Annotated in this window: 107 protein-coding genes (1 of these 107 only partly in view); 52 read left to right on the top strand and 55 right to left on the bottom strand. The window is 72.7% G+C overall.

Features of this window, described 5'->3' with window-relative positions; genetic code table 11:
• Window positions 1–746 carry the end of an FAD-dependent oxidoreductase gene (locus tag K377_RS12360; RefSeq protein ID WP_111663333.1) on the top strand. It extends 1,543 nt beyond the left edge of the window, so 746 of the gene's 2,289 nt are visible here — the last part of the coding sequence; its start codon lies beyond the left edge, outside the window; it ends in the stop codon at window positions 744–746.
• Window positions 747–831: 85 nt separating this feature from the next.
• Here the strand turns inward: K377_RS12360 and K377_RS12355 are convergent, their stop codons facing one another.
• The 5 genes from K377_RS12355 to K377_RS12335 form a co-directional block, all read right to left on the bottom strand.
• Window positions 832–1,623: an IclR family transcriptional regulator gene (locus K377_RS12355; protein ID WP_111663332.1), complete on the bottom strand. Its 792-nt coding sequence runs from the start codon at window positions 1,621–1,623 to the stop codon at window positions 832–834.
• 130 nt (window positions 1,624–1,753) lie between these two features.
• Window positions 1,754–3,367 carry a DUF4139 domain-containing protein gene (locus tag K377_RS12350; RefSeq protein ID WP_111663331.1) on the bottom strand — a complete coding sequence of 538 codons (1,614 nt, stop codon included), beginning with the start codon at window positions 3,365–3,367 and terminating at the stop codon, window positions 1,754–1,756.
• Window positions 3,368–3,373: 6 nt separating this feature from the next.
• On the bottom strand, window positions 3,374–5,398 hold the full coding sequence (locus tag K377_RS12345; RefSeq protein ID WP_111663330.1) for a DUF4139 domain-containing protein: 2,025 nt from the start codon (window positions 5,396–5,398) through the stop codon (window positions 3,374–3,376).
• A 101-nt stretch (window positions 5,399–5,499) separates the two neighbouring features.
• A complete protein-coding gene (locus tag K377_RS12340) occupies window positions 5,500–6,180 on the bottom strand; it encodes a GntR family transcriptional regulator (RefSeq protein ID WP_111663329.1) in 681 nt (226 codons plus the stop codon).
• Window positions 6,177–7,664, bottom strand: coding sequence for a chlorohydrolase family protein (locus K377_RS12335; RefSeq protein ID WP_111663328.1), 1,488 nt, complete (start codon window positions 7,662–7,664; stop codon window positions 6,177–6,179). The genes K377_RS12340 and K377_RS12335 overlap by 4 nt, the downstream gene beginning before the upstream one ends.
• Window positions 7,665–7,915: 251 nt before the next feature.
• Between K377_RS12335 and K377_RS12330 the strand changes: the two genes are divergently transcribed.
• From K377_RS12330 to K377_RS12290, 9 genes are all read left to right on the top strand, one after another.
• Entirely contained in the window at window positions 7,916–8,953 is a 1,038-nt protein-coding gene (locus tag K377_RS12330) for an ABC transporter permease (protein ID WP_111663327.1), read from the top strand.
• A gap of 27 nt (window positions 8,954–8,980) precedes the next feature.
• The gene (locus tag K377_RS12325) at window positions 8,981–10,717 is read left to right on the top strand and encodes an ABC transporter substrate-binding protein (protein WP_111663326.1); all 1,737 of its coding nucleotides are present in this window, start codon (window positions 8,981–8,983) and stop codon (window positions 10,715–10,717) included.
• Between the two features lie 2 nt (window positions 10,718–10,719).
• Entirely contained in the window at window positions 10,720–11,721 is a 1,002-nt protein-coding gene (locus K377_RS12320; RefSeq protein WP_202455903.1) for an ABC transporter permease, read from the top strand.
• A complete protein-coding gene (locus tag K377_RS12315) occupies window positions 11,721–12,740 on the top strand; it encodes an ABC transporter ATP-binding protein (protein ID WP_111663324.1) in 1,020 nt (339 codons plus the stop codon). Before K377_RS12320 ends, K377_RS12315 begins: the two co-directional genes overlap by 1 nt.
• On the top strand, window positions 12,737–13,750 hold the full coding sequence (locus tag K377_RS12310) for an ABC transporter ATP-binding protein (RefSeq protein WP_111663323.1): 1,014 nt from the start codon (window positions 12,737–12,739) through the stop codon (window positions 13,748–13,750). The genes K377_RS12315 and K377_RS12310 overlap by 4 nt, the downstream gene beginning before the upstream one ends.
• Before the next feature lie 47 nt (window positions 13,751–13,797).
• Window positions 13,798–15,012 (top strand): amidohydrolase, encoded by a 1,215-nt coding sequence (locus tag K377_RS12305; RefSeq protein ID WP_111663322.1) that lies wholly within the window; start codon window positions 13,798–13,800, stop codon window positions 15,010–15,012.
• Window positions 15,013–15,211: 199 nt separating this feature from the next.
• Window positions 15,212–15,925, top strand: coding sequence for a hypothetical protein (locus K377_RS12300; protein WP_111663321.1), 714 nt, complete (start codon window positions 15,212–15,214; stop codon window positions 15,923–15,925).
• Between the two features lie 43 nt (window positions 15,926–15,968).
• The gene (locus tag K377_RS12295; protein ID WP_111663320.1) at window positions 15,969–16,805 is read left to right on the top strand and encodes a cyclase family protein; all 837 of its coding nucleotides are present in this window, start codon (window positions 15,969–15,971) and stop codon (window positions 16,803–16,805) included.
• A complete protein-coding gene (locus K377_RS12290; RefSeq protein WP_111663319.1) occupies window positions 16,802–18,451 on the top strand; it encodes a thiamine pyrophosphate-binding protein in 1,650 nt (549 codons plus the stop codon). The genes K377_RS12295 and K377_RS12290 overlap by 4 nt, the downstream gene beginning before the upstream one ends.
• An 18-nt stretch (window positions 18,452–18,469) precedes the next feature.
• Here K377_RS12290 and K377_RS12285 read toward each other — a convergent pair whose 3' ends face one another.
• The gene (locus tag K377_RS12285; protein ID WP_111663318.1) at window positions 18,470–19,414 is read right to left on the bottom strand and encodes a MerR family transcriptional regulator; all 945 of its coding nucleotides are present in this window, start codon (window positions 19,412–19,414) and stop codon (window positions 18,470–18,472) included.
• Window positions 19,415–19,509: 95 nt separating this feature from the next.
• On the opposite strand from K377_RS12285, the gene K377_RS12280 reads away from it, so the two are divergent.
• Both K377_RS12280 and K377_RS12275 read left to right on the top strand, forming a co-directional pair.
• The gene (locus K377_RS12280; RefSeq protein WP_111663317.1) at window positions 19,510–21,024 is read left to right on the top strand and encodes an alpha/beta hydrolase; all 1,515 of its coding nucleotides are present in this window, start codon (window positions 19,510–19,512) and stop codon (window positions 21,022–21,024) included.
• A 93-nt stretch (window positions 21,025–21,117) separates the two neighbouring features.
• Window positions 21,118–21,768 carry a DUF6226 family protein gene (locus K377_RS12275; protein ID WP_111663316.1) on the top strand — a complete coding sequence of 217 codons (651 nt, stop codon included), beginning with the start codon at window positions 21,118–21,120 and terminating at the stop codon, window positions 21,766–21,768.
• Window positions 21,769–21,775: 7 nt separating this feature from the next.
• Here K377_RS12275 and K377_RS12270 read toward each other — a convergent pair whose 3' ends face one another.
• From K377_RS12270 to K377_RS12260, 3 genes are all read right to left on the bottom strand, one after another.
• Window positions 21,776–22,123 (bottom strand): STAS domain-containing protein, encoded by a 348-nt coding sequence (locus tag K377_RS12270; RefSeq protein WP_161195177.1) that lies wholly within the window; start codon window positions 22,121–22,123, stop codon window positions 21,776–21,778.
• A 190-nt stretch (window positions 22,124–22,313) separates the two neighbouring features.
• Window positions 22,314–23,006, bottom strand: a complete 693-nt coding sequence (locus tag K377_RS12265; RefSeq protein WP_111663314.1) for a DUF899 family protein — start codon at window positions 23,004–23,006, stop codon at window positions 22,314–22,316.
• 97 nt (window positions 23,007–23,103) lie between these two features.
• Window positions 23,104–24,252 carry an ROK family transcriptional regulator gene (locus K377_RS12260; RefSeq protein ID WP_111663313.1) on the bottom strand — a complete coding sequence of 383 codons (1,149 nt, stop codon included), beginning with the start codon at window positions 24,250–24,252 and terminating at the stop codon, window positions 23,104–23,106.
• A 198-nt stretch (window positions 24,253–24,450) separates the two neighbouring features.
• Here K377_RS12260 and K377_RS12255 point away from each other — a divergent pair, with 198 nt between their 5' ends.
• The 6 genes from K377_RS12255 to K377_RS12230 all read left to right on the top strand — a co-directional run bounded on the left by K377_RS12255 (window position 24,451) and on the right by K377_RS12230 (window position 31,564).
• Window positions 24,451–26,610: an alpha-galactosidase gene (locus tag K377_RS12255; RefSeq protein WP_258395022.1), complete on the top strand. Its 2,160-nt coding sequence runs from the start codon at window positions 24,451–24,453 to the stop codon at window positions 26,608–26,610.
• Between the two features lie 108 nt (window positions 26,611–26,718).
• Window positions 26,719–27,471 (top strand): DUF3152 domain-containing protein, encoded by a 753-nt coding sequence (locus K377_RS12250; protein WP_258395021.1) that lies wholly within the window; start codon window positions 26,719–26,721, stop codon window positions 27,469–27,471.
• Window positions 27,472–27,559: 88 nt separating this feature from the next.
• Complete coding sequence (locus K377_RS12245; protein ID WP_111663310.1) at window positions 27,560–28,111, top strand: SigE family RNA polymerase sigma factor; 552 nt, start codon at window positions 27,560–27,562, stop codon at window positions 28,109–28,111.
• Complete coding sequence (locus tag K377_RS12240) at window positions 28,108–29,451, top strand: PQQ-binding-like beta-propeller repeat protein (protein WP_111663309.1); 1,344 nt, start codon at window positions 28,108–28,110, stop codon at window positions 29,449–29,451. Before K377_RS12245 ends, K377_RS12240 begins: the two co-directional genes overlap by 4 nt.
• 188 nt (window positions 29,452–29,639) lie before the next feature.
• Window positions 29,640–30,434, top strand: coding sequence for a sugar phosphate isomerase/epimerase (locus tag K377_RS12235; RefSeq protein WP_111663308.1), 795 nt, complete (start codon window positions 29,640–29,642; stop codon window positions 30,432–30,434).
• Window positions 30,434–31,564 carry a Gfo/Idh/MocA family protein gene (locus K377_RS12230; protein WP_111663307.1) on the top strand — a complete coding sequence of 377 codons (1,131 nt, stop codon included), beginning with the start codon at window positions 30,434–30,436 and terminating at the stop codon, window positions 31,562–31,564. The genes K377_RS12235 and K377_RS12230 overlap by 1 nt, the downstream gene beginning before the upstream one ends.
• Before the next feature lie 20 nt (window positions 31,565–31,584).
• Here the strand turns inward: K377_RS12230 and K377_RS12225 are convergent, their stop codons facing one another.
• The 7 genes from K377_RS12225 to K377_RS12190 are packed head-to-tail and all read right to left on the bottom strand — an operon-like array spanning window position 31,585 to window position 40,706.
• Window positions 31,585–32,277, bottom strand: a complete 693-nt coding sequence (locus tag K377_RS12225; RefSeq protein WP_111663306.1) for a ThuA domain-containing protein — start codon at window positions 32,275–32,277, stop codon at window positions 31,585–31,587.
• Between the two features lie 43 nt (window positions 32,278–32,320).
• Window positions 32,321–34,261 (bottom strand): DUF2264 domain-containing protein, encoded by a 1,941-nt coding sequence (locus K377_RS12220; RefSeq protein WP_111663305.1) that lies wholly within the window; start codon window positions 34,259–34,261, stop codon window positions 32,321–32,323.
• Window positions 34,258–35,211, bottom strand: a complete 954-nt coding sequence (locus K377_RS12215; protein WP_111663304.1) for a family 43 glycosylhydrolase — start codon at window positions 35,209–35,211, stop codon at window positions 34,258–34,260. The genes K377_RS12220 and K377_RS12215 overlap by 4 nt, the downstream gene beginning before the upstream one ends.
• Window positions 35,208–37,112: a heparinase II/III family protein gene (locus K377_RS12210; RefSeq protein WP_111663303.1), complete on the bottom strand. Its 1,905-nt coding sequence runs from the start codon at window positions 37,110–37,112 to the stop codon at window positions 35,208–35,210. The genes K377_RS12215 and K377_RS12210 overlap by 4 nt, the downstream gene beginning before the upstream one ends.
• Window positions 37,109–38,770 (bottom strand): extracellular solute-binding protein, encoded by a 1,662-nt coding sequence (locus K377_RS12205; protein ID WP_146614718.1) that lies wholly within the window; start codon window positions 38,768–38,770, stop codon window positions 37,109–37,111. The genes K377_RS12210 and K377_RS12205 overlap by 4 nt, the downstream gene beginning before the upstream one ends.
• A 50-nt stretch (window positions 38,771–38,820) precedes the next feature.
• On the bottom strand, window positions 38,821–39,708 hold the full coding sequence (locus K377_RS12195) for a carbohydrate ABC transporter permease (protein WP_111663301.1): 888 nt from the start codon (window positions 39,706–39,708) through the stop codon (window positions 38,821–38,823).
• A complete protein-coding gene (locus K377_RS12190; protein ID WP_111663300.1) occupies window positions 39,705–40,706 on the bottom strand; it encodes an ABC transporter permease subunit in 1,002 nt (333 codons plus the stop codon). Before K377_RS12190 ends, K377_RS12195 begins: the two co-directional genes overlap by 4 nt.
• Before the next feature lie 165 nt (window positions 40,707–40,871).
• On the opposite strand from K377_RS12190, the gene K377_RS12185 reads away from it, so the two are divergent.
• Window positions 40,872–41,957 carry a substrate-binding domain-containing protein gene (locus tag K377_RS12185; RefSeq protein WP_111663299.1) on the top strand — a complete coding sequence of 362 codons (1,086 nt, stop codon included), beginning with the start codon at window positions 40,872–40,874 and terminating at the stop codon, window positions 41,955–41,957.
• A 106-nt stretch (window positions 41,958–42,063) separates the two neighbouring features.
• Window positions 42,064–43,185 (top strand): hydroxyacid dehydrogenase, encoded by a 1,122-nt coding sequence (locus K377_RS12180; RefSeq protein WP_111663298.1) that lies wholly within the window; start codon window positions 42,064–42,066, stop codon window positions 43,183–43,185.
• A gap of 33 nt (window positions 43,186–43,218) precedes the next feature.
• Here the strand turns inward: K377_RS12180 and K377_RS12175 are convergent, their stop codons facing one another.
• Window positions 43,219–43,770, bottom strand: coding sequence for a TetR/AcrR family transcriptional regulator (locus tag K377_RS12175; protein ID WP_111663297.1), 552 nt, complete (start codon window positions 43,768–43,770; stop codon window positions 43,219–43,221).
• Window positions 43,771–43,883: 113 nt separating this feature from the next.
• Between K377_RS12175 and K377_RS12170 the strand changes: the two genes are divergently transcribed.
• On the top strand, window positions 43,884–44,933 hold the full coding sequence (locus K377_RS12170) for an aldo/keto reductase (RefSeq protein WP_111663296.1): 1,050 nt from the start codon (window positions 43,884–43,886) through the stop codon (window positions 44,931–44,933).
• Window positions 44,934–44,956: 23 nt separating this feature from the next.
• Here the strand turns inward: K377_RS12170 and K377_RS12165 are convergent, their stop codons facing one another.
• On the bottom strand, window positions 44,957–46,507 hold the full coding sequence (locus K377_RS12165) for a DUF4832 domain-containing protein (protein WP_111663295.1): 1,551 nt from the start codon (window positions 46,505–46,507) through the stop codon (window positions 44,957–44,959).
• A gap of 133 nt (window positions 46,508–46,640) precedes the next feature.
• Window positions 46,641–48,827 carry an MMPL family transporter gene (locus K377_RS12160; RefSeq protein ID WP_111663294.1) on the bottom strand — a complete coding sequence of 729 codons (2,187 nt, stop codon included), beginning with the start codon at window positions 48,825–48,827 and terminating at the stop codon, window positions 46,641–46,643.
• Window positions 48,828–49,062: 235 nt separating this feature from the next.
• On the opposite strand from K377_RS12160, the gene K377_RS12155 reads away from it, so the two are divergent.
• The 5 genes from K377_RS12155 to K377_RS12135 all read left to right on the top strand — a co-directional run bounded on the left by K377_RS12155 (window position 49,063) and on the right by K377_RS12135 (window position 55,045).
• Window positions 49,063–50,229, top strand: a complete 1,167-nt coding sequence (locus tag K377_RS12155; protein WP_111663293.1) for a sensor histidine kinase — start codon at window positions 49,063–49,065, stop codon at window positions 50,227–50,229.
• A complete protein-coding gene (locus K377_RS12150) occupies window positions 50,204–50,875 on the top strand; it encodes a response regulator transcription factor (protein WP_111663292.1) in 672 nt (223 codons plus the stop codon). Before K377_RS12155 ends, K377_RS12150 begins: the two co-directional genes overlap by 26 nt.
• A gap of 211 nt (window positions 50,876–51,086) precedes the next feature.
• Window positions 51,087–52,586 (top strand): FUSC family protein, encoded by a 1,500-nt coding sequence (locus tag K377_RS12145; RefSeq protein ID WP_111663291.1) that lies wholly within the window; start codon window positions 51,087–51,089, stop codon window positions 52,584–52,586.
• A gap of 153 nt (window positions 52,587–52,739) precedes the next feature.
• On the top strand, window positions 52,740–53,951 hold the full coding sequence (locus K377_RS12140) for a nitric oxide synthase oxygenase (RefSeq protein ID WP_111663700.1): 1,212 nt from the start codon (window positions 52,740–52,742) through the stop codon (window positions 53,949–53,951).
• Window positions 53,952–54,007: 56 nt separating this feature from the next.
• On the top strand, window positions 54,008–55,045 hold the full coding sequence (locus tag K377_RS12135) for a lactonase family protein (protein WP_111663290.1): 1,038 nt from the start codon (window positions 54,008–54,010) through the stop codon (window positions 55,043–55,045).
• Here the strand turns inward: K377_RS12135 and K377_RS12130 are convergent.
• From K377_RS12130 to K377_RS12120, 3 genes are all read right to left on the bottom strand, one after another.
• Window positions 55,042–55,710 carry a trans-aconitate 2-methyltransferase gene (locus K377_RS12130; RefSeq protein WP_237551966.1) on the bottom strand — a complete coding sequence of 223 codons (669 nt, stop codon included), beginning with the start codon at window positions 55,708–55,710 and terminating at the stop codon, window positions 55,042–55,044. The two genes, K377_RS12135 and K377_RS12130, sit on opposite strands and share 4 nt — an antisense overlap.
• Window positions 55,711–55,849: 139 nt before the next feature.
• On the bottom strand, window positions 55,850–56,788 hold the full coding sequence (locus tag K377_RS12125; protein ID WP_111663289.1) for a sirohydrochlorin chelatase: 939 nt from the start codon (window positions 56,786–56,788) through the stop codon (window positions 55,850–55,852).
• Between the two features lie 174 nt (window positions 56,789–56,962).
• Window positions 56,963–57,922, bottom strand: a complete 960-nt coding sequence (locus K377_RS12120) for an N-acetylglucosamine kinase (RefSeq protein WP_111663288.1) — start codon at window positions 57,920–57,922, stop codon at window positions 56,963–56,965.
• 215 nt (window positions 57,923–58,137) lie between these two features.
• On the opposite strand from K377_RS12120, the gene K377_RS12115 reads away from it, so the two are divergent.
• On the top strand, window positions 58,138–58,815 hold the full coding sequence (locus tag K377_RS12115; protein ID WP_111663287.1) for a uracil-DNA glycosylase: 678 nt from the start codon (window positions 58,138–58,140) through the stop codon (window positions 58,813–58,815).
• 24 nt (window positions 58,816–58,839) lie between these two features.
• Here the strand turns inward: K377_RS12115 and K377_RS12110 are convergent, their stop codons facing one another.
• On the bottom strand, window positions 58,840–59,943 hold the full coding sequence (locus tag K377_RS12110) for a sialidase family protein (RefSeq protein ID WP_161195176.1): 1,104 nt from the start codon (window positions 59,941–59,943) through the stop codon (window positions 58,840–58,842).
• 265 nt (window positions 59,944–60,208) lie between these two features.
• On the opposite strand from K377_RS12110, the gene K377_RS12105 reads away from it, so the two are divergent.
• Entirely contained in the window at window positions 60,209–61,777 is a 1,569-nt protein-coding gene (locus K377_RS12105) for an SDR family oxidoreductase (protein WP_111663285.1), read from the top strand.
• A 19-nt stretch (window positions 61,778–61,796) separates the two neighbouring features.
• Here the strand turns inward: K377_RS12105 and K377_RS12100 are convergent, their stop codons facing one another.
• Window positions 61,797–62,411 carry an RNA polymerase sigma factor gene (locus K377_RS12100; RefSeq protein ID WP_111663284.1) on the bottom strand — a complete coding sequence of 205 codons (615 nt, stop codon included), beginning with the start codon at window positions 62,409–62,411 and terminating at the stop codon, window positions 61,797–61,799.
• A gap of 211 nt (window positions 62,412–62,622) precedes the next feature.
• On the opposite strand from K377_RS12100, the gene K377_RS12095 reads away from it, so the two are divergent.
• The gene (locus K377_RS12095; protein ID WP_111663283.1) at window positions 62,623–63,648 is read left to right on the top strand and encodes a MerR family transcriptional regulator; all 1,026 of its coding nucleotides are present in this window, start codon (window positions 62,623–62,625) and stop codon (window positions 63,646–63,648) included.
• A gap of 26 nt (window positions 63,649–63,674) precedes the next feature.
• Here the strand turns inward: K377_RS12095 and K377_RS12090 are convergent, their stop codons facing one another.
• Window positions 63,675–64,331: an alpha/beta fold hydrolase gene (locus tag K377_RS12090; RefSeq protein WP_111663282.1), complete on the bottom strand. Its 657-nt coding sequence runs from the start codon at window positions 64,329–64,331 to the stop codon at window positions 63,675–63,677.
• A 163-nt stretch (window positions 64,332–64,494) separates the two neighbouring features.
• Here K377_RS12090 and K377_RS12085 point away from each other — a divergent pair, with 163 nt between their 5' ends.
• Window positions 64,495–65,079, top strand: coding sequence for a sigma-70 family RNA polymerase sigma factor (locus tag K377_RS12085; protein WP_111663281.1), 585 nt, complete (start codon window positions 64,495–64,497; stop codon window positions 65,077–65,079).
• Window positions 65,076–65,828 carry an anti-sigma factor domain-containing protein gene (locus K377_RS12080; protein ID WP_111663280.1) on the top strand — a complete coding sequence of 251 codons (753 nt, stop codon included), beginning with the start codon at window positions 65,076–65,078 and terminating at the stop codon, window positions 65,826–65,828. The genes K377_RS12085 and K377_RS12080 overlap by 4 nt, the downstream gene beginning before the upstream one ends.
• Before the next feature lie 9 nt (window positions 65,829–65,837).
• Here K377_RS12080 and K377_RS12075 read toward each other — a convergent pair whose 3' ends face one another.
• Genes K377_RS12075 through K377_RS12050 form a run of 6 tightly spaced genes read right to left on the bottom strand, consistent with a single transcriptional unit; the run spans window position 65,838 to window position 72,800 of the window.
• A complete protein-coding gene (locus tag K377_RS12075) occupies window positions 65,838–67,352 on the bottom strand; it encodes a cryptochrome/photolyase family protein (RefSeq protein ID WP_111663279.1) in 1,515 nt (504 codons plus the stop codon).
• A gap of 34 nt (window positions 67,353–67,386) precedes the next feature.
• Complete coding sequence (locus K377_RS12070; RefSeq protein ID WP_111663278.1) at window positions 67,387–68,187, bottom strand: DUF1295 domain-containing protein; 801 nt, start codon at window positions 68,185–68,187, stop codon at window positions 67,387–67,389.
• Window positions 68,184–69,494: a cyclopropane-fatty-acyl-phospholipid synthase family protein gene (locus tag K377_RS12065; protein WP_111663277.1), complete on the bottom strand. Its 1,311-nt coding sequence runs from the start codon at window positions 69,492–69,494 to the stop codon at window positions 68,184–68,186. Before K377_RS12065 ends, K377_RS12070 begins: the two co-directional genes overlap by 4 nt.
• Window positions 69,491–70,777: a cyclopropane-fatty-acyl-phospholipid synthase family protein gene (locus K377_RS12060; RefSeq protein ID WP_111663276.1), complete on the bottom strand. Its 1,287-nt coding sequence runs from the start codon at window positions 70,775–70,777 to the stop codon at window positions 69,491–69,493. Before K377_RS12060 ends, K377_RS12065 begins: the two co-directional genes overlap by 4 nt.
• Window positions 70,774–71,508, bottom strand: a complete 735-nt coding sequence (locus K377_RS12055; protein ID WP_111663275.1) for a DUF1365 domain-containing protein — start codon at window positions 71,506–71,508, stop codon at window positions 70,774–70,776. Before K377_RS12055 ends, K377_RS12060 begins: the two co-directional genes overlap by 4 nt.
• The gene (locus K377_RS12050) at window positions 71,505–72,800 is read right to left on the bottom strand and encodes an NAD(P)/FAD-dependent oxidoreductase (protein WP_111663274.1); all 1,296 of its coding nucleotides are present in this window, start codon (window positions 72,798–72,800) and stop codon (window positions 71,505–71,507) included. Before K377_RS12050 ends, K377_RS12055 begins: the two co-directional genes overlap by 4 nt.
• 108 nt (window positions 72,801–72,908) lie before the next feature.
• Here K377_RS12050 and K377_RS12045 point away from each other — a divergent pair, with 108 nt between their 5' ends.
• The 3 genes from K377_RS12045 (at window position 72,909) to K377_RS12035 (ending at window position 76,290) form a co-directional block, all read left to right on the top strand.
• Window positions 72,909–73,421 (top strand): MarR family winged helix-turn-helix transcriptional regulator, encoded by a 513-nt coding sequence (locus K377_RS12045; RefSeq protein WP_111663273.1) that lies wholly within the window; start codon window positions 72,909–72,911, stop codon window positions 73,419–73,421.
• 164 nt (window positions 73,422–73,585) lie between these two features.
• Window positions 73,586–75,664, top strand: a complete 2,079-nt coding sequence (locus K377_RS12040) for an MMPL family transporter (protein ID WP_111663272.1) — start codon at window positions 73,586–73,588, stop codon at window positions 75,662–75,664.
• Between the two features lie 95 nt (window positions 75,665–75,759).
• Window positions 75,760–76,290, top strand: a complete 531-nt coding sequence (locus K377_RS12035; protein WP_111663271.1) for a DUF4383 domain-containing protein — start codon at window positions 75,760–75,762, stop codon at window positions 76,288–76,290.
• Window position 76,291: 1 nt separating this feature from the next.
• On the opposite strand, the gene K377_RS12030 is transcribed toward K377_RS12035, so the two are convergent.
• From K377_RS12030 to K377_RS12005, 6 genes are all read right to left on the bottom strand, one after another.
• Complete coding sequence (locus K377_RS12030; protein WP_146614717.1) at window positions 76,292–76,516, bottom strand: hypothetical protein; 225 nt, start codon at window positions 76,514–76,516, stop codon at window positions 76,292–76,294.
• 177 nt (window positions 76,517–76,693) lie between these two features.
• Window positions 76,694–78,127 carry a carboxylesterase/lipase family protein gene (locus tag K377_RS12025; RefSeq protein WP_111663269.1) on the bottom strand — a complete coding sequence of 478 codons (1,434 nt, stop codon included), beginning with the start codon at window positions 78,125–78,127 and terminating at the stop codon, window positions 76,694–76,696.
• Window positions 78,124–79,605, bottom strand: a complete 1,482-nt coding sequence (locus K377_RS12020; RefSeq protein ID WP_111663268.1) for a long-chain fatty acid--CoA ligase — start codon at window positions 79,603–79,605, stop codon at window positions 78,124–78,126. The genes K377_RS12025 and K377_RS12020 overlap by 4 nt, the downstream gene beginning before the upstream one ends.
• A 173-nt stretch (window positions 79,606–79,778) precedes the next feature.
• Entirely contained in the window at window positions 79,779–80,963 is a 1,185-nt protein-coding gene (locus K377_RS12015) for a CdaR family transcriptional regulator (protein ID WP_111663267.1), read from the bottom strand.
• A gap of 108 nt (window positions 80,964–81,071) precedes the next feature.
• Window positions 81,072–82,397: an MFS transporter gene (locus tag K377_RS12010; RefSeq protein ID WP_111663266.1), complete on the bottom strand. Its 1,326-nt coding sequence runs from the start codon at window positions 82,395–82,397 to the stop codon at window positions 81,072–81,074.
• Window positions 82,398–82,766: 369 nt separating this feature from the next.
• Complete coding sequence (locus tag K377_RS12005; RefSeq protein WP_111663698.1) at window positions 82,767–83,849, bottom strand: NADH:flavin oxidoreductase/NADH oxidase; 1,083 nt, start codon at window positions 83,847–83,849, stop codon at window positions 82,767–82,769.
• A gap of 151 nt (window positions 83,850–84,000) precedes the next feature.
• On the opposite strand from K377_RS12005, the gene K377_RS12000 reads away from it, so the two are divergent.
• Window positions 84,001–84,363, top strand: a complete 363-nt coding sequence (locus K377_RS12000) for a helix-turn-helix transcriptional regulator (protein ID WP_111663265.1) — start codon at window positions 84,001–84,003, stop codon at window positions 84,361–84,363.
• Between the two features lie 64 nt (window positions 84,364–84,427).
• Here K377_RS12000 and K377_RS11995 read toward each other — a convergent pair whose 3' ends face one another.
• Both K377_RS11995 and K377_RS11990 read right to left on the bottom strand, forming a co-directional pair.
• The gene (locus K377_RS11995) at window positions 84,428–85,810 is read right to left on the bottom strand and encodes a nucleobase:cation symporter-2 family protein (protein WP_111663264.1); all 1,383 of its coding nucleotides are present in this window, start codon (window positions 85,808–85,810) and stop codon (window positions 84,428–84,430) included.
• 136 nt (window positions 85,811–85,946) lie between these two features.
• A complete protein-coding gene (locus K377_RS11990) occupies window positions 85,947–87,290 on the bottom strand; it encodes an NAD(P)-binding protein (RefSeq protein WP_111663263.1) in 1,344 nt (447 codons plus the stop codon).
• A 231-nt stretch (window positions 87,291–87,521) separates the two neighbouring features.
• Between K377_RS11990 and K377_RS11985 the strand changes: the two genes are divergently transcribed.
• Window positions 87,522–88,019: a DUF6214 family protein gene (locus K377_RS11985; protein ID WP_111663262.1), complete on the top strand. Its 498-nt coding sequence runs from the start codon at window positions 87,522–87,524 to the stop codon at window positions 88,017–88,019.
• A gap of 18 nt (window positions 88,020–88,037) precedes the next feature.
• On the opposite strand, the gene K377_RS11980 is transcribed toward K377_RS11985, so the two are convergent.
• The gene (locus tag K377_RS11980; protein WP_161195175.1) at window positions 88,038–88,673 is read right to left on the bottom strand and encodes a DUF305 domain-containing protein; all 636 of its coding nucleotides are present in this window, start codon (window positions 88,671–88,673) and stop codon (window positions 88,038–88,040) included.
• Between the two features lie 116 nt (window positions 88,674–88,789).
• On the opposite strand from K377_RS11980, the gene K377_RS11975 reads away from it, so the two are divergent.
• Window positions 88,790–90,295 (top strand): LVIVD repeat-containing protein, encoded by a 1,506-nt coding sequence (locus tag K377_RS11975; protein ID WP_111663261.1) that lies wholly within the window; start codon window positions 88,790–88,792, stop codon window positions 90,293–90,295.
• Here the strand turns inward: K377_RS11975 and K377_RS11970 are convergent.
• From K377_RS11970 to K377_RS11965, 3 genes are all read right to left on the bottom strand, one after another.
• On the bottom strand, window positions 90,283–90,996 hold the full coding sequence (locus tag K377_RS11970) for a TetR/AcrR family transcriptional regulator (RefSeq protein WP_111663260.1): 714 nt from the start codon (window positions 90,994–90,996) through the stop codon (window positions 90,283–90,285). The genes K377_RS11975 and K377_RS11970 overlap by 13 nt on opposite strands.
• 392 nt (window positions 90,997–91,388) lie before the next feature.
• A complete protein-coding gene (locus tag K377_RS42225) occupies window positions 91,389–91,517 on the bottom strand; it encodes a hypothetical protein (RefSeq protein WP_258395020.1) in 129 nt (42 codons plus the stop codon).
• The gene (locus K377_RS11965) at window positions 91,514–91,891 is read right to left on the bottom strand and encodes a DUF6221 family protein (protein WP_111663259.1); all 378 of its coding nucleotides are present in this window, start codon (window positions 91,889–91,891) and stop codon (window positions 91,514–91,516) included. The genes K377_RS42225 and K377_RS11965 overlap by 4 nt, the downstream gene beginning before the upstream one ends.
• A 194-nt stretch (window positions 91,892–92,085) precedes the next feature.
• Between K377_RS11965 and K377_RS11960 the strand changes: the two genes are divergently transcribed.
• Window positions 92,086–92,283: an antitoxin gene (locus K377_RS11960; RefSeq protein ID WP_111663258.1), complete on the top strand. Its 198-nt coding sequence runs from the start codon at window positions 92,086–92,088 to the stop codon at window positions 92,281–92,283.
• Window positions 92,284–92,340: 57 nt separating this feature from the next.
• Here K377_RS11960 and K377_RS11955 read toward each other — a convergent pair whose 3' ends face one another.
• Window positions 92,341–92,553: a hypothetical protein gene (locus K377_RS11955; RefSeq protein WP_111663257.1), complete on the bottom strand. Its 213-nt coding sequence runs from the start codon at window positions 92,551–92,553 to the stop codon at window positions 92,341–92,343.
• A gap of 214 nt (window positions 92,554–92,767) precedes the next feature.
• On the opposite strand from K377_RS11955, the gene K377_RS11950 reads away from it, so the two are divergent.
• Window positions 92,768–92,950 (top strand): hypothetical protein, encoded by a 183-nt coding sequence (locus tag K377_RS11950; RefSeq protein WP_111663256.1) that lies wholly within the window; start codon window positions 92,768–92,770, stop codon window positions 92,948–92,950.
• An 81-nt stretch (window positions 92,951–93,031) separates the two neighbouring features.
• Here K377_RS11950 and K377_RS11945 read toward each other — a convergent pair whose 3' ends face one another.
• From K377_RS11945 to K377_RS11930, 4 genes are all read right to left on the bottom strand, one after another.
• Window positions 93,032–93,727 carry an HAD family hydrolase gene (locus tag K377_RS11945; RefSeq protein ID WP_111663255.1) on the bottom strand — a complete coding sequence of 232 codons (696 nt, stop codon included), beginning with the start codon at window positions 93,725–93,727 and terminating at the stop codon, window positions 93,032–93,034.
• A 33-nt stretch (window positions 93,728–93,760) separates the two neighbouring features.
• A complete protein-coding gene (locus K377_RS11940; RefSeq protein ID WP_111663254.1) occupies window positions 93,761–94,453 on the bottom strand; it encodes a phosphatase PAP2 family protein in 693 nt (230 codons plus the stop codon).
• A gap of 61 nt (window positions 94,454–94,514) precedes the next feature.
• Window positions 94,515–95,453 carry a M56 family metallopeptidase gene (locus tag K377_RS11935; RefSeq protein WP_111663253.1) on the bottom strand — a complete coding sequence of 313 codons (939 nt, stop codon included), beginning with the start codon at window positions 95,451–95,453 and terminating at the stop codon, window positions 94,515–94,517.
• Between the two features lie 109 nt (window positions 95,454–95,562).
• A complete protein-coding gene (locus K377_RS11930) occupies window positions 95,563–96,114 on the bottom strand; it encodes a DUF5134 domain-containing protein (protein ID WP_111663252.1) in 552 nt (183 codons plus the stop codon).
• A gap of 208 nt (window positions 96,115–96,322) precedes the next feature.
• Between K377_RS11930 and K377_RS11925 the strand changes: the two genes are divergently transcribed.
• A complete protein-coding gene (locus K377_RS11925; RefSeq protein WP_111663251.1) occupies window positions 96,323–96,874 on the top strand; it encodes a MarR family winged helix-turn-helix transcriptional regulator in 552 nt (183 codons plus the stop codon).
• 19 nt (window positions 96,875–96,893) lie between these two features.
• Here the strand turns inward: K377_RS11925 and K377_RS11920 are convergent, their stop codons facing one another.
• Both K377_RS11920 and K377_RS11915 read right to left on the bottom strand, forming a co-directional pair.
• Complete coding sequence (locus tag K377_RS11920; protein WP_111663250.1) at window positions 96,894–98,333, bottom strand: NAD(P)/FAD-dependent oxidoreductase; 1,440 nt, start codon at window positions 98,331–98,333, stop codon at window positions 96,894–96,896.
• A 216-nt stretch (window positions 98,334–98,549) separates the two neighbouring features.
• Window positions 98,550–98,942 carry a VOC family protein gene (locus tag K377_RS11915; protein ID WP_111663249.1) on the bottom strand — a complete coding sequence of 131 codons (393 nt, stop codon included), beginning with the start codon at window positions 98,940–98,942 and terminating at the stop codon, window positions 98,550–98,552.
• A 79-nt stretch (window positions 98,943–99,021) separates the two neighbouring features.
• Between K377_RS11915 and K377_RS11910 the strand changes: the two genes are divergently transcribed.
• Window positions 99,022–99,552, top strand: a complete 531-nt coding sequence (locus K377_RS11910; protein ID WP_111663248.1) for a GNAT family N-acetyltransferase — start codon at window positions 99,022–99,024, stop codon at window positions 99,550–99,552.
• A 12-nt stretch (window positions 99,553–99,564) separates the two neighbouring features.
• Here the strand turns inward: K377_RS11910 and K377_RS11905 are convergent, their stop codons facing one another.
• The 4 genes from K377_RS11905 to K377_RS11895 form a co-directional block, all read right to left on the bottom strand.
• The gene (locus K377_RS11905; protein ID WP_111663247.1) at window positions 99,565–100,248 is read right to left on the bottom strand and encodes a glycerophosphodiester phosphodiesterase family protein; all 684 of its coding nucleotides are present in this window, start codon (window positions 100,246–100,248) and stop codon (window positions 99,565–99,567) included.
• 65 nt (window positions 100,249–100,313) lie between these two features.
• On the bottom strand, window positions 100,314–100,439 hold the full coding sequence (locus tag K377_RS42220; protein ID WP_258395019.1) for a hypothetical protein: 126 nt from the start codon (window positions 100,437–100,439) through the stop codon (window positions 100,314–100,316).
• 84 nt (window positions 100,440–100,523) lie between these two features.
• Window positions 100,524–101,114, bottom strand: coding sequence for a PadR family transcriptional regulator (locus K377_RS11900; RefSeq protein ID WP_111663246.1), 591 nt, complete (start codon window positions 101,112–101,114; stop codon window positions 100,524–100,526).
• Window positions 101,115–101,175: 61 nt separating this feature from the next.
• Window positions 101,176–101,706 carry an FABP family protein gene (locus K377_RS11895; RefSeq protein WP_111663245.1) on the bottom strand — a complete coding sequence of 177 codons (531 nt, stop codon included), beginning with the start codon at window positions 101,704–101,706 and terminating at the stop codon, window positions 101,176–101,178.
• Between the two features lie 96 nt (window positions 101,707–101,802).
• On the opposite strand from K377_RS11895, the gene K377_RS11890 reads away from it, so the two are divergent.
• The 8 genes from K377_RS11890 (at window position 101,803) to K377_RS11855 (ending at window position 110,535) form a co-directional block, all read left to right on the top strand.
• The gene (locus K377_RS11890) at window positions 101,803–102,762 is read left to right on the top strand and encodes a GlxA family transcriptional regulator (protein WP_111663244.1); all 960 of its coding nucleotides are present in this window, start codon (window positions 101,803–101,805) and stop codon (window positions 102,760–102,762) included.
• A gap of 175 nt (window positions 102,763–102,937) precedes the next feature.
• Window positions 102,938–103,933 (top strand): type I glyceraldehyde-3-phosphate dehydrogenase, encoded by a 996-nt coding sequence (gene gap / locus K377_RS11885; RefSeq protein WP_111663243.1) that lies wholly within the window; start codon window positions 102,938–102,940, stop codon window positions 103,931–103,933.
• Between the two features lie 113 nt (window positions 103,934–104,046).
• The gene (locus tag K377_RS11880; protein WP_111663242.1) at window positions 104,047–105,171 is read left to right on the top strand and encodes an LLM class flavin-dependent oxidoreductase; all 1,125 of its coding nucleotides are present in this window, start codon (window positions 104,047–104,049) and stop codon (window positions 105,169–105,171) included.
• A gap of 318 nt (window positions 105,172–105,489) precedes the next feature.
• Window positions 105,490–106,485: an alpha/beta hydrolase gene (locus tag K377_RS11875; RefSeq protein ID WP_111663241.1), complete on the top strand. Its 996-nt coding sequence runs from the start codon at window positions 105,490–105,492 to the stop codon at window positions 106,483–106,485.
• Between the two features lie 81 nt (window positions 106,486–106,566).
• Window positions 106,567–107,976, top strand: a complete 1,410-nt coding sequence (locus K377_RS11870) for a DUF6421 family protein (RefSeq protein ID WP_111663240.1) — start codon at window positions 106,567–106,569, stop codon at window positions 107,974–107,976.
• Between the two features lie 29 nt (window positions 107,977–108,005).
• Entirely contained in the window at window positions 108,006–108,782 is a 777-nt protein-coding gene (locus K377_RS11865) for an SDR family oxidoreductase (protein ID WP_111663239.1), read from the top strand.
• A complete protein-coding gene (locus K377_RS11860) occupies window positions 108,779–109,849 on the top strand; it encodes a low specificity L-threonine aldolase (RefSeq protein WP_111663238.1) in 1,071 nt (356 codons plus the stop codon). Before K377_RS11865 ends, K377_RS11860 begins: the two co-directional genes overlap by 4 nt.
• 86 nt (window positions 109,850–109,935) lie before the next feature.
• Window positions 109,936–110,535, top strand: coding sequence for a transglutaminase family protein (locus tag K377_RS11855; protein WP_111663237.1), 600 nt, complete (start codon window positions 109,936–109,938; stop codon window positions 110,533–110,535).
• A 57-nt stretch (window positions 110,536–110,592) separates the two neighbouring features.
• Here K377_RS11855 and K377_RS11850 read toward each other — a convergent pair whose 3' ends face one another.
• Window positions 110,593–111,321 carry a 1-acyl-sn-glycerol-3-phosphate acyltransferase gene (locus tag K377_RS11850; protein ID WP_111663236.1) on the bottom strand — a complete coding sequence of 243 codons (729 nt, stop codon included), beginning with the start codon at window positions 111,319–111,321 and terminating at the stop codon, window positions 110,593–110,595.
• A 241-nt stretch (window positions 111,322–111,562) separates the two neighbouring features.
• Between K377_RS11850 and K377_RS11845 the strand changes: the two genes are divergently transcribed.
• From K377_RS11845 to K377_RS11835, 3 genes are all read left to right on the top strand, one after another.
• Entirely contained in the window at window positions 111,563–111,868 is a 306-nt protein-coding gene (locus K377_RS11845) for a thioredoxin family protein (protein ID WP_111663696.1), read from the top strand.
• Window positions 111,869–112,083: 215 nt separating this feature from the next.
• Window positions 112,084–112,590, top strand: coding sequence for a flavin reductase family protein (locus K377_RS11840; RefSeq protein ID WP_111663235.1), 507 nt, complete (start codon window positions 112,084–112,086; stop codon window positions 112,588–112,590).
• Between the two features lie 225 nt (window positions 112,591–112,815).
• Window positions 112,816–113,331 (top strand): electron transfer flavoprotein subunit beta/FixA family protein (locus tag K377_RS11835; RefSeq protein WP_111663695.1); only part of this gene is annotated, 516 nt, incomplete at its 3' end.

Raw genomic sequence — 113,331 nt, 5'->3', positions numbered from 1 at the left:
ACGCCGTCCCCGTCGAGCAGTTGCGGACCACCACCGTGACCGTGCCGGCGGGAGGCCCGCACTGGGTCACCGCCCGCTTCGACCACCGCCCCGAGGCCCCCGAGAACGTCGTCGTGATCGTGCGGGCCGCGCCCGGCGCCGCGCTCGTCCTCGTGCCCGAGCGCACCGACGGGGTGCTCGCGCTGCGCAGCCGCGTCGAGGGCGACGCGGCCGTCGACCACGACATCCCCGAGGAGGACGGGCAGCTCGTCCTGGAATGGCAGGCGCGCGGACTGCGGCGGCGGACCTTCGCGTTCCGGGCGAACCCCGAGACGGCCGCGTTCCGCCCCGAGCGGGCCGTCGGCGGGTTCCAGCGCGCGTACGGCGGCCCGCAGATGTGGGTCTCCGAGCCGACGCACGACGAACAGTGGCTGCGCCTCGAATGGGACCACGAGCAGCCGCTCACCGAGGCGCGGGTCGTGTTCGACGACGACGTTGACGAGTACCTCAACAACCTCCACCGGCACCGCACCCCGTTCGAGGTGATGCCGGAACTGATCCGCGACTACCGCCTCCAGAGCCGCGCCGCCGACGGCACCTGGCACACCCTCCTGACGGTCACCGGCAACCGCCGCCGCCACCGCGTGCACCCGCTCGCCGACGCCGACGGCGGGCCCGTCCGCACCGACGCGCTGCGCATCGTGGTCGACGCGACGCACGGGGCCCGGCGCGCGCACGTGATCGCGTTCAAGGCGTACGGCGCGTAGGCCGGAGCCGCACCACAGGAACTACGAAGAAGGGGCCTTGCTCCGGTCGTCCGACCGGAGCAAGGCCCCTTCCCCGTTACGGGATTCAGAGCGCCCCGAGCGCCTGGCTGATGGCGTCGGCGGCCTCGATGACCTCACGGGTGAGGGTCTGCCGCTGCCCGTCCGCCCCGGCGCTGTGATCCCCGAGCAGCGAGGTCGGACCCCACAGCGAGATCGCGGCGACGACATCGCCCGAGGCGTCGCGGACCGGCGCGGCCAGCGAGGCCCGGCCCAGAGCGCGCTCCTCGGCCTCGATCGCGTACCCGGAGCGGCGCACGGAGTCGATCTCGGTGTCGAGCAGATCGTGGCTGGTCGTCGTGTAGTCGGTGTGCGCGGCGAGCGGCTCGGGCAGCAGCCTGCGCCGCTCCTTGGGCGTGAGCCCGGTGAGCAGGCACTTGCCGATGCTGGTGGCGTGCAGCGGCGCCGTGTGTCCGGCCTGGGTGTACGACTTGGGGGCGCGGGTGCCCTCGAAGTTGCACAGGAACATCAGCTCGGTCCCGCGGCGGATCGCCACATTGGCCCCGAGGCCGGTGCGGGCGGCGAGGTTCTGGAGGACCATCCGTGCCGCCCGGTGCACGGGGTGGCGGTTCGCCGCGGTGGTCGCGAGCGGGAGGATGCCCAGGCTGAGGCGGTACAGATTGCTGACCGGGTCGCGCTCGACCATGTCCAGGCGCTCGAGGGTGGACAGCAGCCGGGACGTCGTGGAGGAGCCCAGGCCGGTGAGCTCGGCGACATCGGACACGCGCAGCTCGGCGCGGCCCGAGTCCAGTGCGCGCAGCACCGACACCGCTCGTTCGACGCTCTGGTTCGTCCCGGCGTCGGTCGCCCGAGTAGCCATGACCCTCCTCGTTCTGCAAATGGCTTGCACAATCTGCATCAGCATATCGTGTTGGCCCGCTCTGTCAGCGGTTCTGCCAGCTCAAACCCCGCTCACTGATGACGGTGTGCGCGGGCGGCGGGGCACCGGGCTACAGGCCGCTCACCTTCGCGCTCGCCGACACCTCGTACACCAGCGTCAGCGTGCGGCGGCCGCCCGGCGGGAGCGTGACGTCCCAGCGGGCGATGCCCTCGGCGTCGAGGGTGTCCGGGGCGGGGGAGCAGGACTCCTTGCGCAGGCGCACCTCGACGTCCGACACCTCGGACACGGGGATCCGCTCGCGCACCGCGATCACCCGGTCGCCGGTCTCGCCCGGCGCGGAGAACCGGGACAGGTGCAGCCGTACCGTGCGGGTGACGACGGTGCGCTGGGTCAGGCCCGTCGTGCTCCGGGACTCCTCCGTCTCCCGGGTCACCCGGTAGGTGTCCGCGCTGCCGAACGCCAGCTCCTGGGCGGCGCCGGGCGCGGTGAAGTCCAGGGTGGCGCGGCCGGTGAAACCACTGCCGCGGATCAGCTCCACGGGACCCGCGAGCAGGGCGTGGCCGCCGGTGTTGGTGAACCGTACGACCTCGGTGACCAGCGGGGAGAGTTCCGGAGCGCAGACGTACTCGCGGTGCGCGGGCGAGACGGCGGTGGTCAGCGGTACGCGGTGGGCGCGCCCGTCGCCGGGCACCGAAGCGGCATCGGGCGCGCGCAGGACGCGTACCTCCCCGCCGTCGTCCACACCCGGCAGACCGGGCACCCGCGCGGGGCCGACATCGGTGATCTCCTCCTCGCGCAACTCGATCTCCACGGAACGGCGTTCGGCGGCGGACCGGTCGCGCAGGGTGAGCCGGTCCTCGACCAGCCGCGGCGGGCCGGCGGCGAGGGACGACCGGGCGGTCGACAGGGTCAGGCGTACGTCGGTCCAGTCCTCACCGGTGCGCTGCCACACCATCGCGTCCGTGTGCAGCGTCAGCTCCCCGTCGGACGCCGTCGCCCGGTAGGCGGGGCGCCACAGGGCGCACGGCGTGAGATGCGTCAGGCGCAGCTGCGCCGGTCCCGCCGCCGAGGACCGCACCGTCAGCTCGACGTGGGCGGTGAGCTCGGGCGGTTCCTCCTCGGCGACGGCCAAGGTGTCCTGGGCGTAGGACAGTTCGGCGCCCACCGCGGCCAGCTCCAGGCCGACGGACATGAGGTCGTCCTCGTGCGTGGCGCGCTCGCCGTCGACCCGGTCCAACTCGGCTGTCCAGCGCTCCGGTTCGGCCTCGCCGAAGCCCGTGCCCTCACCGATGTCCCGCAGCAGATCGGCGGCGAGTCCGCCCAGCAGGTCCAGGCGGGCCCGGAGCCGGTCGCGGCGCTGCTCCAGAGTCCGCTGCTCCTCGCCCAGGGCGTGCAGGCGGCGGCGCAGGGGTGAGTCGTCGGCGGTGGGCGGCTCGGGGCTGCGGGGCGTCCAGGCCCGTACCACGCGGACATCGAGGACGGCGGCGCCGTCGGGGCCGCCGGTGAGTTCGGCGTGCAGGCTGCGGTCGACGGCGAGCGCGCTGACCGGCCCGAGCCGCAACTGCTGTACACCGGAGTCCAGTTGAAGGGCGGTGGTCCGCTCGATGTGGGCCCGGTCCTCCAGGCAGGTCACCGCGGTGACCGGCAGCGGGATCGCCTCGGGTGCCGAGGGCGGGACGGTCCCGGAAACATCGGGAGCGGAAGTCGCGGGGGTCGTGGTCATGGTGGGTCAGCTCCTCCGGTTGCCGCCGGTCAGGGCCTTGGCGGCCGGAATCCGGATCTCGTAGCCGCCGTCGAGCACGGCGGTGCCGCCCGCGGGCACGTCCACCCGCCACAGCCGGGTGCCGGGCACCCGCGGCTCGGACGTGTCGCGGTCCTCCTCGGGAGCCGTCCAGTCGGCCCGCTCCTCGACCCGCACGTCGGCCTGCGAGGTGACGGGCACGCGCTCGCGGACCTCCACGGCGACCGGGCGGGACAGCCGGTTGGCCAGCTCCACATGGATCCGGTGGTCGAGGACGGTGGTGGTGTTCCGCAACCCGGCCGTGGACTCGCGCAGTTCGGTGCGGCGGCTGACGCGGACCGCCTCGGCGGGACCGAGTCCGATCCGGCCGGTGCCGCCCGGGGCGACGGTGGGCAGCGCGGTCGTCGGCAGCGGCTCGCCGTCGGCCGTGACGTCCACGGGCCCGGCGAGCAGCGCCTGCTCGGTGGCGTTGGTGAGCACCAGCGTGGCGTACACGGTCTCCTCCACGGACGGCACGCACAGGTACTCGGTGCGCAGGCCGACCGGGAGTTCCGTGACGGTGACGGTGTGCCAGGTGCCGTCCGAGGGGATGTCGGCGGGGCCCTCGGCGTCGTAGCGATGGTCGAAGGAACCGGCCGATTCGCGCGGCCGCACCGCGCGCTCGGGCAGCGGCAGCGAGCCGACCGACTCCGCGCGGCGCCGGTACTCGGCGGCCACCGGGTCCGATGGTGTGCCCGGTGCGAGAAGTCCCCGGCCGCCGCTCGGCGCCTCGGGACCGGCGAGGACCAGGTCGGCGTAGTCGAGTTCGGCGGCGCTCGGCCGCGGCGGTCCGGGCGGCGGAGGCGGCGGTGCCGGAGCCGCCCCGAGGGGAGCCGGAACCGCCCCGGGGGGAGCGGGAACCGGGCCACCGAAAGCGGCCGGCGCCGCTGGGGCCGGGGGCGGCAGCGCGCCGGACGTCCTCGGGCGGCCCGCCGTGCGGGGACGGGCCGAGCCGGGCGCCACGGGCGCGGAGCCCGCGTACACCGGCGCCTCAGCCGCCCCGCCTGCCGACCAATTCTGGTCGGCAGGGTTCGGCCCCGCCGCGTCGTACCCGGCGAACAGCCCCGCGAGCCCGGCCGGCGGCTCCCGCCAGCCGGAGGGCGCCGGGGCGGGCTGACGGCGGCCGATCCGCACCGAGCGCAGCGAGGGAACCCCGGTCGGCCGGTGCAGATCGGCGGTGGACAGGCCGAGGCGCACCCCGCTCCAGTCCTCACCGGTGCGCTGCGCGACCGAGGCCCGCAGCACGAGCCGCCCACCGTCCTCGCCCTGACGCTGCGTCAACCGGTAGGACGGCACCCAGACCGCACCCGGCACCCGGTACTCGATCTCGATGTCCACGGGCCCGGCAGCCGCACCCTCACCGGTCTCCCGCAGGCTGAGGTCGGCCGAGACCGTCGTCCGCACGGGAGCGGTCGGAGCATCGGTGGAGGAGCGCGCCAACCGGTCCCGTGCGATACCGAGTTGATGCTCGACCTGCCGCAACGACTCTTCCAGGTCGACGAGTTCGCCGTGCAGCGCCGCAAGACGTTCGTCGACGAACTCGGCGAGCCGCAGCCACGCGTCGACGGGCGCGCGCCGGTGCGGATCCTCGCGACGGCGCGGCGGCGGGACCGCGCGCAGCGCCGTGACCTCCTCGATCCGGCGCACCTGCCGGGCGCGACGGGCCTCGGCGCGCTGCTGCTCCCGGGCCAGCCGCTCCGTCTCACGGACCAGGTCCTCGGGCGCGTCGGCCGCGACCGGCTCCGCCTCGACGGCGATCCGGGCGCCGGTGACCCGAAGGCCGCTCCCGGCCACTACCTGCGCGCGCAGCGAGAGCGGATCGAGGACGCGGGGCAGACCCCGCACCCGGATCCGGCCGTCGGCCGGCACGACGCCCCGGGCGAGCCGTCGGCACACCGCGCCGCGCGCGTGCACCACGACCGACGTGAGCTCCGATTCCCAAGGCGCGCAGGGCTGTGCCGCCGCGTCCGTCATCCCGTGTCCCCTCCCGTACGCCGTCGTGCGCGGCGCCGACTTCGGACGAAGGGTAGCCCGTGGTCAGCGGCCCGGACACGGGATTGCGGACGCGCGGGAGTTCACTCCGGGGGCAGCACCTCGGCCAGTGCCGTCATCACGGGCGCCCGCCGGACGTCGATGTGGGCGAAGGTGAGCGCCTCGGCGAGCCGCGGCCGGCCGGCCCCGATCGCTGCGCAGATCTGCCGGTGCTCCGCGCAGTGCTGCTCGGCCCCGCGCTCGGTCGCGGTGATGCGGAACAGCCAGTGCATCAGTCCGCGCGAGGGCTGGAACGACGATTGCAGCAGGCGGTTGCCCGTCATGGTGATCAGTTCGGCGTGAAAGTCCGTGTTCGCGGCCGCGATCGCCGCGGCGTCACCGCGCCCGGTCGCCGCCTCGGCCGCGTCCATCACCGCCCGCAGCCCCGCGTGGTCGCCGCCGCGCTCGACGATCTCCGCCGCCCGGCGCGCCGCGAACACCTCCAGGCTCAGCCGGAGATCGAAGAGTTCGTCGACGTCGCGCAGGGTGAGCCGGCGCACCCGCGCGCCCCGGCGCGGTTCCAGGACGACGAGCCCTTCGCCCGCCAGCCGCATCAGGGCCTCGCGCACCGGGACGCGCGAGACCCCGAGGGCCTCGGCGAGTTCGCGTTCGCGCAGCCGGGTGCCGGGCCGGTACGTCCCCGCGTGGATGCCGGCCCGGATCAGTTCCTCGGTGCGCTCCACGTGCGAGGCGCCGGGGAGTTCGGACACCTCGGCGAGGGTCACGCGCCCGCCTCCGGCCCGGCCGCGCGGAAGGCGGGGAACGTCGGCGGGAAGAGCGCGGCGGTGTCCCGGCGCTCGGTGTCGCGCTCGCTGTAGGCCGCGCGCATCCGCTCGAACAGGGTCTGCGCCTCGTGCCGCAGCGCGTCCAGGTCGAGACCGGGCAGGCCGCCGTCGACGAGCACCGGGCGGCCCGCGACCACGGAGTTCGTGGCCTGCCGCGCGGTGCCGTTGAGCAGGAACGTGCGGACCGGGTCGTCGAGCACGCCGTCGCGGATGTCGTCCAGGGAGAACGCGACGAGGTCCGCCTGGGCGCCGGGCGCGATCCGGCCCAGGTCGTCGCGGCCGAGCGCGCGGGCGCCGCCGAGGGTGGCCGCCTCCACGTAGTGCTCGGCGGGCGCGGCGTCCGAGCGGCCGTCGGCGATCTTCGCCAGGTGCACACCGACGTCCATCCCGCGGATCAGGTCCGGCGGGAACGAGTCGGTGCCCAGGCACAGGTTCACGCCCGCCGCGCGGTAGGCGCGGAAGGAGTGCAGCATCTCGCCGTAGCGCAGCGAGGTCTGCGGGCAGTGGACGACCGAGATGCCGGCGCGGGCGAGCCGGTCCAGGTCTCCGTGGTCGGCGCCGTGGACGGCCGGGTGCCGGTCGAGGAGCACGGTGTGCGGGATGAGCAGGTTCGGGGCCAACAGGCCGTGCTTGTCGAGGAGTTCGATCGGGGTGAGGCCGTGCCGCCGCTGGATGATGTCGCGCTCGGCCAGGCCCTGGAGCGCGTGCAGCCGGACCGGGACCCCGCGTTCACGCCCGACGCGTGCCGTCTCGGCGAGCAGTTCCTCCGTGAGGGTCTCGATCCGGCACGGCAGCAGGACGCCGGTGAGCAGCGGGTCGCCGAGCGCGTCGAGGTGGTCGAGGAAGCGGACGGCGTCGCGCATCCCGGCCAGGCCCTCCGCCTCGTCGAAGGCGACCTCGCGGGTGCCGTCCGGCAGGACGACGTTGACGCCCGAGCGGTAGGCGGGGCCGAGATAGCCGCGCAGCCCGATCCGCCGGGAGGCGTCCGCCATCGCGACGAGTTCGTCGTACGGCTCGGCCCAGCGGCTGTGCACCTCGGAGGCGATCGGCATGAACGTGGTGATGCCGTGCAGCGCGAGCTGCGCCAGGGCGTACGTGCGGATGGTCGCCCGCTCGCCGGGCGTGAACACGTCGTGGCGGCGCTGGGCGAAGTAGTCCAGGGACCATTGCAGGCCCTTGGCCCGGTCCGGGCCCGCCCAGGAGTCCAGGACGAGGTGGTCGACGTCGGTGAGCGCGTCGAGGTCGATGAGACCGGGCAGCACCAGGGACTCACCCAGATCACGCTCCGCGTCGACCGGGCCCTCGTGGCGCGGGCCGACGTAGACCACGCGGTCGTCCTCCCACACCACTTCGCCGTCGCGCAGCAGCGCGTGACCGCCGTCCTGGTGGGCGAGGATGTGCCGGGCGCGCCAGCGCGTGCGCATGTTGCCTCCTGTGATTCACGGGCCGTGCCTTCCTGATCGTACGAGTTGGTATACCGACGAGGGAAGGGCTGCCGGTCGCCTGATCGTCACCGAGGACCCGTCGCGGCGAAATGCCCCATTAAGAAACCCGATTGCGCTCATCGGTATACCAAAATCCGGTCACCCCTTTCGCGCCATCACTTTCTTGGTATACCGTCCCGCCAACCTTCCCCCGAACGCCGAATGGATCACGCGACGTGACGGATTCCCCTGTGCTGCCCGCCCGGCCGCCTTCCGGCGCCGACGCCGGCGGCGTGCCCAACTCCCCTGCTGCCGCGCCGAGTTCGGTGCCGCAGACGGTCGCCGCCCGCTCCCTGATCGGCACCGCATGGCTGCGCATCCGGCGCAGCAGGATCGCCCTCGCCGCGCTCGCCGTGGTGGTCCTCATGATCGCGTTCGCGGCGCTGGCCCCGCTGCTCAGCGCCCTTGAGGGCCAGGACCCGTACACCACCCGCACCAGCCCGGACGTCCTCGACGACTACGGGACCCCGGGGCTTCCGCTGCCCTACTACCGGTATCCCTCCGCCGACCACTGGCTCGGCGTCGAACCGGGACTGGGCCGCGACATCTTCGCCCGCATGGCGCACGGCGCCCAGGTCTCCCTGATCATCGCGCTGCTCGCCACCGCCGTCTCCGTCGTCCTCGGCACGCTGCTGGGCGCCGCCGCCGGCTACTTCGGCGGCAAGGTCGACATGGTGATCAGCCGGATCATGGACCTGTTCCTGGCCTTCCCGCACCTGCTGCTCGTGCTCTCGCTGACGCCGATCCTCCAGTCCCGGCTCGGAGACACGGCGCTGGGGGAGGGCAGCCTGCTGCCGATCGCCTCGCTCGTGATTATCCTCGGCTTCTTCGGCTGGGCCTATCTCGCCCGCGTCGTGCGCGGCCAGGTGCTGTCCATCCGCGAGCAGGAGTTCGTCGAGGCCGCCCGCTCCTACGGCGCCTCGCACCGCACGATCATCGTCAAGCAGATCGTGCCCAACGTGATGGGCGTCGTCCTCGTCTACGCCACGATGATGATCCCCACCAACATCACCGCCGAGGCGGCCCTCTCCTTCCTCGGCGTCGGCGTCAAGGACCCCACCCCCTCCTGGGGACAGATGCTCAACGCCGCCCAGGCCGGCAACTGGTACCTGACCGACCCCTGGTTCCTCGCCGTGCCCGCCGGCGCCCTCGTCCTCACGGTACTGGCCTTCAACCTGCTCGGCGACGCCGTCCGCGACGCCCTCGACCCCAAGTCCTCCCGTGGCTGACCCCGCCCACGCAACCCAGGAGCACCAGTGAATCGACGCACTGCGGCCGTGCTCGCCGTGACGGTGAGCGCCGGGCTGACCCTCACCGCCTGCGGCGGCCCGAAGCCCGCGCCCGGCTCGGGCTCCAACGCCCCCGCCGACGCCTTCGAGGCCGTCAAGGTCGGCGAGGACGACACGACCAGGGGCGGCAACGTCAACGTCCTGATGTCCACCGACTTCCAGACCCTCGACCCGGGCAACAGCAACTACGTCCAGACCGCCAACGTCGGCCAGCTCTACTACCGCACCCTCACCATGGCCAAGGAGGAGGCGGGCAAGCCCCCGAAGATCGTGCCCGACCTCGCCACCGACCTCGGCAAGGTCTCCAAGGACGGCCTCACCTGGACGTACACCCTGAAGAAGGGGCTGAAGTTCGAGGACGGCTCACCGATCACCGCGAAGGACGTCAAGTACGGCGTCGAGCGGACCTACGCCCGCGACGTGTACACGCAGGCGCCGCAGGAGCTGAACTCCGCGCTCTCCGACGACGGTTACAAGGGCCCGTACGCCAAGGGCTCCGCCGGTGACTTCAAGGGCATCGAGACGCCCGACGCCCGTACGGTCGTCTTCAAGCTGAAGCAGCCCTTCGCCGAGTTCCCCGCTCTCGTCTCCCGCTCCAACACCGCGCCCGTGCCCAAGGCCAAGGACACCAAGCTCGACTACACCAACCACCCGGTGTCCACGGGGCCGTACAAGATCGCGTCCTACGACCGCGGGCGCTCCATGAAGCTCGTGCGGAACAAGAACTGGAACCCGGCCACCGACCCGAACCGCACCGCCCTGCCGGACACCTTCACCTTCAGCCTCTCCACCGCGCAGTCGACCATCAGCCAGCAACTGATCGCCGACTCCGACCCCACCGCCCTCACCCTCGACAGCTCCGGCGGACTCCAGGCGTCCGACGCGGCGAAGCTCGACGAACCGCGGGTCGCGCGGCGCACCGCGTCCGGCCTGATCGGCTGCACCGACGTCCTCGACTTCAACACCGAGTCCGTCAAGGACCCGGTCGTCCGCGAGGCCATCGCGCTCGCCATCGACCGCAAGGCCATCCAACTCCAGTACGGCGGCGCCCGCTTCGGCAAGCTCACCCAGTCGTACATCAATCCCGACCAGCGCGGTTACGTCACCCAGCACACCGGACTCGACCCCGCGGGCCAGCCCCGGCTCGCGGCGGCGAAGAAGCTCCTCAAGGGTCGGGACTTTCCGAAGAAGCTCGTCTACGGGTACGCCGACGCCACGCCCCGCTACAAGAACATGGGCACCTCGCTCCAGCAGAACCTCAAGCAGCTCGGCATCGACCTCGAACTCCGCCCGATCCCGGCCGCGAACTACTACACGACGCTCGCCGGCTCCCACATGCCCGACATCGCCCGCAGCGGCTGGTGCGGCGGCGCCGACAGCGGCTCGGTGCGCACCACCATCGACCCCAACCTGGGCCCGAGCGTCGACGGCAAGAGCTTCGGCTTCTCCAACATCCCCCGCTACCACGACCCGGAGATCGCCCGCGCCATGTACGAACTGCGCGGCGAGAACGGCACCAGCGAGGAGCTCGGCCGCAAGTGGGCGAAGCTCTTCGACCGCGGGATGCAGGACTACCCGCTCGTCCCGCTGATCAGGAACGTCACCCGCAGCGTCGTGGGATCCGACATCCGCAACGCGCAAGTCGGTTACTTCTTCGGCTCCATCGACCTCTCGACCGTCTCGGTCGTGTCCAGGAAGGGGTGACCATGGCCGCCTTTCTGCTCCGGCGTCTCGGCGCCACCGTCGTCCTGCTGATCGTCATCAGCTTCGTCACCTTCACCCTCTTCCAGTTCGGGCCCGCCGACCCGGCGGCCGCCGCCTGCGGACAGGAGTGCACGCCCCAGCGCGTGGCCGAGGCGCGCGTCGCCCTCGGCATGGACAAGCCGTTCCTCACCCAGTACCTGACCTACATGTCCGGCCTCTTCCACGGGCGGACGGTCGGTGCCGCCGGTGCGCAGACGCTGTGCGAATGGCCCTGCTTCGGCAAGTCGTTCCAGACCAACGAGAACGTCACCGCCGTGCTGGAACGCGCCCTGCCGTACACGGTGTCCGTCGCCGTCGGCGCGATCGTGCTCTGGACGGTCGTCGGCGTCACCCTCGGCACGCTCGCCGCGCTCCGCAAGAACAAGCTCACCGACAAGCTGATCGTGGGCGGCGCCTCCATCGGCGTCTCGCTGCCGATCCCCGTCACCGGGCTGCTCCTGCTCCTGGTCTTCGTCTCGACGTTCGACCTGCTGCCGTTCACCACCAACGCCATCACGTCGCCGTTCGGACCGGCCGGGTTCGGCGGCTGGTTCCAGAACTACCTGCTGCCCTGGGTCGCGCTCGCCGTGCTGTTCAGCGCCCAGTACATCCGCGTCACCCGCAGCTCCATGCTGGAGACGTTCGGCGAGGACTTCATGCGCACCGCCCGCGCCAAGGGCCTGTCCAAGGCCGTGATGGTCGTCCGGCACGGCGCCCGCGCCGGACTCACCCCCGTCGTCACCATGCTCGGCCTCGACATCGGGCTGCTGCTCGGCGGCGCCGTCCTCACCGAGCAGATCTTCTCCGTCCCCGGCGTCGGCTTCACCGCCGTCCGCGCCGCGCAGGCCGGCGATCTGCCCGTCACCATGGCGATCACCCTGCTCGCCGCCTTCTTCATCATCGTCGCCAACGTCGTCGTCGACGCCGTCTACGCCGTCATCGACCCGCGAGTGAGGGCCGCCTGATGACCACCGCCACCGACCAGCCCCTGCTGCGCATACGGGACCTGCACGTCACCTTCCCCACCGACGACGGCCTCGTGCACGCCGTCAACGGCATGGACCTCACCCTGAACCGCGGCGAGACCCTCGGCATCGTCGGCGAGTCCGGCTCCGGCAAGACCGTCACCAGCCAGGCGCTGATGGGCCTGCTCAAGGAGACCCGCGCCGAGGTCACCGGCGAGATCCTGCTCGACGGCACCGACCTCAACTCCCTCTCCGAGGAACGGATGCGGGCCTGGCGCGGCAAGAAGATCGCCATGATCTTTCAGGACCCGCTCTCCGCGATGCACCCCTTCCACACCGTCGGCGCCCAGATCGCCGAGGCGTACCGGGTCCACAACCAGGTAACGCGGAAGGCCGCGTTCGACGTCGCCGTCGACATGCTGGGCCGCGTCGGCATCCCCGACCCCAGGCGGCGGGCCCGCGCCTTCCCGCACGAGTTCTCCGGCGGCATGCGCCAGCGCGCCATGATCGCCATGGCCCTGGTCTGCGAACCCGAACTGCTCATCGCCGACGAGCCGACCACCGCCCTCGACGTCACCGTCCAGGCGCAGATCCTCGACCTGCTCGGCGAACTCCAGCAGGAGACCGGTACCGCCGTCGTCCTCGTCACCCACGACCTCGGCGTCGTCGCCGAGGTCTGCCACCACGTCGCCGTCATGTACGGCGGCCAGTGCGTGGAGCGGGGCAGCGTCCGCGAACTCTTCCGCGACCCGCGCCACCCCTACACCCAGGGCCTGCTCGCCTCCATGCCCACGCTCGGCGACGACGGCGAACGGCTGCGCCCCATCCCGGGCTTCCCGCCGTCGCTCCTCGCCCTGCCGGACGGCTGCCTCTTCGCCGACCGCTGCCCGCAGACCCACCGCGTGCCCGACGGACGCTGCCACGGCGAACGCCCGGAGTTCCGCACCGTCGGCACCGCCGACCACCCCTCCCGGTGCCACCTGGAGACCCTCACCGACACCGCGGAGGCCGTGCGATGACCACCACCGAGCAGCCGCCGCTCCTGGAGGCGCGCGGCCTCACCAAGCACTTCCGGGGCCGCGGCGGCCTCCTCGGCCGAGGAGGCGCCCCGGTCAAGGCCGTCGACGGCGTCAGCTTCTCCGTGGGCGCCGGGCAGACCCTCGGCATCGTCGGCGAGTCGGGCTGCGGCAAGTCCACCACCGGCCGGCTGCTGATGCGCCTGCTCGAACCGACCTCCGGCACCGTCCTGCTCGACGGCCGCGACGTCGGCTCGCTGAACCGCGCCGAGGCGCAGGAGTACCGCCGGCAGGTGCAGATGGTCTTCCAGAACCCGGCCTCCTCCCTCAACCCCCGGCAGACCGTCGGTGCCGCGATCGCCGCGCCGCTGCACGCCCAGGGCATCGAACCGCCCGGCGGCGTCAAGACCCGCGTACGGGAACTGATGGACCGGGTGGGCCTGCGCCCCGACCACTACAACCGCTTCCCGCACGAGTTCTCCGGCGGCCAGAAGCAGCGCGTCGGCATCGCCCGCGCGCTCGCCCTCGAACCCCGCCTGATCATCTGCGACGAGCCGGTCTCGGCCCTCGACGTCTCCGTCCAGGCGCAGGTCGTCAACCTCCTCCAGGACATCCAGGCCGACACCGGCGTCGCGTACCTCTTCATCGCCCACGACCTGTCCGTCGTACGGCACTTCGCCGACCGCGTCGCCGTCATGTACCTCGGCAAGGTCATGGAGAGCGGGGCCACCCGGGACGTCTTCGACCACCCCCGCCACCCCTACACCCGCGCCCTGCTCTCCGCCGTCCCGCAGCCCGACCCGGACGCCGACCGGGGCCGCAGGATCCGGCTCACCGGCGACCTGCCCACCCCGGCGAACCCCCCGTCCGGCTGCGTGTTCCGCACCCGGTGCCCGCTGCGCCCCACCCTCGGCGAGGCCGAGCAGGCGCGCTGCGCCGGGGAGATCCCGCCCGTGCCGGACGACGAAGGGCCCGCCTGCCACTTCGCCGACCGGGCCGTAGCGGCCCACTGAGCCTTCCGACCCGCCAACGCATCACCGAAGTAAGGAAGTTGCACCACATGCTCATCCGTGACGTCCGCCCCTGGGGCGGCGAGCGCAGCGACGTGACCGTCGACGGCACCCGCATCACCGCCATCCGCCCGCACGACCCGGCGGCCGCGCCCGCCGCGGACGCCGTCGAGGGCCGCGGCCGGCTGCTCCTGCCGTCCTTCAGCGACGTCCACGTCCACCTGGACTCCACCCGCATCGGCCTGCCGTTCCGCCCGCACACCGGCGGGCCCGGCGTCTGGACGATGATGATGAACGACCGCGAGAACTGGCGCGACGCCGAGATCGCCCTGCCCGAGCGGGTCGCCGGCACCCTGGAGCGCATGATCGCCCGCGGTACGACGCGGGTGCGCACGTACGCGCAGGTCGACGTCGACTGCAAGCTGGAGAAGTTCGAGGCGGTCGTCGCCGCCAAGGAGAAGTACGGGCATCTCGCCGACGTCCAGATCATGACGTTCCCGCAGGCCGGCATCCTGCTGGAGCCCGGCACCGCCGACTACCTGGAGGCCTCGCTCAAGGCGGGCGCCGACGTGATGGGCGGCATCGACCCCTGCACCCTGGACCGCGACCCCAAGGGCCACCTCGACGTGGTCTTCGGGCTCGCCGAGAAGTACGGCGTCGAGGTCGACATCCACCTGCACGAGCCCGGCGACCTCGGCGTGTTCTCCACCGACCTGATCCTGGAGCGGGTCCGCGCGCTCGGCATGCAGGGCAAGGTCACCATGTCGCACGCCTACGAGCTCGGTTCCGTGAACGAGGCGACCAGCCGCCGGCTCATCGAGGAGTTCGCCGAGCTGGACATCGCCATGGCGACCGTCGCCCCGGCCGCCCGCAACCAGCTCTCCCTCGTCGCGCTCACCGAGGCGGGCGTCCGCGTCGGCCTCGGCGAGGACGGGCAGCGCGACTACTGGAGCCCGTACGGCAACTGCGATCTGCTCGACCGCACCTGGCAGCTCGCCTTCACCAACAACTTCCGCCGCGACGAGCACATCGAGATGTGCCTGGCGGTGGCGAGCATGGGCGGCGCCGCCATCATGAGCCACGACGTGCCCCGGCTCACCGGGGTCGCCGACCGGCCGGGACTCGCCGTGGGCGACCGTGCCGACCTGCTGCTCGTCGACGGCGAGACGCCCAGCAGCGCCGTCATGGACCGCGGCACCGACCGCACCGTCCTGCACGACGGACGGGTCGTCGCGGACGGCCTCGAACTGGTCGACGCCGGCTGATCTCCTCGCGCCGCGACGCGGGCCGCCGTCCTTCGTGGGCGGCGGCCCGTCGCGTACGCCTATGTCCGTAATGTGTAACGACGCGTAACGTTCCGGCACGGTGTGTGTGGAGCGAACCGCTCCACGGGCACCCTTCCCCCGGCACCGGCACAACGACCGCGCACGTCAGGACGTGCGCACGACAACGGGGGAACCGATCATGCGTGTGAACCGCCAGAGCACCCGGAGAACACCGCGCCCCGGCCTGCGGGCCTGCGCCCTGGGCGCCGCCGTCGCGGCGGCCCTGACCCTGACCGCCTGCGACCAGAGCAGCGCCGACCCCAAGACCGCCCACACCGAGAGCCCCGCCACGAACGCCCCGGCGAGCCCGAGCGCAGCGAGCCCGTCCCCCTCGAAGAGCGCCTCCACCCCGGCGGCCGAGCCCACCGCGAGCACCACCACGCCCCGCGCGGCGAGTCCGGCCGGATGGAAGTACGCGCACCGGCAGACCCCGCCGACCGGCTCGGTCTGCGACCACGACGGCCAGGGCCCGTACGCGAAGATCGAGTCGGTCAGCTTCGGCGGCGAGAGCCCCACGCTCGTCGGCCTCGTCCTCGGCCACTACGACTGCGACGGTGCGAAGCCCCGCTTCGTGCCCTCCAGCGCGACCGGCGCCGCGACGGACGTGCTCGTCGACACGAACCACCTCAAGACGGTCGTCGGCGGCCGGATCGCGAGCCGGATGGGCACGAGGACGCCGGCCGCGAGCCCGTTCCTCGACGAGCTCGCGCGGATGCAGGACAAGGGTGAACTCAAGGGCGCCAAGGCCCCCGAGTTCTGGTTCCGCATCGACGCCCCCTCCGACGACGTGAACGCGATGCCCGACGACAACAGCCGGCTCATCTACCTGTACCAGCTCGTCGACGCCCACTGACCGGACGGTTGTGCGGCCCCGCCGATGCCTTCAGGATGCAGGCATGTCCGAGCCCACGGCGGCGGCCGCCGCAGCGTCGCAGTCCACGTCACCGTCCGTACTCGCCGCTCTGGTCGGCGCGTTGCGGGGCGGCACCATCGAAGTCGTCGATCTCACCGCGCTGTTGTCGCCCACCACACCTGTGCTGGAACTGCCGCCCGAGTTCGGGCAGACGGCCGTGTTCGAGCTGGAGGAGATCAGCCGCTACGACGACCGCGGGCCCGCCTGGTACTGGAACAACTTCCGTTCCGGCGAGCACACCGGCACCCACTTCGACGCCCCCAACCACTGGGTCACCGGCCGGGACCTCGCCGACATCGCCTCCGTCCCGGCCCGGCAGCTCGTCGCGCCCGCGGCGGTCCTCGACGTCACCGACGAGGTCGCCAAGGACCCGGACTTCCTCGTCGAGATCGCCCACATCGAAGCCTGGCAGGACCGGTACGGGCCGCTGCCCGACGGCGGCTGGCTGCTCGTGCGGACCGGATGGAGCAGCAGGTCGGCCGCGCAGGACACCTTCCTGAACGCCGACGAGACCGGCCCCCACACCCCGGGCCTCTCCGTGGAGTGCGCCCGCTGGGTCGCCGAACGGACGCCGGTGCTCGGGCTCGGCGTCGAGACCGTGGGCACCGACGCCGGGCGGGCGCACGGCTTCGACCCCGCGTTCCCCTGCCACTCGTACCTCATGGGCAGCGGCAAGTACGGGCTCACGCAGCTCCAGAACCTGGCCGAACTGCCGCCCACCGGCGCCGTGGTGATCGCCGGACCGCTGCCCATCGTCTCCGGCTCCGGGGCGCCCGCCCGGGTCCTCGCCCTCGTCGAGCGGCCGGGGCAGCCGTCGTGAACGTCGCCGAGGCGGTCGGCCGGGCCCTCGTCGCCGCCGGAGTCGGGCAGGTCTTCGGCGTCGTCGGCTCCGGCAACTTCCACGTCACCAACGCCATGGCGGCGGCCGGCGCCCGGTTCGTCGCCACCCGGCACGAGGGCGGCGCCGCCACCATGGCCGACGCGTACGCCCGGGTGAGCGGATCCGTGGCGGCGCTCAGCGTCCACCAGGGCTGCGGGCTCACCAACGCCCTCACCGGCATCGGCGAGGCGGCCAAGAGCCGCACCCCCCTGATCGTCGTCGCGGCGGAGGCCTCCCAGCCGCGCTCCAACTTCGCCGTCGACCAGACCGCGCTGGCCGAGGCGCTCGGCGCGCACAGCGCCCGCGTCACCGCGGCCGCCGACGCCGTCGCACAGACCCGCGCCGCCGTGCGCCTCGCCGTGCAGGAACGGCGGACCGTCGTGCTCAACCTGCCGCTCGACGTCCAGACCCAGGACGTCCCGGACGCGGAGACGGCCCTGGCCGCCGTCGCCCCGCCGGAGCCGCGCGCCGCCGTCGCACCCGCCACCGACGACATCGCCGCCCTCGCCGACGTCCTCGCACGCGCCGAACGCCCGGTGTTCATCGCCGGACGTGGCGCGCGCGGCCCCGGCGGCCGGGAAGCGCTCGAACTGCTCGCCGAACGCCGCGGCGCGCTGCTCGCCACCTCTGCGGTGGCCCGCGGCCTCTTCGTCGGCAACCCGTGGTCGCTCGACGTCTCCGGCGGCTTCGCCGCGCCGCTCGCCGCCGAACTCATCGAGGGTGCCGACGCGATCGTCGCCTGGGGCTGCTCCCTGACCATGTGGACCACCCGCCACGGCCGCCTCATCGGCCCCGACGCCGCCCTCGTCCAGGTCGACGACGAACCGGACGCGCTCGGCGGACAGCGCCCCGTCCACCTCGGCATCACCGGCGACGTCCGCCTGACCGCCGATGCCGTCAGGACCGCGCTCGGCGACGAGACCCGCACCGGCTACCGCACCCCGGCCACCGGCGACGCCCTCGCCACCCGGCTCCGCTGGCGCGACATCCCGTACGAGGATGAGTCCACCCGGGACCGCATCGACCCGCGCACCCTCAGCATCGCCCTCGACGACCTGCTCCCCGCCGAGCGCGTGATCGGCGTCGACTCCGGCAACTTCATGGGCCACCCGACCATGTACCTGTCCGTCCCCGACGAACAGGGCCTGTGCTTCACCCAGGCGTTCCAGTCCATCGGGCTCGGCCTCGCCACCACCGTCGGCGCCGCCCTGGCCCGCCCCGACCGGCTCCCGGTGGCCGCGCTCGGCGACGGCGGCGCCCTGATGAGTGCCGTCGAACTCGACACGGTGCGCCGCCTCGGCCTGCCCCTGGTGGTCGTCGTCTACAACGACGACGCGTACGGCGCCGAGGTGCACCACTTCGGCCCGCACGGATTCCCGCTCTCCACCGTCGAGTTCCCGCCCACCGACATCGCCGCCGTCGCGCGCGGCTACGGCTTCGAGGCGGTGACCGTCCGCGCCCCGGCCGACCTGAAGGCCGTGGCCGACTGGCTGGCGGGGCCGCGGACCGCACCGCTGCTCATCGACGCGAAGGTGGTCCGTGAGCACGGCTCGTGGTGGCTGGAGGAGGCGTTCCGCGGGCACTGACATCGGCGGTGCGGGACCTCAGGCCGCCAACTGCCCCTCCAGCGCCGCGAGGAGCCAGTCGTGGGCGCTGCCCGGCGTCGGCTCCGGGGCGCCGCCCGGCACGGTGGTCAGCTGGGCCACGAGCTCCCAGTAGTCGTCGAGCCGGGGATCGGCCGCGAGTCGCGGAGCGAGCCCGCGGCGGAAGTCCGGGGTGTCGCGGCAGCCCGCCACGCGCGCGTACGTCGCCACGAAGCAGTCAAGCGCCTCACCCGCGGCGGGCCCGGCGCCCGCCCGCATCGGTCGGGCCGCGAGGTCGTAGGCCTCGGCAAGACCGGCGTAGAGCAGCGCGGATTCCCGGGCGCCCGCCGAGCGGTGGGCGGCGGGCTGGGTGGGAGCGGTGCCGCCGCAGGGGCGGGACACCAGGGCGCACAGCCGGGCGAACGCGAGGACCTGCGCCGGGACCGGTGCGTCGGGCGGCTGCGGAACGGCCGCCTCCAGAAAGGCGGTCCGGGACGCGGCCGGCATCCGCGGCGGCAGCCACGCGCGCCAGAACCTGGCCAGCGGGTCCGTGCTGGGCGGCGTGCCCAGCGCGCCGACGAGCCGCAGCCGGTCCGCGCGCTCCTCCGGCGGAGAGGAGCGCACCAGATGCAGTGCGGCCTCCTGCCAGCGCAGCGCGCTGAGCCGTGAGCCGAGCGTGCGCAGCTGTTCCGCGACGGCGTCCTCCAACACGCCCTGCGCACCAGCCCGTTCGTCGACGATGCGGCGCACCTCGGGGACCGGCAGGCCGAGCCCGCGCAGCGAGCGGATGAGCCGCAGCCGGTCCAGCGCGTCCGGCGCGTACCGGCGGTGTCCGCCCGCACTGCGGGCACGCTCCGGCAGCAGCCCGCTGTCGGAGTAGAAGCGGACCGTCTTCACCGTGGTGCCCGCGTGCTCGGCGAGCTCACCGATGCTCCACAGGCCGTCGGAACCGGAACCCGGCGTCACTTGAACCTCCCTCTGGGGGAGTTCCTAACGTACCCGCGAACGCGGCCCGGCGACGGACCGGACCGCGAGGACGACAGGTCCGAGGAGCGTGCGGAATGACGGAATTCGTGCTGGTACCAGGGCTGTTCACCGGGCCGCACGTGTGGCGGGAGACGGCCGCGCGACTGGAGGCCGAGGGCGCGCGGGCGCACCTCGTGGACCTGCCGGGACGGCGGGCGGGCACCGACGTGGCGGCGGACGTCGCCCTGGTCGTCGAGACCGTCGACGCGATCGACGCGGCCACCGAGGGCGACGGCCCGGAGATCGTGCTCGTCGGCCACGACTACGGCGTGCATCCCGCGGTCGGCGCCGCGGACCGGCGACCGGGACGCGTCGCCAGGATCGTGTACGTGGACACGGCCCCGGTGCGCGACGGCGTACCCGCGCTGGCCGGCCTGCCCGACCAGGAGCTGCGCGAGCGGCTGGCCGCCGCCGGGGACACCGACGGGGTGCTCGACCCGCCCGCGCGGGACGCGTGGCCACGCTGGGGGAGCACCGCCGGCGTGCCCGAAGCGGCCCTCGACCGGCTCGCCGACCTCGCCGCGCCGCAGCCCCTCGGCACCCTGCTGCGGCCGCTCCGGCTGACCGGCGCGGAGCTGCCGCCGACCACCGGAGTGCTGTGCGCGGAGAGCGGCGCGACCCTCGCGACCGTCCGCATGCTGCTGAGCTTCGGCGACCCCATGATGAAGGCCCTGGCCACGACCGGGACCACCTTCTTCGAACTGCCCACCGGACACTGGCCGATGCTGTCCTGCCCCGACCGGCTCGCCGAGGTGCTGCTCGCCGCGGCCGCCGGGGAGGGGGAGAGCCTCGTGGACACCACCGACGCGTGCACGCCGACGGCGGGTTACCTCAAGCCCTTCCTCCTGGACGTCACCGAGCGGCCCCGCGAGCGGCGCGGCAGCATCGACCTGTACGTCCCCGAAGGCGCCGGGGAGACGCCGCGGCCCGCGATCGTGTTCGTGCACGGCGGGCCGGTGCCCGAGGGCGCGGAGCCGACGCCGCGCGACTGGCCGACCCTCGTCGGGTACGCCCGCTACGCCGCCGACGAGGGAGTGGTCGGCGTGACGCTCGACCACCGGCTGCACGCGGTGACCGCCTATCCGACGGCAGCGGCGGACCTGGAGGCCGCGGTCGCCGAGGTGCGGGCTGATCCGCGGGTGGACGCGGACCGGATCGCCCTGTGGTTCCTCTCGGGCAGCGGCCCGCTGACCGCGCCCTGGCTCGGTGCGCGACCGCCGTGGCTGCGCTGCCTGGCCGCCAACTACCCGATCATGGCTCCGCTGCCGGGCTGGGGCGTGAACGACGCCCGGTTCCGGCCGGCCGAGGTGGTGGCGCGGGGCGGCACACCGCCGTTCGTCCTCGTCCGGGCCGGCCGGGAGACGTCCGCGATCGCCGCGACCGTCGCCGAGTTCCTCGCGGCGGCCGAGGAGGGCGGCGCGCCGGTCGAGGTCGTCGACGTACCGGACGCGCCGCACGGATTCGAGGGGCTCGACCACTCCGACAGCGCCCGGGACGCGGTGCGGGAGGCGATGCGGCGCGTCCTCGGGCGGCTCACCGCGCCGCACTAAAGGGTGTTGCAGAAGGCTCAGGCCGCAACACCCCGCCCATACAGACAAAATGCCCCGCCCTGAGCCTTCTGCAACACCCTTTAGGGTGCGGGCATGGATCAGCACGCACTGCGCGCCGCCGTCGACGAGGCGTTCGCCGACACCGGCGCCGGCACCCCCGCCTGGGCCGACCCGCATCCCGGCCGGGCCCCGCTCGACGAGGAGTACTCGCGCTGCCTCGACCCCGGCAAGTACCGCATCCTCGCCGCCCGCGCCGACGCCTGGACGCGGGTGCTGTGCGGGCTCGGCCTGGCGACGGCGGAACCGGTCGGCGACCCGGCGGGGCTGTGGCGGCGCACCCCCGAGCTGCCGATGAGCGAGTCCGTCCTGCTGCGGCCGGTCCGGGCGGACGCCGTTCCCCTGGTCTTCGGCTTCGGCGCCGTCGACGACGTGCCGCGCACCGTGGTCGCGGTCGGGGCGGGTGCGCCCGCGGTGCCGGTGGAGCAGGTCCCGGACTGCGGCTGCGACGCGTGCGACGACGGCTCGGAAGGCATCCTCGAACTGCTCGACGACGCGGTCGTCGCCGTGGTCACCGGCACCTTCGCGCACATCGACGCCGGACCGGGCCAGGTGATCGTCGACACCGGCGAACGTCGGTCGGCCGGCAACTGGCCCGCGTTCGCCGAGTCGCCCGAGGCGGCCCTGGACGCGGCCCGGGCCGGACGCTCGCCCCACCAGGTGGTGAGCGGACCGGCGTGGGGCTGAGGCGACCTCAGCAGACGCCCGGCTCCTCGGGAGGGCCGTCCCCGGCCAGCAGGATGGCGGCCGTCCCGGTCAGCCGCAGGACGCGAAGGACCGGCCGCGTGACGGACACGATCCGCAGACTGCCGCCGGCGCGCGCGGCGTTCCGGTGGTTGCGGACCAGGAGGTTCACCCCGGTCGAGTCGGTGAACGGCACCTCGGCCAGATCGAGTTCGCAGCAGCGCGCGTGGAACGGCGTCAGCGCCCGGTCGAGCCGGGGGCCGGTGCGTAAGTCGAGTTCGCCGCGGACGCGGAACAGTACGGTGTCGCCCGTGTCGACGACATCGATCACGAGCGACGGCGGAGTGGTCGCGTTCACCTCGGCGCCCCCTGGTGTCCGTGGGAGCAGTGAGGGAACTGCCCCCGGCATGTTCTTTTCGGCACGTCCCATAGAAGCACCGGTGGGCCCGACTGCCGCCCCGCGGGACACAGTTCGGGCCCATGACATGCCAACGACCCGTACGGGCGATCGGTCACGCCGAATCTGTTCGACTCCGGTGTCGGGCAGGTCAGTCCTGTGCGCCGTAGGCGGCGGCGATCTCCTGCGAGCCGGCCCAGCGGCTGTACGTCGGCCCCTGGGGCCACCCGTCGGGAGAGTCCTGCCAGACCTCCTGACGCCCGTACGGCAGGACGTCCACCAGCGGGAACAGATGGCTGAGCTGCTCGGTGCCGCGGCCGTCCGTGTGCCAGGTCCGGTACACGGTGTCGCCGTCGCGCAGGAACACGTTCACCGCGAAGCCGCCGTTCGGCGGGGCGCCCACGTCGGCGCCGAAGGAGCTGTCGGCGGTGGAGTACCAGTCCATCCTGTTCCCGACCTTGCGCCGATACGCGAGCGCCTCGTCGATCGGGCCCTGCGTGACGATCACGAAGCGGGCGTCGAACTTCTCCAGGCCGAGGAGCCGGGTGAACTGGGAGGTGAACCCGGTGCAGCCGCCGCACTGCCACTCGGCGCCCTCGTGCCACATGTGGTTGTAGACGATGAGCTGCGGATGCTCGCCGAAGATCTCGGCGAGCCGCACCGGACCGTCCGCGCCCTCCAGGACGTAGTCCGGCATCTCGACCATCGGCAGCCGGCGGCGCTGCGCGGCGATCGCGTCGAGTTCGCGGGTGGCCGCCTTCTCCCGCACCCGCAGCGCCGCCAGCTCCTTCTCCCAGGTGGCGGCGTCGACGACGGGCGGCAGGGCGTGCTCGGTACTGGACATGGTGCCTCCGGGCGTGAGCGGAACTGTCTACCGGTGATGACTCCAGGACACCCCGGAACTCATCGGTGCGCAGGTCGGAGGCTGCCGGACCCGTGCGCTACGGGGTGTGGCCGGCCGGGACCCCCAGGGCGTACGTCTGGATCGCGGTGGCGGCGGCGCCGCGTGCCCAGTCGGTGAAGTCCGTGCGCCGGACGACGACGTCGAGCGGGCTCGCGTGCGGGCTGCGGTCTCGGCGCAGTGCAGCGTCGAAATGCGGGCGGCCGACGTCGGCGAGGCGGATGCCGTCGCCGCTGAGGACGATCCGGTCGGTCAGCGTCATGTTCCCGACGGCCGCGGTGAGCCGGCCGAGTGCCGCCGCCGCGTCGCCGACCGCGCGGGCCGCGACCGGGTCGCCCGCCGCGGCGAGATCGAGGCACGTGTCGTAGTCGACGTCGCGGCCCAGGCCGAGCGAGACCCGGTGACGGATCGCGGGGATCGTCAGCATGGCCTCGGCGCAGCCCTGATGACCCTCGGGGCAGAGCGGGCCCAGCGGGTCCAGCGGGTGATGGCCGAGCACGCCGATGGAGGCGTCCGGCCCCGACCGCATCCGGCCGTGCGCGACCAGGCCGTAACCGATCCCCTCGCCGACGGTCAGCAGGGCGAAGTCGTCGTACCCCTTGCCCGCGCCGAACCACTGCTCGGCGCGGGTGAGCGACAGCAGGTCGTTGTCGACGACGACCGGGCAGTCCAGGGCCGCCGCGCACGCCGGGCCCAGCGCGACGTCCCGCCAGCCGAGGTAGCGGGCGCTGCTCACCGTCGCGTGCTCCGTCACCCGGCCGCCCAGGCTGACGCCCGCCGCGGTCCACCGGCCGCCGTGCCCCGCTCCGAGTGTCCGCGCCAGCTCCGCCACCGCGGCGACGACGGACCCAGGGTCGCGGTCCGGCAGGGGGCGCCGCCCGTGCGCCAGGATCTCCGCGCGCATCGAGGTGACCACCCCGTAGGCCGTGTCCGCGGTGAGTTTCACCCCGAGGAAGTGGTGCGCGGCCGGCCGGATGTCGAGCGGCCGCGTCGGCCGCCCCGACTCCGGGTCGTGCTCGACCGGCATCTCCACCACCAGGCCGGAGGCGAGCAGCGGTTTCGTCAGCCGGGTCAGACTGCCCGCGGACAGCCGCAGCCGGCGCGCGAGTTCGCTGCGCGGCAACGGGCCGTCGAGCAGCACCGCGAGCGCCACATCACGCTCGGAACCGGTGAGCGGGGACCACGTCATGGGCCGGACTCCTCCCTTCGGCTGCCGTCAACTGGCCGACAGAGAGGCGACCTTAGCCTTTCGCTGCGAAAGCCACCAGAGGGGTTCATGGCGGAAATCCTCGCCGTGGGCCGGGTATTGACCGCCCGAGAGTATCGAGGCAAAACTCAAGAAGCCCGAACCGTACGACTGTCGCCCTCCAACCCCCGGGAGTTCTCCGTGACTGTGTCCGAGCCGGTCCAGCTGCGCGCCGCAGGCGTCGGTCTCGTCCTCGCCACGCCGCAGGGCGCGCCGGACGCCCTGCCGTCCGTCGTCCACTGGGGCGCGGACCTGGGCGACCTCGACGCGGCCGCGCTCACCCACCTGTGCCGGGCCCTCGAACCGGCCCCCGTGCCCAACGACCACGACGAGGTGGTCGCGCCCTCCCTCGCGCGCGAGCACGCCGCCGGCTGGCGCGGCCGGCCTGGGCTGACCGGGCACCGCGACGGCACCGCCTGGTCGCCCTGGTTCCGCCGCACGGGACTCGACGTCGACGACCGAGGGGCCCCGGGCCGGGGCGGCCGGGTCGTGGCCACCGGCGAGGACCCCGACGCCGGTCTCGTCCTGCGGCTCGAACTGGAGCTGACCGCCGAGGGGCTGGTCCGTCAGCGCGCCCGGCTCACCTCCACCGCGCCCGACGGCTTCTTCGTGCTCGACGCGCTCACCCCGACCGTGCCGCTGCCGCCCGTCGCGACCGAGCTGTTCGACCTGGCCGGACGCTGGGGACGCGAACGGGCCCCGCAGCGCATGCCGTTCACCGTCGGCGCGCACAGCAGGGAGAACCGCCGGGGCCGCACCGGACCGGACGCCCCGCTGATCCTCGCCGCGGGCACCCCCGGCTTCGGTTTCCGGCACGGCGAGGTGTGGGCGCTGCACGTCGCCTGGAGCGGCAACCACCGCGCGTACGCCGAACGCCTCTCCACCGGCGACGCGGTACTCGGCGGCGGCGAACTGCTGCTGCCCGGCGAGGTACGGCTCGCGCCCGGCGAGAGCCACACCACGCCCTGGGTGTACGCGGCGTACGGCGCCGACGGCCTCGACGACATCGCCGCCCGCTTCCACACCCACCTGCGCGCCCGGCGGCCCGAACTGCCGCCCCGGCCGGTCGTGATGAACACCTGGGAGGCCGTCTACTTCGACCAGGACCTCGACCGGCTGACCGAACTCGCCCGGGCCGGCGCCGAGGCGGGCGTCGAGCGGTTCGTGCTCGACGACGGGTGGTTCCGGCACCGCAGGCACGACCGTGCAGGGCTCGGCGACTGGTACGTCGACGAAGGCGTCTGGCCCAAGGGGCTCGGCCCGCTGATCTCCACGGTGCACGGACTCGGGATGGAGTTCGGCCTGTGGGTGGAGCCGGAGATGGTCAACCCCGACTCCGACCTGGCCCGCGCCCACCCCGACTGGCTGCTCGCCACCGGCGGCCGCCGGCCCCTCGCCTCCCGCCACCAGCAGGTCCTCGATCTCGCGGTCCCCGGCGCGTACACGTACATCCTCGACCGCCTCGACGCGCTGCTCACCGAGTACGACATCGCGTACCTGAAGTGGGACCACAACCGCGACCTCCTCGACGCCGGGCACGGGCCGCACGGCACCCCTTCGGTGCACGCGCAGACCCACGCCGTCTACCGCCTCCTCGACACGCTCCGCGCCCGCCACCCCCGCGTCGAGATCGAGTCCTGCTCGTCCGGCGGTCTCCGCGTCGACCTCGGCATCCTCGAACGCACCGACCGGGTGTGGGCCAGCGACTGCATCGACCCCCTGGAGCGGCAGCAGATCCAGCGCTGGACGGCCCAGCTGCTGCCGCCGGAACTCGTCGGCGCCCACGTCGGCGCGCCCCGCTCGCACACCACGGGCCGCACGCACGACCTCTCCTTCCGGGCCGGAACCGCCCTGTTCGGCTCCTTCGGCATCGAATGGGACCTCACCACCGCCACCCCCGAGGAGCGCGCGGAACTCGCCCGATGGGTCGCGCTGTACAAGGAACTGCGGCCGCTGCTGCACGGCGGCACCACCGTCCGCGACGACGCCCACGACCCCGCGCTTGCCGTCCACGGAGTCGTCGCCCCCGACCGGCGCGACGCCCTGTTCGCGCTGGTGCAGCTCGACGCGCCGCTGACCTCGGTGCCGAGCACCGTCCGGCTGCCGGGCCTGGCCGACGATCTGACGTACCGGGTGAGCGTGCAGGAGCCCGGCGACACCCCCGCCCTGCGCCAGGGACAGCCGACCCCGTGGACCACCGAACCCCTCGTCCTCGGCGGCGCCGCCCTGGCCCGGGTGGGCGTCCGCGCCCCCGCCCTCCACCCCGAACAACTCCTCCTCGTACGGGTCCAGGCCCGCTGACCGGTCCGATCTGCCTGCATCACGCAACCATCTGCCGTCCTCGCGCGTCCCACAGTGACGGCGTACTGGTCTAAACCATGGGGGCGTGTGGTGCGAGGGCGCAGGTCTGTGTCGGCGCGGTGGATACGAAGACGGGCGGCGTTCCTGAGCGTGCTGCTCGGGGTGGCGGTGGCGCTGTCCGTCGGCGGTGCCGCCGGCTACACGTACTGGCGGCACAGCGACGCCCGTACCGCCGCCCGCTGCGCTCACGCGGGGCGCGAGGCGGTGCGGGCGAACGGCCCGTCCGGCACGGTCCCCTCGGCCGGTCCCGGCACCTTCGCCGCGGCGCACTCCGACGGCCCGCCGGTGGGGGACGGAACCCGGCTGCGGCGCTACCAGGTGCAGGTCGAGGACGGCTCCGGCATCGCGGCCGACGCGGCCGCGCGGGAGATCTCCGGCGTCCTGGGCGACCCCCGGGGCTGGGGCAGCGACGGCGTCGACGCGTTCCAGCTGGTGAGTTCGGGCCCGCGGGACTTCGTCATAAAGATCGCCACACCGCGGACCGTCGACTGCCTCTGCGGCTCGGCGGGCCTGTACACGCACGGCGAGGTCAACTGCAGCGTCGGCCGGACCGTCGTGGTCAATCTGCGCCGCTGGCTGCTCGGTTCACCCGAGTTCGACGGTCCCATCGAGGAGTACCGGGCGCTCATCGTCAACCACGAGGTCGGCCACCGCATCGGCCGCGGCCATGAGACCTGCCCCGGGCCCGGCAGTCCCGCGCCCGTGATGATGCAGCAGATCAAGGGCCTGAAGGGGTGCGTCGCCAACGCCTGGCCCTACGACGCCCACGGCCGCTACCTGGGCGGACCGCCCGTGCCGTAGCGGTACGGCCGTGAAGACACCGTGCCGGGCAGGCATAGATCGCCGGAGGTCCGCGCGTCCATAGGGGAGTCAAGAAACGGGAGGGCCCATGGACCCGCAAGACCACGAGAGATTCCGGGAGTTCGTCGACTCCCGCTGGGGTGCACTGCTCCGGGTGGCGAACCTGCTCACCGGCGGCGACCAGCACGAGGCCGAGGACCTCGTGCAGACCGCCCTGATGAAGGCGCTCGACCGCTGGCGGCACGTGGAGGACCCCGAGCGCTATGTGCGCAAGGTGATGTACCGCCACCAGGTCAGCCGGTGGCGGCTGCGCAGGCCGCACCGCGAGCCGACGTTCGCCGCCCCGCCGGAGGGCCTCGGCGTGGCCGATGGCACCTCCGCCGCCGATCTGCGGATCGCCGTGGGCCAGGCCCTCGCCCGGCTCACCCCGCGCCAGCGCACCGTCCTCGTCCTGCGCTACTTCGAGGACCTGTCCGAGACCGAGGTCGCGAGCACCCTGGGCTGCTCGGTCGGCACCGTCCGCAGCACCACCCACCGGTCCCTGGCCCGACTGCGCGGCCTCGCACCGGAGTTGGCCACCCCCGCAGCAGCGACGATCGCCGTGCCGAACGGCAGCACCCCGAAGGGAGCCCACACATGAGCGCCGACCAGCTGGACCGCGCGATCCGGGACGTACTGCACGGCTTGACCCCCGACAACCCGGCCGCTCCCGCGGGCATCGCCGACCGCATCGTGCGCCGCAGACAGCGCAGGAACATCACGAGGGCGGCCGGCGCCGCCCTCGCCATCGCGGCCGTCACGGTCTCGGCCGTGCTCGTCACCGGCGGGGACACCCACCGGGGGACCCAGCCGCCCGCCTCCGGCACGAGCACCACCAGCAAGCTGCTCTGGCGGACCACGCTCCCCGGCGGCACCGACTGGCGGGCCTGCACCACCGGCCCGGCCACCGTCTACTGCCAGGGCGCCCGGTACGACGCCCTCGCCGTGGACGCCCGTACCGGAAAGATCACCTGGAAGACGCGCGCGGCATCGAACGACGGATCCTCGGCGATGGACCTGCCCGGTGTGCGGGACGGCATCTTCTACGGTTACGCCGATCACGCCCCCGGTACATCGGCCCCGGGGACCGATGTCGTCGCCCGTGACGTCACGAGCCACCATGTGCTCTGGCGGCACAAGGTGGCCGACGACAGCCGCGACCGGTTCTCCGCCGTGCTGTTCGACGGTGGCGTCCTCGCCAACACCCCCACCTTCAAGAAGGCCGCCGCCCTGGACGACAAGACGGGCCGCACGCTGTGGACGTACGCGTGGAAGCAGGCCGACTGCGATCAGATCGCGGTCGCCGGGGTCCCCTATCTGACGTGCTCGCCGGACAGCGAGAAGGCGCCGCAGCACAGCACCGTCGTCCGGCTCGACCCGGTGACGGGTGAGGCGCGGACGGTCGCGACCGTCAAGGGGCCGACCATGTACGTCGGCACGGACGGCCGGACCGTGCTGCTGGCGGGGAAGCCCGGAGGCGGCGGCTCGGGTCCTGTCACCGTGACTCGCGTCGACACCCGGTCGGGCGTCGTCACGCGGCACAAGGCCGCCCGCTACCCGGGGAGCGTGATCGCCGACGGCATCACCCTGGGGAGCAGGTACGGCGAGGGCGTCGCGAGCACGGCCGCCGACGGCCGCAACCTGTGGACACGCGATCTCGGCCTGACCCTGCGCAAGGATCCGCGCCTGTTCGACCAGCGGGAAGCGCCCTCCGACCCCGCGGTCGACCTCAAGGCGCGGGTGGCGTACTACCTCGACCCGTCCGGGAACCTCGTGGGCCTCGACCTGGACAGCGGATCGGTGCGCTGGCGCGGCCGCGTGCAGTTGCCGGAGACGGAGGTCAGCAGCGGGGTCGCGCCCGAGCTGATCCTGTACGGCCACAGCCTCGTGGGGCAGATCGGCGACCACCTGTTCCGGATCGAGCCCCGGCCGGGCTCCTGATCGGTCGAGGGGGCGGGCAAGGGGTGGATGGTCTTGGCACCGGAGAGGCTTTAGCTTAATCTGAACGAAAGTCCTCGCCGCAAAAGGGGCCTTGGCGCCGTAATTTCGAACAAGATGAGCGTTTGCCCGCCGTCGAGGCCCTGAGCGCCCGGCCATCCCACCCTGACTCACGATCGGAAAGACCAGTCATGTCCACACCCCAGTTGTCGCTCCAGCTGTACTCGGTGCGCGAGGCCCTCACGGTCGACGAGGACGGCACGCTCGGCCGTCTCGCGGCGACCGGACTGCGCAACGTCGAGGTGTTCGACTTCGTGAACCGGCCGCAGGAGCTCGCCGACGCGCTCGGCAGGCACGGCCTGAGCGCCCGCACCGGGCACGCCGGCATCGCCGCGGTCGGCCAGGAGCGGGACGCGCTGGAGCGGACCTTCGCCGCGGCCCGGACCCTCGGCCTGGAGACCGTCTACGAGCCGATGGTGCACGCCGACCGCTGGGCGGACGCGGAGCGGATCGACGAGACCGCGAAGCTGCTCAACGACGCCGCGGCGATCGCCGCCGACCACGGTCTGCGCGTCGGGTACCACAACCACTCCCAGGAGTTCACCCCCAGCGTCGACGGGCTGAGCGCCTACGAGTGGTTCGTGTCGCGCCTCGACGACACGGTGGACCTGGAACTGGACGTGTACTGGGCCTCGGCGGGCGGCAACGACGCGGTCGCGCTCCTCGGCCGGCTCGGCGACCGGGTCACCGCCCTGCACATCAAGGACGGCGCCGTCATCGACGACCCGTTCACCACGGGCGACCCGTTCGACATCGCGCAGACCCGGCAGGTATCCGCGGGACAGGGCGAGATCCCGGTCGACGCGGCGCTTGCCGCAGCCCCGAACGCGGCCTACGCGATCGTCGAGTTCGACGCGTACGCCGGTGACATCTTCGAGGGCATCGCCGGATCGGTCGCCCACCTCCGCGAGAAGGGGATCGTCTGATGGCGGCCGCCACGCCCCGCTCGGGCCCGGTCGGCGTCGGCATCATCGGCGCGGGCAACATCAGCGAGCAGTACCTCACCACCCTGACGCGGATCCCCGACGTCGACGTGGTCATCGTCGGTGACCTGATGGCCGACCGCGCCGAGGAGCAGGCCCGCAAGCACGGCGTCACGGCCTGGGGCACGGCGGAGGACGTCCTCGCCCACGACGGCGTCGAGATCGTCGTCAACCTCACCGTCCCCGCCGTGCACGCCGAGGTCAGCTCGGCGATCGTCGCCGCGGGCAAGCACGTGTGGTCCGAGAAGCCGATCGCCGTCGACCTGGCCTCCGCCCGCGCCCTGCTCGACCAGGCAGACGCGGCCGGACTGCGCGTCGGCGTCGCCCCGGACACCGCGCTCGGCCCGGGCGCCCAGACGGCGCGACGCGCCATCGAGCGCGGCGACATCGGCTCCGCCCTGTCGGCGTACACGATGTTCCAGACGCCGGGCCCCGACGCCTGGCACCCGAGCCCGGAGTTCCTCTTCGCCACCGGCGCCGGGCCGCTGTTCGACATGGGGCCCTACTACTTCACGACGCTGATCACCCTGTTCGGGTCCGTGACGCGGGTCTCCGCCGTGGCCTCCACCGGCCGCAAGGTCCGCACGATCCGGACCGGACCCCGCGCGGGCACCGAGTTCCCGGTCGAGGTCCCGACGCATGTCGCCGCCCTCGCCACCTTCGAGAGCGGGGCGGTCGCCCAGAGCGTCTTCAGCTTCGACTCGGCCCTCGTCCGCGCCGGCGTCGTGGAGATCAACGGCACCGAGGGCGCCCTCGTCGTGCCCGACCCCAACCGGTTCACCGGGGACGTGCGGATCACCCGCGGCACCGACGACGACGGCGCGCCCACGTGGGAGCCGGTCGAGCCGGTCGGCCTCGGCGAGGGCCGCGGACTCGGCGTGCTCGACATGGCCCGGTCCATCCGGTCCGGTACGCCGCACATCGCGACCGGCGACCTCGGCTTCCACGTCCTCGAGGTGCTCGTCGCCATCGACCGGGCCGCCGCCACCGGGGAGACCCAGCTCATCGAGAGCCGGGCCGGAGAGGTCAGGGCGGTGCCGCTGGACCGGGACCCGTTCGCGGCCACGCTCTGACCTGTCGTACGCCCGGCGGGTCAGCCGAGCAGCGTTCCGAGGGCGCGCCGGAGCACGGTGCGGTGCGACTCGGACGCGTACGAACGGCCGTCGTGGCCGAGCGCGTCGTACACGGTGAGGCCACCGCCGGGGCGGGTGTGCACCCACAGCAACGGGTGCCGCCCGCCCTCGTGTTCGTGCGCGAGCAGCACCCGCACGCGCGGGTCGTGGCGCAGGTGGGTGTAGCGCTCGTCGTCCAGCTCGAAGTCGTCGACGTCCGCGGTCACGGGGTGCCCGGCGTCGGTGACCAGGACGTGCGCGCGGCCGTACGGCGGATGCATCGTCGTGCCGCGCACCCAGGTGCCGCCGAGGCCCGACTCCCAGACCTCGTCGTCAGGGAAGCAGGTCGCCGAGGAGTGCACGGCCAGGACGGGCACCTCGCTCTCCAGCAGCCGGGCGAGTCCGGCGGCGGCCCCGGCGTCGGCGGGAACGGGCGAACCGTCCCGGGGCAGGCCGATGTTGACGACGACGAGGTCCGGCAGCGCCCCGGCGGCGAAGGACGCCAGCGCGGCGTCGATGTCCGTGGCCTGCTCCAGGACGACGCCCGCCTCCCGGGCCACGTCCGTCAGGCCCCGGTTGGTGTCGGCGAAGGGATGCCACGGGTCGGTGTAGCGGCCGACGCCGCCGAGCAGCAGCCCGCGGCGCGGGGCGGTGGGGGCGGGGGATGTGGTCATGCGCTCTTGTCCGTTCCTCCATCGGCGGGTGGCGGGGCCGCGCTCATTGTTCCGGAATCCGGCCGTCCCAGGGGCAGCACGTCGCGAGGTCGACGCTCTGCTCGCCGCCGCCGGGCCAGGAGACGGCGACGACGGTTCCCGAGACGGTCACCGCCGGTGGAGCGGCGGGACCGCTCGTGCGGGTCAGCGTGTGCAGGCTCACCAGGACGGTGTCGCCCGGTGGGACGGTCGCGGTGAGCGCGGGGGCGGCCGCGTACGGGCCCATGGCGTTCGCGTCCTCGTACGTGAACACCTCCGCGGCGTCGTACCCGTACAGCCCGACCACGCGCGCCGTGAGTCCCTGACGGTTCGTCACCGTCGCCTTGGATCGATCTACTTCAGTGGTGGGAGGTGCGTCGTCGGCGACGGCCCAGCCGCCTTCCCGCACGGTGCACCCGCCGGGGGAGCGGACGAGATGGGCGCGGACCTCGTACGCGTCGTGCGGCACCGTCACGGAGGTGATCGCACAGCCCGGCAGGGCCCGGCCGTCGCGCTGGGGCAGGTGCACGGAGGCCGCGACGGTGCCGTCGACGCGCACGGCCCGGAGGGGACCGCGGCGGCTCGCCCGGCCTTCGGCGTCCACGAGCGCCGGATGCGAGTCGACGCCGTCCGCCCACGCGGCGGCGGTGCCCGGAGCGGTGTGCGTGGAGTAGGCCAGTTTGGCGTAGTGCGGGTCGTCGGGGTCGGGCCTCGTCGGCTCGACCGGGAGCTCGCAGTGGTCGCTGCCGTGGTTGGCGAGGCGCAGGATGCCGTCGCGCTGCGTGGTGACCAGCCAGCCCACCGCCGGCCAGGCGTGCGTGCCGAACTCCCACTCGGTGGGCTGGGGTTGCTCCGTCTCCGTCCACACGGGCGCGTCCGGTCCGAGCGCAAGCCCGAGGAAGCCGATCCCGGCGAGGTACGCGGAGCCGAAACCGCTGTACGTCTGGGAGACCGGCTCGTACGGCCGGTACCAGCCGAGGTCGAGCGGCCGGTCGATGCCGACGCCGTGGGACACGAACCGGGCCAGGACACCGGAGGCGAGCCGCCGCGTCGCACCCGGCGCGAGCGGGTTCACCCCGGAGATCTCCGCGCACCACAACGAGGCGAGCGCGGCGGTGCGATAGCTGAGCGAACGCCCCACGTGCAGCATCGAGCCGTCGGGGGCGACCATGCGCGCGAACGATGTGACGAACGCGCCGAGACGTTCCAGATGACGGCTCCCCTCGGGGCTGTCCGTGCGGTCCGTCATCCGGTACCAGGCCCACAGATACGGGTGGATGGCCCAGGCGTTGTAGTAGTCGATCGCGTGCTCGGGGCCGTCGGTGTACCAGCCCTGCTCCAGGTACCAGGACTCCACACGGGCCACGTTCCTGGTCCCGATGCAGCCGCTGGTGTCCTCGCCCACCGAGCGCAGGAACGCCTCCGCCATGGCGGGGAACAACTGCCAGTTGTTGTGCCACACCTCCAGACGGGCGTGATGGCGCAGCCAGTCGGCGATTCGGCGCCGCTCCGGCGCGCTGAGCCGGTCCCACAGCCGCTCGCGGCTGATGTGCAGGCCGAACGCGATGTTGGCGGCCTCCACGATGGAGTTGGTGACGCCGCTGACGGGCGCCCGGCAGGTCACGCCGCGCGGCCAGGTCTCCGGCCCCTCGGGATCGGTGCCGGCCAGCAGGGCGCGGGCGTACCGTTCGGCGAGCGGCTCGGCGATCGCCGGTTCGGCGCCCGCGATCAGCGGGGCGGCCAGCAGGAAGGACCGGCCGACGGTCTCCATGCCCTCGCGCCGCACACCGTCGGCGGTGACCCGGCCGGGCAGCCGGGGCAGGGCGCCGCCCGGGCTGTCGTGGCGGCGGACGTGGTCGAGCCAGCGCAGCCCGGTCGCCTCCCAGTGGGCGCGGGTCCAGCCGGTGAGGGGTGAACGGTCCCGGTCGTCGGGCGGCGGCTCGAACGGGGGCAGGGCGTCGGTCATGTGCTCTCTTCCTGGTGCGCGCGGTGCGGTGCGTCGTGCGGAGTGACGGTCCCGGTGTGCGGGTCGACGCTCCAGCGGTCGTGCCAGTCGAGCCGGGCCCGGCCGCCGCCGATGCGCAGCGGCAGCCAGACGGGCGGCGATTGGGCCAGCCGGTCGGGCAGCCAGCGGTCGCCCACGTAGACGTGACTGGTCGCCTCGGTGCCGTGGACGGTCACGACCGTGCTGATCTGCGAGTCGTACGTCGCCGAACCCTCGGGCGCGAACAGCCGCCACGGCGACCAGGGGCCGGTCAGGGAGGGCGCGGTCGCGTACCGGTTGTCGTTGGTCGCCCAGCCGGTGAGGTCGGAGCCGAACAGGTAGTACAGGCCGTCAGCATGGACCAGGGCGGGCGACTCGTAGCCGTGCCGGCCGTGCTCGGCGCGCGTGGTGGAGACGAGGGAGTCGACGCCGAGCCAGTCGTCGGTGAGCCGGTAGATGTGCAGCCCGTGGTCGCGGTCCTCCGACAGGAGATGTCCGGCGTCGCCCTCGGCGTACACGCCGATGTCCCGGCTGAGCCGGCCCAGCGGCCGGGTACTGCCGTGGTACGTGTACGGACCCGCCGGGCGATCACTGCTGGCGAAGCCGACGCGGGCGTCCGAGTAGTCCGCCGAGTCGATGTGCAGGTACATGATGAAGCGGCCGCTCCTCGGGTGGCGCAGCACCTTGGGGCGTTCGACGACCCGGCCCGGAGCGAGGTCGCCCGTCCCGGCGGACAGCGCGTCACCCTCGTACCGCCACCTGGCGAGGTCGGGCGAGGAGTAGCAGGCGATCGCGGAGAACGTGCCGCCCGAGCGCTTGTCCTCGCCCCACCCCCAGAACCGGCCACCGGTGTGCAGGACGCCCGCGCCGTGCAGTTGGACGGGCCGGCCGTCCTGGTCGAGGAAGAGCCGGCCGGGATCGATCACCGTCATGCGGCACCGTCCCCGGTCGCGCGCCGGACGCGCAGCGTGTGGCGGCCCCGGGTGGCCGGGGCGCGCTGGACGAGGAGCGTGCGGTGGACGGCGTCGCCCCACGCGCCGCACAGCCTGGCGTCGTCCAGGGCGATCGTCTCCGTACGGATCTCGAACTCCGCCGTGTCGCAGTGCAGTTGTGCCTGACCCACACGCAGTCCGTTCGCCTCCACGACCGGCGGATCGGCGGTCATGAGGACCAGGGTCATCGTGCGGGGCGTGTCGAAGGCCCAGTCGTCGTGGACGAGGACCGTTGACTGTTCGCGGTCCAGTGCGACGACGCGTTCGCAGTGCGTCAGGCCCGCCGCCGGGGGATAGGCGGCGGCGAGGTCCATGCGCAGCCGCGCGGTGGCGCCGCTGTCCTCGAAGACGGTGCCGGTGGCGCGGAACTCCTTGCCGTGCGGCTGCTCCACACCGTCGGGCAGCGGCACGTTGTGCCAGGCGCTGCGCATCGTCCAGATCGTGTAGCGGGTGTGGGCCTGGAAGGTGTCGCGCCGGTACACGCCCACGCCGACGTCGATGAGGACGGGGGCGCCGTCCAGGGAGACGATGACGCCACCCGCGTCGTTGTGGTTGTGGCTGACGTCGTTGTGGCCGCCCTTCGCGGCGACGAACAGGCCGCTCGCGGAGCCCGCCCGCTCGCGCGCGACGGCGACCTCGGTGCCGGGCAGATAGCGCGACGCCGGCATCCCGGGTGCCAAGTCACCGCGCGTCGTCCAGCCGGGATCGCGCAGTTCGGCCAGGGTGCGGCGGAACAGCGGACCCAACTGGCCGTCGAAGCGCAGCGGATGCAGGGAACCCATCCAGCGGGCGTGCGCCGCGGCCGTGGTGTCGCCCACCCGCTCGGCGAAGCGGGCCAGCAGATGCCAGTTGGCGTTCTCCGGCAGCACGGGCGTGCCGTCGGAGTAGTTGACCTGGCTGCCCGGCCCGATCTGCATGTCGACGGGGAAACGCACCATGGCCGCGACCGGCGGCACCGCGAACGCGTCCAGCGCGCCGCCGGTGATCTCGCCGAGCAGGTCGAGTGCCTCGAAGAGCGTCGCACCGGCCCACCACCAGTAGGTGGCGCCCTCGTCGCAGCTGCCGTCGGCGTCGTACCCGGCACGGAAGCGGTCCAGGACCGCGAGCGCCCGGTCCACGGTCGCCTCGAGCCGCGCCCGGTCCGCTTCGACGACCGCGGCGCAGACCAGCACGTTGGAGACGATCCACGGCGCCCAGTTGTTCGGCGGGCCGTCGAGGCCGTGCCAGAAGTACGTCTCCCGCTCCCACGGGTCGAGGACGCGCCGCCGGATCTCGTGGTGGACGCGCCGCCTGATCCCGGGGAACAGCGCGTCGAGCCGGTCGCCCGCGAAGGCGTCGACGGCGGCGAGCAGGGCGCCGGTGGCCGCGTCGGCGAGGTCGAGGATGTCGCGGCCCGGCTCCGGCAGGAAGGGCCGCTCGCCCGACTCGGGCAGGGCGTAGTGCGAGGGCAGGCACCAGGCCGACAGCTCGCACAACCGCCATACGGCGTCGCCCAGTTCGACGGCGTCCTCGTCCCTGTCGTCGGCGGCGAGGAGCAGCGCGGCGGTGGCGGTGTGCCCGAGCAGGGCGTGTTCGCTGTTCTGGTGCGGGATCCGGTCGCCGTCCCGGCTGTAGGCGGCCCAGTCGCTGAGCCGCGGGACGTGTCGGGCGGCGAGATCCCGCCAGGCGGCCCGGGCCGCGGCGAGCTCGGTCCGGTCGCGGCCGGAGAGACGGGCCCAGGCGTCCCGGTCGGCGACGGGCGGCGCCGGTGTCCAGGAGCGGACGCGCAGCGCGGCCCGCGCCTTCGGGGTGAACGACTCGGCGAAGGAGAGCGCCGGTCCGGCGGCGCGCGGGCCGCTCACGACGCCGCGCTCTGCTTGTCGAGCTGCCGGGTGTACTCGTCGCGCGTGGCGTCGCCCACCGACGACTTCCACGAGGAGATCGCGGACTTGACGGCGCCCAGGTCGGCGCGGCCGAGTATGTAGCTGGTGAAGGTGTCGGTGAGGCTGGTCGTCGCCGAGGCGGACCGGGACGCCGTCTCCGAGTAAAGCCCCTGGACGGGATTCTGCACGAGCATGTCCTGCGAGGCGACCTGCCAGGCGTGGGAGCGGCGCAGCTGCTCGTCGATACGGATGGTGCTGGTGAGCACCTGCGGGCCCTCCGCGATGCGGAACAGGGTGGTGGGCTCGACCATGGTGCGGCCCGCCTTGGTGAGTTCGACGTCCCGGCCGTCGCGGCGGAAGTGCACGCCGTCCTGGCCGTTGCGGAGCTTGAAGTACTCCTGGGAGCCGTAGGGGGCGGCCAGGTAGTCGAGGACGGCGAGCTGTTCCTCGATCTTCTTCTTGTCCGCCTTCTTCATGGCGGTGAACCCGAAGCTGGACGGACCCTGGTAGTTGGCGCCCTTGCCGCCGTCGGCGCCGAAGGGCACCACCGCTCCCGTCACGACGCCCTTGGGCAAGGTGATGTCGAGGAGCGAGGAGATGCCGTCCATGTGCATGAGGACGGTGCCGTTGGCCACGTAGGTCTTGGCCCGCGAGTTCTCCAGGCTGGGGGTGTCGGGGTGGTAGTAGCCGGCGCCCCGGAGCTTCTTGATGTAGCTGATCGTGCGCAGCCACTCGTCGGTCTCGTACTTGTTGACGAGCTTGCCGCCCTTCAGCTTCCAGCCGTTGGGGACGCCGAACATCGCGGCGAAGAAGTCGAAGCCCCACTCGACGCTGCCGCCCCCGCCCTGTCCGCAGATCGCGTAGCGGTTGGCTCTCTCGCTGGTGACCTGCTTGCAGAGTTCGGTGAAGTCGGCCTCGTTCTTCGGCGCCGGTTCCTGTCCGGTCAGCTTCTCGATGAGGTCGGGGCGGCAGACCAGGATGCTGCCGAACGGCGGGCGCGGCTCCGGCACCCCGTAGATCCGGCCGTTGACGCGGGCACTGGCCCAGGACGCCTCGGAGAGGTTCGCGAGGTTGGGGTACTTCTTCACCTTGTCGCCGGACAGGTACGCGGAGAGGTCCTGGAACTTCGCCTGAAGCAGCTGCGGTCCGCCCTGCGGCGGGGCGAACGTCAGGAACTGCACCAGGTCCGGCAGATCACCGCCCGCCGTCATCGTCGCGAACTTCGAGGCGTACGAGTCACCGGGCACGAGCTGCATGTCGAACGAGGTGCCGACCTGCCCGGAGATGTACTTCAGGTACGAGTTGTTCGCGGGCGGCGGCGAGTAGTAGGTGACGACGAACGCGGAGAGCCGGCCGCCGGTGCCGGGCTTGCTCGCCACCGAGCGGAACAACTCGCTCTCGGCTGGCGCCCGGTAGTACACCGGCTGCACGGAGGCATTGCCCTTCAGGTCGGGCTTCGGCCCCTTGGTGATGGGCAGGTACGAGGGCAGCGCGGCGATGTCGCCGGAGGCGGCGGCGCCGGCACCCGAGCCGGAGCAGGCGGCGAGCAGCGGGCCGGTGCCGAGCGCGGCGATGCCGAGGGCCGTGCCCTTGAAGAGGTTGCGCCGGCTCAGGGCCGGGGCGGTAGGACGGTTCATCGTGCAGCTCCCTTGGTGAGGGCGGACGGAGAAGGCGTACTGAGGGGGGCTCAGCCCTTGACGGCGCCCGTGAGCACGCCCTTGGTGAGATGGCGCTGGACGAACGGGTAGGCGAGCAGGATCGGCACGACGGCGATCATCACCACGGCCATCTGGATCGACTGGGCGGGCGGCGCGGCGCTGTCCCCGCCGGTGTCGACGAGCGTCGAACCCTGCAACACGTAGGTGCGCAGCACGAGTTGGAGCGGCCACTTCGCGCTGTCGCTCAGATAGATCAGGGCGTTGAAGAAGGCGTTCCAGTAGCTGACCGCGTAGAACAGTCCGACGACGGCGATGACCGCGCGGGACAGCGGAATGCTGATCGTCCACAGCACGCGCCACTCACCGGCGCCGTCGATCTTCGCGCTGTCGATGAGTTCCTGGGGGATGCCCATCATGAATCCGCGGACGACGATCATGTTGAAGACGCTGAACGCGGTGGGCAGGATCAGCGCCCAGTAGTTGTCGAGCAGCCCGAGTTCCTTCACGACCAGGTAGAGCGGGATCAGGCCGGGGGCGAACAGGAACGTGACGAGGACGAACGTCAGCAGCGAGCGCTGGAAGAGGGCGCCGCGGCGGCTCAGCGCATGGGCGGCGAGGACGGTGGCGGACAGGCTGATGGCCGTACCGACGAGCGTGACCAGGGTGGAGACGACGATGGCGCGGGTGACGACGCCGCCCTCGAAGATCTGCGTGTAGGCGTCGAGGCTGAACGAGGTCGGCCACACGAGATAGCCGCCCGCCTCGGTGATGGAGTCGCCGTCGGAGACGCTCGTGGAGAACACGATCAGGAACGGGAACAGGACCAGGGCCAGGGCGAGGACGATCGCGAGCGCCTTGAGGGCGAGGGCGATCGGCTTGGGCTTGCCCTGCCAGGCGGGGCGGAGGACGGTGCTCATGAGCGGGAATACACTCCTTGCTCGCCGAGGCGGTGGGCGGTCTTGTTCGCCGCGAGGATGAGGAGGAATCCGACGGCGCCCTTGATCAGGCCGACGGCGATGCCGATGCTCCAGTTGCCGTCGATGACACCGTGGAAGTAGACGTAGGTGTCGAGGACTTCGGCCGCGTGCGCGCCCACGGCGCTGCGTTGCAGCAGGATCTGCTCGAACCCGACGTTGAGGGCTTCGCCGAGCCGCAGGATCAGCAGCATGATGATGATGGGCCGGATGCCGGGCAGGGTGATGTGCCAGAAGCGCTGCCAGGGGCCCGTGCCGTCGATGGCCGACGCCTCGTAGAGGGAGTCGTCGATCGCGGCGAGCGCGGCGAGGAAGATGATCGCTCCCCAGCCCGCGTCCTTCCACACGACCTGCGCGGTGAGCAGGAGTTTGAACGTGCCGGGGTCGGCCATCACGTTGACCGTGCCGACGTCGAGCTGGCGCAGCGTCTGGTTGAGGATGCCGCCCGAGCCGAGGGACTGCTGGAAGAAGCCGACCACGATGACCCAGGACAGGAAGTGCGGCAGATAGAGCACCGACTGGACGACGGTACGCAGCCAGGGCCAGGTCAGCGAGTGGATCAGCAGCGCCAGCGCGATCGGTATCGGGAAGTACAGCACCAGCTGCAGGAAGGTGATCTCGAACGTGTTGAGCGTCGCCTGCCAGAACGCCGGATCGGCGAACAGCACCCGGAAGTTGTCCAGGCCCACCCAGCGGCTCTGCCCGATCGGGATGTAGGGCTGGTAGTCCATGAACGCGACGACGTTGCCCACCAGCGGCAGATACACGAACAGCAGCAGCAGGACGACGGCGGGCGCCACCATGAGCAGCAGCGGCCGGTCCCGGCGCAGCCGCACCCAGAACGAGGCCTTGAGCGCGGCGGGTCGCCGGCTGCCCGGCGGCCCGCCGCCGTGGGCCACCGTCCCGGTGACGGACCTCGGTTTCTCGATCGTCGTGCCCATGCGGCTCCTTCGCACCCGACAGACATGACTCCGCACACGCACTTCAGCGGCGGAGAAGGAGTGGATCGGACCGACCGCCCGGACCCGTGCTGATCCTGAGTGGGCCTACGATGGCGGTCAAGTGTGAGCAACCATCCGAACATTAATCAAACATCGGGGGTAGTGATGCACCCGCATCCTCGGCACGAACGCATCCTGGCGGAGCTGCGCATCCACGGCTCGCTGTCGGTCACGGACTTCGCGCAGCGCGAGGAGATCTCCGCGATGACGGTCCGCCGCGACCTCGCGGAACTCTCCGAACTCGGCCTGCTGCGGCGGGTGCACGGCGGCGCGGTCACCGTCGAGACCGATCCCACCGGCGGCATCGCGGGACGTCCCGTGGCGCGTCCGAAGGCGCAGGACGGCAAGGCCCTGTTCACCTTCGGCCTCGTCGTGCCGGACCCCGGCTACTACTACCCGAACATCGTGGCCGGGGCCGTCGAGCGCACCACCGCGCTCGGCGGACGCGTGGTGCTGCGGGTGTCCCGCTACGACCCGGACCACGAACGCCGGCACGTCGAACGGCTCATCGCCGACGGGGTCGACGGCCTGCTCGTCACCACGACCGTCACCGACGCGTACGCGACGTTCGAACTCCTGGAGAGCGCCCCCATGCCGGTGGTGATGGTGGAGCGCGCCGTGGCCGAGGCACCCGTCGGGTACGCGCTGGAGTCGGTGCGCAGCGACCACGCCGCCGGAGCCGCCACCGCGGTGCGCCATCTCGCCGGTCTCGGGCACCGGCGCATCGGCGTCGCGACCTTCGTCACCCCCACCTCCGGCCACATACGCGCCGGATACGCACGCACCGTACGGCAGTTGGGACTCGCCACCGACGCGGCGGTCGAGGACATCGACGAGACCGGGGACGTGGCCGGGCAGACCGCCGCCTATTTGGAGCTGTGCCAGAAGACCGGCACCACCGCGGTGCTCGTGCACTCCGACCACTACGCGATCGACTTCGTCGCCACGGCGCTCGAACTCGGCGTCTCCATCCCCGGTGACCTCTCCGTCGTCGCCTACGACGACGAGGTGGCGCAGCTCGCCGCCGTGCCGCTGACCGCGGTGGCGCCGCCCAAGCACGACGTCGGCCGGTTCGCCGCCACCGCCTGCTTCGAACGCATCTCGGCGGCGGGCCAGACGCCCTTCGCCCAGCGGCACATCACCCTCGCCCCGACGCTCACCGTCCGCGAGTCGTCCGCGCCGCCGCGCTGAGCGGTGTGCGGTGTGCGGTGTGTGGTGTGTGGCAAGAACGGCTGCATGTTCGTTTCATGATCGATCGCTCTTCGAATCTTGACATCGAACATGGCGCGGAGCTGGCATGGACGGACCGCACACCGCCGGCACCCGGCCCCGCCGGCGCGGTCAACTCCCCGAAAGGCAGGACACCATGACGCCGCCCCCGAGGTCCGCGCCGCCCGCCGCCGGTCCCCGTCCGACCGTCCCCGTGGCGTTCGCCATGCCCGAGTCCACGTTCCGCCGGGTCTTCCGGCCCGACGACGTCGCCGCGCTGCACGGGTCGGGCACGGTCAAACTCCTCGCCGACCGGCCGCTCGACCCCGCCGACCCCGCGGACCAAGGCCTGCTCGCCCAGGCCGAGGTGCTGATCACCGGGTGGGGGACGGCGCCGCTCGACGCGGCCCGGCTCGACCTGCTGCCCAGCCTGCGCGGCCTCGTCCACTCCGCCGGCACGGTCCGTCCCGTCGTCGACGACGCGGTGTGGGCGCGGGGCATCGCCGTCACCTCCAGCGCCGCGGCGAACGCCGTGCCCGTCGCCGAGTACACCGTGGCGATGATCGTGCTCGCCGCGAAACGCGCCTTCACCGCCGCCGACCGACTGCGCGGCGGCGCCGGGTCCGTGGACCTGGAGGCGGACTGGCCCGACGTCGGCGCGCACGGCATCACCGTCGGTCTCGTGGGTGCCTCACGTGTCGGCCGCGCCGTCATCGAGCGGCTGCGCGCCTACGACGTCGACATCGTGGTCGCCGACCCGCACCTGGACGACCTGGAGGCGGCCCGGCTCGGTGTGCGCCACGTGGAGCTGCCCGAGCTGTTCGCGACGAGCGGCGTCGTCTCCCTGCACGCCCCGCTGCTGGCCGGCACCCGGCACATGATCGACCGCACCCTGATCGAACGCCTGCGGCCCGGGGCCACGTTCATCAACACCGCGCGCGGCGGCCTCGTCGACCAGGAGGCGCTGGCCGACCGTCTCGACCGGGGCGACATCGCCGCCGTCCTGGACGTCACCGACCCCGAACACCTGCCCGCCGACGCCCGGTTGCGCCACACCCCGCACACCTTCATCACCCCGCACATAGCGGGTTCCGTCGGCAACGAACTGGGACGCCTGGCGCACAACGCCGTCCGCGAGACGGTCGCGTTCACGACGACCGGCACCTTCCTGGACCCGATCACGCACCAGCAGTTCGCGATCCAGGCCTGATCCGGCCAGGACCCGGACCCGCGCCGGTCCGGATCAGGGGCGGAACCCGTCGATGGCGAGGTCCAGCAGACGCTGGGCCTGCGCCGCGCCCTCCGGGGTGTCCGGGGTCCGCCACAGACAGCTCAGCAGCATGATCACGTCGACCGGGTCGAGCCCGGGACGTACCTCGCCGGCCGCCACGCACGCGTCGAGCAGCCGGCCGACGGCCCCGCTGACCGGGGGCCAGGAGGCGCTGATGACCTCCTGGGCGGCAGCGGAGTGCAGCGCCTCGCCGAGGCCGTGCTTGATCCGCACATAGCCCGTCAGCGTGGTGAACCAGTCGCGCAGCGCCTCCAGCGGCGGCTGTGCGGCGAGCGTCTCGTCCACCGCGGCGACGAGTCGCTCGATGCCCTGCCAGTGGACCTCCAGGATCAGCGCCTCCCGCGTCGGGAAGTGCCGGTAGAGGGTCCCGGGCCCGACGCCCGCCCGCTTGGCGATCGAGTTGAGCGAGGCGTCCGGCGTCTCGGCGAGCACATCGTGCGCGACCTGGAGGATCAGCTCCCGGTTCTTGAGCGCGTCGGCGCGCTGCCGCGCGGCCTCGGGCATGGGTCCTCCTGCTGACGCCGGTCTCCGATTGCCAAGCGGAGAACTCTCCGTTACGGTCGAAGAGTCAATCGGAGACATCTCCGTTTACTGTTCGTTCCACCCTAGGAGCCCCCGTGCGCTACATCAAGCTGGGCCGGACCGGCCTGGACGTCTCCCCGGTCGCCATCGGTGCCATGACCTACGGACAGCCCGACCGCGGCCACCCCGTCTGGTCCCTCGACGAGGAGAGCAGCCGCCCCCTCATCAAGCACGCCCTGGAAGCGGGCATCAACTTCTTCGACACCGCCAACATGTACTCGTACGGCTCCAGCGAGGAGATCCTGGGCCGCGCCCTGAAGGACTACGCGAACCGCGACGACGTCGTCATCACGACCAAGGTCCGCCACACCATGCGCCCCGGCAGCCCGAACGGCGGCGGGCTGTCCCGCAAGGCGATCATGTCCGAGATCGACGCCAGCCTGCGCCGCCTGGGCACCGACCACGTCGACGTCTACATGATCCACCGCTTCGACGGCGCGACCCCGCTGGAGGAGACGCTGGAAGCCCTGCACGACGTGGTGAAGGCGGGCAAGGCCCGCTATCTCGGCGCCTCCTCCATGTACGCCTGGCAGTTCGCCAAGGCCCTCCACCTCCAGGAGCGGCACGGCTGGGCGCGCTTCGTCACCATGCAGGACCACTACAACCTGCTCGCCCGCGAGGAGGAGCGCGAGATGCTGCCGCTCTGCGCCGACGAGGGCGTCGCCACGATGGTGTGGAGCCCGCTGGCCCGCGGCCGGCTCGCCCGCCCCTTCGACCAGGCGCGGGCGGGGGAGCGCGCCGCCACCGACGGAGCCTTCGCCGACCTGCTCTACCGGGCCACCGCCGACAGCGACCGCCTCATCGTCGACGAGGTCGGGGCGATCGCCGAGGCGCACGGCGTGAGCCGCGCCCAGATCGCGCTGGCCTGGCTGCGCCGCAACCCGGTCGTCGCGGCGCCCCTGGTCGGCGCCCGCACGATCCAGCAGATCGACGACGCGGTGGCCTCGCTCGACCTCACCCTCACCGACGAGGAGGCCCGCCGTCTGGAGGCGCCGTACACGCCCCGGTACGACTTCCAGGGCGTGTCCGACGAGCGCGAGATGGACCGCATCAAGGCGAGCATCGCGGGCTACGCCAACCTCTGACGGCGCCCGGCGAGGGGTTCGGGTCAGGTGACGGTGACCCTGCCGACGACCAGCCAGCCGCCCACCGTCTCCTCCTGCGCCGCCAGGCGGATGCCCGGGGCGTTGCCCCGCGTGGTGTCGACGAGCGCGACGCCCCACCGGTAGGCGCCCTTGGCCACGGAGGCGAGCGAAGCCGTGAAACTGTGCGCGGCCGGGGCGTCCTTCAGCCAGGACCCCGGGTCCGTCGCGGTGTCGACGAAGACGTGCGCGGCCCGGCCGTCCGCGGTCAACAGGGCCACGGCGGGACGGTACTTGTGCCTCCACTGCGGCAGGTCGTTGGGCAGGTTCGCCCAGCCCAGGTTGGCCCACGTGTGGTCGATCCGGGCCGAGCCGCCCGTCGTGGCCGTCGCCGGGGCCGTCACGGACGTCGGCAGCAGCCGGTAGCCGGCCTCGGCGACGGTCCGCCGGACCAGGCCGAACGCCTCGGTGAACCACGACACGGTCTCGCCGACCCGGAGGTCCAGATTGCTCACGTGCCCTTCGGCCGAGTCGTCGAACTCGCCCTGCCGCACGTCACCCACGCTCTGGTAGCCGCGCGGGTCGTCCTGATAGCTGTGCTGCGTGGTGACCCAGCCGCCCTCCATCAGGATCGGCCGCTTGTAGCGCCACTTCGCCGCGTACGCGCGCTCCCAGTCGCCGTAATAGGTGGTCATGCCGAACGCGTCGTGACGCAGCGAGAACCCCTTGTCCACGGCTATGTCGAGCAGCCGCTCGCTGTCCGGGTCGGGCGCGCCCCAGTCCGACGGGGTGCCGATCAGGCGGTGGTAGTTGATGGCGAGCGGCACCTTGCGGAACGCGTCCGCGTACAGGTCCACCACCCAGCGCAGCACCGGTTCCCGGCTCGCGGCGTCGAGATACTTCAGGGAGTGCCCCTCGCCCCACTTGCCGAGCCCGTAGCCGTCGACGAAATCGACCCGCTCCGGATCGTCGAACTCGGCGCCGAAGGCCCGCACGAACGCGCCGAACTTCTCCTGGAACACCGGGTCGTCCGGGTACGGGGACCACAGCGTCCTGCTGCCCGACTGCGACTCGTAGCCGGCGGCCCCGGCCTCCCGGACGAAGGCGGGTGTGAAGTCGTACGCCTTGTCGCGGCTGTCGACGACGACCCGGAACGCCAGCTTCAGCCCGCGCTCGCGGGCCGTGGCCAGCGCCGCCTTGATCCTGTCGTCGGTGTCCCAGCCGTAGACGCCCTCCTCGGGCTCCAGGAGCGACCACGCGATCCGCAGATAGAAGGTCGACGCGTAGTCGGAGGCGCGGACGTCGCCCACGCCGGGCACGCCGATGGCGTCCCGGACCGACCAGAAGTCGTCCGGGAACGTCGTGTCGCCGTAGAGCACGAAACCGTTCAGCGGGTTGCGCAGCACGGTCGTGGTGTCGGCGGTGAACGACTTCGCCGCCAGGGCCGCCCCGTGGTGCCCGTGCCCCGCGCCGGCCCGCGCGCTCGCCGTCGGCACGGTGAGGGCGGAGGCCCCCGCCGCAAGCCCCAGCCCCAGTGCGCTCCGGCGGCTGAACCGTCGTGAAGATGAAGGGGACATACGTCTACTCCCTTGGTGAAGGCGCGTACGTGCCTTGTCGCACCGAAGACTCGGCCCGACGCGATGTGCGGGACAAGAGCGGATAGTCGACCGCACACAAGTCGCACATGGGCGCCCCGTCCCGAGGGTGCCGTCAGCGGTGCCCGGGCCGTTCCAGGGACACCTCCGGCAGCCTGCGGGCCAGCCGTGCGGGCAGCCACCACGCGCGCGTACCGAGCAGATGCAGGGCGGCGGGGACGATCAGACAGCGGATCACCACGGCGTCGAGCAGGATCGCCACGGCCAGGCCGAGACCGAACTGCTGGAGCATCCGGTCGTCGCCGAGGACGAAGGCCCCGAAGACGAACATCATGATCGCCGCGGCGGCCGTGATCACCTTGCCGGTCGAGGCGAGCCCTTCGCGCACGGCAAGGGAATGGTCCCCGGTCCGGATCCACTCCTCGTGGACGCGCGAGACGAGGAAGACCTCGTAGTCCATGGACAGCCCGAAGACGATCGCGAAGATCAGAGCGGGGACGAAGGCCTCGACCGGCCCCGGCTGCGCGCCGAACCAGCCGTGCTGGAAGACCAGGGTGATCACGCCGAGCGCGGCCGAGATGGACAGCAGGTTCAGGACCGCCGCCTTGACGGGGATCCAGAGGGACCGGAAGACGAGCAGGAGCAGCAGCGAGGACATGCCGACGACGACCGCGATGAACAGCGGCAGCCGCTCGGCGAGGGTCTCGGAGACGTCCTGGGAGGCGGCCGTGGCGCCGCCGACCAGGATCTCCGCGCCGGTCGCCCGCTCCAGGGGCGGGGCCACCGTGTCCCGCAGGCGATGGACGAGATCCACGGTCGCCTCGGCCTGGGGCGAGGTCGTCGGGTGGACGAGGACGGTGGACAGCGCGCCGTCCCCGGAGACCATCGCGGGCCCGGCCTGGGCGACACCGTCGGTGGCGGCGATCCGCGCCCGCACGGTCTCGCCCGCGTCCGCGTCGCCCTTCACCAGGACGACGAGCGGACCGTTGAAGCCGGGGCCGAACCCCTCGGCGAGCAGGTCGTACGCGTGCCGGGACGTGGTCTGAGCGGGGTCGTTCCCGGAGTCGGCGAAGCCGAGCCGCATGCCGAGGGCCGGTGCCGACAGGGCCAGGAGGGCGAGCAGGCCGACGAGGAGCGTAGGGAGCGGGCGCCGCTGCACGGCCCGCGCCATGGCGCGCCAGCGATCGCCTTCCCTCCGGCCCTTCCGGTCGGCCGTGGCCCGCTGCCCGAGCACATGGCGTCGGATGCGCCCGCCGAACAGGGCGAGCAGCGCGGGCAGCAGCACCAGGGAGGCCGCCATGGTGATGAGGACCGTGACGGCCACCGCGAGGGCGATGCCCTGGAGCGAGCCCAGCCCGAGGGCGACCAGGCCGAGCAGCGCGACGATGACGGTGCAGCCGGCGAAGAAGACCGTACGGCCGGCGGAGTCGAGGGCCCTGCGGCCCGCCTCGTCCGGCTCGGCACCGGCCAGCAGCTCCTGCCGGTAGCGGTAGAAGATCAGCAGGGCGTAGTCGACGCCGACACCGAGGCCGACGAGCATCAGGATCGGCGGGGTGAAGTCGGCGACGGTGAACACGTGCGAGGCCAGCGCGATCAGCCCGATGGCGCCGCCGACGGCGAACAGCGCGGTGATCAGCGGCAGCGACGCCGCCAGCACCGAGCCGAACAGCAGCACCAGGATGACCAGGGCGGCGACGATCCCGGCGAGTTCCGCCGTGGGCCCCGCCCTGTCCTCCGCGTTGCGCGCGGCCTCACCGCCCACCTCGACCTGGAGGTGCCCGGTGGCGATGCCCCGCGCCGTGTCGATGATCCGGGCGACGTCCTCCTTGGGGACCTCCTCGGTCTTGCCGTCCAGCGTGACGGAGGCGTAGGCGATCGTGCCGTCCTTCGACACGGCGGCGGTGTCGTCGAAGGGACCGCCCACCTCGGCGACCCCCGCGAGCTGCCGCACCTCGGCCAGCATCGGCTCGACCCGTGTCCGGTCGCCCCTGACACCCGCGGTGTCCTTGAGGACGATCTCGACGCTGTCGCCCGCCTGGTCGCTGCCGTGCCGCGTGAACAGGTCGGTGGCCCGCTGGGAATCGGTGCCCGGCAGCGAGAAGTCGTTCCGGTAGGCGGAGCCCGCGCCGGCCGAGCCCAGCGCGATGGCCGCCACGACGGCCACCCACAGCACGAGGGCGGCCCAGCGATGCCGCTGGGCCCACCCGGCGAGAGCGCCGAACCGGCCGACGGGAGCCGGGGAGGCGCCGCCGTGGGGCGGAGCCGGGACGGGAGGCGCGGCCGAGCCGCGAGGGGAAGACATGGTGCCTGCCTGGAGTCGTACGGGAGTCGAGTCGCCTCGATCCTGCGGGGCGGCACCGGGCGCGGGCATCGGCCCACGGCGGACACCCGCTCTGCACCGCCCGGGGGAGAGGCCCACGACGACGTACACCAGCGGATGTACGCACCTCGACATCACGTACACCCCTGGCAGGCACTGCTGCGCAAAACGGGACATCCCGTGCGGTCGCGCGCTCGACCGCAGGCAGAATGAAGCCATGCCCCACCTGGACCCCGCCCGCCTCCGCCTGCCCTCGGGCCCCCGTGCCGACCTGGCGCTCGCCGGGATCGTGCTGGTGCTCGTGGGGATCGCCGAGGGACAGCGCCTGGGCTCCGACCGGGACGCGACCGCGTCGGTGATCGCCTCCTGGCTGCTGGCGGCGGCCGTGTGCGGGGCGCTGCCGCTGCGCCGCCGCCATCCGTCGGCGGTCGGCTGGTGGACCGTCCTCGGCACGGGCCTCTACTACCTGCTGAGCACGGTCGACGGCCCCCTCGTCGTGATCCCGGTCGCCGTGCTCCACGCCCTGTCGGCGCGCGGCCGCGTCCGGGTCTCGGTCGCCCTGGCCGCGGTGATGGTCCTCGGCGTGGGCGCGGGCGTCCTCGCCGGAACCGGCGACGTGAACGGCACGGCGCTCTTCATGCTGACCGGCTGGCTGATCGCCGTGATCGCACTGGGCGCGATGCGCCACGGCCGTGTCGCGTACGCCGAGGAGGAGGCGCGGCTGCGCGCCACGCGGGAGCGGCTGCGCATCGCCCGTGAGCTGCACGACGTGATCGGCCACAACATGTCGATGATCCACGTCCAGGCGTCCTCCGCGCTGCACCGGATGCGGAAGGACCCCGCCGTGGCCGAGGAGGCGCTGACGGCGATCAAGCAGGGCAGCAAGGAGGGCCTGCGGGAACTGCGGGCGACGCTCGGCGTCCTGCGCCAGGTCGACGAGGAGGCGCCGACCGCGCCCGCGCCGGGCCTCTCCGGGATCGACGACCTGGTCACCTCGGCGGCCGGGACCGGCCTCGACGTGCGCGTCGAGCGCGCGGGAACCCCGCGCCCACTGCCCACCGCCGTGGACCTCGCCGCCTACCGCATCGTGCAGGAATCCCTCACCAACGCCGTCCGGCACAGCGGCGCCCGGCACGTCGTCGTCCGCGTCCACCACGGCGACCGGGAGCTGACGCTCGCCGTGGTGGACGACGGCCGGGGCGGGGCCCGCACGACCGGCAGCGGGATCGCGGGCATGACGGAGCGGGCCCGCGCCCTGGGCGGAACGCTGAGCGCCGGGCCCGAGGACGCGGGCGGGTTCGGCGTGCGGGCCCGGCTACCGTTCGCAGACCACCACGAGCCGATCGGCGGAGCAGCTGATGATCAGGATCCTGCTGGCGGATGACCAGCGCCTCGTGCGCGCGGGCATCCGCGGCATCCTCGACGACGAGGACGACCTGGCGGTGGTCGGCGAGGCCGCCGACGGACAGGCCGCCCTCGCCGCCTGCCGCGAACTGCTGCCCGACGTCGTGCTGATGGACATCCGCATGCCGGTCATGGACGGCCTCGAAGCCGCCCGCCGCATCGCCGACGACGCGCGCCTCGCGGCGGTCAAGGTGGTCATGCTGACCACCTTCGACCTCGACGAGTACGTGTACGGGGCGCTGCGCGCGGGTGCCACGGGGTTCCTGGTCAAGGACACCGAACCGGCGGAACTCCTGCACGCGGTCCGGGTCGCCGTGCGGGGCGACGCGCTGATCAGCCCCTCCGTCACCCGGCGGCTCATCGCCGAGTTCGCCGGCCGCCCGGACCACACACGGGAACCCGACCGCCGCCTCGACGCCCTGACCGGCCGCGAACGGGAGGTCACCCGGCTCATCGCCGCCGGCTGCACCAACGCCGAGATCGCCGAACGGCTGGTCGTCTCCCCGCTGACCGCGAAGACCCACGTCAGCCGCGTCATGGCCAAACTCGGCGCCCGGGACCGGTCCCAGGTCGTCGTCATGGCCTACGAGTACCGGCTGGTGCGCCCCGGCTGGCTCACGGACTGAACGCCGCCCGGAGCTGGACCGTTGGCCCGGTCGCGGCCGAAGGCCCGATCCCCGCGCTGGGCCATTGGTACAGGACTTTCGCCCTCTGTTGAACCATGAGCCACTGAACTGCTGCAATGGACGCGTCGATGGCGCTGCGGACCTGTGAGAGGTCTCCGCGGCGCCTTTCTCATGTGCGTACGGAACCGGCATCGAAAAGGGGCGGGACAACTTGCTGAAGAGGGCGTTCGTGGCACCGGACCCGGGGCGCGTCCGGCTGCGGTTCGCGAGCCGGGCCGTGCTGGGCATCGGGCTCGCCGTCGTGCTGTGCGGGGCGGTCGGACACTCGCTGCCGGGGGCCGTCACCGGGGGGCTCGCCGCCCTGCTCGCCCTGTTCACGGTCACCGACCCGACCGTGCGCGGCCAGGCGGTCACCACGGCGCTGCTCCCGGCCGTCGGACTGCCCGTGCTCGCCCTCGCCGCCCTGCTGCACGACCTGCCCCTCGCCCGGGACCTGGCGTTCCTCGGCGTCGTGGGCGCGGGCGTGTACGCCCGCCGTTGGGGCCCTCGCGGCCACTCGTTGGGCGTCTTCGGTTTCATGACCTTCTTCGCGGCCCAGTTCCTGCACATCGTGCCCGCCCGGCTCCCCGAGCTGTACGTGGCCGTGCTCCTGTCGCTCGGGGCGGCGGCCGCCGTCCGGTTCGGCCTCTGGTGCTACGAGCGGCGGCTGCCCGCCCCGGCCGCCGTCGCCGCGCCCACCGGCGGGACCGGCCTGCTGCGGATCACCACGCGGCAGGCCGTCCAGGCCACCGTGGGCGCGGGCTTCGCGCTCGCCGCGGGACAGCTGCTGTCGGACCAGCGCTGGTACTGGGCCGTCGGCGCCACCTGGTGGGTGTTCGTCGCCACGACCTCGCGCGGCGAGACGGTGGTGCGCGGCTTCCGCCGGTTCCTCGGGACGGTCCTCGGGATCGTCCTCGGCTTCGCCGTCGCCGTGCCGCTGCACCACGTACCGGTCGTCGCGGCCACCGTGATCGCCGTCAGCGTCTTCGGGATCTTCTACACCGCGCACGTCTCCTACACGTGGATGATGCTCGCGGTGACCGTGATGGCGAGCATGCTCTACGGGCTGCTCGGCGTCCTCGACCCGGCCCTGCTCGCGCTGCGCGTCGCCGAGACGGCGGTCGGCGCCCTGGGCGCGGCCCTCGCCGTCGTGCTGGTGCTGCCGGTGACCACGCACTCCGTCACCGAGGCCTGGGTCGAACGGGCGCTGCGCTGTGTGCACGCCTGCACCGCCGAGGCGGCCGCCCGGCTCGCGGGACACGACGCCGACCCGGCGCCCCGGGTGGCCGAACTGGAGGCCGTCCTCGGCCGCGTCCGACTCTCCCTCGCCCCGCTCGTGCACCCGCTCAGCCCGCTGCGCCGCCGCAAGGGCCGGGCCCGGCAGGTACTGGCCCTGCTCGACGCGTGCGCCCACGAGGTACGCGGCCTGGCCTCGGTCGCCGCCGACCCGGAGGCCTCGCACGACGCCCGGCTCGCCGCCGCCTGCGCCCGCGTGGAGAGCGCGGTCGAGGCGCTCACCGCCCCCGCCCGGCAGCCGCACGCCGTCGTGGCCGCGCCGCACACCGCCGACGCCGAGCTTCCCGTTCTCGCCCACCTGCACGCCCTGGAGCGGGCCCTCGTCGACCTCGCGGTACCACTGCGCCGGGCCGGGCGCGCCACCGTGGGCGCGTAGTCGCGGCCGCGCGCCGTCGAACAGTTCCGCACGCTCCCCGTACGTGCGTGACCGCCCGCCCGCCGGGCCCGCGGTGTGGTTGTCTCGCATCGGCCGAACCTCAGGGGGTGCGCCTTGCCGAGCAACCTGCGCAGCGACGAACCGTTCCAGGACGTGGAGGGCTGGCTCGCCGCGGCCCGCGGCCCCCACGACCGTGCGCGCCACGCCGCCCGCCGGGCCCCGACGACCGACACCGGGCGGGCCGCCGCCGCGTTCATCCGGCAGCACCACGCCGAGGAAGGCCTCGGCGACCCGGCCCGCCGCATCGCCGAGGCCGAGGCGGAACTCGCGGCCACGGGCACCTACACGCACACCCCGCGCGAACTCGAACACGGCGCCCGGCTCGCCTGGCGCAACGCCAACCGCTGCATAGGCCGCCTCTACTGGCGCTCCCTGCGCGTCCGCGACCTGCGCCACCTCGACTCCGCCGAGGCGATCGCCGCGGCCTGCGCCGACCACTTGCGGCAGGCCGCACCCGGCGGCCGTATCCGCCCCCTCATCACCGTCTTCGCCCCCGACCGGCCCGGCCGCCCCGGCCCGCGCATCTGGAACGACCAGCTCATCCGCTACGCCGGACACGTCCAGCGCGACGGCCACGTCATCGGCGACCCGCGCGCCGCGGGCCTCACCGCGTACGCACGGCAGCTCGGCTGGCGCGGCGCGGGCACCGCCTTCGACGTGCTGCCCCTCGTCGTCCAGGAGGCCCCGCACCGCAGACCCCGCCTCTTCCCCCTCCCTGGCGACGCGATCCTCGAAGTCCCCCTGGAGCACCCGGAGTTCACCTGGTGGGCGGGGCTCGGCCTGCGCTGGTACGCGGTCCCCGCGCTCGCCGGCATGTGCCTGGAGATCGGCGGCATCTGCTACGGCGCCGCGCCCTTCAACGGCTGGTACATGGGTACGGAGATCGGCGCCCGCAACCTCGCCGACACCGACCGCTACAACCTGCTGCCCCTTCTCGCCCACCGGCTCGGCCTCGACACCGCGACCGACCGCTCACTGTGGAAGGACCGCGCGCTCGTCGAACTCAACCGCTCGGTCCTGCACTCCTTCGACCGCGCGGGCGTCACCATCACCGACCACCACACCGAGTCCGTCCGCTTCCTCACCCACCTCGAACGCGAGGAGTCGCACGGCCGCACCGTCGGCGCCGACTGGTCGTGGATCGTCCCGCCCCTCTCCGGCTCGGCCACCCCCGTCTTCCACCGGACCTACGACGACGTGCGGTGCACACCCGCGTACGTCCACCATCCCGAGGCCCACGCACGGGCCCGCGGCGAGGACCCGGTCCCGGCCCAACACCGCCCTCCGCGCCGCGACCTGGTCTAGACCGACTGCTACCGTCGGCCGCACGGGCACCGGGCCCGCGGCCGAAAGGGGAAGCAGTGAGCGGCAGTCAGGCAGCACGGGCGTACATCGGGTCGTTCACGGCGGCCGGCGGCCCCGGCATCGTCACGGCGGAGCTGAACACCAGGGACGGCTCCCTGACCGTCCTCGACGCCACCGACGCCCTGCCCGACCCCTCCTACCTCGCCCTCGCCGACGGTCTCCTGTACGCGGTGAGCGAGACCAACGAGGGCGCCGTCGCCGCCTTCCGCACGGACACCACCCCGGTGCGGCTCGCCGCGCCGCCCGTCCCGGTGGACGGCGCGGGCCCCACCCACCTCGCCGTCCGCGACGGCCGGGTCCTCACCGCCAACTACAACTCCGGCAGCGTGACCTCGCTCCCGCTGCGCGCCGACGGCATCCCGGACGCGGCCGGGCGCGACGTGCTGCGCCACACCGGTTCCGGCCCGCACCCGCAGCGCCAGCAGGCCCCGCACGCCCACCAGGTCCTGCCCGACCCCAGCGGCCGCTGGGCCGTCAGCGTCGACCTCGGCACCGACTCGGTCCGCGTCTGCGCGCTCACCGACGGCCGGCTCACCCTCCACCACGAGACGGCCCTGCGCCCCGGCTCGGGCCCCCGCCACCTCGCCTTCCACCCCTCCGGCGCGTACGTGTACGTGCTCAACGAACTCACGCCCACCCTCACCGTCTGCCGCTGGGACGCCGCCGACGGCTCCCTCAAGCCGCTCACCGAACTGCTCGTCCTGCCCGGCGACAACACCAACGGGGATGCCTACCCGTCCGAGGTCGTCGTGGCCCCCGACGGCCGCTTCCTGTGGACGGCGACGCGAGGCGAGGACGTCATCTCGGTCTTCTCGCTGGACGCGACGGGCGAGAGCGCCACGCTCCTCACCACGGTTCCCAGCGGCGGCCACTGGCCCCGCGACCTCGCCATCGATCCCTCGGGCCGCTTCCTCTACGCGGCCAACGAACGCTCCGGCGACGTCACCTGGTTCACCGTGGCCCCGGAGACGGGCGTGCCGGTACGCGGCGGCTCGGTGCGGGTGCAGGCCGCGTCGTGCGTGGTGTTCGGCTAGGGCCTGTCCCGCGCGTCCGGCGGCTCGGCGACGCCCGTGAGGAAGCTCCCCGCGGCGGGCCGGACCTCGACGGACCAGCCGAGCGCGGCGAGTTGGTCGGTCAGCTCCCCGGGCCCGCGGAACACCTTCACGATGCGGTACGCGCTGCCGTCCCGCAGCCGCCGCAGGGCCGCGTGCCCGGACCCGTCGGCCACGAACTCCTCGTGCGCCGCCTCGGACGGCGCGTCGTCGACGAAGACGACCCGCCCGCCGGGCGCGAGCGACTCCCCGACGGACCGCCAGAACTCCGGGAACCGCTCGGGAAGCACATGGGACAGCCAGAACCCGAAGAAAACGGTGTCGTAGCGCCGCGGCGGCTCCCACGCGAACAGATCGGCCTGCACGAACTCCACGCCGGCCCCGCCGACCCGCTCCCGGGCGATGGCCAGCGTCTCCGCCGACGCGTCGACAGCCGTGACGGACACGGCCCGCTCGGCGAGCAGCGCGGTCCACTGCCCGGTCCCGCAGGCCAGCTCCAGCACCTCCCCTCGAATGGGCAACCCGTCGATCCCGGCCAGTAACTCCCGAAGGTCGGCCCGGGTCGCGTACGGAATGTCGTACTCGGGTGCGCGGGCACGGTAGTAGGCCATTTGCTCTGCCATGAGCGCTGAGTCGTCATGGGTCATGTCCACGACGGTACCGACGTGCTTGAAGCCCGTCCGGCGATTGAGGACGAGCCCGAAGGGCGACGATCGAGCCCGAAGGGCGAGCCGAAACAACGAAACGGGGCCCGAGCCAAGCCCGAGCCCCGCACGAAAGCTCCGGTCAGCCGCCGGAGGCAACCGGCTGAGGCGTGATCCCCAGCGCGGCGGTGTACTTGGCCAGCGCCAGCTTCCCCATCGCCGGATACGCCCCCAACGGCTCCGCGGCAGCACACCCGGCATCCTTGGCGGCAGCCTCCAGCACCGACGGGTCCAGCTCGGGCCCGATCAGATACGGCGACAGCGCCAACTGCTGCGACCCGGACCCGCGCAACTGCTCGGCGATCGCGGCGACCGACCCCTCGGCGTCGAGCGCGGCGGCCATCACCGGCACGGCGAGCCGCGCGGCGAGGAGCATGCCGGTGATCCCGGCGGCCTGCACGGCCTCCTCGCCGCCGACCGTCGCGAGGATGATCCCGTCGGCGGCCGTGGCCACGGTGAACAGCCGGGCACGGTCGGCGCGGGCGAGCCCGGCCTCCGACAGCCGCACGTGCAGCCCCTCGGCGAGCAGCGGGTGCGGGCCCAGCACATCGGTCAGCTCGGCGGCGACCCGGCTGTCGGCGATGCCCTGGCGGATCTGCCGGACCTGCGCGTTGTCCGGCCCGGCGAGCAGCGGCACGACGACGGCGACGGGGCCCTCGGGCTCCTTGATGCCCTCGGCCCCGGCGGCGAGCGCCTGCTCGTAACGGCTGCTGCGCTCCTTCGCGGCGTGCGCGAGCACGGACGCGAGGGAGGGGAACTCGGCGGAGACCGGGAAGTCGGTGACTTCACCCTCCACGAAAGCGACCCGCGCGTCCAGGCCGGGCAGCTCGGAGCGGGCGATGCTCACGACCTCGTCGGCGAGCATGCGCGTCGCGGCGCTGGGCGTGCCCGGCACCGCGAGAACGAGGGACGGTGCGCCCTCGGGGGCGGCCACGGGTTCCGGGCGGCGGTGCCGTCCGGGCTGTCGGGGTCGCGGCATTCGTACAGGCAGGCCGGAAGCAGGCCCTTGGGGGGAGCTCATGGCGCCGCATGCTACTGGCTCGACAGGCCCCGATGTTCGGTCAGGGCCCAGCTGAGCGGTATCCGTCCTTGATTGTCCGTTCAGTTACGGATGGGCGGTTGCTGATGGTTCAAGTGCCCTGGTCCACGGGGTTCACCGTCAACCCCGGGCGACTTCGACACCCCCCGCGGCCCTCTAGACCACCGCCAGCAGTCGGCCGTCGCGAGGCAGTCGCAGCCCGTCCGTGGCGAGGGCCGCGGCGATCACCAGGGAGCCGTGCAGCGGGTCACCGGCGGCGGACGCCAGGGTGGCCCCGGGCAGTTGCTCCGCGATCTCGGCGCGCAGCGGGGCGAGCAGCGGCTCGCCCATCCTGAACAGACCCCCGGTGAGGGCGACGTCCCCGCCGTCCGCCGGGCACACCGCGGCCGCCGACTCGGCGATGTGCCGGGCCGCCCGGCGCAGCACGTCGACGGCGACCGGGTCGCCGTCCGTCGCGCACCGCGCCACGTCGGGCGCGAAGGAGGCCAGTGCCGCCGCCCGGTCCGTCCGCGGATAGATCCGGCCGGGCAGCTCGCCGGCCGGCCCGAACCGCTCCTCGGCGAGCGCGAGCAGCGCGGCGCTGCCGCCGCGCCGGCCGTCGAACGCCCGCAGCGCCGCGTCGAGCCCGGCCGCGCCGATCCAGGCGCCGCCGCCGCAGTCGCCGAGCAGATGCCCCCAGCCGTCGGCCCGACGCCAGCCGGTGAGATCGCTGCCGAGCGCGATCATGCCGGTGCCCGCGGCGACGACCGCCCCGGGCCGCTGGCCGAGCGCTCCCGCATACGCGGTCACGGCGTCGCCGGCCAACGCGATCCGGCCGACGCCCAGTTCACGCTTCATCGCGTCCGGCAGCGCGGCCCGCAGATCGTCGCCGAGCGTCGCCATCCCGGCGGCGCCCACGGCCACCGCGTCCACCGGGGTGCCCGGTTCGGGGAGCAACGACCGGACCAACGGCAGGAGTTGGTCCATCATGTCGGCCGCGTCGATCCCGGCCGCGGAGGTGCGTACCGGCGTACGGGACACGGCCGTGGCGGCCTCGGCCGTGCGGTCGGCGCGGGCGAGCGCGACCCGCAGCCCCGAACCGCCCGAGTCGACGCCGAGTACGAGGGCGCCGCTCACGGCAGCCTCCGGCCGCTGGGGCGGAGTGGCTTGATCGCCGGACGCAACGGGCTCCCCGCCTTCGTGAGGGCCGGCCGCGTGAGGTGCGGGACCGGCTCGGTGACCTCGGACACGAGGAAGGGTAGCGCCGAGGCCGCTCGCCCCTGTGGCGGGGTCGTACACCCATGGCCCCCGAGCGCCGTGGCTGTCCGTGTGGACCAGTAGGGTGACGGACTGTGGCACCACGACCGTTGCATGAACTTGTCGAAACCGGCTGGGCGCAGGCCCTCGAGCCCGTGGCCGGACGCATCACGGCGATGGGGGAGTTCCTCCGGGCCGAGATCGCGGCGGGCCGGACGTACCTCCCCGCCGGTCCGAACGTCCTGCGCGCGTTCCAGCAACCCCTGGACGACGTCCGGGTCCTGATCGTCGGTCAGGACCCCTACCCCACACCGGGGATGGCCATCGGGCTGAGCTTCGCCGTGGCGCCCGAGGTGCGCAGGCTGCCGGGCAGTCTGGAGAACATCTTCCGCGAGATGCACTCCGACCTGGGCCTGCCCCGCCCGTCCAACGGCGACCTGACGCCGTGGACGCGCCAGGGCGTCCTGCTGCTGAACCGCGCGCTCACCACGGCCCCCGGAAAGCCCGCCGCCCACCGCGGCAAGGGCTGGGAGGAGGTCACCGAGCAGGCGATCCGCGCTCTGGTGGCCCGTGACAAGCCGATGGTGTCGATCCTGTGGGGCCGCGACGCGCGCAACCTCCGCCCGCTGCTCGGCGATCTCCCGGCGATCGAGTCGGCGCACCCGTCCCCGATGTCGGCGGACCGCGGCTTCTTCGGCTCACGCCCCTTCAGCCGGGCCAACGAACTGCTCCAGAGCCACGGCATGGAACCGGTGGACTGGCGCCTGCCGTGACCACCGGGGGCGCCCCCCCCGCGATCAGCCCACCACCGCCGCCCGCACGCACAGCACGTCCGGCAGATGAGAGGTCAGCTGCCGCCAGCTGTCGCCGTCGTCGGCGGAGGCGTACACCTCCCCGTTCCGGTTTCCGAAGTAGACGCCCGCCGGGTCCGCGTCGTCCGTGCACAGCGCATCCCGGAGCACCACGCCGTAGTGGTCGCCCGTCGGCAGCCCCCGGGTCAGCGGCTCCCAGCTCTTGCCGGCGTCCTGGGTGCGGAAGACGCGGCAGCGGCGGTCGGCGGGGACCCGGTCCGCGTCCGCGGTGATCGGGAAGGTGTAGGCGGTGTCGGCGCGGTGCGGGTGGGCGGCCATGGCGAACCCGAACGTCGACGGCAGGCCGTCCCCGATGTCCGTCCAGTGACCGCCCGCGTCGTCGCTGCGGTACACGCCCCAGTGGTTCTGCAGATACAGCCGGTCCGGGTCGGCGGCGTCCCGCGCCACCTTGTGCACGCACTGCCCGAACTCCGGGTTCGGGTCCGGCAGGAACACGGCGGACACCCCCGAGTTCGCCGGCTCCCAGCTGCCGCCGCCGTCCGCCGAGCGGAACACCCCGGCCGTGGACACCGCCACCGTCAGCGCCCGCGGGTCACGGGCGTCGGTCAGCACGGTGTGCAGCCCCTCGCCGCCTCCTCCCGGCACCCACCGGCCCCGCGTCGGGTGCTCCCACAGCGGGCGGCACAGCTCGAACGTGGTGCCGCGGTCCTCCGACCGGTACAGCGCGGCCGGTTCGGTGCCCGCGTACACCACGTCCGGCTCGGCCGCCGCCGGGTGCAGCTGCCACACCCGCTCCAGCGAAGTCCCGGTGTCCTGCGGGAACTTGACCGCCGGCGCGGACGGCTCGGTCCAGGTCCTGCCGAGGTCGTCGGAGTGGAACACGGACGGCCCCCAGTGCGCACTGTCCCCGCCCGCGAGGAGCCTCGGTGTCGGGCCCCTGGCGTCGATGGCGACGGAGTACACCGCCTGCGCGTTGAAATACGGGCTCTCGTCGAACGTCCAGGACGCGCGGGACGCCCCGGCCGGCCCGCTCGACCGCCCCAGGAAAAGCCCCTTGCGTGTCCCCACAGCGAGCAGCACGTCAGTCATGCCGAACACCTCCGAAACGCCGTTGTCTCCAGGTGTCCGCCAGTCTGCACCCCACCACTGACAACGGCCGCCCGGAGCCGATCGCCGCAGGTCAAGCGGCCTGTCCCGGAGCGCGGCCACGACAACGGGACCCCGAAGCCGGGCATCAGCCTCCCGAACCGGACCAGTGGCCGTCCCGTCGATTGTGGGCGCCGTCCGGCCCCCGAAGGTCGGCGTACCCGGATAGCGGCGCACGCCCGCCGCTGTGCGGGGTACGTGTCCGATCATGAGTTCTTCCCCCGATGAACGGTCAGCGCCCGAACAGTCTCCGGTGGGCGGCGGGCGGCTCTGCCTCGTGACCGGCGCGAGCGGCTATGTGGGCGGCCGACTCGTCCCGGAACTGCTGGCGAAGGGCTTCCGCGTCCGGTGTCTGGCACGGACGCCGGAGAAGCTGCGCGACTTCGACTGGGCCGGCCAGGTCGAGATCGTCCGCGGTGACGTCCTGGACCCGCCGTCCGTGACCGCCGCCCTGGAGGGCGTCGAGATCGCCTACTACCTCGTGCACGGCATGGGCAGCGGCGACGACTTCGAGGAGACCGACCGACGCGCCGCGCACATCTTCGCCGACGCCGCCGCGGAGCAGGGCGTCGGCCGGATCGTCTACCTGGGCGGCCTGACGCCCAGCGACGTCCCCGAGCCCGAACTCTCGCCCCACCTGCGCTCCCGCAGCGAGGTCGGCCGCATCCTGCTGAGCTCCGGGGTGCCCACCGCCGTGCTCCGCGCCGCCGTCATCATCGGCTCGGGCTCCGCGTCGTTCGAGATGCTGCGCTACCTCACCGAACGCCTGCCCGTCATGGTCACCCCCCGCTGGGTGCGCACCCGCATCCAGCCGATCGCGGTCGCCGACGTGCTGCGCTACCTCGTCGGCTGCGCGGACCTGCCCGCCGACGTGTCCCGGGTGTTCGACGTCGGCGGACCCGAGGTCATGAACTACCGCGACATGATGCAGCGGTACGCGCGCGTGGCGGACCTGCCCCACCGCATGATCCTCTCGGTGCCGATGCTCACCCCCGGCCTGTCGAGCCACTGGATCGGCCTGATCACCCCGGTCCCGCGGGGCATCGCGCGGCCGCTCGCCGAGTCACTGCGGCACGAGGTCGTCTGCGGGGAGCACGACATCGCGCGGTACGTGCCCGATCCGCCCGGCACCCCGATCCCCTTCGACGAGGCGCTGCGGCTCGCGCTGCGCCAGGTGAAGGAGGCCCAGGTCAGCACGCACTGGTCCGCCGCGGCCGTGCCCGGGGTGCCGAGCGATCCGCTGCCCACCGACCCCGACTGGGCCGGCGGCAGCCTCTACACCGACCGCAGGGCCCGCCGCACCGAAGCGACCCCGGAGGCGCTGTGGACGGTGATCGAGGGCATCGGAGGCGAGCACGGCTGGTACTCCTTCGGCCTCGGCTGGTCCGTGCGCGGCTGGATCGACCGGCTGGTGGGCGGTGTGGGACTGCGCCGGGGACGCCGGGACGCCACCCGGCTGCGCCTCGGTGACGTCGTCGACTTCTGGCGGGTGGAGGAGATCCAGCGCGGCACGAGCCTGCGGCTGCGCGCCGAGATGCTGCTGCCGGGACTGGCCTGGCTGGAGTTCCGCGTCGGCCACGACCGCGAGGGGCGGACGGTGCTGCTCCAGCGCGCGCTGTTCCATCCGCACGGCCTGGGCGGACAGGCGTACTGGTGGAGTGTGGCCCCCTTCCACGCCATCGTCTTCGGGGGCATGACGTACAACATCACCAAGGCCGCGGAACGTCTCACGGCCGAAGCGGAGCACGGCGGGAGCGAGGCCCCAGGGACCGGCTGAGCGCGGGTTCGGCTGCGGTTCAGCCGAGGTCGGTGCCGACGAGCCGCAGCCGCAGCCGGTGCAGGCCACGCTTCGAGTGACTCTTCACCGTGCCCAGCGGCCACCCCGTCACCTGCGCGATCTGGGTGTGGGTGAGGTCGGAGAAGAAGGCCAGTTCCAGCACGCGGCGCTGCGTCGCGGGCAACTGCGCCAGCTCGTGGCTCACCACGACCCGGTCGAGGGTGCGCTGCGGGGCGTCGTCGGCGGTCGTGGGGGCCAGGCTCAGCTGCGCCTCCGCGGCCGACGCCAGATCGGAGCGCCGGGTGCGTGCGCGCAGCGCGTCGGCGATCTTGCGCCGGGTGATGCCGACGATCCAGCCGGCCAGGGCGCCGCGCGCCGGGTCGTAGCCGTCCCGGCCGCGCCAGACGGCCAGGAACACCTGCTGGGTGACGTCCTCGGCCTCCCGCGCGTCGCCCAGCGAGCGGTAGGCCAGCGTGTGGACCAGCGTGCCCCAGCGGTGGTAGGCGGCCTCCAGGCAGGCTTCCTGGCCGTCGCAGAGTCCGGCCGCGAGCTCCTCGTCGGCGAGGGACTCCTCGACGGGGGCCCACAGGTCACCGTGCGGCGTCGTCGTCCGGGAAATCGTTTGCGCGCGCATGGACCCGTGCCCTTCTGTGGCCGACTGAGTGAGCCCACCATGACCAGCGATCCGCACCGATTCGACTCGCAACGAATACGCATCGCTTTGCCGGGTGGCGATCGTGTTCGTTGGACTCTCGCGGGCTCATGCCGCGGCGATGGGGCGGGATGGACGGCGTCTTCGGGCCTCCATCAGGCATGCAGCGGTTACGCATCGATATAGTTGATCCATGGACACTGGTGATGCTCCGGCGCGATCGTCCCGGCGCCCCTCGACCGCCGACGGCGCCGGGATCACGTCGGGCTCGCTGGCGCGGCGCCTCGGCATCTCGCCCACGACCCTGCGCTCGTGGGACCGGCGCTACGACCTCGGCCCGGCCCGCCGGGACGAGGGCCGGCACCGCCGCTGGTCACCCCAGGACGTGGCCATGATCGAGGAGATGTGCCGGCTGACCGCATCCGGCGTACCGCCCGCCGAAGCCGCGCGCGTCGTCAAGGAACACGCCGCGAAGGCCGTCGTCGTACCCGCGGAACGCTCCGGCACGGGATCCGTCGACGCCACGATCGCCCCGGCGGACGCATCGGTCGCCGACTCCTCGCCGGTGCCGCCCGGCACGGTCAGGACCGAGTGCCGCGGGCTCATCCGGGCCGCCCTGCGCCTCGACTCCACTGCCGTTCAGGAGCGGCTGAACGCGTTCGTGCGGACGTACGGGGTGATCGCTGCCTGGGAGGAACTCATGATGCCGACCCTGCACGCGGTCGGCCGCAAGTGGGAGACCTCGGGCGACCGGTACGTCGAGGTCGAGCACCTGCTGTCCTGGCACGTGTCGACGGCGCTGCGCAACGCGCCGTACCTGCTGGGCCTCCCCGAGGCGAGCCGCGACGACAACTGGGTGCTGCTGGCGTGCGTGCCCGGCGAGCAGCACACCCTTCCGCTGGAGGCCGTGCACGCGGCGCTGCTCCAGGCGGGCCGCCCGGCCCGGATGCTGGGCGCCGCCGTGCCCGCCGACGCCCTCGTCTCGACGGTGCGCCGCACCGGCCCCGCCGCGGTCATGCTCTGGTCGCAGGCCCGCTCGCTGGCGAACACCCCGCTGGCCCAGCACCTCCTCCAGTCGACCTGGGGCCCCCAGGGCGCCCGGCAGCAGCCCCGGCTGCACCTGGCCGGACCCGGCTGGCGGGGCGCCACCGTCGACCGGGCGTCCCAGCCCGCCGGGCTGCGCGAGGCCGTCGCCCTGCTGGCCGCCGATCCCCGCTGACGCGGCCTTCTCCGCGAAGCACGCCCTCAGCGCGGCAGCATGCCCGCCACGACCGAACCCGCCGTGCGATGCCAGAATCCCGCCCGGCGCAGCATCGCGTGATCGCCGCCCGGCACGCCGCGGAACTCGGCCCGCGCGCCGGCCGCGCCCGCCCGCTCCACGAAGGACCGCGCGGCCACCGGATCCGTCACCCGGTCCCGGTCCCCGTGCAGCACCACGAGATCCCTGTCCCGCAACTGAGTCACCGGTTCACCGTCTGGGCACCACGGCGCGAGCGCCAGGACACCCCGTACCGAGGACGTGCCCGCTACCCGCAGCGCGGTGCGGCCGCCCATCGAATGGCCCACCAGGACCACCGGCACCTCACCCACCAGCCGCACCAGTTCCGCGAGGGCCTCCTCGGCGTCGCGCAGCGGATCGGCCGCCGCGCCGTTCCACCCGCGCACGCGATAGCGCACCCGCGCGAGCAGCACGTCGTCGTCCGGCAGCGCGGAGGCCACGGCCCTCTCGAACGGCCGCATCCGCAGGGCCGCCGCATGCCAGGGCCGCGACGGGGCCAGGCTGTCGGCCCGGCCACCGTGCAGGAACAGCACCGCGGCACGCACCCGGGGAGGAACCTCGCCCGCCACCAGCGCGCGCGTACCCGTCCGCACCGCACTCGACCCGCGCTCGTCCACCGTCATCCGTGTTCGCTCCCTTCGTGCCGGGCGCCGTACCGCGCCCTTTCCCCGTAGACCCCTCATCATCGATCCGTAGCCGGTACGGAGACGGATCGGTCCACGGACCAATCCACGGACGATCGGGCTCCGAATTAACCGTGGACATGCAAAGACCACGGAGGGCCCAGTGAAAGAAGCCGTGCACATCGGCGGTCGTCCGGCCGACGAGCCGGACCTCGAGGAACTGGTGGGGCGGGTCGCCCTGGGCGACGAGAAGGCCTTCACCGCCGTGTACGACGTCGTGGCCGGACCCGTCTTCGGCACCGTGCGCGCCGTGCTGCGCGACCGGGCGCAGTCCGAGGAGGTCGCCCAGGAGATCCTGGTCGAGGTCTGGCGCACGGCGCCCCGCTACCGCTCCGACCGCGGGACCGCGATGAACTGGATCCTCACCCTGGCCCACCGACGGGCCATCGACCGCGTACGGTCCGTGGACGCGGCCGCCGCCCGCGACCGCAAGGCCGCCCTCCTGGACCACACACCCGAGTACGACCAGGTCAGCGAGCAGGTCGAAGCGCGGCTGGAGCGGGAGCAGGTGCGGCGCTGTCTGCGCACCCTGACCGAGATCCAGCGGCAGGCCGTCACGCTCGCCTACTACCGTGGACTGACCTACCGTCAGGTCGCCGAGGCGCTCGCCGTGCCGCTCGGCACGGTCAAGACCCGGCTGCGCGACGGACTCATCCGGCTGCGCGACTGCCTGGGGGTGACCGCATGACCGCCGACCTGCACACCCTGACGGGCGCCTACGCGGTGCACGCGCTGACCGATGAGGAGCGCGAGGCGTTCGAGAGGCATCTCGCGGACTGCGAGGCCTGCGCGCAGGAGACCGCCGAACTCACCGCGACCGCCGCCCGGCTCGGCCTGGCCGCGACCGACGAGCCGCGGCCCGAACTGCGCGAGCAGGTGCTGCGCCGCATCACCACGGTCCGCCAGGAGATGCCGGGGGAGCCGGGCGCCACGCAGACGACCCGCACGGGAGCCGCACGACGGCGCCTGCTGTCGCGGTGGGCGCTGGCCGCCTGCCTGGCCGCGGCGGCCTCCCTCGGCGGGGTCGCGGTGTGGCAGCACCAGCGCGCCGAGGACGCGGTGCAGCAGGCCAGGGAGGCGGAGCGGAGCAGCGACCGGATCGCCGCCGTGCTCTCGGCGCCGGACGCCAGGACCGGCTCGGCCCGGCTGACGGGCGGCGCCAGCGGCACCGTCGTCGTCTCCGCCGCGCAGGACAGGGCCGTCCTCGTCGTCAGCGGAATGGCCGAGCCGCCCCGGGGCAAGGTCTACCAGCTGTGGTTCGACGACGGCGGCACCATGCGGGCGGCCGGACTCATGGACGCGGCACGCAGCGACCAGACGGTCCTGCTGAACGGATCCGTGGACGGGGCATCCGGGATGGGGATCACCGTCGAACCGGCGGGCGGATCGGACCACCCGACCACCGACCCGGTGGCGCTGATGAAACTGCCCGCCTGACGGCCCGCGTCAGTCGGTACGGTCCCGCTCCTGTTCGAGCAGGGCGTCCAGATCGCTCAGGCGGCCGAGGCCGCGGACCGCCTGAGCCATCCGCGGATTGTGCTCGAACCGGGCGCGGTGCCGGTGCAGGAACGCCCAGTACCCGGCCGTGAACGGACACGCGTCGTCGCCCACCCGCACCGTCGGCTTGAAGCGGCAGTCACCGCAGAAGTCGGTCATCCGGTTGAGGTAGGCGCCGCCCGACGTGTACGGCTTCGTCGTCATCCGCCCGCCGTCCGCGAACTGGGACATGCCCATGACGTTCGGCACCATCACCCAGTCGTAGCCGTCGACGAACGCCCGGTGGAACCAGTCCGTCACCTCGGCCGGGTCCCAGCCGCGCTGGAGGGCGAAGCTCCCCAGGATCATGAGCCGGGGAATGTGGTGCGTGTAGCCCGTCGCCCGCACGTCGTCGAGCACGTGCGACAGGCAGTTGGCCTCCACACCGCCGGAGTCCAGCTCCTCCCACCAGGACGGCACCTCGCCGTGCGCCCGCAGCACGTTCGCCGTTTTGTGCTCCGGGCCGAAGTGCCAGTAGAGCTGCCACACGTACTCCCGCCAGCCGGCGATCTGCCGGACGAAGCCCTCGACGCTGTTGAGCGGCGCCCGCCCCGCGCGGTACTCGGCCTCCGCGCCCTCGACGCACTCCGCCGGGTCGAGCAGGCCGAGATTGAGCGACGAGGACAGCAGACTGTGGCTCATGACGGGGTCCGCCGCGAGCACGGCGTCCTCGTACGTGCCGAACGTCGGCAGCCGGAACTCCAGGAAGCGCCGCAGCGCGGCCAGCGCCTCACGCCGGGTCGCGGGGAAGCGGCGCGGCCCGTCGTCGCCCAGGAACTCCACCGTGCCCTCGCGCTGCCAGCGGTCGAGATCCGCGCGGACCTCCTCGTCGATCTCGTCCTCGCGCGGCCGGTAGGGGGCGGGCACCCCGAGGTCGGCCGCACCGCGCGGTGCCGGTTCCCGGTTGTCGTGGTCGAGGTTCCAGCGCCCGCCGGCCGGCTCGGCGCCGTCCATCAGGAGATCGTGGTTGCCGCGCACCCACCGGTAGAAGGACTCCTGGCGCAGTTGTCCGGAACTGCTCCGTGCCGCCCAGTCCCGGAAGTCGTCGTGGCCGACGAGGAAGCCGCGGGCGGGCAGCACCCGCGTCGATGAGCGGGCGCGGACCAGCTTCAGGGCCGCGCGGGAGGTCGGATGATGGACCGTCAGCGGGGCGTCGCCGACGGCCTCGCGCACCCCCTGCACATAGCTGTCGGCCTTCACGTACGTGACGCGGTCGCCGAGTTCGGCCGCGCGGTGCCGCATCGCCGAGAGCACCAGATGCGCCTTCGCGCGATGGAACCTGCGGCGCAGGAACACGCCACGGGACTCCACCATCAGCACCGGAGTGTCCCGGTGCGGCCCGTCGGGTCCCGCCGTGAGGAAGTGCGGCCCCAATTGGTCCCCGAAGAGCCAGTGGGCCGCCACGTCCGTGTCGTTCTCAGGCACCGTGCGCCGTTCCTTCCGAGTGGGCGATCCGCCGTCAGCGGCGCGGCGGCCAGGGGAAGAAGCCACTGGTCCGCGCCACGTACTCGGTATAGCCCGGCCGCCCGGCCATGTGCTGTTCCAACAGGCGTTTGCCGCTGCCCTTCGTCAGCAACAGGGTCATCACCACCGGCGAGACCACGCTGACGGCCGCCGCCCCGAGCGAGTCGCAGGTCAGCAGGAACAGGCCCCACCACACGCAGAAGTCACCGAAATAGTTGGGGTGCCGGGTGTAGCGCCACAGGCCCCGGTCCATGATCCGGCCCTTCGCCGCCGGGTCCGCCTTGAACCGGGCCAACTGGGCGTCGCCCACCGCCTCGAAGACCATCCCGACGGCCCACAGCGCGCCACCCGCCCAGGCGAACCCGCTCATCGGCCCGGGCACGTACCCCGCGGCCTGCACCGGCAGCGACACCAGCCAGACGAGGGCTCCTTGCAGCAGATAGACCATGCGCAGCGCGTAGAGGTTCCGGCTGCCCGGCGCCTTCGCCAGCATCCGTTCGTAGCGCGGGTCCTCGCCGTGCCCGCGGCCGCGCCTGCCGATGTGGACGGCCAGCCGGACGCCCCACACCGCCGTCAGCACGGTCACCAGGACCCGGCGCCCCGGATCGCCGCTGCCGGCCGACGCCACGTAACTCACCAGGGCCACCGCCGTGAACCCGAGCCCCCACGCGACGTCGACGATCCGGTGCAGGCCCTTGCGCAGCGCCACGGCGAAGGTGCCGAGGAGGACGGCGAGCGCGGCGGCGGCCGACCAGCCGAGGCCCGCCGCGAAGTCCGCCCAGGGGAAGCCGTTCACAGCTCGTCCAGCCCCTCGTACCAGTCCCGCTGTGTCGCGGGCATGCCGGCGCCGCCGTCGGCGGTCGGCCGGACGGAGAGGATCTGGTCGACGCCCATGCGCCGCTCGTCGAACGCCAGGGCGCCGCCGACCAGGTACAGCCGCCACACCCGGGCCGTCTCCTCGCCGACGAGCCGCACGACATCGCTCCAGCGCTCCTCCAGCGTGCGGTGCCAGGCGTCGACCGTGCGCACGTAGTGCTCGCGCAGCGACTCCGTCGACCGCACCTCCAGGCCGGCCGACTCCAGCAGCGCCACCGTGTCGCCCAGCGGCCGCATGTGCATGTCGGGGGCGATGTACGCCTCGATGAAGGCGCCGCCGCCCGGCGCCACGCTCCCGCGCGACATCTGCTGCACCAGGACCCGCCCCGCGGGCCGCACGAGGCGGTGCAGGGACGCCGCGAACGCCGGGTACTCGGCGTCGCCGACGTGCTCGCCCATCTCGACGGTGGCGACCGCGTCGTAGCCGCCGCCCGTGATGTCGCGGTAGTCCTGGCACACCACGTCGACCAGGTCCTCAAGACCCCGCTCGCGCACCTGTTCCCGTACGTGCGCGGCCTGCTCGGCGGCGAGCGTCACGGCCGTCACATGAACCCCGTGCCGTTCGGCCGCGTACAGCGTGAGCGATCCCCAGCCGCAGCCGATGTCGAGCAGCCGCGCGCCCTTCACCAGGCCCAGCTTGCGGCAGATCAGCTCCAGCTTGGCGCGCTGCGCGTCCGCGGGGCCGAACTCCGGTGCGTCGGACGCCCAGTAGCCGCACGAGTAGGCCATGGTCTCGTCGAGGAGCAGCCGGTAGAACGCGTTGGACAGGTCGTAGTGGTGGCTGATCGCGGCCCGGTCGCGGGACCTGCTGTGCAGCACGCCGCGCAGCCGCGCCTGGGACGCGGGCGGCGCGGGCGGCAGCCCCGCCGCGCCGAGGCGGGCCGCCGTGCCGACGGCGTTGGCCCGCTCGGCGAGGGTGAGCCGGGGCGGGTGCAGCCGGCGTTCCCTGGCCGCCGCCCACATGGTGCGCAGACCGGTGGCCAGGTCGCCCTCCACGTCGATCTCGCCGGTCACATAGGCCTGCGCCAGCCCCAGTTCGCCCGGCTGCCACACCAGTCGGCGCAGCGCCCTGCGGGACCGTACGACGACCACGGGGGCGTCGACGGGCCCTGACTCGGAGCCGTCCCAGGTGCGCAGCCGGACCGGGAGCGGCCCGCCGAGCGCGGTCGCGGCGATGGCGGCGAGCCGGTGCGCGGCACCGGTGCGGACGGCACGTGCGGTGTTCATCGGGCGGACGCCTCCTTGGTGAACAGGTACTGCTGGACGTCGAGGTAGCCGGAGCGGAACCCGGCCTCGGAGTAGGCGAGATAGAACGTCCACATGCGGCGGAACGTCTCGTCGAAGCCGAGCGCGTCGACCTCGTCCGCGCGCGCGGCGAACCGCTCGCGCCACAGCCGCAGCGTCTCGGCGTAGTGGGCGCCGTAACCGTCCCGGCGCGTCACGCTGAGCGCGGTGTGGTCGCGCACGACCTCCGCCACCGCCTCCACGGACGGCAGCAGACCGCCGGGGAAGATGTACTTCTGGATCCAGGTGTACGTGGAGCCGCTGGCCAGCATCCGCTCGTGCGGCATCGTGATGGCCTGGAGCGCGACCCGGCCGCCCGGGGCGAGACGGGCGTCGAGCGTACGGAAGTACACCGGCCAGAACTCGGCGCCGACGGCCTCGATCATCTCGACGCTCACGACGGCGTCGTACGTGCCGCGCGCCTCGCGGTAGTCGCACAGCTCGACCGTGACCCGGTCGGCGAACCCGGCCGCCGCGATCCGCTCGCGCGCCAGGTCCCGCTGCTCGTGGGAGAGGGTGAGCGAGGTGACGTGCGCGCCGCGGGCGGCGGCCCGCAGCGCGAGCTCGCCCCACCCCGTGCCGATCTCCAGGACCCGGGTGCCGTCGCCGACCTCGGCGAGGTCGAGCAGCCGGTCGATCTTGCGGCGCTGGGCGTCGGCGAGCAGGTTCCACTCGGCGGGCAGCGCGCGGAAGGCTGCCGACGAATAGCTGAGGGTCTCGTCGAGGAACAGCGCGAACAGGTCGTTGGACAGGTCGTAGTGGTGGCTGATGTTCTCGCGGGAGCCGTCCGGGCTGTTGCGCTGCGCGGCCGGCCGGCGCAGGGCCCACAGGCCGCGCAGCCGTTGCAGCGGCGCGGGCACCAGGTCGGCCGCGTGCGCCGCCAGCACGGTCAGCACCGCCACCAGGTCGGGCGCGTCCCACTCCCGCGCCATGTAGGACTCGCCGAACCCGATCAGGCCGTCACGGCCGATCCGGGCGTGGAACGCCCGCGGCTGCCGCACCTCCAGGAGCGGACCGCCCCGGCCGAGCTCGGTCCCGTCGGCGAACCGCACGCGCAGCGGCAGCCGCTCCAGCGCGTGGCGCACGACGGCGGCGGCGACCGCGGTGCGGGCCCGTGAGACCCGGGGCGTCGCCGCGACGTCCGGCCAGCGGACCGGATCGACGCCGGAAGCGGGCCGCGCCGTGCCGCGGAACGCCGTGGTCGAGGGGGATTCGTCTGTTCTCATCGGTGGTTCTCCGGGCATCGTCGTGAAGCGGGCCGGGGCTGGACCGGAAGCCCGCGCAGAAAAAGGCGCACGCCGTGCCACCGGATGGCGGCGGCCACGGCGAGCGTGGACCACGGCCGGCGCACGGCCAGCCGCAGCAGGGTCCGCGTCCGTGCTTCGTGTCGCGTACCGCGAACGGTTGCGGTGAAGGGCCGGCCGCCCTCGCGCTCCAGCTGCACGGTGAGGTCGACCCGGCCGCCGGGGGCGGGCAGGCGCATGCGGTAACGGCCGTCGATGGGGAAGAACGGCGAGACGTAGAACTCCTTGCCGGTCGTCGCCCGTCCTTCGCCGTCGGGGTACAGCAGGTAACTGTGGCGTTCGCCGTACGTGTTGTGGACCTCGGCGACGACACAGCGCAGCGCGCCGTCCGGACCGTGGCACCAGTAGAGGGTCAGCGGGTTGAACACGTACCCGAGTACCCGCGCGTGGGCGAGCATCAGCACCCGGCCGCCCGCCAGATCCACCCCGTGCTCCGCCAGGAAGGCGTCGAGCCCGGCGCGGACGGACGGCGCGCGTCCGGTGAAGTGGTCCCGGGGATCGAACCGCGCCAACGGCCGCAGGGGGAGCGGCAGTTCAGGGGGACGGTCGGGGTCGATCAGCCACATGTAGGTGCGGTGCCGCAGGCTGTAGCGCTGCGGCGCGGTCCGTACGTGGACGACCGCGACGTCGTACAGGGCCGGCGCGGCGCTCACCAGTGCACCCCGAGCGCCGCGGCGGCCGCCACCCCCGAGCGGCAGCCGTCCTCGTGGAATCCCCAGCCGTGATAGGCGCCCGCGAACGCCGTGACGCCGGAGTTCAGTTCCGGCAGCCGCTGCTGCGCGGCGACCGACTCCGGTGTGTAGACGGGGTGTTCGTACACCATGCGCGCCAGCACCCGGTCCGGGGCGACCCGGTCCTCGCCGCCGAGCGTGACGACGTAGGTCTCGGGCGCGGTCAGCCGCTGGAGCCGGTTCATGTCGTAGCTGACCCGGACCCGGTCGGCGCCCGCCGCGCAGGACGGCATCAGATAGTTCCAGGAGGCGCGGGCCCGGCGGGCGCGGGGCAGCAGACCGGTGTCGGTGTGCAGCAGCGTGGTGTTCCGTGAGTACCGGAAGGCGCCGAGGACCGTCTTCTCGAGCGGGGTGGCGTCGGCCAGCAGGTTCAGCGCCTGGTCCGGATGCGTGGCGACGACCACGGAGTCGTACGAGGCGGTGGCGCCGTCCTGCGTGGTCACCTCGGCCCCGTCCGGGTGCCGCCGCACCGCCCGGACCGGCGTCCCGAGCCGCACCTCGTCCACTCCCTCGGCCACCCGGTCGACATAGCTGCCGGAGCCGCCGGTGACGGTGCGCCACGTCGGCGATCCGCTCACCGAGAGCATCCCGTGGTGCCGGAGGAACCGGAACAGGTACACCGCCGGGTAGGCCTGGGCGGTGGCGGCGTCGCAGGACCAGACCGCCGAGACGAGCGGGGTCATGAAGTGCGTACGGAAGTACGGGGAGAAGCCCTCGTGGTCCAGGAACCCGCCCAGCGTCAGCGTGCAGCCCGGGTCCTCGTCGAGCGTGCGGCGCGCCGCACGGTGGAAGGCCGGGACCTCGGTGAGCAGCCGCAGATAGGGGCCGCGTACGGCGTTGCGGGGGCGGGCGAACAGTCCGCCGGGCCCGCGGGCGCCCGCGTACTCCAGGCCGCATCCCTCGCACCGCACCGACATGCTCATCTCCGACTCCTGCGTGGCGACGCCGAGTTCGGCGAACAGGCGCAGCAGGTTCGGGTAGGTGGCGCGGTTGTGCACGATGAAGCCCGAGTCCACGCGGTGCCGTGCGCCGTCGGGCGAGGTCAGCTCGTGCGTGTGGGCGTGGCCGCCGAGGCGGGCGTCGGCCTCGTACAGGGTGACCCGGTGCGTGCGGCCCAGGACGTGCGCGGCGGTCAGCCCGGCCACGCCGCTGCCGATCACGGCGGTGTGCCGCGCTCCGGCCTCCCCGGGGCTGCGCCCCGATATCGACGTCATCGCCTCTCCTCCCCGGTGACCGCGGGCGCGGTCTCATTCATGATCCGGAGCCGCTCGGGCGGCGGATTGGTGGAAGGGGATCGCCGATGGCGTCGATAGGGTGAGCGGGTGGACAACCGTGAACCCCGCAAGGCCCCCGAGGCGGACGAGGCCGCCTCCGCGACCGCGCCGTCGCACCCGGACCTGCGCTCCCTCGCCGTCGAGCTGCGCCGGCTCAACGGCGAACTGAACCGGCTCATTCACGCCTTCGCGGCCGGTCAGGAACTGCACCCCACGGACGTCCAGGCGCTCGCCGCCATCCTGGACTCCGAGACCCCGCTCACCCCGAGCCTGCTGCGGCAGCGCCTCGGCCTGACCTCCGGCGCGGTCAGCGCCTGCGTCGACCGGCTGGAGCGCGCCGGGCACGTGAAGCGGGTCCGCGAGAGCGCGGACCGGCGGGTCGTCCACCTGCACTACGTGCCCAGCGCGCAGGCGCAGGCCCGCAAGCACTTCGCTCCGCTCGCGGAGGCCACGGAGCGGGCCAGGCGCCGCTTCGACGAGCCCGAACTGGCCGTCGTCCTGCGCTTCCTGAACGTCCTCAACGAGGAACTCGCCGAGACCCGGAGCGGTCTCCGCGGCTGATCGCCGCGCGCCGCATCCGAACGGCACGCACGGGGCGAATGATGAGCGAGGAACCCGCCGTCGGAGATTTTTAGCTCAATCATTAAGATACTTTGGCGTTGAGATTTCTTAGTTCTCAGCTCTTGCGTTTTCTGAGATCCCCGCTGTCGCTGCTCTGGAGAACCATGTCCCGCACCCCCCGAGGTACTCGGTGGCTCGTGCCTCTTGTCCTGCTGTTCGTCTGGCTCGCCGTCGGCGGCACCCTGGGCCCCTACGCCGGGCGGCTGGGCGAGGTGTCCACCAACGACCAGGCCGCCTTCCTGCCGCGCAGCGCCGAATCGACCCGGGTGATCGACGCGCAGCGCGCCTTCCAGGACGACGAGACCCTGCCGGTGATCGTCGTCTGGACCGCCGACGACAAGGGCACCCTCGACACCGCGCAGCGCAGCGCCGCGACCCGCGCGCTGACCGGCCTGAAGGGCACGTCGGGAGTCGTGGGCCAGGTCTCGCCCGCGATCCCGTCGAGCGACCGCAAGGCCCTGGAAGGGGTCGTCCAGCTCAAGCCCGACCTCGGCGACGAACTGGCGCCCACCCTCGACCGGATCTCCGAACGCGTGGGCGCCGTCGGCGGAGCCACGGCGGTCCTCGCGGGGCCGGCCGCCAGCCAGGCCGACCTCTCCGACGCCTTCGCCGGGATCGACGGGCTGCTCCTCGGGGTCGCCCTGATCACGGTCCTGGTGATCCTGCTGCTGGTCTACCGCAGCGTTCTGCTGCCCTTCGTGATCATCCTCGGCGCCGTGTTCGCCCTGGGCGTCGCCTGCGCCGTCGTCTACGTCCTCGCCGACCACGACGTCGTCCGGGTCGACGGCCAGGTCCAGGGCATCCTGTCGATCCTGGTGATCGGCGCGGCCACCGACTACGCCCTGCTGCTCACCGCCCGCTACCGCGAGGAACTGGCGGCGGGGGAGGACCGGTTCACCGCGATGCGCGCCGCCCTGCGCCGCTCCACCGGAGCCGTCGTCGCCAGCGCCGCCACCGTCGCGCTCGGTCTGCTCGCGCTGCTGCTCAGCGACCTCACCAACAACCGGGCCCTCGGTCCGGTGGGCGCCATCGGCATCGTGTGCGCGGTCCTGACCACCCTCACCTTCCTGCCGGCGGCCCTGGTCCTGCTGGGCAACGCCGCCTACTGGCCCGCGCGGCCCAAGCCGGCGGAGGCCCAGGGCGGCGGCCACGGCGTGTGGCGGCGCATCGCCCACCGCGTCGGGCGGTCGCCGCGCCGGATCTGGGCCGTCGCGCTGATCGGCCTCCTCGCCTGTGCCGCCTTCGCCCCCACCCTGAACTCCAAGGGCGTGCCCCTCGACGAGATCTTCGTCAACGACGCCCCGTCGGTCACCGCGCAGGCCACCCTCGCCGAGCACTTCCCGGGCGGCTCCGGCAACCCGGCCGTCGTGATCGCCGACGCCGGCCAAGAGGCGCGGATCGTCCAGCGGGCGGAGGCGGTCCCCGGAGTCGCCGACGTGACGCCGGTGACCGGACAGGGCCGCCCCGGCTCCGGGGAGACCCGCGTCGTGGACGGCAGGATCCGCGTGGACGTCACGCTCAAGGACGCCGCCGACAGCGACGCGGCCAAGGCCACGGTCGCCCGGCTGCGCACCGCCCTGCACGGGATCGACGGCGCCGACGCCCTGGTCGGCGGCTACACCGCCCAGCAGTACGACACCCAGCGCACCGCCGAGCACGACCGCGCGCTGATCGTCCCGGTGGTCCTCGCCATCATCCTGGTCATCCTCGTCGGACTGCTGCGCTCCGTCCTCATGCCGGTGATCCTGGTCGCGACGGTGGCGCTCAACTTCGCCGCCACCCTCGGCATCTCCTCGCTGGTCTTCCGGCACGTCTTCGGCTTCTCCGGCACCGACGCCTCCGTGCCCCTGTACGGGTTCGTGTTCCTCGTCGCGCTGGGCGTGGACTACAACATCTTCCTGATGTCCCGGGCCCGGGAGGAGTCCCTGGAGCACGGGGTGCGCGAGGGGATCCTCAAGGCGCTCGTCGCCACGGGCGGGGTGATCACCTCGGCCGGTGTCGTGCTGGCCGCGACCTTCGCCGCCCTCGGCGTGATCCCGCTGGCCTTCCTCGTCCAGATCGCCTTCATCGTCGCCTTCGGCGTGCTCCTCGACACCCTGGTCGTCCGCTCGCTGCTGGTTCCCGCGCTGGTCAGGGACATCGGACCGAGGTCCTGGTGGCCGAGCCGGCTCAGCAAGGAGTGACATCACAGATCAAGTGCAACCGAAGGGGCGAAACAGGGCGAAGTGACTCCGGGAGGGGTGTACTGGACGTGGTGGACCAGAAAGGTGCCCGCATCATGGAGCTCAAGGACGAACTTCCCGTCGATCACAAACTGTCCCAGGTGTACCGGTGGGGCGCCGCGTTCTGCGGCGTCGTGCTGCTCGTCTTCGGCTGCCTCGGCTTCGCCGACCAGCTGAGCCCGTTCAACACGGACGGCAGCCACATCGCGGGCATGTCCACGAACGGCGTCCTCAGTCTCATCTCGGTCGTCGTCGGCGTCGCCCTGATCGCCGGAGCCGTCATCGGGGGCAACGTCGCCTCGACGCTCAACATGGTCGTGGGCACCCTGTTCCTGATCAGCGGCTTCGTCCACATCTTCATCCTGGACAAGGGCGCGAACGTGCTCGGCTTCGGCATGACCAACGTCATCTTCAGCTTCGTGATGGGCCTGGTCGTCCTCACCTTCGGGATGTACGGCCGGGTGTCCAGCAAGCTGCCCCACGACAATCCGTACTGGCGCCGCCGGCACCCCCGGGAGGCGGCGCGGGAGGCGATCGCCCGCCGTGGCCTGCCCGCGGGCGGCGCCCCCACGGGCTCGCGCACCTGAGCTACAGCTGGTCGCGGATCACCTTCCAGACCTTCGCAGGAGGCCGCACCGGGCCCGTCGTACCGGCCCGGGCGGCCTCCGTCACGCGCACGAACTCCGCGAGCGTCGAACGGCACGGCGCGCAGTCCCGCAGATGGTCCCCGGCCGCCTCCGAGAGGTCACCTTCGAGGGCGAACAGCGCGAGATCCCCGGGCGACGGGTGATTCAACTGAGAACCGGCTGACATCGGTCACCTCTGACGGCGGAAGCTGACGAAGCACGGCGGATCCGTGGATCGGACAAGTCGTGTCAACCAGCGTTCAGCTCGCCGGGCCGTGTCGGATGCAGTCGCCCGTGCAGGAAGGTGCCCGTCAGCGGCGGGTGGCGGCCGTCACCCGGGGCGCCGTGCCCGTGCGGGACGCGCTCAGCGCCACAGACGGCGCTCCTCCTCGCGGGGAGCGTGGACCACCCGCGCGCCGTCGGCGGCGAAGGTCATGACGGGCCGGCCGCCGTCCCACTGCGGCCAGCCCGGGTCGCCCGTGGCGGCGAACGAGACCCAGGCGCCGTGCATCGCGTCGGCCAGTTCCTGCGGCGCGCCGTCCCCGGTGAGCAGGCGGCTGTCGGCGGTCCCGAGCGTGTCGAAGACGAAGCCGATCTCCAGGGCGTGGCAGGCGCCGAGCCGCTGTACGGGTGACGGCCAGGCGAACTCGTAGAGGAACGTGCGCCCGGGACGGCCCGTTCGGGCGTCGGCGAGCCGGTTGAACGGAACGCGCAGCAGGGTGTCGGTCGCGATGGCGCCGAGGATCTCGCCCGGGGACGCGCCGGGCCGGGCGGCACGGTAGACGCGCGGGGCGCGCCACGGCGCCCGCTGCTTGAGCAGGGCGGCCCGCAGCGTGACCCGGCCGATCCGGTCGACGAGACCACTGGGCACGAACCACAGCCGGTACTCGTCGGTGTTGCTGCCGAGGAGCACGTCGATCCCGTCGGCCGCGCCCCGCGCCAGCGCCGTGGCGGGATCCTCGGGGACGAGGTCGCCGTCGACGACGATCTGGAAGCCGGGACCGCCGGTCAGCGGATTGCCGCGCCGGGTGACGTCCCGCTGGGCGGCGAGGAGCCGGCCGGGGTCCGCGGCGGCGAAGGCCGCTGCGGTGGGCTCGATGCCGAGCTGCTCGGCGATGGCGGTGGTGGTGCGCGCGGCGGTGTCCCGGGACACCGCCGAGGGCGGGCCGCTCTGGAGCACCGCCCGGTGGAAGAGCCCCTTCGCGTGCGGACTCGCCAGCAGGGCGCCGATGCTGATGGCGCCCGCGGACTCGCCGAACACCGTCACGTTGTCCGGGTCGCCGCCGAAGGCGGCGATGTTGTCCCGCACCCAGGCGAGCGCGGCCAGTTGGTCGCGCAGTCCGAGATTGGCCGGGGTGTCGGGGAAGACGCCGAATCCCTCGATGCCGAGGCGGTAGTTGATCGAGACGAGCACCACGCCGTCGCGGGCGAACGCCCGGCCGTCGTAGACCGGCACGGCCGACGAGCCGTTGCGCAGGGAGCCGCCGTGGATCCAGACCATCACCGGGCGCGGGCCGTCGTTCGGTGCGGGCGTCCACACGTTGAGGTTGAGCCAGCCGTCGCCGGGCACGTCCGGATCGGGCAGCAGCGCGTCCAGGGGCGCGCCGTAAGGATTCTTGGGGGCGGTGGGACCGAAATCGGTGGCCTCCAGGATCCCGTCCCAGGGCTCGGGCGGCTCCGGGGGCCGCAGCCGCAGCGGGCCCACCGGCGGCGCCGCGTACGGGATGCCCCGGAAGACGGTCACCCCGTCCTCGACGCGGCCGCGCACCGCTCCGTACGTGGTCTCGACGACGCTCATCCGCACTCCTTCTGCAGTTCCCGCTTGAGGATCTTGCCGCTCGGGCCGAGTGGCAACGCGTCCAGCAGGCGCACGACACGCGGATACTTGTGCCGGCCGAGCCGCTCGCGGGCCCAGGCGACGATCTCCTCGCCGCTGTCCGTGGCGTCCGGCCGCAGCACGACGGCGGCGCACACCTCCTCGCCGCGTTCCTCGTCGGGCAGGCCGATGACGCTGACCTGGGCGATGGCCGGATGCCGGGCGAGCACTTCCTCGACCTCGCGCGGGTAGACGTTGAAGCCGCCGCGGATGATGAGGTCCTTCTTGCGGTCGACGATGCTCAGCCGCCCGTCGGCGTCCCGCACCCCCAGGTCGCCGGTGCGGAACCAGCCGTCGACGACGGCGGCCGCGCTCGCCGCCGGGTCGTCGAGGTAGCCCGCGAAGATGTTGTGGCCGCGCAGTACGACCTCCCCGACCTCGCCGTCCGGGAGCAGGACCGTGCGGTCGTCGGTGTCGGCGTCGGCGATGCCCGCCTCCACACCCCAGATCGGATGGCCGACGGTGCCCGGCCTGCGGCCGAACGCCGGCTGGTTGAAGGTGGCCGCCGGAGACGTCTCCGTCAGCCCGTACCCCTCAAGGACCATGGTGGAGAAGGTGGCCTCGAAGCGTTCGAAGAGCGCGACGGGCAGGGCCGCGCCGCCCGACACGGCCATCCGCAGCGCGGGCCGCCGCTCGTCGTCAGCTGCCGCCTCGACCAGCGCGTGGTACATCGTGGGGACGCCCATGAAGACCGTGACGCCTTCACGCGCCATCAGCTCCAGCGCGCCCGGACCCGTGAACCGCGGGCACAGGACGAGCGTGGCCCCGGCGCGCAGGGCGGCGTTCATGGCGCACGACTGGCCGAAGCTGTGGAACAGCGGCAGACAGCCGAGGACCACGTCGTCCGGGGTCAGTCCGAACAGGTCCTGTGCGCACACCGACGCGTTCAGCACCAGGTTGGCGTGCGTGAGCAGGGCGCCCTTGGGCTTGCCCGTGGTGCCGCTGGTGTACAGGATCACGGCGGTGTCGTCGGCGTCGCGCGGCTCCGGGCGGGCCGTCGCGGTGTCCCCGGCGTCCACGTGCAGCACCTCGACCCCGGCCGCGTCGGCGGCGGCCCGCGCCACCGTCCCGTACGGCTCGGCGGTGACGATGGCCCGGCAGCCGCTGTGCTTCAGCACATGGACGACCTCGTCCGCGACGAGCAGGGCGTGCACCGGCACCACGGTCCCGCCCGCGGCCAGCACTCCGTAGTAGGCACGCGGGAAGTCGACGGTGTTGGGCAGCAGCAGGGCGACGCGGTCGCCGGGCCCGATGCCGTGGGCGCGCAGCCGGGCGGCGAAGCCGAGCGCCTCGTGCCACAGCGTGCGGTAGGTGATGCGGACATCGCCCTCGACGACCGCGACGCGATCGGGGTGGCGGGCGGCGGATTCCTGAAGGACGGTGGCGACGCTCAGCTGCACAGCGGCTCCCTTGCATGTGTGCACGTTCGAGTGGCCGACGTCCCGGTCGGACGGACGCGCGGTCGGGTCGGGCCGCCTCAGCTTCCGCCATCGCCCCACCGGGCACCATGTGCAACTGCCCACCATCACCGGCGGCGCGCTGGGCAGCGGCCACGCCGTCGCCCCGGCCCGCGTCAGGGAGCCAGTTCCCGGGCGCGCAGGGCCAGCGCCCAGCCGAGCCGGGCCTCGCCGGACTCGGCCGGCCAGCCGGTGAGTTCGGCGACCCGCCCGATGCGGTTCAGGACCGTGTTGCGGTGGCAGAACAGCGCCGTGGCCGTACGCGACGCCGAGCAGCCCGAGTCGAGCCACACCCGCAGGGTCGTGAGGAGGGCGGGGCCCTCGACGCCGCTGGTCAGCACCCCGTCCAGATAGCGGGCCACCAGCCGCTCCGCGATCTCCGGCTCGGTGCCGAGGGCTGCGTGCACGAGCCGTTCGTCGAGGTCGGCGACCTCTCCGTGGCCGGGCGCCAGGGTGTCGAGGGCCCGCCGGGCGAGCCGCAGTCCCTGGTCGGCGAGGGCGAGTTCGGTGAAGGCGGGGGAGACCCCGGCGCGGTAGCCGAGGTGGGCGCGCAGGGTGTCGACGAGGACCGCGGGCTCGTGCGCGCCCAGACGGACGAGGCCCGCCACGGTCTCGCCGCGCGAGCGCCAGAACGACCACATGCCGACCGGCTCCAGGGCGGGCGCGGGATCGGGCGGCGAGGCGGGATCCCGCGCGTCCTGGGCGATGAGGACCACCACGAACCGGTCGTGGCGCGGTACGCCGAGGGCGGAGGCGGCCGCCGTGGCCACCGCCGGATCGCCGGCCCGGCCGTCGAGCAGCGCCTCGAACAGGGCGCCGCGCCGGGACGCGTCGCGATGCTCCAGCTCCAGGGTGCGCAGCCGGTAGGCGTCGGCCATCTCGGACGAGAACCGGTCGATGGTCTCCCACACCGCACCGGCCATGTCGCCCATCAGGCGCTGCTGGGACGGGGGCCGGTCCCGCATCCAGTCGGCCATGGCCTGCCACAGGACGCGCCCGCCGCGCCGGTAGGCCTTCAGCACCGTGGCCAGCGGCATGCCCTGCTCGGCGCGCAACCGCCCGTTGTCCGCGGCGACGGCCTCGAAGCGGCGCCGGTCACCGCCCAGCCGGCCGAACTCGCCGAGCGCCAGCTCCATGTTGCCGCGCAGCGTGTCCTCGAGGTCGTCGCGGGAGACGGGACGGCCGCTGGCGTAGCGCGAGCTGTGGGCGCAGATGTCGGCCGCCAGCTCGGCGATCAGGGGGTCGAGATCGGTGAGCAGCGTCAGGGCCAGCTCGCGGCGCAGCGCCGACTCGTCGTTCATGGCCGGAGAATAGGCATCCGCCCTGCCGCCTGGGAAGAGGAACGGGCGGTTGCCCAGGTGACGGGGGCGTCACCTGGGCAACCGCCCAAGGGCGGAGGCGGGGTCCGTTCAGTCGGTGGCCGTCGCCACGGCGGGCACGCCGGTCCGCTCCTCGCGGCCCACCCGCCACTTCAGCGCCGCGGCCAGCACACTGCCCACCAGACCCGCGACGACGACGAAGACGAACGGGGCGTCCGCGTCACCGCTGCGGTCCTCGATGACACCGAACACCAGCGGCCCGACGAAGCCGCCGAGCAGCCCGATGGTGTTGATGAACGCCAGCCCCACGGCGGCCATCAGGCCCGACATCCGGGACATCGCCACGGACCAGAAAGGCGGCAGTGTTCCGGTGAGGAAGAAGTTCGCGGCGAAGAGCAGCGCGAACCGTGCCCCGGCCGCGTCGGTCGCCAGATAGACGGCCATGATCCCCGTCCCGGCCAGTGCGCACAGCACGATCAGCTCGGTGTCCCGGCCCACCCGGCTCTGCAGCCAGGGGAAGAAGAGCACGCCCGCGAGGATCGCCACGCCCATCGTGCCCGTGACGAGCCCGATGTCCAGCGGGTCCGAGACGCCGAGTCCCTGGACGATCGACGGGAGGTTGAACCCGACGGCGGAGCCCACGAGTTGGTTCACGAAATAGGTCCCGGACAGCAGCAGCACGATGGGGCGCGCGAAGGCGAGGCCGAGGTTGCCGCGCAGCCGGTGCGGCGAGGGTTCGGCTCCGGCGGCCGCGTGCCGGGTCAGCGAGGCGGCCTGCTCGGCCGACAGCCACTTGGCGTCCTCGGGGCGGCTGGGCAGGACGAACCACACCAGGACGCCGATCGCCACGGTCACCAGCCCCTCGACGAGGAACATCCACTGCCAGCCCTTGAGCCCGGCCACCCCGTCCAGGCTCATGAGGCCGCCGCCGGCCGGCGCCCCGAGCAGGGTGGCAAGGGCGGGCGCGGTGTAGACGAGCCCGACGACCGGTACCCGGTGCCGCTGGGCGAACCAGAGCGTCACCGTGTACATCAGCGCCGGATAGAGCCCCGCCTCGGCGGCGCCGAGCACGAACCGCAGGACGTAGAAGGAGACCTCCCCCTGCACGAACATCATGGCGGCCGAGACCAGCCCCCAGCTCACCGCGATGCGGGCGATCCAGACGCGGGCGCCCACCCGGTAGAGCACCATGTTGCTGGGCACTTCGAGCAGCGCGTAGCTGACGAAGAAGATGCCGGCGCCCAGTCCGTACGCGGCCGCGCTCACCCCGATGTCGGCCTCGAGCCGGGTCTTGGCCAGCGCGATGTTGGTGCGGTCCACGTACGACATGAAGTAGGCGAGGCCGAGCACCGGCAGCAGCCGCCGCATGGCGGTGCGGGTGGCTGCCGCGTGCACCGCGTCGGGTAGAGAGAGCATCACTGTCCTTCCCGCGTGCGCGCGTCGGCGCAGCAGGGGTTGCCGGAGATTGCCGTGGAAGTGCCGTGGGGGAGGCGGCGGCCCCGCGCGGCACCGATGTTTCCGGTGGTCAGGCGCGGGGCCGGTGGTTGTTCAGCATCGAGTACGGCCCCTCGGCCCGGCCATGTGCATGCGCCCACCGTGCCCGTGCGGGCGATGGGCACCGGCCCAGACCCGTACGCGCACATGCGTCAGGGCGGAGGCTCCGGCGCCTCCGCCCTGACGGTCGTCCTCTGTCCCGGCCTCTACGGCCCGGACTCTCGCGCGGCCCTGACCTTTCCGGCCCGGCCCTCCCGGTGCGGACTCTCCCGGCGCGGACTCTCTCCTGGCTCAGACCGACCGGTGGTACTGGTCCGGCACGTGCACGTCCGCGCCGAGCTCGCGGGCCGCGTGCCGGGCGAACGACGGGTCGCGCAGCAGCTCACGGCCGAGCAGCACGGCGTCCGCCTCGCCGTCCACGAGGATCTTCTCGGCCTGCTGGACCTCGGTGATCAGCCCCACCGCGGCCGCCGGGACACCGGCCTCGTTGCGCACCCGTGCGGCGAAGGGCACCTGGTAGCCGGGGCCGACCGGGATGCGGACCCCGGAGGCGTTGCCACCGGTCGACACGTCGATCAGGTCCACTCCGTGCTCCTTGAGCTCGGCGGTGAACCGCACGGTGTCGTCGGCGGTCCAGCCCTCCTGCCCCTCCAGCCAGTCGGTGGCGGAGATGCGGAAGAACAGCGGCAGCTCCTCGGGCCACACGGCGCGGACTGCGTCGGTGACCTCCAGGGCGAACCGGGTGCGGTTCTCGTAGGAACCGCCGTACTCGTCGGTGCGCCTGTTGGAGTGCGGGGAGAGGAACTGGCCGATCAGGTAGCCGTGCGCGCCGTGGATCTCGATGACCTCGAACCCGGCGTCGAGCGAGCGCCGAGCCGCGTCCGCGAACTGCCCGACGATCTCCTTGATGCCGTCGACGGTCAGCTCGGTCGGCACCGCGTGCTTCTCGTCGAAGGCGACGGCGCTCGGCGCGACGGCCTGCCAGCCGTGGGCCTCCGGGCCGAGCGGCGCGCCGCCCAGCCAGGGGCGGTCGGTGGACGCCTTGCGGCCCGCGTGGCCCAGCTGGATTCCTGCCACCGTGTTCTGCGACTTCAGGAACGCGGTGATCCGACGGAATTCCTCGACCTGCGTGTCGTTCCAGATGCCGAGGTCGTACGGGGAGATGCGGCCCTCGGGGCTGACCCCGGTCGCCTCCACGATGATCAGGCCCGTGCCGCCGGCCGCGCGGGCGCCGTAGTGCTGGAAGTGCCAGTCGCCGGGAGCGCCGGTCAGCGGGCCTTCCGCGGCCGCGCTGTACTGGCACATCGGAGGCATCCAGACGCGGTTCGGGACGGTCAGCGACCGGAGGGTGAAGGGCTCGAACAGCGCGCTCACGGCGGACTCCATTCGTAGGGGCTCGACTGGTTCCTCGTACGGTAACCATCGTAGTACGGCGAATGTCAAACTACGAAGGTTCTCGTACAATGAGCGAGGAGCCGCTCGACAAAGAGACGTCTCGGCGAGGAGACGTGAAGGGGAGGTCGTCATGACCACCGCAGCACCGCAGGCCACCGGAGGCCGCACGCTGGCGCATCCGGCCCGCGAGGAGATCCGCCTCGAAGCGGTGCTGCACGCGCTGTCCGATCCGATGCGGCTCGCGGTCGTCCGGGAGATGGCGAGCGCGCGCAGCGCCGAGCTGTCCTGCTCGCACTTCGATCTGCCCGTCACCAAGTCCACGACCACGCACCACTTCCGGGTGCTGCGCGAGAGCGGTGTGATCGAGCAGGTCTACCGCGGCACCACGAAGCTGAACGGACTGCGCAGAGCCGATCTCGACGCCCTGTTCCCCGGTCTCCTGGACAGCGTGCTTGCCGCGGCCGACCGCCAGGAGCAGCGGCTCGGCGCCTGAGCCGGACATGCCGGAGGGGCGACCACGATCCGCGGCCACCCCTCCGGTCCGTATCCGCCGCCCGCTACTTCACCGGCGCCTCGGCGGTCGGCGCCGCCTGGGCGGGTACGACCGGTACGTCGGTGGCCTCGACCGGGGTGTCCGCCGAACCGCCCTTCTGCGGAAGGTGGTTGAAGACCAGGTTCAGCACGATCGCCGTGATGCAGCCCGCGCTGATCCCGCTGTCCATCACCGTCTGGAACCAGTGCGGGAACTTCTCGTAGAGCGTCGGCACGCCCACCGGCAGCACGCCGAGCGCGACGGACACGGCGACCACCGTCAGATTGGCGTTGCCCTCGAACTCGACCTTGGACAGCGTCTTCAGGCCGCTCGCCGCGACCGTTCCGAACATCACCAGACCCGCGCCGCCCAGGACCGGCGACGGGATCGCGGCGATCACCGCGCCCAGCTTCGGCAGCAGTCCGAGCACCACGAGGATGCCGCCCGCGACGGCCACCACCCAGCGGCTGCGCACCTTCGTCATGCCGACCAGGCCGACGTTCTGCGCGAACGCGGTGTACGGGAAGGTGTTGAAGACGCCGCCGAGGACGGTCGAGAAGCCGTCGGCGCGCAGACCGTCGGCGAGCGCGCGCCGGTCCACCGGGCGCTCCGTCATCTCGCCGACCGCGATGAAGTCACCGGTCGTCTCGGTCATCGTCACCAGGGCCACGATCAGCATCGACACGATCGCCGCGCCGTGGAACTCGGGCGCCCCGAAGTGGAACGGCGTGCTGATCCCCACCCAGTTCGCGTCCCCGACCGCCCCGAAGTCGGTGAACCCGGTGGGTATCGCCACCGCCGTGCCGACCACGATGCCGACGAGCACCGCGACCCGGCTCAGCGCGGGCGGCGCGAACCGCTGCACGCCGAGCACGAGCACCAGCACGAACGCGGCGAGCGCGAGGTTCTTAGGCTCCCCGAAGTCCTTCGACCCGGCCCCGCCGGCCGCCCACGTCCCCGCGGTCGGCAGCAGCGAGAGCCCGATGATCAGAATCACCGTGCCGGTCACCAGAGGCGGGAAGAAGCGCAGCAGCCGCCCGAAGACCGGCGCGAGCAGCATCATCGCGAGCCCCGCGACGATCACCGCGCCGTAGATGGCGGGCAGCCCGCCGCCCGTCGTCCCGATCAGCACCATCGGCGAGACCGCGGCGAACGTGCACCCCTGCACGATGGGCAGCCGGATGCCGAAGCGCCACACACCGATGCACTGGATCAGCGTCGCGATGCCGCACACCAGCAGGTCGGCGGTGATCAGATACGCGAGATCGGCGGGCGGCAGCTTCATCGCGCCGCCCACGATCAGCGGCACGGCGACCGCGCCCGCGTACATGGCGAGAACGTGCTGCAGCCCGAACGCCGCCAACTGGCGTACGGGCGGGACCTGATCGACAGGGTGTGTCTGTGGCATACGTGCTCCAAGGCCAGGGGAGTCCCGGGGGACAGCGGGAGGGGCGGCAGCACGAGACCGTATTCGGGTTAAACGTTTTGTTGATTGCACGGATGTTGCCGGGATGTGTCGGGCCACGGGGCCCGCCGCGGATCGCCTACGACCCGGCGCCCGCGGCCCCCAACAGCCCTGCCCAGTCCGGGATCTTCACTGATCCGCGGCCGAGCGCGCGCCCCAGCTCCGCCTCGGCGCGCTCGATCCCGAGCCAGCCCGCCCACTCGACCGGGCGCACCCCGGCGCCGACGAGCCCGGCCGGCGGATCCTGGGCGAGCGTCCTCGCCGTGAGCGCCGGGGCGTCGTCGAGCAGGGCGGACACCGTCTCCTTCGCGCACGGCCGGTTGGTGCCGATGACGCCCGTCGGCCCGCGCTTGATCCACCCCGCGACGTACTCGCCGGGTGACACCCGCCCCTCGCGCAGCACCCGCCCGGCCAGCTGCGGCACGGTCCCGCGCTCCGCGTCGAACGGCAGCCCCTCCAGCGGCACTCCGCGATACCCCACCGACCGCAGCACCAGCTGCGCCCCGATCTCCTCGTACGTCCCCGTGCCGACGACCCCGCCGCTGCCGTCCGGCCGGGTCCGCTCGAACCGCACCCCGGCCACCCGTCCGTCCCGCCCGACGATCTCGACGGGCCGCAGGAAGAACCGCAGATGGATCCGGCGCCGCCGCTCCTCGTGCGGCAGCGCGGCCCAGCCGCGCAGCACCTCGACGTTCCGCCGGTTCGCCGCGGGCAGCGCCGACGGGTCCGCGTACGCCGGGTCGAGCGCCAACTCGGTCTCGTTCACGACGAGTTCGGTGTCCGGCAGCGATGCCAGCTCGCGCAGCTCCTTGGTGGTGAAGCGGGCCTGCGACGGTCCGCGCCGCCCCACCATGTACACGTCCCGCACGTCACTGGCGCCCAGTGCGGACAGCGCCGCCTGCGGTATGTCGGTGGGCGCCAGCTCGGCGGCGCCACGGGCCAGCATCCGGGTGACGTCCACGGCGACATTGCCCACGCCGATCGCGACGGCGGCGCGCACGCCCCGGACGAACCCGTCGTCGCGCGCGTCCGGGTGCGCGCTGTACCAGGCCACGAAGTCGGTCGCGGACCAGCTGCCGGGCAGATCCTCGCCCGGCACGCCGAGCCTGCGATCGGCCGCCGCGCCCACGCAGTAGACCACCGCGTGATACAGCTCCAGCAGCTTCGCGGGCGGCAGCGCCGGGCCGATCTCGACCCCGCCGAGGAACCGCACCCGGTCGTCCTCCAGCACCTTGCGCAGATTCCCCTGGAGCGACTTGATCTTCTCGTGGTCGGGCGCCACGCCGTAGCGCACCAGTCCGAACGGGCAGGGCAGCCGGTCGAGCACGTCGACCCGGACGCCCGGGACGCGCAGTTGCTGGACGAGGCACTGGGCGGCGTACACCCCGCTCGGCCCCGAACCCACGACGGCGATGTGCGGCACGTGCGGCTCCTTCCGCCGGTGCTGCGCTGAGATTCCTCAGCATGGCATCGCGCGACCCGGCGGGGGAGAGGGATGACGCGGGCCTCTCTGCGTGCCGTTGATGATCAAGTGTGATCGAAGGGTTACGGTGCGTAGGTGCTGGAAAGTTCATTCTTTGACGTCGCTGATCATTATCGACTGAACGATGCTGTTTCCGCAGAGCCGCGGTGGGAGATCCAGGGATACGGCTCGGTGACGGGCGACCTCCGGGCCGACGCCGCGCACGCCCTCCCCTCGCCGTGGTTCCACGTCCGCCTCGGTCTCGACGGCGGAACCCGGGTCGACGTGATCGCCGTCGTGTCCGAAGGCGGCGTCTCCATCGAGGACGTACGGGCTCAACCACCTTTTTCCGTAGCGGAGTTCGCCTCCCTCGCGGAGTGGATGGAGGGCCCGGTCCGGGACGCCTGCCAGAGCGTCGCCGGGCCGTACGCCCCGGCCGTCCCCGCACCCTCCGCCACCGTGTGCCCGGAGGTCACGGAACCGGCTGGCCACCGGGCCCGCTCCTCCGTGCCGCGCGGCGTCGAGGGCCGCCGCGCGGTCGCCGACGCCTACCGCGCGGCCCAGAACGAGGGTGCCGATCCGGTCCTCGCGGTCATGTGCGCGACGGGCCGCAGCCGGCGCAAATCCCTGCGCATGATCGCCGGTGCCCGGGACGCGGGCCTGCTGGCGCCCCGCCACAACCGGCGCTGAACCGCGGCGCGGCAGCGATCAGGACATCTCGCGCATGCGGGAGATCTCCGTGGTCTGCTGCGCGATCACATCGTCGGCCATCTCCTCGACGACCACGTCGTTGCCGTCGCTCTTGACCTCCGTCGCCATGGTCACCGCGCCCTGATGATGCGTGATCATCAGCTTCAGGAACAGCGCGTCGAACGCGGCCCCTCGCGCCGCCCGGAGCTTCTTCAACTGCCCCTCGGTCGCCATCCCCGGCATCGCCTCGTGCCCGGCGTGCCCGGAACCGCTCTCCGGCTTCCCGTACTTCTTCAGCCACGCGCGCATCGTCTCTATCTCCGGCCCCTGCGCTGCCGTGATCCGCTCGGCGAGCCGCTTCACCTGCGCCGACTCGGCCTGCTTCGGCACGAGTCGAGTCATCGTCAGCGCCTGCTCATGGTGCCGGATCATCATCTGCGCATAGCCGACGTCCGCGGAGTTGGGCCGGTCGTCGGCCTTGCGCTCCTGTGCGTCCTGCGCGGACAGGGTCTCCGCGGCCTCGCCCGGCTTGCCCGGCGCGATCACCGAACTCCCGGCGGAGACAGGGGAGTCGGCCTCGGCGTCGCCCCCCGAATCGCATCCGCTCACCCCCGCCGCGAGCGCCGCGAGCAGCGCGAACACAGCAACTTTCATGACGAGTGCGTTGCCATCTGTTGATCTGTGCATGGTGAAGACGATACTCGGGGGATGGGTGAACCGTTCACGAACGAACGACGTCACCAACGATCAGGGAGACGAGGGAGACAACAGTGACCCTGTTGCACAGCTTCGCCCGAACACGCGGAAGACGCCTGGGAGTCGCCACGGCAGCGGCTGGACTCCTGGCAGCCCTGCTCGCCGCGGGGCCCGTCTCGGCGACCCCCGACCCGGGGGACCGCTCCGCCGCACCCCGCGGCGTCTCGAAGAGCGCACAGGCGCAGGCCGAGAAGGCGATAGCCGCAGGCGAGATACCCGGCCAGGACGAGATCGTCCACTCCGCCAACATCGAACACCTCACCAACATCCCCAAGGACGCGCTGCCCGGCACCAATTCGGACCTTGCCTTCCAGGGCCGCTACGCCTTCGCCGGCAACTACGACGGCTTCCGCATCTTCGACATCAGCAACCCGAAGGCGCCGAAGACCGTCGCGCAGGTGCTGTGTCCCGGCTCGCAGAACGACATCTCCGTCTCCGGGAACCTGCTCTTCCTGTCGACGGACAGCTCCCGCAGCGACAACTCCTGCGCCTCCACCACCCAGCCCGCGACCGAGAAGTCGTCGTGGGAGGGCATGAAGGTCTTCGACATCAGCGACAAGAAGAACCCCAGGTACGTCGCCGCCGTCGAGACCGCGTGCGGCTCGCACACCCACACGCTGGTGCCGGAGAAGAAGAACATCTACGTGTACGTCTCGTCGTACTCGCCGAGCGCCTCGTTCCCCGACTGTCAGCCGCCGCACGACGGCATCTCCGTCATCAAGGTGCCGCGCAAGGCCCCGCAGAAGGCGGCCGTGGTCAACTTCCCCGTCCTCTTCCCCGGTGAGGGCCCCGACGGTGGCGGCAACCCGGGCGCGCCCACCAACCCCGGCGTCTCCAAGACCACGGGCTGCCACGACATCACGGTCCTGCCCTCCAAGGACCTGGCGGCCGGTGCCTGCATGGGTGACGGCATCCTGTTCTCCATCAAGGACCCGGAGCGCCCGAAGGTCATCGACCAGGTCCAGGACAACGTCAACTTCGCGTTCTGGCACTCGGCGACCTTCAACCAGACCGCGAAGAAGGTCGTGTTCACCGACGAGCTGGGCGGCGGCGGAGCGGCCACCTGCAACGCGGCGATCGGCCCGGACCGCGGCGCCGACGGCATCTACGACATCGTCGGCAAGGGCGACAAGAGCAAGCTCGTCTTCCGCGGCTACTACAAGATCCCGCGCCACCAGGCCGACACCGAGAACTGCGTCGCGCACAACGGCTCGCTGATCCCGGTCAAGGGCAAGGACCTCATGGTGCAGGCCTGGTACCAGGGCGGCGTCTCGGTCTGGGACTTCACCGACTCCACGAAGCCGAAGGAGATCGCCTACTTCGAGCGTGGCCCCCTGACCACCGACACCCTCACCGTCGGCGGCTCCTGGTCCGCGTACTACTACAACGGCTACATCTACTCCAACGACATCGCGAAGGGCTTCGACGTCCTGAAGCTCAGCGACCGGCGCACGGATCCGGCCAAGCGGATCCACCTGGACGAGCTCAACACCCAGACGCAGCCGGACTACTTCGACTGATCGCCGTCCGCCGCGGCCGGCCACAGCGGCTCGAAGTAGCGGGAGAAGTCGGCCGCGCGGGCGTGCGCGGGAAGCTCGTCGGACGGCAGGCCGCCAGGGCCGCCGTCCGGCGGGAAGCCCGACTCCCAGGCAAGCCCGTACCGCTGGAACAACTCGGCGCGCAACGTCCCGACCGGCATCGGAGCCCCGGGCACGAGGGCGGCGAAGACGGCACCCATCAACAGGGCCCGCAGCATCGGATAGTCCCGGTCGACGTCGAGCGTCCCGTGCCGTACGACGGTGTCGCGCAGCAGCACCGCGAGCCGCTGCTGCTCGGGGCACTGCACAAAACCCTCGGCCTGCAGAATTCCGGCCATGTGCGTGCGCATCAGCACGGGCTGATCGCGGGCGAGTCCGAGAATCGCGTCGACGGCCCGGGCCAGCCGCTCGTCACCGTCGTCCTCGGCGGGCCGCGGCTCCCGCTCCAGGGCCTCCTGCAACGTCCGGTTCATCAGCCGGTGCACGGCCGACTGCAGCAACTGCCGCTTCCCGGGAAAGTAGTACGAGACCAGCCCCCGGGCGGAACCGGCCCGGTCCGCGATGTCCCCGAGCGTCGTCGCGTCGTACCCCCGCTCCCCGACCAGTTCCAGCGTCGCCTGCAGAAGCCGCTCGCGGGAACGTCGGCGCAACTCCTCATTGACCGATGCGCTGCGGGGGGACATTCTTATCTCCTGCGTTGACTGGCTCTCAGCCAACTATACTCAGCGCATCTCGGCCCCCGGCCTCCGGGCTGCGACGCGCCGAGGCGGACCGGCCGTATTCGGGCGACGCGGGGGATCGTCCGAATACGGCCGATTTCATGCTCGGGTGTCGGGCGGTGTCAGCACTGGCCGGGGCCCGTTCCGACGGGGGACGGCATCCCCAACACCCTCGACACACAGGGCGAAACTGTCCCGGCTTCGTGGCCTCGCGCCGCATCTCCGCTCCGTGCGGCGCCGGAAGCAAGGGTGTAAGGGAAGGGATCGGAAGATCCCCCCGTCCGATCCCGGAGCGGGATGGATGCTGTCGCCGGATCGATGGGGCTTCGGCGACAGCGCCGCCGTATACCGTTCGGTCACTTCCGGCGCCGGAAGAACAGCCACAGCCGGGCCGCGACCAGGCCGAGTGCCACGGCCGCGATCGTGATCCTCAGCCAGTACGGGGCCTCGTGCGCCATAGGCAGGAAGATTGCCCGGGGTGTCACGGCCGCCACTCCTCGCGGTACCCGGGGCGGTCCGCGTACGCGGCGGCCAGGTCCTTGGCCACCGGTTCCATCACCAGCAGCGCCATGCGGGCCGGGCCCTGCACGAGGTGGTCCGGTGAGGCGGCTTCCGTGAGAGTGATGCCGAGGCGGGCGAGGATGCGTCGTTTGGCGTCGGTCTCGCGCAGCACCCGGGCCGGGACCCCGCAGTCGCAGACCGCGCCCGGTGCCTCGTGGAACATCGCCATGGCCGCTTTCACCGACTCCAGGTCGCCCTGGAGGTAGGCGTGAATGTCGCATTCAAGGGCGTGCAGGCTGCTTGCCCGGCGGGTGTCCGCGTCGAGTTGGGTGCCCAGCCACCGCACGAGGTCATCCATCAGCTGCGGTGATCTCTGCGCGAGGGGACGGGGGCGGCTCCATGGCTCCAACGTATCGCAGGTGAGGCGCGGTACTCATGGCGCGCGGACGCTGTCCGAGGCGCCACTGGCACGACTCGTACGGCGCAGTCAGGATGCGGCAAGGGCGGCCCGACCGCATCCTGGACGTAGGGCTCGAACCTAGGAGGCCGACCATGTCCGTGATGGACAAGCTCAAGCAGATGCTCAAGGGGCACGAGGACCAAGCCGGCAAGGGTGTCGACAAGGCCGGTGACTTCGTCGACAGCAAGACTCAGGGCAAGTACAGCAGCCAGGTCGACACGGCCCAGGACAAGCTCAAGGAGCAGCTGGGCGGCGACCGGGGCCAGGAGGAGCAGCCGCCGAAGTCGTGACCTCCCGCGTGGACCGAGCCCGGGGCCCCGCCGTCGACACGGCGGGGCCCCGGGTGTTCAGGCCGCTTCGTAGTGGTGCGCGCGCCCGCCGCGCCACTTCACCCAGGCGGGATCGTCGAGCAGCGCCTCCGCGTGGTCGAGACCCGCGCGCCGGAGGAACTCCAGGACGTCGCTGTCGCTGTGGGCGAGGCCGAGAATCTGCCCGCGCGCGGTGACGCGCCGGCCGCCGGTGCCGAGCGGCGGGTGGACGACTATCGGGGCGGTGGGCATAAGTCCAGGGTGGATGGTCAGTGGTCCTTCCGCGACTTCACGCACCGGTCCGCCGCACTGTCGACGACGACCAAGGCGACCGGAACCTTCATCCTTCCCTCCTGCCCCGCCCCGGGATCCGCACTCCTGTGCCCCCTTCCGCACCCACCTCCCGAAAGAGGATCAGGCGAGTGAACGGTGCATCCGGCACGCCCCGAGAGGGCGTAAGACAGGCATGAGCACGTCGACGCAATCCCAGAACAAGGAGGGCTGGTCGGTCATCCCAGTCCTCTGCTTCGTCCGCAAACCGGGGGACACCCTGCGCTGCACCCTCGGTGCCGGTCACGACAGTGACCACCTGCACGCGTACACCCGCACCTCCTGGCCGCACCGCTCCGGCGAGAAGCAGGCCGACTAAGACGCCCGCCCGTCGCCGACGGCGGATCCACTCCGGTGGCGGGCGGGTCCTCGGCGCCACGCCGGACGTGCGTGGGCGCTCTCACAGCAGGTCGAGCAACGGGCGTAGTCCGTCCGGCCGTTGGGCCACCGGAAGATGGTCCACGAAGCGCACCGCGCAGCCGATGTCCGCCGCCCCCGCGTCCGAGCGCCGGTCGTCGCCGACCATCAGGGTGTCCTCCGGAGCCACCCCGAGCTCCTCGCACGCGGTCGTGAACAGCCGAGGATCCGGCTTCTGCACGCCGTACCGGTACGACATGACGTAGGTGCCGATGTACGGGTCCAGGCCGTGCTCGACGAAGACGGGCCGCAGGTCCCAGCCGATGTTGCTGACCACGCCCACCGGAACCCCGCGCCCCCGCAGCGCGGTGAGCACCTCGGCCGCGTCCGGGTACGGGCGCCAGGCAGCCGGCGCCATGTGACGTTCGTACAGGGCGTCGTAGAGCCGCTCGTCGGGCAGCGGCACCTCGCGGGCGAGACCGGTGTACGCGGCGCGATGGCGGTCCGCGTCCACGTCGCGGACCGCCATGAGACCGGCCAGATGCGCGGGGACGTCGATGTGGTGGGTGCTGCCGCCCGGCAGCGCCCCGACCTCCTCCAGACCGGCGACGGCCCGGTCGAACTCGGCGTCGGGCAGCGTCAGTCCGGTCGCGTCGAGCGCGGCCCGCAGCCACGACTCGGTGGACTCGATCCTGAAGAGCGTTCCGGAGAAGTCGAAGAGCACGGCTTTGATCGTCATGCGCCCGATGCTCCGCGCGGCGCGACGCGCGGGTCAAGTGCGACGGCCCGCGGCCCGCCACCTCTCGTACGCGGCGGTGGACAGCAGGACCGTGAACGCGCCGAGCAGCCAGCCGCCGGCCACGTCGGACGGCCAGTGCACCCCGAGCCACAGCCGGGTCAGCCCGACCCCGACGACCGAGACGAAGGACACGACGAGCGCCGTGCGCCACAGGCCGCGCCCCACGCCGTGGCGGCGCAGCAGCCACAGCAGCAGGCCGCACACGACCGTGGCCGTCATCGCGTGCCCCGAGGGGAACGCCGCGTAGTGCGCGGAGTCCACCGGGTCGGGCCACACCGGCCGCGGCCGGCCGACCAGTGCCTTGAGCGCCTGCTGCAGCAGCGTGCCCAGCAGACACGTAGCCGCGATCCAGCCGGCCAGCACGGCGTCCCGCAGCCGCCACGCCATCGCGACGGCGACCACGGCGATCAGGGCGCGCATCGTCCACGGGTCCCACACCCAGTCCGACAGGACGCGGTTGGCGTGCGTGAGGTCCGGCTCGGCGACGGCCTCGCGGTGCAGCGAGCGCGAGATGTCCGCGTCCAGATCCATCAGCGGGTTCCAGCGGGCCGCCACCAGCGCCAGGAGCAGAGCGAAGGGCAGGAGCGTGAGCAGCAGCGGCGCAGTACGGCGGCCTTGTGCCGGAGGCGGGGCTTCGGGCGGGGAGTCGGGCGGTGCCGGGTGCATGCCCCGATCCTCGCCGATGGGCAGGACCCGATCCAGCCCGACGCGGCCGCCCCGGCGCGGTCTAACCCAGCGCGCGCAGGCCGGGCACGAACGTCACCAGAAGAGGCACGAGCGGGACGAGCGCCGCAGCCGCCGTCAGCCGCAGACGGCGCCCCGGCGTGAGCCGGGACGGAGGTGCGAGCAGCCGGTGCACCCGCTGCGGCACGTGCGCCTGCGGGGTCGGGCAGGGGCCCGAGAACACCCCTCGGTCCTCGTTGAGTTCCACCAGGGCCAGCGCGATGGTCAGCCGGCCGAAGCGGCGCGAGGCGACATCGTCCGCGGCCAGCTCGACCAGCCGGTGCATCTCGTCACGGAACGCCGCGAACACCGGCACCTGCGGAAAGCCGGAGGCCAACGCGCCGGAACAGTGCAGCAGCCAGTCGTGCCGCCACTGCGCGTGGCCCATCTCATGAGCGAGCACCGCGTCCAGCTGACGCCCCTTCAGGCGGCGCAACGCAGCCGTGGTGATGACCAGTTGGGGACTCTGGCCGGGCAGCCACCAGGCGTCGGGACGCTCGCCCTCCAGCACGACGAGACGGTCCGCGCCGGGCTCCTCGCCGGGCAGCAGCGGTGCGCGCACCTGCAGTTCGGCACGGCGCCGGGCCCGCCGAGCCCGCGCCCGGTGCACCTCGCGCACCAGCATCGCCGCCGTCCAGGCCCCGCCGAGCGCCAGCGTCACGGCGACGGCGCCCGCCCAGGGACCGGTGCCGCCGGGAGCGTAGGCGGCCACGACCGAGTGCGGTGCGGGGGCGAACACATGCCCGCGCACGGCCTTCCAGGCGGCGGCCGCGCTCAGCGTCATGGACAGGGCGCAGCACAGCAGGACACCGGCCACCACGCACTGCCACACCCACAGCGCGACGATCGGCTCCCGCTCGGGCCAGTCGGCGCGCCCGAGCAGACGGGGGGCGACGACAGCGGCGAGGGCGCCGAGCAGCAACAGCGCTACGGGGACCGTCATACCCGTCACCCTATGAGCCGCACGCGACCCCCGATACGGCCTGGGGCGCCAAGTGATGTACGCCACGGTTTCGTTCGGCCGGACGCGGGGCCCGGGGAGGGCGGCGGCGTCACATCGTCAGCAGCATCGCCAGCATCCCGATCCCCATGGACAGCCGGCAGGCCCGCGCCAGTTCCGGCCGGTCGCCCCAGCCCGCCCACACGGTGCCGCCAGGCGAGGCGCCCTGCGGGGCCATGCGGGCGCCCGTCCACAGGACGTACGCCGTGAAGTAGGCGAGGAGCAGACCGGTCAGCAGGGGCGCGCCCGCACCGCCGTGGTGGGCGTGCGCCTCCGGTCGGACTGCCATAGCCAGCGCCATGTACGCCATCGCGAACGTCCCCACGAGATGGTGCAGATGGTGCCCGGGTGCTTTGCGGGACGCCCACAGCGCCCGCAGGGCCGCGCCGCCGAACACCACCGCGTACAGCAGCCACGCCCAGCGCGGCGGCGTGAGGACCGCCGCGGGCACCGCCATCAGCGCCATGCCGAAGCCCATCAGCGCCTCGCCGCCCGCCGTACGGCGCTGCTCCTCCACGCCGCTGCGCAGCCGCAGCAGGCAGTACGCGCCGGTCGCCGCGCACAGCGCGACAAGCAGCCAGGCGGCCGACAGCGATCCGTGCACCCCGGGTCCCCCTTGCCCTCTCCCGCACAGGCCGCGCGTTTCGCGCGGCCATCGAGGGGATGCCCCGGTGCGCGGGGGCTTAAGGCGGCGCAGGGGAGCACACGCGGTGTTTTGCGGGTGAAACACCCGCGCGGCACGGATCGGCGACACTGGGGGCACCGACGGCGACGAGGCCGTCGGCACAGGTGAAAGGGCCGGTCGGGCAGGTATGAGCACGGAGCAGGGCGCGGACAGGGAACCGCAGACGCCGCACACGGTGGCCGACACCGTGTCGTCGGTCGTACGGCAGTGGCAGAGCGTGCGCCCCGATGTCGACACGGGCCCGATGGAGATCATCGGGCGGATCAACCGGTGCGCCGCGCTGCTCCAGCAGGCCGAGGACGCTCCGCTGCGCCGCGCCGGGCTGACCCGCCCCGAGTTCGATCTGCTCGGCACGCTGCGGCGCACCGGCCGCGAGCTGACCCCCGGCGATCTGGCCCGTGAGACGTTCGCGTCCGGCGCCGCGGTCACCAAGCGGCTGAAGCTGCTCCAGGAGCGGGGCTTCGTCGCCCGGCGCGCCGACACCCGCGACCGACGCGTCTCGCAGCTGAGCCTGACCGACGAGGGGCGGGCCCTGGTCGACGAGGTGCTGCCGCAGCAGCTCGCGTACGAGGCGTCGGTCCTCGCGGGACTCGCGGGCGGCCACGAGGGCGAACTCGCCGCACTGCTCGGCGAGTTGCTGCTCCAGCTCGAAGGACGCCTGGGCGGCGGCCGGGTCTGACGGGACCCGGCCGCCCCGACTACTCGGGAAGCTGCGCGATCGGCAGGTCCGGCCGCTGCGGCGTCATCGCCCGCCCCGCGACCGACGCGCTGACCGCCGCGTGGATCTCCTCCGGCGACAGATACGCGTCCGTCATCTCGAAGTCCTTGAGCGTGGCGGGCCGGTGCCGCTGGAACCCGGTGCGCACGAAGTCGTCGCCCGCGACCGCGTTCAGACCCCAGTTCGCCGCCGTCCGGAACCGGGCCGTCAGCGTCCGCAGCGCCCCCAGGTGGTAGCCCCGCGCGACGACCTGGGCGGGCAGCCCGGTCAGCTGCACGCCCATCGGCTTCGACACGGCCTGGATGCCACCGAGGTCGACCACGAGGCCGAGGTCCTTGTGCCGGTACGGCGTCAGCGGGTTGCCGCGCACCGCGGCGAGCACATTGCGGGCCGCCGCCCAGCCCTGCCGCATCGCGTGCTGCGCGGTCGGCGGGCAGATCGCGTCGCCGCCCTTGGCGAGGTCCGGCACGGCCGCGGCGTCGCCGAGCGCGAAGACCCCGTCCATGCCGGGCACGGTCAGCCGCGGCGTGACCACCAGCCGGCCGCGGTTCGTCTCCGCGCCGAGGGTGGCGACCAGCGGGCTCGGCGCGACACCGGCCGTCCAGATCAGCGTGTGGCAGGGCAGCTCCCGGCCGTCCGTCAGCGTCACGGTGGACTCGGTGGCCTTGGCGACGGACACGCCGAGCGAGACGTGCAGCCCGCGGCGCTCCAGGATGTCCATGGCCTTGTCGCCGAGCCGGTCGCCGAGCTCCGGCATCAGCTTCGGAGCCACGTCGACCAGATGCCACTTGATGTCCTTGGGGTCGAGCCCCGGATACCGCTTCACGGCGGACGTCGTCAGCCGCTGGAGATAGGCGGCCGTCTCCGTCCCCGCGTAGCCGCCGCCCACGACGACGAACTGCAGCCGCGCCTCCCGCTCGGCCGGGTCCGAGCTGGCCGCGGCGAGGTCCAGCTGCGAGATCACGTGGTCCCGGATCCAGGCCGCCTCCGCGAGCGTCTTCACCCCCACCGCGTGCTCGTCGACGCCCGGGATGTCGAACTGCCGGGTGACACTGCCCGGCGTCAGGACGAGATGGTCGTACCGCTCGACGATCTCCTCGCCGTTGATCTTCCGTACGACGACCGCCTTCGCCTTCGGGTCGACGCCGACCGCGCCGCCCGGCAGGATCGCGGTGCGCCGCAGCATCCGGCGCAGCGGTACGGCCACCGACTGCGGGGTCAGCACCCCGGACGCGACATGCGGCAGCAGCGGCAGATAGAGCTGGTGGTCCATCGGACTGATGAGTTTCAGCACGGCCTCGCCGGGCTTCAGCTCTTTCTCCAGTTTGTGCGCGCACTCCATCCCGGCGAATCCGCCGCCGACGATCAGGATCCGCGGCTTCGAGGTGCGGGGAGCGTTCGTGTTCCGGGGAGCGGTCATCTCGGATTTCTCCTGGGCTGGACTGCGAGGGCCGTGCCGGTCTTGCGGTCTTGCGTCTATCCGGATCGGCGCCGCCGAATCCCCGGATCAGCGCCATCCTCCGGCCTGGACCGGGTCGCCGCACGTCAGCGGCGCTCTACGGATGTCCACATTCCGGACGACGAGGGACCGGGCTACGCCATTCGGTGGGCCCGGCGTGATCCCTCGGGGCCGCTCCTAGATCCCCGGCCGGTACCGGATCGGATGCTCCGCCGGCACCTCCACGAGCACGATGCGGTGCCCGTCCGGGTCCGCGACCCACATCTCGACCAGCCCCCACGGCTCCTGGACGGGCTCCCGCAGCACCTCCACCCCGGCCGCCACCAGCTCCTCGTGCGCCGCCGCCACGTCGGCCACCTGGAGCCACAGCCGCAGATGCGGCACGGGCGCCTCCTCGGCCCGGCCCGCCACCTCCAGGAAGCCGCCGCCGAGGAAGTAGACCGTGCCCCGCTCCGGCCCGGTGCCGAACTCGCGGTACACGGCGAGCCCCAGGGCATCGCCGTAGAACCGCCGCGACCGCTCGGGATCGACGGGCCGGACGAGGACTCTGCTGCTCAGTACATGAACCATGCCGACGCACAGTAGTGCGCCCGGGTTAACCTCGACGGCGCCGACAGGCCCGCACCCGTACGAGATCGGAGAGTCCTCCATGACCGCCGCCCTGACCTACCGTGATGCCGTCGTGGAGGACGCCGACGCGCTCGTGGCGCTCATCGAGTCGGCCTACCGCGGGGACACGAGCCGGGCCGGCTGGACCACGGAGGCGGACATCCTCCAGGGGCAGCGCACCGACCCCGAGGGCGTGCTGACCGTCATCAAGGACCCCGACAGCCGCCTGCTGACCGTCGAGCGCGACGGCGAGATCGTCGCCTGCTGCCAGCTGGAGCACCGGGACACGGCCGCCTACTTCGGCATGTTCGCCGTCAGCCCGGCCCTCCAGGGCGCGGGCCTCGGCAAGCAGATCATCGCGGAGGCCGAGCGGCGGGCGCGCGTGACCTGGGGCGTGCGCGAGATGCACATGACGGTGATCTCCGTACGCGACGAGCTCATCGCCTGGTACGAGCGCCGCGGCTACCGCCGTACGGGAACGATGACCCCCTTCCCGTACGGCGACGAGCGCTTCGGCATCCCGCAGCGCGCCGACCTCCAGTTCGAGCTGCTGGTCAAGCCGCTGGCCTGAGCCCGGTCCGGGCTACGCGGTGAACCGGCCCGTCCGCTTGATCTCCGGGTAGTCGGTGGTGGCGCCGTCGAGACCGAGGGCGCGGACGAGCCTCAGGTCGTCCTGGGTGTTCACGACCCAGCCGATGATCCGCAGGTCCGCCTTGCGGGCGTGTTCGACGATCTCCTGGGTGAGGCGGCGGATGTTCAGGACGAGGGTCGTGGCGCCGACGGACACGGCCCGCTGGACGACATCGGTGCCGTAGCGGCTCGCGACCAGGGCCGTGCGCACCCCCGGCACGAGCCGCGCGATCTCCGCGATCGCCTCGTCGTGGAACGAGATCACCTCGACCCGGTCCACCAGATCGCGGCGCAGCATCACCTCGGCGAGCGCCTGGGCCGCCGTGACGGTCTTGATCTCCGCCTGGAGCGGAGCGCTCACCGCGTCCAGAACCTCTTCGAAGACCGGGATCCGCTCGCCGCGCCCCGCGTCGAGCGTGCGCAGTTCGGCGAGGGTCTGCTCGGCGATCGGGCCGCTGCCGTCCGTCGTGCGGTCCACGTCGGCGTCGTGCATGACGACGAGCGCGCCGTCCTTGCTCAGATGCAGATCCAGCTCGATGAGGTCGAGTCCCGCCCGTTCGGCGGCGACGAAGGATCGCAGGGTGTTCTCGGGTTCGACACCCATGGCACCGCGATGCCCGATGGTGAGGAAGTTCAAGGCGGTCTCGCTTCCGTCGACGGCGACTCTGCTGTCACGCGCTTACGTACCCAGGTAGTCGCAGCCTAACGACCCGACTCCGCGACCGAACCGGAGTGGCGCAGGTGACCGGAATCGTGCTGCCGGGATCCCACGATCCCCAGCAGCAGTCCGGTGACGACGGCGGCGACGAGTACGGCTCGGATGCTCACGACGGGTGCGCTCCTGCGGGCCTGACGGTGCGGGACGGGGACGCCGACCGTCCTACCGCCCCGCCGGGCCGGCACCCGGCGACGTCACCCGGACGTGGGCGAGTCCGCCACGGGTTGACCCGGACCGAGCGCCACCAGATCCGCCAACATGCCGCGCGCCAGCTCCACTTCGGCCACCAGCCGCCGCTCGCTCCAGCGCAGCGCGATCTGCGGATGCGCCCACGCCTCCACCCCGTCCGCCTTCGCGAGCGCGTCCCGTACCTCGTCCAGCTCGCCCTCGGCCCGCGCCACGTGCTCCGTGACGAGCGCGCGCAGCCGCTCCGGCTCGGCGAGGTGCCCCAGCCAGACCCGCAGCAGCACCGGGTGCTTGAGCGACACCGGGCCGGGATCGTGGGTGTCCGCGGCCCAGGAGGCCAGCGCGGCCCGCCCCTGCTCGGTGATCGTGTACGCCCGCTTCGCCCGCGGTTCCTCGGGCCCGGAGCGTCGTGAGGTGACGTGGCCGAGGTCCTCGAGGCGGCGCAGTTCCGCGTAGATCTGGCTGAACGCGGGCGCTCCGTAGAAGAACCGCAGGGAGGAGTCCGCCCACTTCTTCAGCTCGTACCCGGTCCGCTCGCCCGGGAAGGAGAGCAGCCCGAGCACGGCCCAGGCGGTCTGCGGGAGTCGAGGTGTCGGCATGCGTCCGCATTGAAGTTCGCGGGAAACGCGGACGCAAGAGGCCGACGCAAGAGGCCGGAGGCTACGCCGTCGCGCGGTGCAGCCGTGCCGTCAGGTGGTGCTGCAACGGCTGCCCCACCGCCGCGAGTTCGTGCACGAAGTCCAGCGTGCCGGGCCCGGCGAGCGTGTACCGGCGCGTGGTCGCCTCGACCTTCTTCGCGGTCGGCGTCAGCGCCACGTCCTCGGTGGCCAGCGCGACCGTCGTGCCGTCGGCCGTACCGGCCATGATCTCCGCGATGCCGGTCGGCTGCGTGATCAGGACCTCCACCCGGCCGTCGGGCTGAAGCCGCCAGAAGCCGCTCTCGCGGGCGGCGGGCCGCAGCGGCGCGTCGTGCCCGTCGATCAGCCAGGCGCGGGCCTCGTAGTGCAGGAAGGGCCGCCCGTCATGGCTGAACGTCACCTCCTGCGCGTACGTGAAGTCGCCGTCCAGCGTCGGATATCCGCCACGGCCCCGACCGCGCCAGGTCCCGAGCAGCCCGAGCACGGGCGCGAGCAGCGGGTGCGCCTCCTTCGGCTGATCGCTGTACGGGTAGGCGGGCACGGCGTCGGACACGGTGAACTCCGGATGCGGGTACGGGGGTGATGGCGGGGCCAGCTTAGGGGGCGGCGCGGCGCGCTCCCGCCCGGTACGCCCCGTAACCTCACGTGCGTGTCCGTCTCCGCCCGCCCGCACCGCGTCGCCGTCCTCGTCCTCGAAGGGGCGAAACCCTTGGACGTGGGGATCCCCGCCCAGGTGTTCACGACCCGCGCGAGCATGCCGTACGAGGTCCGGGTGTGCGGGCCCGCGCCCGGGCTCGTCACCGGGGGCGACGGTCTGTCGTACGCGGTCGCCCACGGGCTCGAGGCGCTGGAGTGGGCGGACATCGTGTTCGTGCCCGGATACCGGTTCCCGGACCGGGAGGCGCCGCCGGCGGCGGTCGTCGACGCGCTGCTCGCCGCCCACGCGCGCGGCGCCCGGCTCGCCGCGATCTCCACGGGCGCCTTCGCGCTCGCCGCGACGGGTCTGCTCGACGGGCGGCGGGCCACGACCCACTGGCACTACACGCAGGCGCTGGCCGAGCAGTACCCGCACGTCCGGGTCGACGAGAACGTCCTCTTCGTCGACGAGGGCACCGTGCTGACCTCGGCGGGCGCCGCGTCCGGCATCGACCTGTGCCTGCACATCCTGCGCGGCGACCTCGGCGTGGCCGCGGCCAACCACGCGGCCCGGCGCCTGGTCGCCGCCCCCTACCGCAGCGGCGGCCAGGCCCAGTACGTGCCGCGCAGCGTCCCCGAGCCGCTCGGCGAACGGTTCGCCGCCACCCGTGAATGGGCCCTGAGCAGGCTCGGCGACCCGCTCACCCTGCGGATCCTCGCCCGGCACGCGGCGGTGTCGGAGCGCACGTTCTCCCGGCGCTTCGTCGAGGACACCGGGTACACGCCGATGCAGTGGGTGATGCGGGCCCGGATCGACCTGGCCCGCGAACTCCTCGAACGCTCGGAGCTGGCCGTCGAGCAGATCGCCGCCGACGTGGGTCTCGGCACCGGCGCCAACCTGCGCCTGCACTTCCAGCGCATCCTCGGCACCACTCCGACCGAGTACCGGCGGACCTTCGCCCGCGGCGAGTAGCCCGGCCCGATCGCGGTGGCGGGATACTTTCGAACCATGGCGTTCCCGCCGCTGTCGGCCAAGCCCGCGGCGCGCGAGTGTGGAGACGTTCCCGCTGAGGGGACCTCGACATTCACCCCGGACGGGCCGGTCGTCCGCACGCACCGGCTCCGTCGGACCGACGGGAGACCCGCACATGACCCGCATCGCCATCAACGGATTCGGCCGCATCGGGCGCAACGTCCTGCGCGCCCTCCTGGAGCGCGACTCCGCCCTCGAGATCGTCGCCGTCAACGACCTCACCGAGCCCACCGCGCTCGCCCGCCTGCTCGCCTACGACTCGACGGCGGGCCGGCTCGGCCGCCCGGTGACCGTCGACGGGGACGCGCTCGTCGTCGACGGCCGCCGCATCAAGGTGCTCGCCGAGCGCGAGCCCGCCGAGCTGCCCTGGGCCGAGCTCGACATCGACATCGTCCTGGAGTCCACCGGCCGTTTCACCTCGGCGAAGGCCGCCCGCGCCCACCTCGACGCGGGCGCGAAGAAGGTCCTCGTCAGCGCCCCCTCGGACGGCGCCGACATCACCCTGGCCTACGGCGTGAACAGCGACGGGTACGACCCGGCCCTGCACACGATCGTCTCGAACGCCTCCTGCACCACGAACGCGCTGGCGCCGCTCGCCGCCGTCCTCGACGACCTCGCGGGCATCGAGCACGGCTTCATGACGACCGTGCACGCCTACACCCAGGAGCAGAACCTCCAGGACGGCCCGCACCGAGACGCCCGCCGGGCCCGCGCCGCCGCCGTCAACATCACGCCGACCACGACCGGCGCCGCCAAGGCGATCGGCCTCGTCCTGCCGAACCTCGACGGGAAGCTGTCCGGCGACTCGATCCGCGTGCCCGTCCCGGTCGGCTCGATCGTGGAGCTCAACACGACGGTCGCCCGCGACGTGACCCGTGACGAGGTCCTCGCCGCCTACCGCACCGCCGCCGACGGACCTCTCGCCGGTGTCCTGGAGTACTCGGAGGAGGAGCTGGTCTCGTCCGACATCGTGGGCAACCCGGCGTCGTCCGTCTTCGACGCGGCCCTGACCCGGGTCGACGGCCGCCACATCAAGGTCGTCGCCTGGTACGACAACGAGTGGGGCTTCTCGAACCGCGTCGTCGACACGCTCAACCTGCTCGCCGGCTGAGACGCCGGAAGGCCGGTGCCCGCCCGCCCCTTCCCATCTCTGACGCTCCGTCATATACCTAATAGTCATATGGAGGCGATGCCCCACCGCTGTCTCAACTCCCGGGAGGAACAGTGAAGTTCTCCGTCATCTTCGAGGCGCAACTGGCCGATCCCACCGTCGACCGCGAGCATCAGCTCTTCCACGACTGTGTCGAACAGGCCGTCCTCGCCGAGGAGATGGGGTTCGACCGGATCTGGGCCGTGGAACACCACTCCCTCAAGTGGTACGCGCACATGTCGGCCCCGGAGATCTTCCTGACCTGGGTCGCGGCCCGCACCTCCCGCATCCGCGTCGGGCACGGCGTCGTCTGCATGCCGTTCGCCTTCAACCATCCCGCCCGAGTCGCCGAACGCGCCGCCACGCTCGACCTGTTGTCGGGCGGGCGGCTCGACCTCGGCGCCGGGCGCGGCGGCACGGTGCAGGAGACGTCCCTGTGCGGCGTCGACAAGGACCGTACGACGCAGGAGGTCGAGGAGGCGCTCCGCATCATCGGCAAGGCGTGGGAGAAGGACGAGCTGGAGCACCACGGCCCGCTCCTCGACATCGACCCGCACCCGATCCTGCCGCGTCCCGCCCAGACCCCGCACCCGCCGCTCTTCCTGGCGTGCAGCCGCACCGAGACCCTGCGCCAGGCGGCCGAACTCGGCGTGGGTGCCCTGGTGATGGGCTTCGCCGGGCCGGAGTCGATCGCCGAGATGCGCCGGGTCTACGACGCGGCGACGGCGGGGCGCACCGCCGAGCGCCTCGTCTCCTCCGTGGTCAACGACCACTTCTCGGTGCTGTGTCCCACGATCGTCCTCGACGACCGGGAGACGGCCCGCGCCATCGGCATCCGCGGCCAGCGTTTCTTCGCCCAGTCCATCGGGCACTGGTACGGCGGTGCAGGGATACCCGACGAGGCCGTCGTCGAAGGCACCGACGAGGCCGCCGAGATGCGCAGGGCCGCCGAACAGGTCGTGGCCCGCCTCAACGAACAGCACATCCCTGTCCGCCCGAGCGCCACCGCCACCTTCAACGCCGACCATGCCTACGGCACGGCGGCGGACGCCATCGCCTACGTCGAACGTCTCCGTGACGCCGGTGCCGACGAGATCATGTGCCTCATCCAGATGGGCACGGTGCCGCAGGCGGCCTGTCTGGAGACGCTGCGTCAATGGGGCGAGACGGTGATCCCGCATTTTCGACTGGAGGGGTAGGGGGCGGCCCGGTTCGAGTTCCGCCCGCGCCACCGTCGTGGCTGGTCGCGCAGTTCCCCGCGCCCCTGAGGCATGCGCTGACGCGCAGCCTCCCCTCGGCGCCCCTGGGCGAGCGAAGCTCGCCTCAGGGGCGCGGGGAACTGCGCGAGAAGCGGCCACCGGCCGTCAGTTGACCGGCAGCCCTTCGGGGGCGCGGGGAACTGCGCGAGAAGCGGCCACCGGCCCGCAGGCGAACGAACAACCCATGAGGGGCGCGGGGAACTGCGCGACCAGCCCCCACCCGCCGTTAGCCGACAACCCACCCCGACAAGGAGCCGCATGAAAACCCCGGACCGCCTCGCCCCGGAAGCCCGCCCCCTCGTGGACGCGATAACGGCCGCCTTCCCCGACATCGGCGGCACCGTCACCGACGCCACCGAAGCCCGCCGCATCCTCGCGCAGGCCCCCGCGTCCCCCTTCCCGGGTCCCGCCGTGGGCGAGATCGAGGACCGGGAGATACCCGGGGCCCCCGACGGCCCCCCGATCCCGGTCCGGATCTACCGCCCGGAAGGAGGCGGAGCAGAGCCGGTCCCCGTCGTCGTGTTCTTCCACGGCGGCGGCTGGGTCATCTGCGGCCTCGACAGCCACGACAGCACCGCCCGCGCCCTGTGCCGCGACGCCGGCGCCGTCGTGGTGTCCGTGGACTACCGGCTCGCCCCCGAGCACCGGTTCCCCGCCGCGATCGACGACGCGTACGCCGCCGTGTGCTGGGTCGCCGCCCACGCGGGCGAACTCGGCGCGGACGCGGGAGCGCTGAGCGTCGCCGGGGACAGCGCGGGCGGCAACCTCGCCGCGGTCGTCGCCCAGGTCGCCCGCGACGAGGGCGGGCCCGCGATCGCCCGGCAGCTCCTGATCTACCCGGCGACCGACGCCCGCCAGAAGACCGGCTCGTTCGAGGAGAACGCCGAGGGCTACTTCCTCACGGCCGCCGCCTGCGCCTGGTTCCGGGAGCAGTACCTCGGCCCCGACGGCGACCCGTCCCACCCCCGCGTCTCACCGCTCCTCGCCGAGAACCTGGCGGGGCTTCCGGCCGCGCACATCGTGACCGCCGGCTGCGACCCCCTGTGCGACGAGGGGCAGGCGTACGCGCGGGCCCTGAAGGACGCCGGTGTGCCCGTCACCGAGAGCCGCTTCCCGGGCATGTTCCACGGCTTCTTCGGCTTCCCCGAACTGCTGGAAGATGCCCGTCGAGCCGTCGCGGATGTGGTCGAGGTCATCGTTTCAAGCGGTCGGGACAGGAAAAACGACGGTGATGCAGGGGGTCGGGCAGGATAATTTCCCGAGTCTCCTCTTGTGGCGGAGAACCTTGCATGCATACGGTGTCCATACGCGAGGTTCTCCCGTGGAGGATGAGACATGACGGAAATTCTTGTGCAGAAGGCCGTGGAGGAAACTGTTCCTGCGGTCCAGGGGATGGGTGACAGGGTGGTGGAGCACCCGGCCTGGCCCGTGCTCAAGGACGCCGTCGAGGAGATCAGGACCTGGCAGGAGAAGGACGGGTCGATCGATCTCGACGCCGAGGGCGCCCCGTCGGTGGCCGACGCCAAGGAGGCCGTGGACCGGGTCGTGACCGCGGTCGAGCGGCTCGCCCCGCTGCTGCCGCACGACGCCGCGTACCTGGACGCGCTCGTGGGCGACCTGCGGCGCTGGGCCGACGGCGGCTTCGCGGTCCCCGACTTCCTGGACTCCCTGCTCGCCTTCCAGCCGGCCGCGCAGCGCCGGGACGGCCTCCAGCACCTGGTGGTCTTCCCGATGTACACGCAGAACGGCAATCCGGACCGGAACCTGGAGGCCGTCGTCCTGAAGATGGTGTGGCCGGACTGGCTCGCCGAGCTGGAGGCGACCCGCTACGACAACCCGCTGTTCTGCGGCATCACCTTCGAGGACTTCACCTCCGGCTACGACACGAACTCGGCGGTGCTCTTCCCCGAGACCATCGCCGTGCGCGAGGCGCCGGAGCGGTTCTCCTGGGGTGGCATCTTCTGCGACCGCGAGGCGGCCCGCTTCCGCCGGGTCACCGAGGCCGCCGTGGACATCCTCGGTGTCGAACTGCCCGACGACATCCGCGACATGGTGGGCGACCAGGAGCGCTGCCAGCAGGCGTTCGTGCTGTGGGACATGGTCCACGACCGCACGCACAGCCACGGCGACCTGCCCTTCGACCCGTTCATGATCAAGCAGCGGCAGCCGTTCTGGATGTACGGGCTCGAAGAGCTGCGCTGCGACCTCACGGCCTTCAAGGAGGCGGTGAAGCTGGAGGCCGACGGCGTCCCGCAGGCGCGCGACGTGCAGTACGCCGTCCTCTTCGACCGGATGTTCCGCTTCCCGGTCACCGGCGACCGCGTCAAGAACTACGACGGTCTGGGCGGCCAGCTCCTCTTCGCGTACCTGCACAAGCACGACGTCTTGCGCTGGACGGACAACAAGCTGCTCATCGACTGGCAGCGCGCCCCCGAGGTGACGAACCAGCTGTGCGGCGAGATCGAGCAGTTGTACCGCGACGGCATCGACCGCCCGAAGCTCGTGCACTGGTTCGCCGCGTACGACCTGGTGTCGACGTACCTCGCCCCGCACCCGGGCTCGCGCTGGGCCAAGGGCCCCGACGCCCTGGACACCTCGCTGCCGCCGCGCAAGCTGGTGGACGAGGTGCTTCCGGACGAGTTTCCGCTGAGCATGTTCTATGAGGCGCTTTCCAAGAAGCTGAAGAACGTGATCGCCTCCACCAAGGGCATCACGGCGGCGGGCGCCGAGCGGGTGGCCGCGTGAGCAACCCCGTACCGCAGGAGGCGACTGCCATGACGGACACCACCGGGACCACCGAGGTCACGGGCAAGGACACGCTGGACGGTGCCGTGATCGCGGTCGCCGGGGCGGCCGGGCCCGCGGGCCGCGCCGCGCTCAAGCGGCTCGCGGAGGCCGGTGCCACGGTCATCGGCGCCGACGCGGACGCCGAGCGCCTGGCCGAGGCCGTCGACGAGGCGCGCTACGCGCACGGCGGCGCCACCGTCGTCGGCGACACCGTGGACCTCCTCGATCTTCAGGCCACCCGCGACTGGGCGGACCGCATCGAGAAGGACTTCGGCCGGGTCGACGGCGTCGTCCACCTCGTCGGCGGCTGGCGCGGCAGCGCGTCCTTCGCCGAGACCGACCTCGCCGACTGGGACCTGCTCGAAAAGCTCCTGATCCGTACGGTGCAGCACACCTCGCTCGCCTTCGAGGGCCCGCTCACCCGCTCCGACCGCGGCCGCTTCCTGCTGATCAGCGCGGCCGGCGCCTCGAAGCCGACCGCGGGGAACGCCGCGTACTCCGCCTCCAAGGCCGCGGCCGAGGCCTGGACGCTCGCCCTCGGCGACGCGTTCCGCAAGGCCGGGGGCGATGCCGGGCCGCGGCAGGCGGCTGCGATCCTGGTGGTCAAGGCGCTGGTGCACGACGCGATGCGCGCGGAGCGCCCCAACGCGAAGTTCGCGGGCTTCACCGACGTCAAGGAGCTGGCCGAGGCCATCACCGGCGTCTGGAACCGGCCCGCCGCCGAAGTGAACGGGACCCGCCTGTGGCTGACCGAGAAGCCGTGAACCCTCCCAGGACCGACGCCCGCAGGCATCACGACCCCACCGTCAGAGGCTTCGCCAGCGACAACTACGCGGGGACCCACCCCGAGGTGCTCGCGGCGCTCGCCCTCGCCAACGGCGGGCACCAGGTCGCGTACGGCGAGGACGACTACACGGCCCATCTCCAGCAGACCATCCGCAGCCACTTCGGCCCGACCGCCGAGGCCTTCCCGGTCTTCAACGGCACGGGGGCCAACGTCGTCGCGCTCCAGGCGGTCACCGACCGCTGGGGTGCGGTGATCTGCGCCGAGTCCGCGCACATCAACGTCGACGAGGGCGGCGCCCCCGAGCGGATGGGCGGCCTGAAGCTGCTCACCGTCCCGACCCCGGACGGCAAGCTCACGCCCGAGCTCATCGACCTCCAGGCGTACGGCTGGGACGACGAGCACCGCGCGATGCCGCAGGTCGTCTCGATCACGCAGTCCACCGAACTGGGCACGCTGTACACGCCCGACGAGATCCGCGCGATCTGCGACCACGCCCACCAGCACGGCATGACGGTGCATCTCGACGGCTCCCGGATAGCCAACGCGGCCGCGTCCCTCGACGTCCCCCTGCGGACGTTCACGAACACGGTCGGCGTGGACATCCTCTCCCTGGGCGGCACGAAGAACGGGGCGATCTTCGGCGAGGCCGTCGTCGTCCTCAACCAGGACGCCGTGCGGCACATGAAGCACCTGCGCAAGCTGTCCATGCAGCTCGCCTCCAAGATGCGCTTCGTGTCCGTGCAGTTGGAGGCGCTGTTCGCCAAGGACCTGTGGCTGCGCAACGCCCGGCACGCCAACGAGATGGCCCAGCGCCTCGCCGAGGGCGTCCGTGCGGTGGACGGCGTGGAGATCCTCTACCCGGTGCAGGCCAACGGCGTCTTCGCGCGCCTCCCGCACGACGTCGCCCAGCGCCTGATGAAGCAGTACCGCTTCTACTTCTGGGACGAGACAGCCGGCGACGTCCGCTGGATGTGCGCCTTCGACACCCGCGAGGAGGACGTCGACGGGTTCGTCGCGTCCCTCAAGGAAGAGATGGCGCGCTAGACACGTCAGATCAGAGGCTGCATAGGTATGCGGTCGACCGTAAAGTCATTGACTCGCGGTCGACCGCATACCTATGCTCGCGTGCCATGCAGCTGATCCAGCAGAACCCTGATCTCTCCGCCTATTTGGCGGCGGACGACGTCATCGATCATCGCCATCCGCTCGTCCGGGAGACGGCCGCACGGCTGGCCGAAGAGTCCGTCGATTCATATGCATACGCCCGCGCCGCCTACGAGTACGTCCGTGACGCGATCCCGCACTCCGCCGACAGCGGCGACCCGCGTGTCACCTGGCGGGCCTCCGACGTCCTGGAGAAGGGCACCGGCATCTGCCACGCCAAGGCGCACGCCCTGACGGCGCTCCTGCGCGCGGAGGACATCCCCGCGGCCCTCTGCTACCAGCGGCTGACGCACGACGCCGGAACGGGCTGGTGCGTGCACGGGCTCATCGCCGTACGGTTCCACGGCGCATGGCACCGGCAGGACTGCCGGGGGAACAAGCCGGGCGTCGACGCCCAGTTCTCGCTCCAGGGGGAGCGGCTGGCCTGGGTGCCCGATACGGGCGAGGGCGAGGTGGACTATCCGGCGCTCTTCGACGCGCCGCATCCGGCGGTGCTCGACGTGCTGCGCGCCGCGCCGGACCGTCCCCACCTCTGGGAGAACCTGCCCGACTCGCTCGCTGCGTGAAGCGGCGGGGGCCGAACCGGTCCTGCTTCCGGAGCAGTTCGGCCCCCGTCGCGCGGCTCAGCCGGCCTCGGCGGCCTTGACCTCTTCGGGGGTCGGCGCCGTGCCACCGAGATGGGCCGGCATCCACCACGTGTCGTTCGGACCCTTGGGGCGTACCGGATAGGCGCGCTGCGCCGCTTCGAGCAGCTCCTGCACCCGGCTGCGCAGACGGCGCGTGATCGCACCCGCGTACTGGTCGGACGGAGCCTCCAGGGCCTCGCCGACCCGGATCGTGATCGGGATGTGCTGCCGCTTGAAGTTGCGCGGGCGGCCCTTGGTCCAGACCCGCTGCGTGCCCCACAGCGCCATCGGGATCAGCGGCACCCCGGCCTCCTGGGCCAGCCGCACGGCACCCGTCTTGAAGCTCTTCAGCGTGAACGACTCCGAGATCGTCGCCTCGGGGAAGACGCCCACGACCTCGCCCGCGCGCAGCGACTGCAACGCGTGCTGGTACGCGTGCTCACCCTGCGAACGGTCCACCGGGATGTGCTTCATGCTGCGCATCAGCGGACCGGAGATCTTGTGCCGGAACACCGACTCCTTGGCCATGAACCGGACCAGACGCTTCTGGGGCAGCGCGGCGAGGCCGTCGAAGATGAAGTCCAGGTAGCTGATGTGATTGCTGACCAGGACGGCACCGCCCGAGCGCGGAATGTTCTCCGAGCCCTTGCAGTCGATCTTCAGGTCGAGCGCCTTGAACATCGTTTTCGCGGCGCCGATGACCGGACGGTAGACGAGCTCTGCCATGGAGAGGGAGGACCCTTCTGAAGTGCCTGGGGAACGTGATGGGTGGGACGGTTCCCGGCGTTAAGTTACGGAGCCGTAGGTATTGCGGCTTGCGCAGATCGTGCCCGAAGAACGGCTGGCTGGCCAGTCCTGGTTCCGGTGCCGCGCGAGATCCTGGTCACGTTGGCCGGAATGCGCAGAGACGTTTGAGCGCTGTAGTGGAGACGGCGGACAAAGGAGGACAGGAGTGACCGTGGGTGAAATGACGTTCGGTGCCGAGCAGTTGGGCGCGGAGCTGGGGGAGCGGGCGACGCTCGTTCAGTTCTCCAGCGCCTTTTGCGCGCCCTGCCGGGCCACCCGGCGCGTGCTCGGCGAAGTCGCCGCACTCGTCCCGGGCGTCTCGCACATCGAGATCGACGCCGAGGCGAGACTCGACCTCGTACGCGCCGTTGGGGTGGTCAAGACGCCGACCGTGCTGGTCCTCGACGCCCACGGCCGCGAGGTGCGGCGGGCGGCGGGGCAGCCGCGCAAGGCGGACGTCATCGCCGCGCTCGGTGAAGCGGTGTGACGCCCTCACGCACGGTGGTGCCGGGGTGACTCATCTCCCAGATGACGGAACGCACTTGACTGCACGCACCACGTATCGTCAGTCTGACCCTATGCCGCCGGAACTCCTTCTCCACCAGCGGGTCCACATCGATCTCGCGCGCTGTTCGAGCGCCCGTTGTCGTGTCTGACGCAGCCTCGGACCCCGCTCGTACCCTCCCGCAGAAGGACACGTCCATGACGGTCACCCCGGACCTTCGCACCGCTCTGCCGGCCGGCCCCGATCTCCTCCGCTCCGTCTTCCGTCAGCACGCCGCGGGCGTCGCGGTGATCACGGCGGCGGGCAGCGCCCCCGTCGGCTTCACCGCCACCTCGCTCACCTCCGTCTCCGCCCAGCCGCCCGTGATCTCCTTCGGTATCGGCGTCGGCGCCTCCAGCTGGCCCACCGTCGCGGAGGCTGGCCATGTCGGCGTGCACATACTCGCCGAGGGCCAGGCGGACCTCGCCGCGACGTTCGCACGCAGTGGCGCCGACCGCTTCGGCGCGCCCACGCGCTGGTCCGAGGGGCCCGAGGGGGTTCCGGTCCTCGACGGCGTACTGGCCTGGATGGTCTGCAAGGTGATCGCCCGGGTCCCCGCCGGTGACCACCGGATCGTGCTCGCCGAGGCGGTCTGCGGGGACCTGCCGGGCGCCGGCCGTCCGCTTCTCTACCACCAGGGGCGCTTCAACGCGCTGCGCGACTGAGAGTTCCCAGCTCCGGGCGATTACGGAGCGTTGGCAACGTCACAGTTCAAAGCGCTTGCTTAGCGGGCATAATCTGGATGTACTGACGAGTAATATTTCGTTCGGAGCGCGGGCCGCCCCGACCGGAAGAGTCCGCTTCAGGCGCCTATGCTGCCTGGTACAAGGCGTTTTTCGACGCAGCAGCACAGCCGCCCAGTAAAAGACGATTGCAGTAGGAGAGCCGGCGTGAGCTTGAGGATCGTTGTCACCGTGAAGTACGTGCCGGATGCCACGGGCGACCGGCACTTTGCCGATGACCTGACCGTGGACCGGGATGATGTGGACGGTCTGCTGTCGGAGTTGGACGAGTACGCGGTCGAGCAGGCGTTGCAGATCTCCGAGAATTCGGACGACGACGTGGAGATCACCGTGTTGACGGTGGGTCCGGAGGACGCCAAGGACGCGCTGCGCAAGGCGTTGTCGATGGGTGCGGACAAGGCGATCCATGTCGAGGACGACGATCTGCACGGTACGGACGCGATCGGTACGTCGCTGGTGCTGGCGAAGGCGATCGAGAAGGCCGGTTTCGATCTGGTGGTCTCGGGGATGGCGTCGACGGACGGTACGGCGGGGATCGTGCCGGCGCTGGTCGCGGAGCGTCTGGGTGTGCCGCAGGTGACGCTGTTGTCGGAGGTGTCGGTCGAGGGTGGTGCGGTGTCGGGCCGCCGGGACGGTGACACGGCCTCGGAGCAGTTGCAGGCG

The organism is Streptomyces sp. PsTaAH-137 (genome assembly GCF_003259365.1).
Lineage (GTDB): Bacteria > Actinomycetota > Actinomycetes > Streptomycetales > Streptomycetaceae > Streptomyces.
The sequence above is the reverse complement of the archived record's forward strand: the minus strand, read 5'-3'. Positions and strand labels throughout refer to the sequence as shown.

What these genes read in the sequence shown, in the direction of transcription:
- K377_RS12355 (WP_111663332.1), bottom strand. Translation starts at nt 1,623, where the DNA reads ATGGCTACTCGGGCGACCGACGCCGGGACGAACCAGAGCGTCGAACGA.
- K377_RS12350 (WP_111663331.1), bottom strand. Translation starts at nt 3,367, where the DNA reads ATGACCACGACCCCCGCGACTTCCGCTCCCGATGTTTCCGGGACCGTC.
- K377_RS12345 (WP_111663330.1), bottom strand. Translation starts at nt 5,398, where the DNA reads ATGACGGACGCGGCGGCACAGCCCTGCGCGCCTTGGGAATCGGAGCTC.
- K377_RS12335 (WP_111663328.1), bottom strand. Translation starts at nt 7,664, where the DNA reads ATGCGCACGCGCTGGCGCGCCCGGCACATCCTCGCCCACCAGGACGGC.
- K377_RS12320 (WP_202455903.1), top strand. Translation starts at nt 10,720, where the DNA reads ATGGCCGCCTTTCTGCTCCGGCGTCTCGGCGCCACCGTCGTCCTGCTG.
- K377_RS12315 (WP_111663324.1), top strand. Translation starts at nt 11,721, where the DNA reads ATGACCACCGCCACCGACCAGCCCCTGCTGCGCATACGGGACCTGCAC.
- K377_RS12310 (WP_111663323.1), top strand. Translation starts at nt 12,737, where the DNA reads ATGACCACCACCGAGCAGCCGCCGCTCCTGGAGGCGCGCGGCCTCACC.
- K377_RS12305 (WP_111663322.1), top strand. Translation starts at nt 13,798, where the DNA reads ATGCTCATCCGTGACGTCCGCCCCTGGGGCGGCGAGCGCAGCGACGTG.
- K377_RS12300 (WP_111663321.1), top strand. Translation starts at nt 15,212, where the DNA reads ATGCGTGTGAACCGCCAGAGCACCCGGAGAACACCGCGCCCCGGCCTG.
- K377_RS12295 (WP_111663320.1), top strand. Translation starts at nt 15,969, where the DNA reads ATGTCCGAGCCCACGGCGGCGGCCGCCGCAGCGTCGCAGTCCACGTCA.
- K377_RS12280 (WP_111663317.1), top strand. Translation starts at nt 19,510, where the DNA reads ATGACGGAATTCGTGCTGGTACCAGGGCTGTTCACCGGGCCGCACGTG.
- K377_RS12275 (WP_111663316.1), top strand. Translation starts at nt 21,118, where the DNA reads ATGGATCAGCACGCACTGCGCGCCGCCGTCGACGAGGCGTTCGCCGAC.
- K377_RS12265 (WP_111663314.1), bottom strand. Translation starts at nt 23,006, where the DNA reads ATGTCCAGTACCGAGCACGCCCTGCCGCCCGTCGTCGACGCCGCCACC.
- K377_RS12260 (WP_111663313.1), bottom strand. Translation starts at nt 24,252, where the DNA reads ATGACGTGGTCCCCGCTCACCGGTTCCGAGCGTGATGTGGCGCTCGCG.
- K377_RS12245 (WP_111663310.1), top strand. Translation starts at nt 27,560, where the DNA reads ATGGACCCGCAAGACCACGAGAGATTCCGGGAGTTCGTCGACTCCCGC.
- K377_RS12240 (WP_111663309.1), top strand. Translation starts at nt 28,108, where the DNA reads ATGAGCGCCGACCAGCTGGACCGCGCGATCCGGGACGTACTGCACGGC.
- K377_RS12235 (WP_111663308.1), top strand. Translation starts at nt 29,640, where the DNA reads ATGTCCACACCCCAGTTGTCGCTCCAGCTGTACTCGGTGCGCGAGGCC.
- K377_RS12230 (WP_111663307.1), top strand. Translation starts at nt 30,434, where the DNA reads ATGGCGGCCGCCACGCCCCGCTCGGGCCCGGTCGGCGTCGGCATCATC.
- K377_RS12225 (WP_111663306.1), bottom strand. Translation starts at nt 32,277, where the DNA reads ATGACCACATCCCCCGCCCCCACCGCCCCGCGCCGCGGGCTGCTGCTC.
- K377_RS12220 (WP_111663305.1), bottom strand. Translation starts at nt 34,261, where the DNA reads ATGACCGACGCCCTGCCCCCGTTCGAGCCGCCGCCCGACGACCGGGAC.
- K377_RS12215 (WP_111663304.1), bottom strand. Translation starts at nt 35,211, where the DNA reads ATGACGGTGATCGATCCCGGCCGGCTCTTCCTCGACCAGGACGGCCGG.
- K377_RS12205 (WP_146614718.1), bottom strand. Translation starts at nt 38,770, where the DNA reads ATGAACCGTCCTACCGCCCCGGCCCTGAGCCGGCGCAACCTCTTCAAG.
- K377_RS12195 (WP_111663301.1), bottom strand. Translation starts at nt 39,708, where the DNA reads ATGAGCACCGTCCTCCGCCCCGCCTGGCAGGGCAAGCCCAAGCCGATC.
- K377_RS12190 (WP_111663300.1), bottom strand. Translation starts at nt 40,706, where the DNA reads ATGGGCACGACGATCGAGAAACCGAGGTCCGTCACCGGGACGGTGGCC.
- K377_RS12185 (WP_111663299.1), top strand. Translation starts at nt 40,872, where the DNA reads ATGCACCCGCATCCTCGGCACGAACGCATCCTGGCGGAGCTGCGCATC.
- K377_RS12180 (WP_111663298.1), top strand. Translation starts at nt 42,064, where the DNA reads ATGGACGGACCGCACACCGCCGGCACCCGGCCCCGCCGGCGCGGTCAA.
- K377_RS12175 (WP_111663297.1), bottom strand. Translation starts at nt 43,770, where the DNA reads ATGCCCGAGGCCGCGCGGCAGCGCGCCGACGCGCTCAAGAACCGGGAG.
- K377_RS12165 (WP_111663295.1), bottom strand. Translation starts at nt 46,507, where the DNA reads ATGTCCCCTTCATCTTCACGACGGTTCAGCCGCCGGAGCGCACTGGGG.
- K377_RS12160 (WP_111663294.1), bottom strand. Translation starts at nt 48,827, where the DNA reads ATGTCTTCCCCTCGCGGCTCGGCCGCGCCTCCCGTCCCGGCTCCGCCC.
- K377_RS12155 (WP_111663293.1), top strand. Translation starts at nt 49,063, where the DNA reads ATGCCCCACCTGGACCCCGCCCGCCTCCGCCTGCCCTCGGGCCCCCGT.
- K377_RS12150 (WP_111663292.1), top strand. Translation starts at nt 50,204, where the DNA reads ATGATCAGGATCCTGCTGGCGGATGACCAGCGCCTCGTGCGCGCGGGC.
- K377_RS12130 (WP_237551966.1), bottom strand. Translation starts at nt 55,710, where the DNA reads ATGACCCATGACGACTCAGCGCTCATGGCAGAGCAAATGGCCTACTAC.
- K377_RS12125 (WP_111663289.1), bottom strand. Translation starts at nt 56,788, where the DNA reads ATGAGCTCCCCCCAAGGGCCTGCTTCCGGCCTGCCTGTACGAATGCCG.
- K377_RS12110 (WP_161195176.1), bottom strand. Translation starts at nt 59,943, where the DNA reads ATGACTGACGTGCTGCTCGCTGTGGGGACACGCAAGGGGCTTTTCCTG.
- K377_RS12105 (WP_111663285.1), top strand. Translation starts at nt 60,209, where the DNA reads ATGAGTTCTTCCCCCGATGAACGGTCAGCGCCCGAACAGTCTCCGGTG.
- K377_RS12100 (WP_111663284.1), bottom strand. Translation starts at nt 62,411, where the DNA reads ATGCGCGCGCAAACGATTTCCCGGACGACGACGCCGCACGGTGACCTG.
- K377_RS12095 (WP_111663283.1), top strand. Translation starts at nt 62,623, where the DNA reads ATGGACACTGGTGATGCTCCGGCGCGATCGTCCCGGCGCCCCTCGACC.
- K377_RS12090 (WP_111663282.1), bottom strand. Translation starts at nt 64,331, where the DNA reads ATGACGGTGGACGAGCGCGGGTCGAGTGCGGTGCGGACGGGTACGCGC.
- K377_RS12080 (WP_111663280.1), top strand. Translation starts at nt 65,076, where the DNA reads ATGACCGCCGACCTGCACACCCTGACGGGCGCCTACGCGGTGCACGCG.
- K377_RS12065 (WP_111663277.1), bottom strand. Translation starts at nt 69,494, where the DNA reads ATGAACACCGCACGTGCCGTCCGCACCGGTGCCGCGCACCGGCTCGCC.
- K377_RS12060 (WP_111663276.1), bottom strand. Translation starts at nt 70,777, where the DNA reads ATGAGAACAGACGAATCCCCCTCGACCACGGCGTTCCGCGGCACGGCG.
- K377_RS12050 (WP_111663274.1), bottom strand. Translation starts at nt 72,800, where the DNA reads ATGACGTCGATATCGGGGCGCAGCCCCGGGGAGGCCGGAGCGCGGCAC.
- K377_RS12040 (WP_111663272.1), top strand. Translation starts at nt 73,586, where the DNA reads ATGTCCCGCACCCCCCGAGGTACTCGGTGGCTCGTGCCTCTTGTCCTG.
- K377_RS12035 (WP_111663271.1), top strand. Translation starts at nt 75,760, where the DNA reads ATGGAGCTCAAGGACGAACTTCCCGTCGATCACAAACTGTCCCAGGTG.
- K377_RS12030 (WP_146614717.1), bottom strand. Translation starts at nt 76,516, where the DNA reads ATGTCAGCCGGTTCTCAGTTGAATCACCCGTCGCCCGGGGATCTCGCG.
- K377_RS12025 (WP_111663269.1), bottom strand. Translation starts at nt 78,127, where the DNA reads ATGAGCGTCGTCGAGACCACGTACGGAGCGGTGCGCGGCCGCGTCGAG.
- K377_RS12015 (WP_111663267.1), bottom strand. Translation starts at nt 80,963, where the DNA reads ATGAACGACGAGTCGGCGCTGCGCCGCGAGCTGGCCCTGACGCTGCTC.
- K377_RS12010 (WP_111663266.1), bottom strand. Translation starts at nt 82,397, where the DNA reads ATGCTCTCTCTACCCGACGCGGTGCACGCGGCAGCCACCCGCACCGCC.
- K377_RS12000 (WP_111663265.1), top strand. Translation starts at nt 84,001, where the DNA reads ATGACCACCGCAGCACCGCAGGCCACCGGAGGCCGCACGCTGGCGCAT.
- K377_RS11995 (WP_111663264.1), bottom strand. Translation starts at nt 85,810, where the DNA reads ATGCCACAGACACACCCTGTCGATCAGGTCCCGCCCGTACGCCAGTTG.
- K377_RS11980 (WP_161195175.1), bottom strand. Translation starts at nt 88,673, where the DNA reads ATGAAAGTTGCTGTGTTCGCGCTGCTCGCGGCGCTCGCGGCGGGGGTG.
- K377_RS11970 (WP_111663260.1), bottom strand. Translation starts at nt 90,996, where the DNA reads ATGTCCCCCCGCAGCGCATCGGTCAATGAGGAGTTGCGCCGACGTTCC.
- K377_RS11965 (WP_111663259.1), bottom strand. Translation starts at nt 91,891, where the DNA reads ATGGATGACCTCGTGCGGTGGCTGGGCACCCAACTCGACGCGGACACC.
- K377_RS11960 (WP_111663258.1), top strand. Translation starts at nt 92,086, where the DNA reads ATGTCCGTGATGGACAAGCTCAAGCAGATGCTCAAGGGGCACGAGGAC.
- K377_RS11955 (WP_111663257.1), bottom strand. Translation starts at nt 92,553, where the DNA reads ATGCCCACCGCCCCGATAGTCGTCCACCCGCCGCTCGGCACCGGCGGC.
- K377_RS11950 (WP_111663256.1), top strand. Translation starts at nt 92,768, where the DNA reads ATGAGCACGTCGACGCAATCCCAGAACAAGGAGGGCTGGTCGGTCATC.
- K377_RS11945 (WP_111663255.1), bottom strand. Translation starts at nt 93,727, where the DNA reads ATGACGATCAAAGCCGTGCTCTTCGACTTCTCCGGAACGCTCTTCAGG.
- K377_RS11940 (WP_111663254.1), bottom strand. Translation starts at nt 94,453, where the DNA reads ATGCACCCGGCACCGCCCGACTCCCCGCCCGAAGCCCCGCCTCCGGCA.
- K377_RS11935 (WP_111663253.1), bottom strand. Translation starts at nt 95,453, where the DNA reads ATGACGGTCCCCGTAGCGCTGTTGCTGCTCGGCGCCCTCGCCGCTGTC.
- K377_RS11925 (WP_111663251.1), top strand. Translation starts at nt 96,323, where the DNA reads ATGAGCACGGAGCAGGGCGCGGACAGGGAACCGCAGACGCCGCACACG.
- K377_RS11920 (WP_111663250.1), bottom strand. Translation starts at nt 98,333, where the DNA reads ATGACCGCTCCCCGGAACACGAACGCTCCCCGCACCTCGAAGCCGCGG.
- K377_RS11915 (WP_111663249.1), bottom strand. Translation starts at nt 98,942, where the DNA reads ATGGTTCATGTACTGAGCAGCAGAGTCCTCGTCCGGCCCGTCGATCCC.
- K377_RS11910 (WP_111663248.1), top strand. Translation starts at nt 99,022, where the DNA reads ATGACCGCCGCCCTGACCTACCGTGATGCCGTCGTGGAGGACGCCGAC.
- K377_RS11900 (WP_111663246.1), bottom strand. Translation starts at nt 101,114, where the DNA reads ATGCCGACACCTCGACTCCCGCAGACCGCCTGGGCCGTGCTCGGGCTG.
- gap (WP_111663243.1), top strand. Translation starts at nt 102,938, where the DNA reads ATGACCCGCATCGCCATCAACGGATTCGGCCGCATCGGGCGCAACGTC.
- K377_RS11875 (WP_111663241.1), top strand. Translation starts at nt 105,490, where the DNA reads ATGAAAACCCCGGACCGCCTCGCCCCGGAAGCCCGCCCCCTCGTGGAC.
- K377_RS11870 (WP_111663240.1), top strand. Translation starts at nt 106,567, where the DNA reads ATGACGGAAATTCTTGTGCAGAAGGCCGTGGAGGAAACTGTTCCTGCG.
- K377_RS11865 (WP_111663239.1), top strand. Translation starts at nt 108,006, where the DNA reads ATGACGGACACCACCGGGACCACCGAGGTCACGGGCAAGGACACGCTG.
- K377_RS11855 (WP_111663237.1), top strand. Translation starts at nt 109,936, where the DNA reads ATGCAGCTGATCCAGCAGAACCCTGATCTCTCCGCCTATTTGGCGGCG.
- K377_RS11850 (WP_111663236.1), bottom strand. Translation starts at nt 111,321, where the DNA reads ATGGCAGAGCTCGTCTACCGTCCGGTCATCGGCGCCGCGAAAACGATG.
- K377_RS11845 (WP_111663696.1), top strand. Translation starts at nt 111,563, where the DNA reads ATGACGTTCGGTGCCGAGCAGTTGGGCGCGGAGCTGGGGGAGCGGGCG.
- K377_RS11840 (WP_111663235.1), top strand. Translation starts at nt 112,084, where the DNA reads ATGACGGTCACCCCGGACCTTCGCACCGCTCTGCCGGCCGGCCCCGAT.